Here is a 110,844-nt window from a genome sequence, read left to right on the forward strand (position 1 = left end):
TCGTGATGTTCCGCAACATGCGCACGATCCACGTGGATGATCTGGACAGCCTCAAGGGATAAGGAAGCGTCACGATGTCGGACATGAAAGCACTCTATCTCCTCGTGCCGCTGGCGCCGCTGGCGGGAGCGATTCTCGCAGGCCTGTTCGGAAAGCAGATCGGGCGTGCAGGGGCGCATGTGGTCACCATCCTGGGCGTCGCGATCGCCTTCGTGGCGTCGCTGTTCATCTACCAGGACGTGGCGGCTGGAAACACCTTCAACGGCACCGTCTATACCTGGATGCAGGCGGGCGGCATCGACTTCGAGGTCGGTTTCCTGATCGACTCGCTCACGGTGATGATGATGCTGGTGGTGACCTTCGTGTCGCTGATGGTGCACATCTACACCATCGGCTACATGTCGGAAGATCCCGGCTACCAGCGCTTCTTCAGCTACATCTCGCTGTTCACCTTCTCGATGCTGATGCTGGTGATGTCCAACAACTTCCTCCAGCTTTTCTTCGGCTGGGAGGCGGTTGGTCTGGTTTCCTACCTGCTGATCGGCTTCTGGTACGAGCGCCCGACGGCGATCTACGCCAACATGAAGGCCTTCCTGGTCAACCGCGTGGGCGACTTCGGCTTCCTGCTCGGCATCGGCCTCGTTGCCGCCTACGCCGGCAGCCTCGACTATGCCGAGGTGTTCGCCAAGGCCAAGGAACTCTCCGTGACCGAGATGGCGGTGACCGGCTGGCCGCTGCTCACCGCGATCTGCATCTGCCTCTTCATCGGTGCGATGGGCAAGTCCGCCCAGGTGCCTCTGCACGTGTGGCTGCCCGACTCGATGGAAGGCCCGACCCCGATCTCCGCGCTGATCCACGCGGCGACCATGGTGACCGCGGGCATTTTCATGGTGGCGCGCATGTCGCCGCTGTTCGAGCTGTCCGACACCGCGCTGTCCTTCGTCCTCGTGATCGGTGCGACCACCGCGCTCTTCATGGGCTTCCTCGGCATCGTGCAGAACGACATCAAACGCGTCGTGGCCTACTCGACGCTGTCGCAGCTCGGCTACATGACGGTCGCGCTCGGCGTCTCGGCCTACTCGGCCGCGGTCTTCCACCTGATGACGCACGCCTTCTTCAAGGCGTTGCTGTTCCTCGGCGCCGGCTCGGTGATCATCGGCATGCACCACGATCAGGACATGCGCAACATGGGCGGCTTGCGCAAGTACATGCCGATCACCTGGATCACCTCGCTCCTGGGTTCGCTTGCGCTGATCGGTTTTCCGTTCTTCTCGGGCTTCTACTCCAAGGACTCGATTATCGAAGCGGTGCATTCCTCGACGATCGCGGGCTCGGGCTATGCGATGTTCTGCGTGCTCCTCGGGGTGTTCATCACCGCGTTCTACTCCTTCCGGATGTACTTCCTCGTGTTCCACGGCGACGAGCGCTTCGGCAAGGCGCATGATCACGCACATCACGATCATCACGGCGACCACGACGACGAGGAACCCTCGGCGGATCATCACCACGGCCTGGCGCCGGGGCAGAAGCCGCACGAGTCGCCCTGGGTGGTGACCCTGCCGCTGGTGCTGCTGGCGGTGCCCTCGGTCCTGATCGGCTTCTTCACCATCGACCCGATGCTGTTCGGCGAGTGGTTCAAGGGTGTGATCCTCGTCGGCGACAACCACGTCGGCCTGCGGGAGCTCGCAGCCAACTACCATGGCCCGGTCGGCATGGCGATCCACGGTCTCCAGACGGCGCCGTTCTGGCTGGCGATGGGCGGAGTCGCGCTTGCCTGGTTCTTCTACATGAAGCGTCCGGATATCCCGGCGGCGATCCAGCGCACCTTCAAGCCGATCCACACGCTGTTGGAGAACAAGTACTACTTCGATCGCTTCAACGAGATCTTCTTCGCGGCAGGTGCGCGCCTGCTCGGACGCGGCCTGTGGAAGGCGGGCGATCAGGCCCTGATTGACGGCGTGGCGGTGAATGGCTCCGCGCGCCTGGTGGGCTGGATGGCGCAGATGTCGCGCCTCTTCCAGACCGGTCACCTGTACCAGTACGCCTTCATGATGATCATCGGCGTGTTCGTGCTGCTCACCTACTGGTTCAACCGGGGCTGAGACGGGCACGCAGGGACGGAATCACATAACAAGATCGAACGCGCCGCTCGCGGCGCACTGAACGGAAAGCAACGATGACGGACATTCCTCTCCTCAGTCTGGCGATCTGGGTACCGATTATCGGTGGCCTGCTGGTGCTCGCGACCGGCTCGGATCGCAACGCTCCGCTGGCGCGCATGCTCGCCTTGGCGGTCGCCGTGGCTGGCTTCGTCGTGACGATTCCGCTCTACACGGGCTTCGACGTCGGGACCAGCGCGATGCAGTTCGTGGAACTGCAGTCCTGGGTGCCGCGCTTCAACATCAACTACCACCTCGGCGTCGATGGCATCTCGGTGCTGTTCGTGCTGCTCAACGCCTTCATCACCATCATCGTGGTGGCGGCGGGCTGGCAGGTGATCCAGACCAAGGTCGCGCAGTACATGGCCGCGTTCCTGATCATGTCGGGCCTGATGAACGGCATCTTCTCGGCGCTCGACGCGGTGCTGTTCTACGTGTTCTTCGAAGCCTCGCTGATCCCGCTCTACCTGATCATCGGCATCTGGGGTGGCGCCAACCGGGTGTACGCCGCGATCAAGTTCTTCCTCTACACGCTGTTCGGTTCCCTGCTGATGCTGATCGCGCTGCTCTACCTGTTCATGCAGTCGGGCGGTAGCTTCAGCATCCTCGACTGGCACCAGTTGCCCCTGCCGATCGAGCCGCAGATCCTCATCTTCCTCGCCTTCCTGATCGCTTTTGGCGTCAAGGTGCCGATGTGGCCGGTGCATACTTGGCTGCCCGATGCCCACGTCGAGGCACCCACCGGCGGATCGGTTGTACTTGCCGCGATCGCCCTGAAGCTCGGCGCTTATGGGTTCCTGCGCTTCTCCCTGCCGATCGTGCCCGACGCGGCGAACGAGCTCGCGCCGCTGGTGATCACCCTGTCGCTGATCGCGGTTGTGTATATCGGCTTCGTCGCGCTGGTACAGGCCGACATGAAGAAGCTCGTGGCCTACTCGTCGATCTCCCACATGGGCTTCGTGACCCTGGGCTTCTTCATGTTCAACAGCCTCGGCGTCGAGGGCGCTCTGGTGCAGATGATCTCTCACGGCTTCGTTTCGGGCGCGATGTTCCTGTGCATCGGCGTGCTCTATGACCGCCTGCACTCGCGCCAGATCGCCGACTACGGTGGCGTGGTGCACACCATGCCGAAGTTTGCAGCCTTCTTCATGCTCTTCACGATGGCCAACTCTGGCCTGCCGGCCACCTCCGGTTTCGTTGGCGAGTTCATGGTGGTGCTTGGGGCCGTGCAGTACAACTTCTGGATCGGCTTCGTCGCCGCCACCACGCTGATCCTCGGCGCTGCGTATTCGCTCTGGATGTACAAGCGGGTGGTGTTCGGCAAGGTGGCCAACCCCCATGTCGCCGAGCTCGAGGACATCAACGGCCGCGAGTTCGCCTTCCTTGCGGTGCTGGCGGCGTGCGTGCTGGCGATGGGCCTGTATCCCTTCCCCTTCACCGAAGTGATGCACGCCTCGGTCAATGAACTCCTGCGGCATGTTGCCGTGAGCAAGCTCTGAGCGCTGCCCGGCGCGAGCGCACGAGACACTTTACGGACTGGTCAGAAGATGAATTTCGTCGTCCCCGACTTCTACCCCGCAGCGGCCGAGATCTTCGTGGCCGTGATGGCCTTGGTGATCATGCTGGCGAGTACCTTCGCGCGCAGCATCGCTCGCAATTTGGCTTACCTGCTCACCCAGGCGACGCTGATCGTTGCCGCCTTCATCACGATCTTCACGATGGAGGGGGAGGTGGTCCATACCTTCAGCAATCTGTTCATCAGCGATCTGCTGGGTGACGTGCTGAAGTTGATGATCTATTTCTCCACCGCGATCGCGCTGCTGTACGGGCGCGGCTACCTCGCCGACCGGAAGATCGACAAGCCCGAGTACTACCTGCTCGCGCTGCTGATGACGCTCGGCATGATGGTGATGGTCACGGCCAACCACATGCTGCCGATGTACATCGGCCTCGAGATGATGTCGCTAGCGCTGTATACGATGGTGGCGTTCGATCGCGACTCGGCGCGCTCGACCGAGGCGGCGATGAAGTACTTCGTACTCGGCGCGCTGGCTTCGGGCCTGCTGCTGTACGGCATGTCGATGGTGTATGGCGCGACGGGTACGCTCGAGTTCTCGGGTGTGGCGCAGGCGCTCTACAACCAGACCGCCAACCAGACCGTGCTGATGTTCGGCGTCGTGTTCCTGGTCGCGGGTATCTGCTTCAAACTCGGCGTTGTGCCCTTCCACATGTGGGTGCCCGACGTCTATCAGGGCGCGCCCACCGCAGTGACGCTGGTGATCGCCACGGCGCCCAAGCTCGCCGCGTTCGCGATGGCGGTGCGCCTGCTGATCTGGGCGCTGTTCGACATCGCCGAGGAATGGCAGATGATGCTGATGCTGGTGGCCGCAGCCTCGATCGTGCTCGGCAATCTGGCCGCGATCGCGCAGCAGAACATCAAACGCATGCTCGCCTACTCGGGTATCTCGCACATGGGCTTCATGCTGCTCGGCCTGCTCGCGGGCGTGGTCGAGGGCGACCGTCACTTTGCGCTCAACGCCTACAGTTCGGCGATGTTCTACGCGATCTCTTACGTGATCATGAGCCTGGCTTCGTTCGGCATGCTGATTCTGCTGTCGCGTGCAGGTTTCGAGGCCGAGAACATCGACGATTTCAAGGGGCTCAACAAGCGCAGTTCGTGGTACGCGCTGATGATGCTCTTCGTGATGTTCTCGATGGCGGGTGTGCCCTTCTTCATCGGCTTCTTCGCCAAGTTGTCGGTGCTGCAGGCGGTGGTCGCGGCCGGGTACTTCTGGCTGGCGGTGCTGGCGGTGGTGATGTCGGTGATCGGTGCCTTCTACTACCTGCGCGTGGTCAAGGTGATGTATTTCGACGAGCCGGTCGACTCCTCGCCGATTCATGCTGCGCCCGAAGTGCGTGTGATGCTCTCGGCCAACGGTCTTGCGATCGCGGCCCTCGGCCTCGCCCCGCAGGCGCTGATGTCCTTGTGCGCGTTCGCGCTGCTGCGTTCGCTCTGATCCAGCGGTGGGTGCGGACGCCAGCGTCTTCCTGCTGTTGGCCATCGCCTTCACGATGGCCAACCTGCCCTTCGTCTTCGACCGCATCTTCCTCATCCGCAAGCCGCCAGCCGGGGTTCGCAAGGGGCTCGGCTGGCGGTTTGCCGAACTGCTCGTGCTGTATTTCGTGGTGGGTGGGCTCGCAGCATCGATCGAGGCGCAGTCCCACGGTCGGGTGTATGGGCAGGGCTGGGCGTTCTACGCGACCACCTTCTGTCTCTTTGTGGTGTTTGCCTTTCCGGGCTTCACTTGGGCCTACCTGTGGCGTTCGGCGCGCCGGACATCCGAGGTAGGTGCGTGAGCGGGCTCGAGCGGGACGCGCTACATGAGTACACCCTCGATAGCGAGTCGGTTTTCGACGGTGCACTGCTCAAGGTGTGGCGAGACCGCGTCGAATTGCCGGACGGCAGCCGCAGCGTGCGCGAGTACATCCGCCATCCCGGCGCTGTGGTCGTGGTCGCGCTGGAGGAGAGCGGGGCGCTGGTGTTCGAGCGGCAGTTCCGCTATCCGCTGCAACGCGCCTTCCTCGAGTTGCCTGCCGGGAAAATCGACGCCGGCGAGGACATCCTGGCCTGCGCGCAGCGCGAACTGCGCGAGGAAACCGGCTTCGCCGCTGCGAATTGGGAATATGTCGGGGTGATGCACCCGTGTATCGGCTACTCGGACGAGCGCATCGAAGTCTTCTTCGCCCACGAGCTCTCGCAGGTGGGGGGAGCGCTCGATGACGGCGAGTTTCTCGAAGTGCTGAGCCTGCGTGCGGACGAGGTGGAGCAGGCCATCCGGATCGGACGCATCACCGACGCGAAGACCATCACCGCTTATTACCTTGCGTTGCCGCATATCCAGGCGCGTCTGCGGGGACGCTAGCGCGCTTCGCCGCCGGGTCGCGCTTCTCTCTTCACTGCCGGCGCGAACCCCGGTGGGGCTCCGCGGCTCCTGCTGCGCCGGTCTCGATGCCGCCGGGTCCCTTCTCGCGAAGGAATGGGCTGTGCTCCGCCAGTTCGTCGAGATAGTGCCCCACGCCCGCACGCTCCCTTGCCAGCCAATCGTCGACCGCGCCGCGAAAGCGCGGATCCGCGAGCCAGTGCGCGGAGAAGGTACGCACCGGGAGCAGACCGCGGGCGAGCTTGTGTTCCCCCTGTGCGCCGCCCTCGAAGCGGGTCAGACCATGCTCGATGCAGTATTCGATGGCCTGATAGTAGCACAGCTCGAAGTGCAGGAAGGGCAGGTCCTCGACGCAGCCCCAGTAACGCCCGTACAGCGCCTCGCGATCGCACAGGAAGAAGGCGGCGGCGATCGGCTGGGTGTCGCGGCGAGCCACCAGCAGACGGACGGCCTCGGGCATGCTGTGCGCGAGCCGCACAAAAAAATCTGCTGCGAGATAGGGCGTGGAGCGGTGCTGCGCGTAGGTGTTGGCGTAACAGTGCGCGAAGAACGCCCAGTCCTCGTCCCGCGCTTCATGCCCGTCCAGCCACTGCAGATCCAGACCGTGTGCGGCTGCGCGGCGGCGTTCCTGGCGGATCTTCTTGCGCTTGGCGCCGGAGAGGCTGGCGAGGAAATGCTCGAAGTCGGCCCAGCGCCGCTGCCGGACGGAGATAGGCGCGCTGGATTCCGCGGGCGTCGGCTCGGTCTCGGCGGAGGCGGGTGGATTTCTCCAATGGAACTGCACGTCCTCGCGGATCATTAGCCCGGCGGCCTCGAGCAGCGGGCGCTCGCGATCGAGCGGGAAAAGCAGGTGCAGCGACGACAGCCCGCTCTCCAGCGCCTTCGCGAGCAGGGCGGCGAGCAGTTCCCGGCGTGCGCCGTCGTCGTGGCCGAGCAGGCGTGGCCCGGGGATGGGCGTGAAGGGCACGGCCGCGAGCCACTTCGGGTAGTAGTCGAGGCCGTGGCGCTGGTAGGCCTCGGCCCAGGCCCAGTCGAAGACGTACTCGCCCCGGGAATGCGTCTTCACATAGAGCGGCATGGCCGCGCCCAACGTGCCGCCGCGCCACAGGGTGGCGTGCGCGGGCGTCCAGCCGCTGCGCCCGCCCACGCAGCCGCTCTCTTCGAGGGCGTGCAGGAAGGCGTGGCGGATACAGGGCGCGGCGCTTGCGCAGCTCGCGTCGACCAGGGCATCCCACTGGCGTGCGTCGATACGGGCGATGCGGGGGATGAAGTGGAATCCGTCGGGCTGGCTCATGGTGGCTGGGGCAGGGGGCACGGCTGCCTGTTTTTTGTGCAGTGCGACGATACGTTGCCGCGACAGCGACTTGCAAGCGCTATCCACGCCTTGTCCACAGGCTTGCGCACCCGGGCTGTGGGTTTGTACGCGGGCATCCACGGTCGCGCTGCGCTCGCGAGACGGCCGCACGGTTCGAGTCGGGGCAAACCATCGCGTAGCGGAGCGCGCTTGGGCGCGAGAGCGTGCTCAGGCGCGCGGTCCGGCGCACGCAGAGCCTGTCGTGGAGCTTCGCCGAAGCGGTATAGTTCCGCTCCATGAACGCACATGCCCAAGCCCCCGTTTCCATCGCTGTCGCCCAGCTCAACCTGACCGTGGGCGATCTGGTCGGCAACGCCGACCACATCATCGCCGCGCTCGACGACGCACGCGCGGCCGGCGCGCAACTGCTGCTCACGCCCGAGCTTGCGCTGTCCGGGTATCCGCCCGAGGACTTGCTGCTGCGACCGGATTTCTATCGCGCCTGCGCGCGTGAGGTCGAACGCATCGCCGCTGCTGCGCGGGGGGTCACGGTGGTGCTTGGCCACCCGGTGGAGGACGGCGGCGAGCGCTACAATGCGGCCTCGGTGTTGCGCGACGGCGCGGTGCTGACGCGCTATCACAAGAGCCTGCTGCCCAACTACGAGGTCTTCGACGAGGAGCGCTACTTCGAGGCCGGCGGCACGGCTTGCGTGTTCGAGTGCGCTGGCGTGCGCTTCGGGGTGAACATCTGTGCCGACGTCTGGGAGCGCGGTCCCGCGGAGGCCGCGCGGGCGGCCGGGGCGCAGGTTCTGCTGGCGCTCAACGCTTCGCCCTACCACATGAACAAGCAGGCTCAGCGCCTGGAGGTGCTGCGCGCGCGCGTGGCCGAGACCGGCCTGCCCGTGCTGTACTGCAACATGGTGGGCGGCCAGGACGAGTTGGTCTTCGACGGCGCCTCCTTCGCGCTCGACGCCGGCGGCGCGGTCGGGCTGCAACTCGGCAGCTTCGTCGAGCGCGTCGCGATCGTCGACTACGCCTCGGGCGGTTGGTCGGGCGGTGAGCACGTTCCTGCGCGGACGCTCGAGGCCGAGGTGTACGAGGCGCTGCGCATCGGGGTGCGCGACTATCTCGCCAAGAACCGTTTCCCGGGCGCGATCATCGGCCTGTCGGGCGGGATCGACTCGGCGCTGACCCTGGCGATCGCGGTCGATGCGCTCGGCGCCGACAAGGTGCGTGCGGTGATGATGCCTTCGCCCTACACCGCTCAAATGAGCCTCGACGACTCGCGCGACATGGTGGCGCGCCTGGGCGTGCGCTATGACGAGATCGCGATCGAGCCGGCGATGAAGGTCTTTGCCGAGCTGCTTGCCGACCAGTTTGCCGGCCTGCCCGCCGACACCACCGAGGAGAACCTGCAGGCGCGCATCCGCGGCATGCTGCTGATGGCGCTGTCGAACAAGACCGGCGCGATCGTGCTCACCACCGGCAACAAGAGCGAGATGGCCACCGGCTACGCCACGCTGTACGGCGACATGGCCGGCGGCTTCGCCGTGCTCAAGGACCTCTACAAGACCTTTGTCTTCCGCCTGTCGAACTGGCGCAACACGGTGAGCCCGGTGATCCCGCAGAACATCATCGACCGACCGCCCTCGGCCGAGCTCAAGCCCGACCAGAAGGACCAGGACAGCCTGCCGCCCTACGACATGCTTGACGCCATCATCCAGGCCTACATGGAGCGCGACGAGTCGCCGCGCGACATCGTCGCCGCGGGCTTCCCCGAGGGCGAGGTGCGGCGCGTGGTGGGTATGCTCAAGCGCAACGAGTACAAGCGCCGCCAGGCCCCGGTGGGCATCCGTGTGACCCAGCGCGGTTTCGGCAGGGATTGGCGTTATCCGATAACATCCCGCTACCAGGACGAATTCTGAAAGAGGAGCAAGCCGGATGAAGAAGATCGAGGCGATCATCAAGCCGTTCAAGCTGGACGAGGTGCGCGAGGGCCTGTCCGAGGTGGGGATCACGGGCCTGACGGTGACCGAGGTTAAGGGTTTCGGCCGCCAGAAGGGCCACACCGAGCTCTATCGCGGTGCTGAATACGTGGTCGACTTCCTGCCCAAGATCAAGGTCGAGGTCGTGCTTGCCGATGACATCGTCGACCAGGCGGTGGAGGCGATCGTGAAGGCCGCGCACACGGGCAAGATCGGCGACGGCAAGATCTTCATCACGCCGGTGGAGCAGGTCATCCGCATCCGCACTGGCGAGACCAACGAAGCGGCGATCTGATATTCGGGCGGCGGGACTCAGGCGGGTAACGGCATTCGGGCGCGCGGCGCGGCGTTCTGCGCGCGCAGCAGCACCAGCAGGGCGCCGCCGCCGCCATCGTGGGGGCCGGCCTGGCAAAAGGCGAGGATCTCCTCGCGCTGCGCCAGCCAGCCGCGCGACAGCTGTTTCAGGATCGACACCTTCCCGGGCGAGCCGTGGCCCTTGCCGTGGATCACCCGGATGCAGCGCTTGCCCTGGGCAAGCGCGTCGTGCAGGAAGTTCGCCAGCGCGGCGCGCGCCTCGTCGCGGGTGAGGCCGTGGAGGTCGATCTGGCCCTGCAGCACCCAGCGCCCGCGGCGCAGATCGGTCAGCACCCGGCGCGGCAGCCCGGTCCGCAGGAAGGCCGCCTCGTCGCCCATGTCCAGGCGATCCTCGAAGGTGAGCGGTGCGGCGAGCGATTCGCCGAGCGCCGCGCGCTCGTCCTCCTCGCGCTTGAGCGGCGCAGGTGCCGGCTGCGGGCGCTCCAGCTCCACGCGGTTGCGGTCGGTGACCGGGCGGGCATTGCCCACTACCGCAAGAAAGAGCGCTGCCGGATCGCTGACGTCGGCGTCCGCGGGCAGCACGATCGCGTCGGGTCGCAGCGCCGGCGCGGGATGCGTACCGCCTGCATGGCGGGCGTGGTGACGCAGCGGTGTGTCGAGCGCCACTCGGCCGGTATCCCTCAGCGGCATCACGCCCTCGTAGGCCGCGCGTAGCGGGTCGGTCTCGGGTCGCGCACGGACGGGCTCCTCGGTTTCCTCGTCCTCCACGGCTTGCGTGCGCGGCCGCGGGGCAGGGCGGGGGCGGTGGATCTCGACGCGGTCCGTGCCGCGCACCGGGCGCACCGCGCCGACGCTGCGCCGGAAGAGCTCGAGCGCCTCCGCGTCGGGCTCCTGTGCACGATCGGCACCGGCGCTGGAGGAGTCTTCCTCAAGCGGGTGGCGGATACGCTTCGCCGGGGCGGGCGACGACACGGGTGCCGGGAGCGCGCGCTGCTGCAGCTGCTTGCGCAGGGCTGCGAAGGGCGAGGCGGGCTTCGGCACCGCGCCCTGCGCGTCGCGTCCTGGGGTGCCGGCCGGACCCGGCGCGGGAGCGCGGCGGCTCATCGGCCTGCTCAGACGCCGAGGGCGTCGAGGTAGCGCTCGGCGTCGAGTGCGGCCATGCAGCCGGTGCCGGCCGAAGTCACCGCCTGGCGGTAAATGTGGTCCTGCACGTCGCCGGCAGCGAACACGCCGGGAACGCTTGTCTGCGTCGCGTTGCCGTTCCGTCCGCCCTGGGTGACGATGTAGCCGCCCTCCATCTGGAGCTGGCCTTCGAAAATGTCCGTGTTGGGCTTGTGGCCGATGGCGATGAACACGCCCTGCAGCGCCACCTCCCGGGTGGCGCCGTTGTTCACGCCCTTGATGCGCATCCCCGTCACGCCGGTGTTGTCGCCCAGCACCTCGTCGAGCGTGGCATTGAGCGCGAGCTCGATCCTGCCGGCGGCGACCTTCTCCATCAGCTTGTCGATCATGATCTTCTCGGCGCGGAACTTCTCGCGGCGGTGCACCAGGGTGACCTTTCTCGCGATGTTGGCGAGGTAGAGCGCCTCCTCGACCGCGGTGTTGCCGCCGCCGATCACCGCGACGTCCTGGTTGCGGTAGAAGAAGCCGTCGCAGGTGGCGCACGCCGACACGCCGCGCCCGGCGAATTTTTCCTCCGAGGGCAGGCCGAGGTACTTGGCGGTGGCGCCGGTGGAGATGATCAGCGCATCGCAGGTGTATTCGCCGCTGTCGCCGATCAGGCGGAAGGGCTTCTCGCCCAGCTTCACGGTGTGGATGTGGTCGAAGATCATCTCGGTGTTGAAGCGCTCGGCGTGCCTCTGGAAGCGCGCCATCAGGTCCGGACCCATCACGCCGTCTGCATCGGCCGGCCAGTTGTCGACCTCGGTCGTGGTCATGAGCTGGCCGCCCTGGGCGAGGCCGGTGATCAGCACCGGGTTCAGGTTGGCGCGCGCGGCATAGACGGCGGCGGTGTAGCCGGCGGGGCCGGAGCCGAGGATCAGCAGACGGGCGTGTTTGGTGGTCATGGACGAGGCTTCCTGCGGGTGGATTGCGAGGCGCCGATTATAGCGGAGGGGGCGGCGGGGGTTGGAGGTGGTCGCCGGAGTCCGGGCGCTCGCGCGTGATTCCGATGGGGAGACGCGCGTTCCTGTCTGTGGTGCAGCGACACGCATCGAATTCCCGCTGGATGCGGAAAGTGTGATCTCCGTCACGAAATCGAGAATAAGCCCGGGGTGATCGTATAAACTTGAAAATGCATGTTTCAACTGTTCCACTCCTCGTGCCTGGAGCGCGCATGACCCAAGCCACCGCCGTTTCCGTCGTCGCCCTGAAGACCTTCCCGCTGTTCCATGGCCTGTCCGACGAGTCGTTGGCCAGCATCGCGCGCGTGTCGATGATGCGTCGCTTCCCCCGCGGGCAGTCCGTGGTGTGCGCGGGCGACCGTCCCGACTACGTCTATCTCGTGCTCACCGGCAGCCTCAAGGTCGTGGTGAGCGACGAGGACGGCCGCGAGGTAATCCTGTCCATCCTCGGCCAGGGCGAGCTCTTCGGCGAGATGGGCATGTTCGACGAGCGGCCGCGCTCGGCCTCGGTGATCGCCGTGGTGCCGGCCGATCTGGTGCTGATCTCCAAGCAGGATTTCCGCCGCATCATGCAGGACAGCTTCGACGTGTCCTGGCGCATCATGTGCAACCTCGCCGAGCGCCTGCGCAACGCCGATCGCAAGATCGAGAGCCTCGCGCTCATGGATGTCTACGGCCGTGTTGCGCGCCTGCTGATCGAGATGGCCGAGGACGTCGGCGGCCAGTCGGTGGTGGTCCGGCGCATCTCCAAGCAGGACATCGCCAAGATGATCGGCGCCTCGCGCGAGATGGTGAGCCGGGTGATGAAGGACCTCGGCCAGCAGGGTCTGATCGAGGAAGGGCCCGACGGCATCCTGTTGCGTGAGCGCCTCAACGACGTGTGAACGCGCGCTCGCCGCTCGGCCGTTTGTGAGCATCCGCAAGCGCGGCGGCGGGGTGGGGACCGATCCCGTATAATCCGGGGTTGTTCCACTCTCCCTGCGGCCGCAACGCAATGCTGTCTCGTTCGTCCTCCCGTTCCCAGCCGCTGCCCGAAAAGATCTCGCTGTTGCTGCAGGAGGCCCGCTGGCTGATCCTCGGCGTGGTCTCGCTCTACGTCGGCATGATCCTCGTCGGCTACAGCGAGTCCGACCCAGGCTGGTCGCACGCCTCCGACGTCACCCGCGTTGCCAATCCGGGCGGGCGTTTCGGCGCTTGGCTGGCGGACCTCCTGCTCTATCTCTTCGGCATTTCCTCGTGGTGGTGGGTGGTCTTCCTCGGCTACAGCCTGCTGTGGGGTTTCCGCCGCCTCAAGAACAGGCTCGAGCTCGACCACCGCTCCTTCATCTTCGTGATGATCGGCTTCTTCGTGGTGCTGATCACCAGCAGCGCGCTCGAATTCCTGCGTTTCCACTCCCACGGTGCGGCGCTGCCGCTCGAGCCCGGCGGCTTGATCGGCATGGAACTCGCCCAGTTCGTGCGGCGCAGCTTCGGCTTCACCGGCGGCACGCTGCTGCTGCTCGCGCTGCTGGCCACGGGGCTGTCGCTGTTCACCGGCGTGTCGTGGCTGGCTCTGATGGAGCGCATCGGTCTTGGCATCGAGCAGGCGGTGCTCGGCGTGCAGCAGGCCTGGCTGCGCTGGCAGGACCGCCGTGTGGGTCGCGAGGTGGCGCACAAGCGCGAGGAGGTGGTGCAGACCCGGCGCAAGAAGGTCGAGAAGGCCGAGCCCGCGCCGCTGCGCATCGAGCCCGCGGTGGTTGCCGTGCCCAAGTCCGAGCGGGTGGAAAAGGAGCGCCAGCAGACCCTGTTCCAGGATGTGCCCGAGGGCGTGATCCCGCCGGTGGCACTGCTCGATCCGGCCAGTGGTGGCGTGGAGCCGCCTTCGCCCGAATCCCTCGAGTTCACCTCGCGGCTGATCGAGACCAAGCTCGCCGACTTCGGCGTCGAGGTCAAGGTGCTCGCCGCCTACCCCGGCCCGGTGATCACTCGCTACGAGATCGAGCCGGCAACCGGGGTCAAGGGCAGCCAGGTGGTGAACCTTGCCAAGGACCTCGCGCGCGCGCTGTCGCTGGTGTCGATCCGCGTCGTCGAGACCGTGCCGGGCAAGTCCTGCATGGCGCTCGAGCTGCCCAACCCGAAGCGGCAGATGGTGCGCCTGTCGGAGATCATCGGTTCCAAGGTGTACCAGGACGCGCATTCGCCGCTTACCGTGGTGCTCGGCAAGGACATCGGTGGCCAGCCGGTGGTGGCCGACCTGGCCAAGATGCCACACCTCCTGGTGGCGGGTACGACGGGCTCGGGCAAATCGGTCGGCATCAACGCGATGATCCTGTCGCTGCTCTACAAGAGTGAGCCCGATCGGGTGCGCTTGATCATGGTCGACCCGAAGATGCTCGAGCTGTCGATCTACGAGGGCATCCCGCACCTGCTCGCACCCGTCGTCACCGACATGAAGCACGCCGGCAACGCGCTCAACTGGTGCGTGGCGGAGATGGACAAGCGCTACAAGCTGATGGCGGCGGTGGGCGTGCGCAACCTCGCCGGCTTCAACAAGGCCGTGCAGGAGGCGCGCAAGGCCGAGCAGCCGCTCACCAACCCATTCTCGATCAGCCCGGAGAATCCGGAGCCGCTCGAGCCCTTGCCCTACATCGTGGTGGTGGTCGACGAGCTTGCCGACATGATGATGGTGGTCGGCAAGAAGGTCGAGGAGCTGATCGCCCGCCTGGCGCAGAAGGCGCGCGCCGCCGGTATCCACCTGATCCTCGCCACCCAGCGCCCCTCGGTGGACGTGATCACCGGCCTGATCAAGGCCAACGTGCCCACGCGCATCGCCTTCCAGGTGTCGAGCAAGATCGACTCGCGCACCATCCTCGACCAGATGGGCGCCGAGACCCTGCTCGGCATGGGCGACATGCTCTACCTCGCGCCCGGTACCGGGCTGCCGGTGCGCGTGCACGGTGCCTTCGTCGCCGACGACGAGGTGCACAAGGTGGTCGACCACCTCAAGAGGATCGGTCCTCCCGACTATATCGAGGGCATCCTTTCCTCGGCCGAGGACGATGTCGACGCCGCGCTCGGCGGCGGCGGGGAAGGCGATGACGGCGAGTCGGACGCGCTCTACGACCAGGCCGTGGAGATCGTGGTGAAGACGCGCCGGCCCTCGATCTCGCTGGTGCAGCGCCACCTGCGCATTGGCTACAACCGCGCCGCGCGCCTGATCGAACAGATGGAGCGCGCCGGCCTGGTGTCGCCGATGGGCAGCAATGGCAACCGCGAAGTGATCGTGCCGGCCAAGGAGAGCGAATGATCCAGTTCAACACACGACCGGCCGCGCTGCTGCGCGGTGTGGCGGGCGTCGTGCTCGCGCTGGCGGCCCTGGGCGCTACGGCGGCGGGTGGCGTGCAGCAGCTGCGCGACTTCGTCACTGGCGCGCGCAGCGCGGAGGGCGAGTTCGAGCAGGTCGTCACCGCGCAGTCCGGGCGCCGACCTCAGGAGGCCTCGGGCAGCTTCGCCTACGCTCGCCCGGGGCGCTTCCATTGGGAGTACGACCGGCCTTATCGCCAGGTGCTGGTGGGCGACGGCAAGACCCTGTGGTCCTGGGATCCCGACCTCAACCAGGTGACCGTACGCGCGATCGGCGAGGCGCTCGGCGCCACCCCGGCGGCGATCCTGTTCGGCAGCGGCGCGCTCGACGACAATTTCGAGCTCGCCGACGCCGGCGAGCGGGACGGTCTGGCCTGGGCCGAGGCGCGTCCGAAGCGCACCGAGAGCGGCTTCGAGTCGCTGCGCATCGGGCTGGCTGAAGGCCAGTTGCGGCGTATGGAGATGCGCGACCACTTCGGCCAGACCACGGTGATCCGCTTCACCCGCCTGCGCGCCAACCCGGTGCTCGCCGAGGACCGCTTCCGCTTCGAGCCGCCCGCAGGCGCCGACGTGATCGGCGAACTGCCCGGCGCGCGCTGACTCCCCACGCACGCGTGCGCACGCCGCAATCGATCCCCGAGTCCATGGGCCGTCTGCAAGGGGGCTCCGCATGACCGACCTGTTCGACGCCCTCGAGCCGCCGCAGGTGCCGCTCGCTGAGCGCATGCGGCCGCACACCCTCGACGAGGTCGCCGGCCAGTCACACCTGTTGGGACCGGGCAAGCCGCTGCGACTGGCCTTCGAGTCGCGCCGGCCGCACTCGATGATTCTGTGGGGCCCGCCCGGCGTCGGCAAGACCACGCTCGCACGGCTGATGGCGCGCGGCTTCGACGCCGAGTTCGTCGCCCTGTCCGCGGTGTTCTCCGGGGTCAAGGAGATCCGCGAGGCGATCCAGCAGGCCCAGGCCGCCAAGGCGCGCGGTCGCCACACCATCCTCTTCGTCGACGAGGTGCACCGCTTCAACAAGGCGCAGCAGGACGCTTTCCTGCCCTACGTCGAGCAGGGCCTGGTGACCTTCATCGGCGCCACCACCGAGAACCCTTCGTTCGAGGTCAACTCCGCGCTGCTGTCGCGCGCCGCGGTGTATGTGCTGGAGTCGCTCGACCACGATGCCATGCTGCGCCTGTTCGAGCGCGCGCACGCGATCGCCTGCCCGACGCTCGGCTTCGACGAGGATGCGCGCGAGCGCCTGATCGGCTTTGCCGACGGCGACGCGCGCAGGCTGATGAACCTGATCGAACAGGTCCAGGTTGCCGCCGAGACCGCGAAGGTCGATCCGGTGAGCGCCACCTTCGTCGACCAGGCCCTGTCGCGCAACCTGCGCCGCTTCGACAAGGGCGGAGAGGCCTTCTACGACCAGATTTCCGCCCTGCACAAGTCGGTGCGCGGCTCGGATCCGGATGCCTCGCTGTACTGGCTGTGCCGCATGCTCGACGGCGGCGCCGATCCGCTCTACCTCGGCCGGCGGCTGATCCGCATGGCGGTGGAGGACATCGGCCTGGCCGATCCGCGTGCGCTCGAGATCGCGCTCAATGCCTGCCACACCTACGAGCGCCTCGGTTCTCCCGAGGGCGAACTCGCGCTCGCCCAGGCGACAATCTTCATGGCCTGCGCGGCCAAGTCCAACGCCGCCTACAAGGCCTACAAGGCCGCGCGCGCCTTTGTCGCCCACGACGGCTCGCGTCCGGTGCCGCTGCACCTGCGCAACGCGCCGACCAAGCTGATGAAGGCGCTCGACTACGGCAAGGCCTACCGCTACGCGCACGACGAGCCCGAGGCCTATGCCGCGGGCGAGAATTATTTCCCCGAGGGAATGCAGTCGCCCGGGTGGTACCAACCCACTCCGCGCGGCCTTGAAGGCAAGATCGGCCAGAAGCTCGCTTGGCTGCGCGAACTCGACCGCAAGGCGGCGGAGGGCGGAAAACAATACGCGAGGCCGTCGCCATCTGCGGGCGGCGCCTCGCGCGAAGTCCCGGCGAGCAAAGGTACGCCGGGCGAGGAGAGAATCAGTGGGGGAGGGGATGATCCTTCATGAAACGCTCGCAGACGGAAGCCGCCAGTTTGGCCTTGCGCACGTCCCCGCATGCATTGGCACGCTCGATGAGTTCGCGCATGTAGTGCGTGAGTGCCAGCACGCCCTCCGGCGTCTGCACGAGCCCGCAGCAAAGCTGTGCGGCGGCGGCATCCGGGATGTCCTCATGCTCGGCAATCAACAACACCTCCTCGTCGGTGAGATCGCAGTAGTCCAGGCAGTCGCGAATGGATAGCATGCCGTTTCCTCCAGGTCCGGGCCGTCTGATGCGGCTTTGTCGTCAACTCAAGGATAGTGGACCGATCCGCTTTTACAAGTTCGATAGAAATTCAGAACCAGAACCAAGTCGTTGATTAAGAAAGCCGATTTTGCGAAGCGCGAGGTCTTGTCGCGCAACCCCGCCATGTAATCAGTCGCCTGCGACGGTTTTCCGAGAATCCGCATCAACTTTTGCCGATCGCTTTTCAGGAACGTTTCCGATGCTCGATATCCAGCTTCTCCGCACCCAGCTCGACCACGTCGCCGCACGCCTCGCCACGCGCGGGCTGGAGCTCGACACCGCCGCCTTCCAGGCCCTCGAGGACGAGCGCAAGCAGTTGCAGACCCGCACCCAGGAACTGCAGGCCCGCCGCAACGCGCTGTCCAAGCAGATCGGCATGCTCAAGGGCAAGGGCGAGGACGCCTCCGCGGTGATGGCCGAGGTCGCCCAGCTCGGCGACGGGCTCAAGGCCTGCGAGCAGGCCCTGCCGATGCTGCTCGAGCGCATCAACGCCTTCCTGGCCACCCTGCCGAACCTGCCGCAGGACGATGTTCCGGCGGGCGCAGACGAGACCGGCAACGTCGAGGTGCGGCGCTGGGGTACGCCGCGCGCCTACGACTTCGAGGTGCGCGACCACGTGGACCTCGGCGCTCCGCTCGGCCTCGACTTCGAGACCGGCGCCAAGCTGTCGGGCTCGCGCTTCGCCTTCCTGCGCGGTCCGGTGGCGCGCCTGCATCGCGCGCTCGCGCAGTTCATGCTCGACACCCACACCCGCGAGCACGGCTACACCGAGTGCTACACGCCCTACATCGTCAATGGCTCGGCGCTCTACGGCACCGGTCAGCTGCCCAAGTTCAAGGAGGATCTGTTCTGGGTGCTGCGCGGCGGCGACGAGGAGGGCCTCGAGCAGTACCTGATCCCGACCGCAGAGATCACGCTCACCAACAGCGTGCGCGAGGAGGTGCTCGCGCTCGAGAGCCTGCCGATCCGTCTTACCGCGCATAGCCCCTGCTTCCGCTCCGAGGCGGGCAGCGGCGGGCGCGACGTGCGCGGCATGATCCGCCAGCACCAGTTCGACAAGGTCGAGATGGTGCAGATCGTCGAGCCGGCGAAGAGCAAGGAGGCGCTCGAACAGATGGTCGGCCACGCCGAGGCCATCCTGCAGAAGCTCGAGCTGCCCTACCGGGTGATCACGCTGTGCACCGGCGACATGGGCTTCTCGGCTGCGAAGACCTACGATCTCGAGGTGTGGCTGCCGGCGCAGAACACATACCGCGAGATCTCCAGCTGCTCGAACTGCGAGTCCTTCCAGGCGCGTCGCATGCAGGCCCGCTTCAAGAACGCGCAGGGCAAGAACGAGCTGGTGCACACGCTCAACGGGTCCGGTCTGGCGGTGGGGCGCACCCTGGTTGCGGTGCTGGAGAACCACCAGCAGGCCGACGGTTCGATCGTGATCCCGCGGGCGCTGGTGCCCTACATGGGTGGCATCGAGCGCATCGAAGCGCCGCTCTGAGCGGCGATCGGCGGTTGGCGCGGGTCCGACCTTGCGGCCCGCGCCAGCCGCCTCCTGGCGGGGCCGTGCCGTGTGCGATGCCGTCCCGCTCCGCCGCTTGCACCCGCGCTCAGTGCTCGTCCAGCCACACCGACTCCCAGCGCGCGAGCTCGGGGAAGTGGTGCTCGGCGCGCGCGGCGAGCGCGCGGTCGAGTTCGTCGATCAGGCCGTGCAGCGAGCGTTCGGGGGCGTGGGGGAGTTCGGGCTCGAACTCCACGACGAGGTCGCCACGTGCGCGCCGGCCGTGCGCCGGAAAGCCGGCGCCGGGTACGCGCAGGCTGCGCGGATGGGCGAGGCCGGGCTCGAGTTCGATGCTGCGCACGCCCGTCGGGTGGGGCACGCGCAGGGTCCCGCCGATCAGCAGGCGCAGCGCGCTGACCGGGCGGCGCAGCACCAGGTCGCGGCCCTCGCGGCGAAACAGCGGATGACTGGCGAGGCGGATCTGCAGGTGCAGGTCGCCAGCGCGATGGCGCGGCTCGGGGTGCGCCTCGCCCTCGCCGGCGAGACGCAGTTCGTCGTCGTCCACCACCCCGGGTGGAATGAGCACCTCGAGATGACGAGTCTGCATTTGTTCCCCGCTGCCGCCACAGCCGCCACACGGTCCCGTGTTGCGATAGCCCCGCCCCTCGCAGTCCGGGCAGCGCTCCAGCCCCGCAGGTCCGTGCAAGCGGCCCGAGCCTCGGCAGGGTGTGCATAGGCGGCTCACGCTGAGCTTCTCGATGCCGCTGCCGCCGCACAGCACGCAGGGGCTGCGGCGCTCGACCTCGACCGTCCGCCGCGCCCCGGTGAAGCTCTCCTCGATGCTGATCTCCAGTGTCTGCCAGCGGTCCGCGCCGCGCTGCGGCGGAGGCTGGGTGGCAGCCGCGTCCTCGTGTGCCTTCTCCTTGCCTTCGAGCAGGGCGGCGAGCAGGCGGTCGTGCGCATCGCGCAGCCGCCTGAACTGATCGGCGGCGGCGGGGTCGGGATTGCGATCGGGATGCCATCGCATGGCGAGCTTGCGGAAGGCGCGCTTGATCTGTTGCGCGCTCGCGCCGGCTGGCAGGCCGAGCAGTGCGTGGGTGTCGGACATGGACGAATGGGTGAGGACCGCGAGGGCATCAGCTTAACCGAGCTTGCCCGCGGATGCTGCGCCCGCACTTGACGGATCTCCCAAGGATGAAAGAATGTGGCGCCGTGTTCAATACGGAATCGTATGGCCTGGTGCTCCGGCAGAACTCGCCGGAGCGCGAACACGCGGAAAATGAATACATGGAGACGACGAAACGATGAGCCCAAGCCGAGCTTCCGAAACCCAGCCCCGCGACTCGTGGGTGCATCATCCGCAGGGGCGCATCTTCGCGCGGGAATGGACCCCGTCCGGGGCGGCCGGCGAGCGGCCGGCGAGCCCGATCGTGCTGCTCCACGACTCGCTCGGCTGTGTCGAGCTGTGGCGCGACTTCCCGGCGGAGCTGAGCGCCGCGAGCGGGCGCCGGGTGATCGCCTACGACCGCCTCGGGTTCGGCCGCTCGGATGCGCGCGAGGCGCTGCCGGCGCTGGACTTCATCGCCGAGGAGGCGCAGGCGTATTTTCCGGCGGTGCGCGAGCAGCTCGGCCTGGAGCGCTTCGTGGTGTTCGGCCACAGCGTCGGCGGCGGCATGGCGGTGAATTGCGCGGCTGCATTTGCCGGGGCCTGCGACGCCCTGATCACCGAGTCGGCCCAGGTCTTCCCCGAGGACCTCACCCTGAGCAGCATCGCCGAGGCCAAGGAGCAGTTCGTCGATGAATCGCAGCTGCAGCGCCTGGCGCGCTATCACGGCGACAAGGCGCGCTGGGTGCTGGATGCGTGGACCGAGAGCTGGTTGCATCCCGGCTTCGCGGCCTGGTCGCTGAGGTCTGTACTGCCGCAGGTGCGTTGCCCTGTGCTGGCCATCCATGGCATGCATGACGAGTACGGCACGAGCGTGCACCCCGAGACGATCGGCGAGCTCTCCGCGGGCCCGGCGCAGGTGGCGATCCTGCCGGACACCTTCCACGTGCCGCATCGCGAGCGTCCGGCCGCGGTCATCGAACTCGTCTGCGCCTTCCTCGAGCCGGTGCGGCAGGGCGGGGCGGTGTGCGTGTCCTGAGCGGTCGGCGCGGTGCATCCGGGCGGGTCCCGGATGGGCCGCTCGGGTATCGGGCGGGGGCGCGCCGATGCGACGAGGAGGGACGGAAAAGGAGGACGAAAAAAAACGCCGACCCGGTGAAGAGTCGGCGTTTTTCGAAACTGGCGCGCCCGGAAGGATTCGAACCTCCTACCCCCTGGTTCGTAGCCAGGTACTCTATCCAGATGAGCTACGGGCGCGTTGCCGAAATCGTTTAGAGCCCGAAATCGGAAGGCTTTTTTTGGCGCGCCCGGAAGGATTCGAACCTCCTACCCCCTGGTTCGTAGCCAGGTACTCTATCCAGATGAGCTACGGGCGCTTCTTGCTGCACTGCGAAGAACCGGGATTATAACGACTGTTCTCGCAACTTCAAGTCTAAATTGGCGGAGAGGGTGGGATTCGAACCCACGGTAGGCTTGCACCTACGCCTGATTTCGAGTCAGGTACATTCGACCACTCTGCCACCTCTCCGCTCGAAGGTCGGCATTATAGTGTTTTTTTCCGGGAAGTGAACAGTTTTTTGCGGGGGGTAAAGTGAAGAGACCCCGTCGCCAGCCCCGAACCGGCGCATCGGGACGGGCAAGGCGGCCGCGGTCGGGCCCGGGCTGCGCTCACCTGGCCTGCGGCAGCATCTCCTCGTAGGCGCGCACCGCTTCCGCGGCGTACATCAGGGCCGGGCCGCCGCCCATATAGGTGCACACGCCCAGGGTCTCCATGATCTGCTCGCGGGTCGCGCCGAGGCGGATCAGCGCCTTGATGTGGAAGCCGATGCAGGCGTCGCAGCGCTGGGTGACGGCGATCGCGAGTGCGATGAGTTCCTTCTGCAGCTCGCTCAGCACGCCGTCCTGCAGCGAGCTCTTGGCCATCGCGCCGAAGCCCTGCATGGTCTCGGGGATCTCCTTGCGCAGCGTGGCGAGCGCCTTGGAGACATCGCTCACGATCTGGACGTGGGACTTGGACATCATGCGTTCTCCTATTTCAGAAAACGCTTATCTTACTCCGCCGACGCGCTTGCGACCATCGCGTCGCGGCGCCGGGCGTGCGTGCCCGAGCGCACCCGCGACACGGCCCCGCTAAAGGGGCGGGGGTCAGGCCCCGCCGCGCTTGTCGCGCTCGATCAGCGCGTAAGCGGAGTGGTTGTGGATCGACTCGAAGTTCTCGGACTCGACCACGTAGGCGTCGATGCGCGGCTCGCGGTTCAGCTGGCCGGCGACGTCGCGCACCATGTCCTCGACGAACTTGGGGTTGTCGTAGGCGCGCTCGGTGACCCACTTCTCGTCGGGGCGCTTGAGCAGGCCGAAGACCTCGCACGAGGCCTGGGCCTCGACCATCTGCACCATCTCCTCGATCCACAGGTGGTCGTTGAGCACCGCGGTGACGGTGACGTGAGAGCGCTGGTTGTGCGCGCCGTACGCGGAGATCTTTTTCGAGCATGGGCACAGGCTGGTCACCGGCACCACGACCTTCATGGTGAACTCGTAGGCGCCGCCCTCGCCGATGCTGCCGATGAAGCAGACCTCATAGTCCATCAGGCTCTGCACGCCGGACACCGGCGCCGTCTTGTTGATGAAGTAGGGGAAGCTCATCTCGACGTGGCCGGTCTCGGCCTCGAGGCGCTCGACCATGGTGCGCAGCATGGGCTCGAAGTTCTCCACCGAGATCTCGCGCTCGCGGCCGTTGAGGATCTCGATGAAGCGCGACATGTGGGTGCCCTTGAAGTTGTGGGGCAGACCGACGTACATGTTGAAGCTGGCCACCGTGTGCTGCACGCCGCCGCGCTTGTCGGCGACCTTGATGGGGTGGCGGATCGACTTGATGCCGACCTTGTCGATCGCGATCCGGCGGCTGTCGGCGCTGCTCTGCACGTCCGGGATGGCGATTGCGTTGGGGGTGTTCATGGGCAGGTTCCCTGCGGGTGGTCGGGGGAATGGGCGTGCCGGAGCCGCCAGCAAAGTGCAATCGTGTTGCACTTTGCTGGCGATCTTATCTTTCCCGACAAAAATGCTCAACCTTTAGGCGCGCTCCGGGGCTCCGGTCGCGCGTGCGATGCTGGCGAGGATGCCGTCCTGATCGAGGCCGACCGAGGCGAGCAGTTGTGCTTGGTCGCCGTGGTCGATGAAGTGGTCGGGCAGGCCCAGGCGCAGCACGCGTGGGCGCGTGGCGAGGCCGTCGACGAGCCGTGAGACCTCGGCGCCGGCGCCGCCGATCACCGCGTTCTCCTCGAGGGTGACGATGAGGTCGTGGCTGGTGGCGAGTTCGGCCACCAGCTCGACGTCGAGCGGCTTGACGAAGCGCATGTTGGCCACCGTGGCGTCGAGCGTCTCGGCGACCTCGCGCGCCACTCCGAGCAGGCTGCCGAAGGCGAGCAGGGCGATGCCGCGGCCACGGCGCACGACCTCGCCCTTGCCGATCGGCAGGGCGCGCATCTGTGCCCGGGGCGCGGTGCCGTTGCCGCCGCCACGCGGATAGCGCACCGCGCTCGGGCCCGCATGCTGCACCGCGGTGTAGAGCATCTGGCGGCATTCGTCCTCGTCTGAGGGCGCCATCACCACCATGTTGGGCACGCAGCTGAGGAAGGAGAGGTCGAAGGCGCCATGGTGGGTCGCGCCGTCGGCGCCCACCAGGCCGCCGCGGTCGATCGCGAACACGACCGGCAGGTTCTGCAGCGCGACGTCGTGGATGAGCTGGTCGTAGGCGCGCTGAAGGAAGGTCGAGTAGATCGCCACCACCGGCACGAAGCCCTCGCAGGCCAGCCCGGCGGCGAAGGTGACCGCGTGCTGCTCGGCGATGCCGACGTCGAAGTAGCGCTCGGGGAACTCCTGCGCGAAGCGCACCAGGCCCGAGCCCTCGCGCATCGCCGGGGTGATGCCGACGATGCGCGGATCGGCCTTGGCCATGTCGCACAGCCAGTCGCCGAACACCTGGGTGTAGGTGAGCTTGCCACCGCCCTTGCCGGTCTGGATGCCGGCGGTGTGATCGAACTTCGACACCCCGTGGTAGAGCACCGGGTCGGCCTCGGCGAGCTTGTAGCCCTGGCCCTTGCGGGTGATCACGTGGAGGAACTGCGGTCCCTTGAGCTTGCGCAGGTTCTGCAGGGTCGGAATCAGTGCGTCGAGGTCGTGGCCGTCGATCGGACCGTAGTAGTGGAAGCCGAACTCCTCGAACAGCGTGCCCGGGCCGATCATGCCCTTGGCGTACTCCTCGACCTTGCGCGCGAGCTCGGCCACCGGCGGGGCGACGCCGAGCACCTTCTCGCCGACCCGGCGCGCGGTGTTGTAGGTCGAGCCCGACATCATGCGGGCGAGGATCTTGGTGAGCGCCCCCACCGGTGGCGAAATCGACATCTCGTTGTCGTTGAGGATCACCAGCAGGTTGAGGTTCTCCATGTCGCCGGCGTTGTTGAGGGCCTCGAAGGCCATGCCGGCCGACATCGCGCCGTCGCCGATCACCGCGATCGCGTGGCGGTCCTCGCCGCGTGCGCGCGCCGCCACGGCCATGCCGAGCGCAGCCGAGATCGAGGTGGAGGAGTGTGCGGTGCCGAAGGTGTCGTACTCGCTCTCGCAGCGCCGCGGGAAGCCGGAGATGCCGCCGAAGTGGCGCAGCCCGGTCATCGCCTCGCGGCGGCCGGTGAGCACCTTGTGGCCGTAGGTCTGGTGGCCGACGTCCCACACGATGCGGTCGTGAGGGGTGTTGAAAACGTGGTGCAGCGCGATCGTCAGCTCGACGGTGCCGAGGTTGGAGGACAGATGGCCGCCGGTCTTCGATACCGACTCGATCAGGAAGGCGCGCAATTCGGAGGCGAGGGCGCCGAGTTCGCGGCGATCGAGTGCACGGACGTCGGCGGGACAGCCGACGCGTTCCAGGTTCGGGTAGGGGGCCATGGGGGATCCGGCTTTTGGGTTGTTCTTGGGGGCCGCAGTCAGGCGCGATCAGAAGGCGCGATGCACGATGTAGTCCGCGAGCTGCTCCAGGCGCAGCGCACGCGCGCCGAAGGGGCGCAGGCTGGCGCGCGCCTCGTCGAGCATCTCCTCGGCGAGGCGGCGGGCGTCGACCAGGCCGAGCAGGCTCACGTAGGTCGGCTTGTCGTTGTCGGCGTCCTTGCCCGCGGTCTTGCCCAGCGTGGCGGTGTCGGCCTCGGCGTCGAGGAGGTCGTCGACCACCTGGAAGAGCAGGCCCACGACCTTGGCGTAGTGGTCCAGGCGTGCGTGCTCGTCGGCACCCAATGTGCCGCCGGCACGCGCGCCGAGCAGCACCGCGGCGCGGATCAGCGCCCCGGTCTTGTGGATGTGCATGAACTCGAGCTCTTCGCGCCCCAGCCGCTTGCCCACCGAGGCGAGGTCGATCGCCTGGCCGCCGGCCATGCCGCGCGAGCCTGACGCGATGGCGAGCTGGTTCAGCATCGCGAGCTGGTTCGCGGGGTCCGTGCCGAGCGGACGCTCGGCGAGCACCTGGAAGGCCAGCGTCTGCAGCGCGTCGCCGGCGAGCAGGGCGGTGGCCTCGTCGAACTCGACATGCACGGTAGGCTTGCCGCGACGCAGCACGTCATCGTCCATGCAAGGGAGATCGTCGTGCACCAGCGAATAGGCGTGGATCAGCTCGACCGCGCAGGCGATGCGGTCGAGGTCCTCGGCAGCGGCGCCGGCGAGTGCGCCGGCCGCATGCGCGAGCAGCGGACGCACGCGCTTGCCACCGCCGAGCACCGCGTAGCGCATCGCCTCGTGCAGGCGATGCGGGGCGATCGCGGCATCGGGCAGCACGCCGGCGAGCGCGACCTCGGTGCGCTGCTGGATCTGCGCCGTCCATTCGGAGAAGGAGGGGAGCTTGCTGTCTGTGTTCATGCGCCTGCCTCGTCGCCGTCGCGGGTCGGTTCGGTCGGGAAATCGGTGAGGCCGTCGCCTTCGAGCATGCGCACGCGCTGCTCGGCGTCGCTGAGCGTGGTCTGGCAGTGACGCAGCAGGCCGACGCCACGCTGATAGCGCGCGAGGGCATCCTCGAGCGGCAGATTGCCGGATTCCATTTCCTGGACAATGGCCTCGAGCTCGGAGACCGCCGCTTCGAACGACTTGGGGGAGGATGCCGACTTTGGCATGGATCGATATCTGGCGCGGCAAAAGCGGAAAAATAACCGAAGGCGGGTATGGCGGTCAAACGGGGGGTGTCTTACACTAAACCCTTTATTTTTCCGGATTTCTTGTCCGCAAGAGGAGGTTCGGGGATGTCCGACATCGCTTCCAAGGCTCGACTGGCCCAGGCAGCCTCCCAGCTGCCTGTCTCGTGGTACTTCGACCAGCAGGTTTTCGAACTGGAGAAGAAACTCCTCTTCGATGCCGGTCCGGGGTACGTCGGCCATGAGCTGATGGTTCCCGAGGTCGGCAACTACCGCTCGCTGGAGTGGCTCGACCACGCCAAGCTGCTGTTCCGCACCGAGGCGGGTGTGCACCAGATGTCCAACGTCTGCCGCCACCGCCAGGCGATCATGCTGCAGGGCAGCGGCACGACCAAGCTCGTGGTCTGCCCGGTGCACCGCTGGACCTACGACCGCCAGGGCAACCTGCTCGGCGCACCGCACTTCCCCGAGAAGCCCTGCCTGGGCCTCAGGCGCGACGAGCTCGAACGCTGGAATGGCCTGCTTTTCAAGGGCCCGCGCTCGGCGAGCGCCGACCTTGCCGGGATGCAGGTGGCGGGCGAATTCGATTTCTCGGGCTACAAGCTCGACAAGGTCGAGGTCCACCATTGCAATTACAACTGGAAGACCTTCATCGAGGTCTATCTGGAGGACTATCACGTCGTGCCCTTCCACCCCGGACTGGGCAACTTCGTGACCTGCAAGGACCTGAGCTGGCAGTTCGGCGACTGGTATTCGGTACAGAAGGTGGGCATCACCTCGCTCGCCAAGCCGGGCTCGGAGACCTACGCCAAGTGGCACAAGGCGGTGATCGACTACTACGGCGAGAAGAAGCCGACGCATGGTGCGATCTGGCTCACCTACTACCCGAATGTGATGGTGGAGTGGTACCCGCACGTGCTGGTGGTGAGCACGCTGATTCCGACGGATGTGGATAAGACGACCAACGTGGTGGAGTTCTACTACCCGGAGGACATCGTCGAGTTCGAGCGCGAGTTCGTCGAGGCCGAGCAGGCCGCCTACATGGAGACTGCGATCGAGGACGACGAGATCGGCGAGCGCATGGATCGCGGCCGGAGGGCGCTGCTGAAGGAGGGGCGCAACGAGGTCGGCCCCTACCAGTCGCCCTTCGAGGACGGCATGCAGCATTTCCACGAGTTCTACCGGCGCATCATGGAGCCGCACATCGGCGGGTGAAGCGGAGAGAAGCGAGGCGCGACCTGCGGCTCGCGCATTCCATCACGCGCGGCGCCGATTCAAGGCGCCACGATCGCGACTTGCGTCGCTCCCACAGGAAAGTACACGCGACTCGACCGCCAAGTACACGCGACTCGACCGCCGCCTTGCAGAAGCGACGCAAGGCGCGATTCTCTCCCGCCTTGCTCCGAAGCTTCAGCGCGGGTCCTGCAACTCCTTGGGCAGCGCGAAGGTCACGCGCTCGGGCACGCCGTCGAGGTTGCGCACCGCGCCGCCGCTCAGTTCTTCCAGGCGCGCGATCACCTCGGCCACCAGCACCTCGGGCGCCGAGGCCCCCGCGGTCACGCCGATGCGGCGCTTGCCCTCGATCCAGGCGGGGTCGATGCCGGCGGCGTTGTCGATCAGGTAGGCGGGCACGCCGCGCAGCGCGGCGACCTCGCGCAGGCGGTTGGAGTTGGAGCTGTTCTTCGACCCGACCACGAATACCACGTCCGCGTACGGGGTCATGAACTTCACCGCGTCCTGGCGGTTCTGCGTGGCGTAGCAGATATCGTCCTTCTTCGGGCCGACGACCCGGGGGAAGCGGGTGCGCAGGGCATCGACGATCGCGGCCGCGTCATCCACGGACAGCGTGGTCTGGGTCACGTAGGCGAGCTGTTCTGGGTCGGCCACCTGCAGGCCGGCGACGTCGGCCGGGGTCTCGACCAGATGGATGCCGCCGTCGACCTGGCCCATCGTGCCCTCGACCTCGGGGTGGCCCTTGTGACCGATCATGACGATCTCCTTGCCCTGGTCGCGCATGCGCGCCACCTCGACATGGACCTTCGTCACCAGCGGGCAGGTGGCGTCGAAGACGCGCAGCCCGCGGCGCTCGGCTTCCTCGCGCACCGCGAGCGAGACGCCATGGGCCGAGAAGATCACCGTATTGCCGGTAGGGACCTCGTCGAGTTCGTCGACGAAAATCGCACCCTTGGCGCGCAGGTCGTCCACGACGAACTTGTTGTGCACGACCTCGTGGCGCACGTAGATCGGCGCGCCGTAGCGCTTCAGGGCGCGTTCGACGATCTCGATCGCGCGCTCGACCCCGGCGCAGAAGCCGCGCGGGTTGGCGAGCAGGATTTCCTTGTCGTTCATCTTTCGTCTCTGTGGGGTGTCGCGGGCGGCGCTCAGGAGATTCCGATCACCTGCACCTCGAAGCGGATCGCCTTGCCCGCCAGCGGGTGGTTGAAGTCGATCAGCGCCGACTGCGCGTCGATCTCGCGCACCAGGCCGGAGTAGCGTGAGCCATCGGGTGCGGTGAACTCCATGATGCTCATCGCTTCGATCTCCTCGTCGGGCATGTGTTCGCGCTTGACGCGCTCGACCAGCTCGTCGCGATAGGGGCCGAAGGCTTCGTCTGCCGCCAGTTCGAAGATGTGGTGGGTGCCCGGCATCAGGCCGATCAGCAGCCGCTCCATCGCCGGCAGCATTTCGCCGGCGCCCAATTGCAGCGTGGCGGGGGTGGCGTTGAAGGTGCTGATCAGCGGCTGGCCGCTCGGCAGCGAGATGCGGTAGTGCAGGGTGACGAGGCTGTTGGCCTGGATCGCTTCGCTCAAGATGGTGCTCCCGGTCGGGGCGGGTCGCCGGCTTTGGGGCCAAAGAACTGGCCCCAGAGCATCATCGCGACACCCACGGTGATGGCCGAGTCGGCCAGGTTGAACGCCGGCCAGCTCCAGCCGGCGTAGTGGAAGTGCAGGAAGTCGACCACCGCGCCATGCACGAGGCGGTCATAGACGTTGCCGAGCGCACCGCCGATGATCAGGGCGAAGGCGGTCGGCAGCAGCTTTTCGTGGCGATGGTGGTGCATCAGCGTCAGCAGCCAGGCGCTGATGCCGAAGGCCAGTATGGTGAAAAACCAGCGTTGCCAGCCGCTGTGGTCGGCGAGAAAGCTGAACGCGGCGCCGGTGTTGAACACCAGCACCAGATCGAAGAAGCCTGTGATCGGAACCAGCTCGCCGAGGCGCAGATTCGCCATCACCATCTGCTTGGTGACCTGGTCGAGCACGCCGACCACCACGGCGAGGATCAGCCAGGGCAGCATCAGAGACAGCGCACTGCGCGCGTGCGGCGTCGGGTGAGGTGTCGTCATCGTGCGGGCTGCCTCAGGCATGGGCGCGGGTTTCGCCTTCGCCGAACAGGTTGCTCGCGCAGCGCCCGCACAGGGTGGGGTGCTCGGCGTCGCTGCCGACCGTGTCGACGTAGTGCCAGCAGCGCTCGCACTTCTGCGCCGCGCTCGGGGTGGCGACGACGCGCTCGTCCTCGGCGCGGGCCACCTCGGACAGGGTGGCCGCCGAGGTCATGGTGACGAAGCGCAGGTCCTCGCCCAGGCTGGCCATCGCGGCGAACTTGTCGGCGGTGAGCGCGAGCTCCAGTTCCGCCTGCAGCGAGGCGCCGACCTTGCCTTCGGTGCGCAGCGCCTCGATGACCTTGAGGCCTTCTGCACGCACGGCGCGGATGGTCTCCCAGCGCGCGATCAGCCCGGCTTCGCCTTCCTGCGCGGGAAGGGCGTGGAAGGTGTGCAGCATCACGCTATCCTGCGTACCCTCGTCCTTGCCGGGGTGGATCACCGTCCAGGCCTCCTCGGCGGTGAAGGACAGGATCGGCGCCATCAGTTTCAGCAGCGTCTGCGTGATGTGCCACAGCGCGGTTTGCGCGGCGCGACGCGGCAGGCTGCCGGCGGCGGTGGTGTACAGGCGATCCTTCAGGATGTCGAGGTAGAAGGCGCCCAGGTCCTCGGCGCAGAACACCTGCAGCGCCTGCACGACGCGATGGAACTCCATCTTCGCGTAGTCGGCCTCGGCCTGCTGCGCGAGCTGGCGGGTGAAGGCGAGCGCGTAGCGGTCGATGTCCAGCCACTGTTCGAGCGGCACCGCGTCCGTGGCGATGTCGAAGTCGGCGGTGTTGGCGAGCAGGAAGCGCAGGGTGTTGCGCACGCGGCGATAGACCTCGACCACGCGGTCGAGGATTTCCTTCGAGATCGACAGCTCGCCGGAATAGTCGGTGGACGCGACCCACAGGCGCAGGATCTCGGCGCCGAGCTTGCCGGTGACCTCCTGCGGCACCACCACGTTGCCGAGCGACTTGCTCATCTTGCGGCCGGCCCCGTCCACCGCGAAGCCGTGGGTGAGCAGGCTGCGGTAGGGGGCGTGGCCGTCGATCGCGCAGCCGGTGAGCAGCGAGGAGTGGAACCAGCCGCGGTGCTGGTCGGAGCCTTCCAGGTACATGTCGGCACGCGGGCCTTCGGGGTGGCCGTCGTTGTGCGAGCCGCGCAGCACGTGCTTGTGCGTGGTGCCGGAGTCGAACCAGACGTCGAGCGTGTCGCTGATCTTCTCGTACTGCGCGGCCTCGGCACCGAGCAGCTCGGCGGCATCGAGCTTGAACCAGGCCTCGATGCCCTCCTGCTCCACGCGCAGCGCGACCTCCTCCATCAGCTCGACGGTGCGCGGATGCAGCTCGCCGGTCTCCTTGTGCAGGAAGAAGGGGATCGGTACGCCCCAGTTGCGCTGGCGCGAGATGCACCAGTCGGGGCGGTTGGCGATCATCGCGTGCAGGCGCGCCTGGCCCCACGCGGGGTAGAACTTGGTGGCCTCCACGGCGCGCAGCGCGCGCTCGCGCAGTGTGGAGCCGTCGGCGGCGACCCTGTCCATGCCGACGAACCACTGCGCGGTGGCGCGATAGACGAGCGGCGTCTTGTGGCGCCAGCAGTGCATGTAGCTGTGGGTGATCTTGCCGTGCGAGAGCAGGGCGCCGACCTCGGCGAGCTTGTCGACGATCGCCGGGTTGGCCTTCCAGATGTTCATGCCGCCGAAGAAGGGAAGGTCGGACACGTACTGGCCGCCGCCCGTCACCAGGGACAGGATCTCGTCGTTGCTGCGGCCGTACGCGTGCCACGAGTTGAAGTCGTCCACGCCGTGCGCTGGCGACGAGTGCACGATGCCGGTGCCGGCGTCGATGCCGACGTATTCGGCGAGATACACCGGCGAGACGCGGTCGTAGAAGGGGTGGCGGAACTCGATGCGTTCGAGCGCCGCGCCCTTGGCGGTGGCGATGATGGTGCCTGCGAGCTGGAAGCGCTGCAGCGCGGATTCGACGAGTTCCCTGGCGAGCACGAGCAGACGATCGCCGACATCGACCAGCGCATAGTCGAACTCGGGGTGGGCGTTGAGCGCCTGGTTGGCGGGGATGGTCCACGGGGTGGTGGTCCAGATCACCGCGGCGGCGGGCTTGTCGAGCCTGGCCAGGCCGAATGCGGCGGCGAGTTTACGCAAATGAGTGCCGGCGTCCGCGTCGGATACCGGGAACGCGACATCGATCGTCGGCGAGGGCTTGTCGGCATATTCCACCTCGGCCTCGGCCAGCGCCGAGCCGCAGTCGAAGCACCAGTTCACCGGCTTCAGGCCCTTGAACACGTAGCCGTTCTTCGTCATCTCGGCGAGCGCGCGGATCTCGTTGGCTTCGTTGGCGAAGTCCATCGTGCGGTAGGGGTTGTCCCAGTCGCCGAGCACGCCGAGGCGGATGAAGTCGGCCTTCTGGATCTCGATCTGCTCGGCGGCGTAGGCGCGGCACAGCTCACGCACGCGGTCGGCGGGCAGGTTCTTGCCGTGCGTCACCTCGACCTTGTGCTCGATCGGCAGGCCGTGGCAGTCCCAGCCCGGAACGTAGGGCGCGTCGAAGCCGGCCAGCGTCTTCGAGCGCACGATGATGTCCTTGAGGATCTTGTTCAGCGCGTGGCCGATGTGCAGGCTGCCGTTGGCGTAGGGCGGGCCGTCGTGGAGCACGAACTTGGGCCGGCCGGCGCTGGCCTTGCGGATGCGCTGGTAGAGCTTCTTCTGCTGCCAGTCGGCGATCCAGTTCGGCTCGCGCCTGGGCAGGTCGCCACGCATCGGGAAGGGGGTGTCGGGCAGGTTGAGCGTCTTGCGGTAGTCGGCCATGGCGGGATCGGAAGTCGGTGGGATCGGCGGGGTTCGTCGGGCCTTCAGGCGGGCAGGGGGTTCGCGGCCAGCCAGTCGCGGGCCGTCTGGCTGTCGAGGGCGATCTGCGCGCGCAGCGCGTCGAGCGAGGGGAATTTTTGCTCGGCGCGCAGGCGATGCAGGAAATGTACGCGGATGTGGGCGCCGTAGCAGTCCTGCGTCCAGTCGAAGAGGTGGACCTCGAGGCGGGCGCGGCCGTTCGCGGTCGCGGTCGGGCGCAGGCCGATGTTGGCGACGCCGGCCACCGGGCCGGATGCGAGGCCTTCGACGCTTACCACGTAGACACCGCCCAGCGCCGGGCGGCGGTGCTTCATCTGGATGTTCGCGGTCGGGAAGCCGAGCTGGCGGCCGAGCTTGTCGCCGTGGCTGACGCGACCGGCGATGCTGTAGGGGCGGCCGAGCAGGCGCGCGGCGTGGGCGAGGTCGCCCTCCGCGAGCGCGGCCCGCACCGCCGAGCTGGACACCCGCTCGCCCGCGACGGCGAGCGTGGGCATGGACTCGACCCCGAAGCCGCCCTCGGCGCCGGCCGCGCGCAGCATCGCGAAGTTGCCCTGGCGGCGGGCGCCGAAGCGGAAATCGTCACCGATGAAGAGATGGCGCACGCCGAGGCCGCGCACCAGGATGTCGTCGATGAAGGCCTGCGCGGGCTGAGCGGCGAAGCGAGCGTCGAAGCGGCAGACGTGGCAGCGGTCGACGCCGGCGGCGGAAAGCAGCAGCAGCTTCTCGCGCAGCGAGGCGAGGCGGGCAGGGGCGTCGGCGGGGCTGAAGTATTCGCGCGGGTGCGGCTCGAAGGTGAGCACCACCGCCGGCAGGCCGAGCGCACGGGCCTTGTCGGTGAGCAGCGAAAGCAGCGCCTGATGGCCGAGATGCACGCCATCGAAGTTGCCGATGGTGAGCACCGCAGCCGTGTCGGCCTGCTCGGGAATCCCGCGGTGAACCTGCATAAGCGCCTGAAAAAGCCGCGATTATAGCGGCAAAGCCCGCTATTGCGGGCTTTGCGGGCAGACTTGCTCGGGATGCGGGCGGTGCGCTCGCCCTCAGTCGAGCCGCGCCACGCGGGTCGGCCCGCTCGGGGCGTGCTCCTCGAAATAGCGCTTGACGCCGCGCATCAGCGCCATCGCCATCTTGTCCTGGTAGGCCTCGTCGTTGAGACGGCGCTCTTCCTGCGGGTTGCTGATGAAGGCGGTTTCGACCAGCACCGAGGGGATGTCGGGTGCGCGCAGCACCGCGAAGCCGGCCTGTTCCACCTCGGGCTTGTGCAGCCGGTTGATGGTGCCGAGCTCGCCGAGCATGGCGCGCCCGAGCTTGAAGCTGTCGTTGATCGTGGCGGTCTGCGACAGGTCGAGCAGGGTGCGGGCGATGTGGCCGTCCTGGCGGGCGAGGTTGACGCCGCCCACGAGGTCGGCATCGTTCTCCTTCTGCGCCAGCCAGCTTGCCGCCGAGCTCGAGGCGCCGCGCTCGGAGAGCACATAGACCGAGCTGCCGTTGGCCTCGGGGCGAACGAAGGCGTCGGCGTGGATCGACACGAAGAGATCGGCGCGCACCCGGCGGGCGCGCGCCACGCGCTGGTGCAGCGGCACGAAGTAGTCGCCGTCGCGCGTGAGCACCGCGCGCATGCCGGGCATGGCGTCGATCTTGCGCTTGAGGCGTTGGGCGATCGACAGCGTGACGTCCTTCTCGTAGCTGCCGCCACGACCGATCGCGCCCGGATCCTCGCCACCATGGCCGGCGTCCAGCACCACGGTGTACAGGCGATCGACCGCCGGCTCGTTACGCTTGCCGCGGCGCACCGGCTCGCGCGGCTCCTCGCGCGCCACCGCGGCGGTGTTGCCGCCGGCGTCGCCCATCGCGGCGTCCATCGGCGAGTCCTTCATGATCAGCGCCATCAGCGGATCGTGGGCCTCGGTCGGGTGCAGGTCGAGCACGAGGCGGTGGCCGTAGCTGCCGACCGGGTCGAGGGTGAACACCTGGGGGTTGATCGCCGCCTTGAGCTCGATCACCACACGCACCACGCCCGGCCGGTTCTGCCCGGCACGGATCAGGCGGATGTAGGGGTCGGAGTCGAGCACCTTCGAGGGCAGGGACTGCAGCACGCTGTCGAGCTGCACGCCCTCGAGGTCGACCACCAGGCGCTGCGGGTCCTCGACCAGCATGTGGCTGTGGCGCAGGCGCGAGGAGCCCTCGAGGGTGATGCGGGTGTATTCGGCCGAGGGCCATACGCGCACCGCGAGCAGGCTTGCCGAACTCGCCAGCCCGACCGGGCTCACCAGCATGGCGAGCGAGGCGCCGGCGAACTTGAGCAGGCCGCGGCGATCGATGCGCCCCGCGGCGAAGGCCTCGGCCGCGGCGGCAAGCCCCGGAGTCTGGCCGAGACTCAGGTCGTCCCGGGCGCCGGGTCCGCGCCCCGCAAAGCTTTCACCAGTCCGATCACGCATGTTCGCCCCGCTTCCGTGTTTGCGCTGATCGCCACATCCCGCCCGGATTCACCGGCCTGCAGGACGATTTCGACGTCGGGAGAGGGCAGATGGGGCGAGGCCTTGTCCGGCCATTCCACGATGCAGACGCCCTCACCGGCGAAGTATTCGTCCAGCCCCGCGTCGAGATATTCGTCGGGCGAGGTGAAGCGATAAAAATCAAAGTGATATAAGTTTAAGCTAGAAACCACGTAAGGTTCAATCAAGGTGTAGGTCGGACTCTTCACCTTGCCCTCGTGGCCGAGCGCGCGCAGCAGGCCGCGGGTGAGGGTGGTCTTGCCGGTGCCCAGGTTGCCCTGCAGCCAGATCTGCAGTCCGGGCGCGAGAACGCCGGCGAGCGCGCCGCCAAGCGCCACGGTGGCCGCCTCGTCGGGTAAATGCGCCTGCAGGCGCGCGCCGTTATCATCGGCAGTCTGGATCGACTCGATCATCGGGACCTCTGACAAATGGAAACAAAATTGCCGACGCCGGACGGGGCGGCGGTCGACGGGACCGTCCTCGACGGTGCGGCACTTGTTGCGCGGATCAGACAGTGGGGGCGCGAACTCGGCTTCGACGCGGTCGGCGTGGGCGGGGTCGATCTCGCCGACGCCGAACCCGGCCTGGTCGCCTGGCTGGAGGCCGGCTTCCACGGGGACATGGATTATATGGTGCGCCACGGCATGAAACGCGCGCGCGCCGCCGAACTCCTGCCCGGCAGCGTGCGCGTGATCAGCGTGCGCATGGGCTACTGGCCGGATGCCGCGCCGGCCATGGACGTGCTCGGCGACCCCGAGCGCGCCTATGTGTCGCGCTACGCGCTCGGCCGCGACTACCACAAGCTGGTGCGCAACCGCCTGCAGAAGCTCGCCGACCGCATCAGCGCGGAGGTGCCGCACCAGTACCGCGTGTTCACCGACTCGGCGCCCATCCTCGAAGTCGAGCACGCCAGTCGCAAGGGCCTGGGCTGGCGCGGCAAGCACACCCTGCTGCTCGATCGCACCGCCGGTTCGTGGTTCTTCCTCGGCGAGATCCTCACCGACCTGCCGCTGCCGGTGGACGCGCCGGTGGCGTCGCACTGCGGGCGCTGCACGGCCTGCATCGACGCCTGCCCCACCGGCGCCATCGTCGCGCCCTACCGGCTCGACGCACGGCGCTGCATCTCCTACCTCACCATCGAGCTGCACGGCGCGATCCCCGAGGAGCTGCGCCCGTTGCTCGGCAACCGCATCTACGGCTGCGACGACTGCCAGCTCGTGTGCCCGTGGAACCGCTTCGCCCAGCTTGGCCGCGAGCCCGATTTCGCCCCCCGCCAGGGCCTCGACGACGCCCGGCTGGCCGAGCTCTTCGCGTGGACCGCGGCGGAGTTCTCCGAGCGCACCGCAGGCAGCCCGATCCACCGCATCGGCCACGCGCGCTGGCTGCGCAACATCGCGGTCGCGCTCGGCAACGGCCCGGCGACGCCCGCCGCGCGCGCGGCCTTGCAGGCGCGCGCGGACGACGAGGATGCGGTGGTGCGCGAGCACGTCGCCTGGGCGCTCGCCCGCCTGGCCGCCGCCGCCGGCTAGAATGCGTGCCCGCAAACCGATTCAGGACCGCCCGCCATGGAAGAGCGCATCGTCGTGCTGGAGACCAAGCTGATGGCCGCCGAGGACCTCCTCGACGAGCTCAACCGCACGGTCTGGCGCCAGCAGCAGGAACTCGACCTGCTGCGCCAGCATCTGCATCAGCTCGCCCAGCAGGTCAAGACCCTGCAGCCGGGCGACCCCCTTCGCCCCGAAGACGAGATCCCGCCGCACTGGTGAGCGCGGCCGGCTTGCACGAGGCGGCGGCCTGCTGCGCCGTCGGCCGGCCTAGCCGAGCAGCGCGCCGGTGAGGCTGGAGAGGGTGTCGCCGAAGGCGGTGGTGAGGATGACCAGGATCGGCATGCCGTGGCAGAAGGCGAGCACGGCCCGGCGGATGCGCGGGTGGGCTTCGTGGAGCTCGAGGAAGTAGTTGCACACCAGACGCAGCTTGATCGCCATCACCAGCGACACGCCCACCGCAACCAGCACGGCGTTCGCGTCGGAACGGGCGATGCCCGCGCCGCCCACGCTGAGCAATACCAGCATCAGCCAGGCGAGATCGATCTTGCGTTCGGGGCTCATGCGGCTTTCCTCATCCGAGCAGGTAGAAGAGCGGGAAGATCATCAGCCAGATCATGTCGGTGACGTGCCAGTAGCAGGCGAAGGCCTCCAGCCCGCTGTGCTCTTCGGGGGTGTAGGCGCCCAGGCCCGTACGCGCGATCACCCACATCATGCCGAGCAGGCCCCAGAACACATGCACCAGGTGGGTGAAGGTCAGGTAGTAGTAGCTGACGATGAATACCCCGGCGCTGCCGTCGAGGCCGAGCGCAAAGTTGCGCTGCAGCTCGAAGATCTTGATCGCCGGGTAGCCCAGCCCGAACACGAAGCCGGCGAGCATCCAGCGCACCGTCGCGCGTCGGTCGCCGCGTCGCATCGCGTGCAGCGCGCGCGCCACGCACCAGCCGCTGGTGAGCAGCATCAGGGTATAGCCGGTGCCGGCCAGCAGCGAGAGCCGCTCGGGGCCCGCCTGGAAGGCTTCCGGGTGGTGGGCGCGGGCGATGAAGAAGACCGCGAACAGCAGCGCGAACTCGGTGATCTCGCAGAAGATTCCCACCCACATCGCCTTGCTGCCGGGGATGCGCCCCGCGGCCGCCTGCGGCGGTCGGGGAGCCAGGGTCGGGACTGGAGCGGTCGGGGAGAGGGGCACGGCAAGGGTCACGGCGGGGCGGGCGGCGCAGGGCCGCGTCGATGAGGCACTGAGCGCAAGTCTGCCAGCCTGGCCGCTTGCTTCCCTTGATTCCGCTCAGGAAGTGCGCGCGATGGCGGAATCATGTTTCCGTTCGCGTCAACGACTCTTGCGCTGCATCAACATCCGCTGATCCCCGTCGTGGTCCGATGGCGGCCTTCATCCACGCAAGTCGCACGAGGAGGCAGCCCGTCATGGCGAAAGTGAAGTTCTTCGGAGAAGAGTCGATCCCGCTCGAGATGCACAAGGTCCGCATCGTCCAGAAGCTGAACCTGCCGCCGGTCGAGCGCCGGCTCGAGGCGATCACCGAGGCGGGCAACAACACCTTCCTGCTGCGCAACGCCGACGTGTTCATGGACATGCTCACCGACAGCGGCGTCAATGCGATGAGCGACCAGCAGCTGGCGGCGATGATGATCGCCGACGACAGCTACGCCGGCAGCGCCACCTACACCCGGCTGGAGAACAAGCTGCACGAGATCTTCGGCATGCCCTTCTTCCTGCCCGCCCACCAGGGCCGCGCGTGCGAGAACATCCTCGCCCAGGTGCTGGTGTCCCCGGGCTCGGTGGTGCCGATGAACTACCACTTCACCACCACCAAGGCGCACATCACGCTCAATGGCGGCAAGGTCGAGGAGCTCGTCGCCGACGTGGGCCTCGAGGTGGTCAGCGTGCATCCCTTCAAGGGCAACATGGACGTCGCCAAGCTGCGCGACGTGATCGGCCTGCACGGTGCCGACAAGATCGCTTTCGTGCGCATGGAGGCCGGCACCAACCTGATCGGCGGCCAGCCCTTCTCGGTGCAGAACCTCGCCGACATCCGCAGGGTGTGCGACGAGTTCGGGCTGATGCTGGTGATGGACGCCAGCCTGCTCGCCGACAACCTGCACTTCATCAAGGAGCGCGAGGAGGCCTGCAAGGGCCTGAGCATCCGCGACATCACCCGCCGCATGGCCGACCTGTGCGACGTGATCTACTTCTCCGCGCGCAAGCTCGGCTGCGCGCGCGGCGGCGGCATGTGCATCCGCAGCGAGGAGCTGTACCGCCGCATGCGCGGCCTGGTGCCCCTCTACGAGGGCTTCCTGACCTATGGCGGCATGTCGGTGCGCGAGATGGAGGCGCTCACCGTGGGCCTCGAGGAAACCATGGACGAGGAGGTCATCAACCAGGGTCCGCAGTTCATCGGCTTCATGGTCGACGAGCTCGTCAAGCGCGGCATCCCGGTGATCACCCCCGCCGGCGGCCTGGGCTGCCACATCAACGCGATGCAGTTCGTCGACCACATCCCGCAGGCGCAGTACCCGGCGGGCGCGCTCGCCTCGGCGCTCTACCTCGCCGGCGGCATCCGTGGAATGGAGCGCGGCACGCTTTCCGAACAGCGCGAGCCTGACGGCAGCGAACTCTTCGCCAACATGGAGCTGGTGCGCCTGGCGCTGCCGCGGCGGGTGTTCACGCTGTCGCAGGTCAAGTACGCGGTGGACCGCCTCGAGTGGCTGTACGCCAACCGGCGCCTGATCGGCGGCCTGGTGTTCACCGAGGAGCCGGAGATCCTGCGCTTCTTCTACGGCCGCCTCGCGCCGGTTTCCGACTGGCAGAACGAACTCGTCGCGCAGTTCCGCAAGGACTTCGGCGACAGCCTCTGACGCCGTCCGGCGGCGCCGTCAGGCGCGGAGCCGCCGGGCGCCAAAGGCACGATGCCGCGGCATGCCGCCCGGATGCGGACGCGCGCATCCCGGTGGTGTCTTGGGGGTGCGATAATGTCGGTCTCGCAGCCTTCTGGAGGCCTTCATGCTGAAGTCCCATGCGGTACTTGAATCGCGTCGTCCGTCGCTGTCCGCCTCGGTCGCAGCCGCAGTGCTCGCGCTGGGTGTCGCCCTGCCCGGAGTGGCCGTGGCCGAGACGGTGGGCCACGTCGACACGGCGTTCAAGCTGATCGGCCGCAACCACCAGGTCGTGGTCGAGGCTTTCGACGATCCCTCCGTCAAGGGCGTGGCCTGCTACGTCTCGCGCGCGCGCACCGGCGGTCTCAAGGGAACCTTCGGCCTCGCCGAGGACACGTCCGACGCCTCGGTCGCCTGTCGCCAGGTCGGCGACATCTCCTTTTCCGGTCCGCTGCGCGAGCAGGAGGAGGTGTTCTCGCAGAGCGCCTCGATCCTGTTCAAGAAAGTGCGCATCGTGCGCATGGTGGACCCGAAGCGCAACACGCTGGTCTATCTCGTCTACAGCGACAAGCTGATCGAGGGCAGCCCGCAGAACAGCGTCACCGCCGTGCCGGTCCCGGCTGCGCTCGCCATCCCGCTGCGTTGAGCGCCCCGCACGCGAGGCCTGTGCGCGGTGCGCCGCGCCGGCTTGCGGCTGCAGCGAAGGCGCGAACCCATGCGGAGGCGCGGGTGCGCATGTCGGCGCCTCAGCCGCCGCCCGGCTGCGACAGGCGGCGCGCGAGTGCTCCGATCTCCGCCGCCAAGCCCGGCGCGGCGCGGGGTGCTGCGGCGGCGAAGGTCTCGATCAGGCGCGCCACCACGCTCTCATGCGGCAGGCTGACGCCATAGTGCAGCGCGACGCCGGCGCGGAACAGCGCCAGGGTAGGGAAGTTCTCCACGTCGAGATCACCGACGAGTTCGGCATCGTCTTCCACGTCCGCCCAGGCGAAAACGACGTCGCGCCTTGCCTCGGCGAGGCGCTCGAGCGTGGGGCGGAACTCGCGGCAGGTGCCGCACCACTGCGCGCACAGTGCGAGCACCACGAGGGGGGCGTCGGTCGCAGGCTGTGCGGCGAGCTGGTCCACCGGCAGGACCCGGGTGGGCGAGGCGGCGGTCGTGGCAGAAACGGTCGGCTGCGCAGGCGCGCCAGCGGGTGCGCCGCAGGGCGTGGCTCCGGAAGGCATGGGCGAGGAGCGCCCGGACTCCGCGGTGGAGGGGGCGGAAGACGCGGAGGGCTCGGCTGCGGGGGGGACGGGCGTGGCGTTCATGGCTCGGGCTTGGCGCCCGCCCGCGCGTGAGGCTCAGGCCGGGCAGACTTCCTGCATGCTGCACTTGGCGATGCCGAATTCGGTCTCGACCAGCAGCGGATAGGCGGCGCCGCCGAAGCGGCCCGAACTCGCGATGTTATAGCCGATCACGCTTCCGGGCACGCGTCCGACGAGCACGCGACAGCCGATGCGGAAACCGGCGCCGATCGCGTGGCGGATCGCACGTTCGGCGGTGTCCAGGGCGGAACGGGCGCCGGCGGCCTTGCGGCGACCCTCGAGGACGGTGAGCGAGCGGGGGTACATGGTCTCCTCCTGCTGGGCGATTGGCGGAACGCCGTGATTTAACGTTGACGTTAACGTTAAATCCGCTCCACATCAAGAGCCTTGTCCACCGGCGCGGGCGGGACGGCGGGGGTCAGCGCACGGAGGCGTTGGTCTTGCGCTGGGGTACGAAGCTCACCTTGTGCGCCACCACGGTGTCGCGCATCTTCGCCACGTGGGGACGCAGCGCGCCGATGACGTGCATCTCGCAGCGCTTGCAGTCGAACTTCAGCGTCAGCGTCTCGTCGCCATTGACCAACTGCATCGGGTCGGGGCGGATGCCCTTGACCTCCTTCGGACACAGATTGAAGCTGTAGCGCAGGCAGTGCTTGGTGATCATCAGCGAGACGTCGTCGCGCTCCTCGTTGGCCTCGTATGCGGCGTCGATCAGCTTGACGCCGTGGCGGGCGTAAAAGGCGCGCGCCTTGTCGTTCGACACGTTGGCGAGGTAGCTCAGCGCGTCCTGCGGGTAGGGCACCGGCGGCTCGACCGGCGCGGCCCGCAGCGGGCGGGCGTGGGCCGCGAGGCGGCCGGCCTCGAGCCGCTCCACGGCATCGCGGCGCAGCGCATTGAGCTGTCCGGCGGGCAGGAAGGGCGCGGCGGGCAGGTCGAGCACGAGCTCGCCTGCGCTGAAGATCGTGTTGCCCAGCTTGCCGAGGTGCTCGCGCAGGGTGGCGAGTGCACGCTCGGCGTTCTGTGCCGGCTCGAAGGCGGCGGCAAGCGTCGCGGTGACGGCGACGCCGTCCTCGTCGGTCAGGGTCAGCGCGAAGCCGTCGTGGGTGGCGGCGAAACGTGCATCGACACGGATGCGGCGCTCGGCCGACTTCTTCCCCAGCGCGCGCTCGAATTCGTGGTCATGGTTGCGGAACAGCGAGGTGCCGGGGACCAGGTCGGTCGGCAGGGGGTCGGCAGGGAAGATGCGGTCGATGCCTTCGCCGCCGCCGTCCGCCTCGGCGCGGTTCACCCGCAGGCCGGTGAGCTCGCCCTTGGGGTCGTACCAGGTCAGGCCGTCGGCGTTGTGGATCGGCGCCGCGCGCTCGACGTCGAAGAACGTGCGCCCCTTGGTGTCGATCTTCTTCACGCGGCCGATGGGCTCGCCGACGAACTTGGGCGATTCGAACGCCTCGATGCCGTGGCGGCGATCGTTGGTGAAGTAGTCCGTGTAGCCGCGGTTGAAGGTCTTGTCGGCCTGCGGGGTGAAGAAGAAGGTGGTGCGTCCGCTGGAGGCGCGGCGATATCGGGCGCCGTCGGTGTCCGGGTGCTCGAGGATCTCGTCGATCAGCGTGCGGTAGTGCGCGGTGATGTTCTTGACGTAGGAGAGATCCTTGTAGCGGCCCTCGATCTTGAACGAGCTTACCCCCGCGGCGGCGAGCGCGCGCAAGTTGGCGCTCTGGTTGTTGTCCTTCATCGACAGCATGTGCTGGTTGCTGGCGACGGTGTGGCCGTCCTTGTCCTTGAGGTCGTAGGGCAGCCGGCAGGCCTGCGAGCACTCGCCGCGGTTGGCGCTGCGCCCGGTGTGCGCGTGGCTGATGTAGCACTGGCCGGAGAAGGCCACGCACAGTGCGCCGTGCACGAAGTATTCGAGCTGGCAGGTGGTGGCCGCGGCGATCTTCTTCACCTCGTTCAACGACAGCTCGCGCGCCAGCACGATCTGCGAGAAGCCCACGTCCTGCAGGAAGCGCGCCTTGCTCGCGTCGCGGATGTCGGTCTGGGTGCTGGCGTGGAGCTGGATCGGCGGCAGGTCGAGCTCGAGCAGGCCCATGTCCTGCACGATGAGCGCGTCGACGCCGGCATCGTACAGTTGCCAGATCAGCTTGCGCGCCGGCTCGATCTCGTGGTCGAAGAGGATGGTGTTGGTGGCGACGAAGACCTCGGCGTGATAGCGGTGGGCGTGCTGCACGAGGCGCGCGATGTCCTCCACCGAGTTGTCCGCGGAGGAGCGCGCGCCGAAGGCCGGGCCGCCGATGTAGACCGCGTCCGCGCCGTGGTCGATGGCCTCGATGCCGAAGTCGGCGGTCTTGGCGGGGGCGAGGAGTTCGAGGGTGTGGCGGTCGATGCTCATCGGTGGTTGAAGTGCGCAAGCGCTTGATTGGAAAGGCCGCGATGATAACAAGGTGTGCGCCGGCAGGCGCGCCCGACCGCAAAAAAGGCGCGCCGCCGGTGCTGGCGGCGGATCGTCCGGTGCGCCCGTGCCCGCGCCTATCCTTGCGCCTGCGCCACTTCGAGCCGGCGTGCCAGTTCGGCGGCGAAGTTCGCGGCCGCGTCCGGGGTTGCGCCGAGGAAGAGTTCGGGCTCGATGGCCTCCAGCTCCATCAGCGCCGGCCGACCCTCGTGGCTCACCAGGTCGACCCGGGCATAGGTGGTCGCCGCGGGCGCCTGCGCGAGCACGGCCTCGGCCAGCCTGCGCTCGGCCGCGGTTGGCGTGTGCGCATGCACCGTGCCGCCGTACAGGTCCTGCACACGATAGTCGCCTGCGGCAGGGCGTTTGCAGATGGCATGGGAAAAGACCCCGCCGAAGTAGATCATCGACACCTCGCCCGCCTCCGCGATGCTGTGCACGAAGGGCTGGACCATGACGTCGCCCGCTGCGACCAGGTCCTCCAGATGCGCGCGGCAGGCGGGATCGTCGGCCCTGGCGCGCAGGGCGCCGATGGCGCCGATCGACACCGCGGGCTTGACCACCACCTCGTCCCAGCCCTGCGCGGTCAGCCGTGCGCCGGCGGCGGTGTCACCGCGTTCGATCCACAGCGTGGGCACGGTGGCGACGCCGCCGGCCGCGAGTTCGCGCAGGTAGCCCTTGTGGCTGTTCCACGCGATCACGGCTACCGGGTTGACGAGATGGGTGAGCGCGCTGGTGCGCTCGGCCCAGGCCAGGAAAGCGTCGAGGTGGCGGAAGTAGTCCCATGGCGTGCGTACCACCACGAGGGGGTACGCGGCCCAGTCCTGTTCGCTGTTCCAGGGCGGCACCTCGGCGACGATGCCGCGCTGCGCGAGGGCGTCGACGAGCAGGTGGGTTTCGGGATCCGGCTTGGCCATCGTGGCGCCGGTGACGAGGGCGATGCGCGGGTGGTGGAGCATGGGCAGGCCTGTTCGGGAGGTGTCGAGCGCGGACCGCATGGGCCCGCGTGCCGGCAGGGAGTTTACCGGGCGTTCGCCGTGTTCGTTTTCCGGTTGCGGAGGAAGGGCAGCAAGACCAGCAGCCCGACCGCGTCGGCGAGCCAGTCGAGCGGATCGCCGACGCGGTAGGCGGTGGTCGACTGCGCCACCTCCATCGCCGCGCCGTAGGCCAGCAGCCCGGCCGCGAGCAGGCCGACGCGTCGCGGCCAGGCGGCGACGCCGAGGATCGCGAGGCCGGCGAAGAGCAGGGCGTGCTCGACCTTGTCCTGCCAGGAGAACAGCTTGATCACCGGCTCGATCGGCATCAGCGCGAGCCAGAAGGCGCCACCGAGGGCGGCGATGAAGAGCGCGCGCAGCAGCGTGCGAACGGATGTGGGCATCTGTGGTCCGAAAAAAGCGGTTGGCTGCCTGTCGGTGGTGCGGCGCGCGCAGCAGCGCTGGGAAGGTGGCGGCGGTTCGGTGTCGTGCGTCGATGGCTGGCGGAGCTTAGCGGCAAATGCGCGGCGCGTGGTGCGGCGCGCAATAACCTGGGGAGATGACCCGATGCAGGATGGCAAAGTTCGCGAACTTTCGAGCTCGCGCACGCGCGCAGCGCTGCGCGTCGCGCTGCTCGCCGGCATGCTCGCCGCCGGCAGCATGCACGCCCCGCTCGCGGGCGCGACCGGCATGGTGTATCCGAGCGAGACGGGGCCGCTGCGCGTGACCGAGGTCGCGCGCGGTTTGGAGAGTCCGTGGGCGCTCGCCTTCCTCCCCGACGGTCGCATGCTGGTGACCGAGCGCCCGGGGCGGATGCGCATCGTCGATACGGCAGGGCGGGTGTCGGAACCCATCGCCGGCGTGCCCGAGGTCCATGCGCGCGGGCAGGGCGGCCTGCTCGACGTTGCGCTCGCGCCCGACTTCGACCGTGACCGCCTGATCGTGTTCTCCTACGCCGAGCCGACCGCGCGGGGAGCGCGCACCGCCGTGGCGCGCGCGCGGCTCGACGTCGACGGCCTGCGCCTCGAGGACGTGCGCCGCATCTTCGCGCAGGACGAGGATCCCGCGGGCAATCACCACTGGGGCTCGCGCCTGGTGTTCGGGCGCGACGGCCGCCTGTTCGTGACCCTGGGCGATCGGTTCCACCACCGCGAGCGCGCGCAGGCGCTCGACAGCCATCTCGGCAAGGTGGTGCGCATCGATCCCGACGGCGGCGTGCCCGCCGACAACCCGCTCGTGGGGCGTGCAGGCGTGCGCGGCGAGATCTGGTCCTGGGGCCACCGCAACGTGCAGGGTGCGGCCTTGCACCCGCGCACCGGCGAGCTGTGGACCCACGAGCACGGCCCGCAGGGCGGCGACGAGATCAACCGCACCCTGGGCGGGCGCAATTACGGCTGGCCGGAGATCACCTACGGCCGCGAATACGTCACCGGTCGCAAGATCGGCGCCGGCAGCGAGCGCGAAGACGTGGCGGCGCCGGTGCTGCAATGGACACCCTCGATCGCCCCCTCGGGCATGGCCTTTTATACCGGCGATGCCTTCCCGCAGTGGCAGGGCAACCTCTTCGTCGGCGCGCTCAAGTTCCAGCTGCTCGCCCGCCTGGTGCTCGATGGCGAGCGCGTGGTGCGCGAGGAGCGCCTGCTCGAAGGCCTGGGGCGGATCCGCGACGTGCGCCAGGGGCCGGACGGCCGCCTGTGGCTGCTCGACGAGAGCGCCGGGCGGGTGCTGCGGATCGATCCGCAGTGAGCGGGGCTCGCGTGCTCGTCCCCGGAAGCCTCGCGGGGGCGATTCACCTTAGCCCGCCTGCTTGATCGCCAGCACCGCCTGGTTGCGCAGGGTGCGCAGCATGGCGAGCTCCTGCTCGCTGATGCGCAGCTCTCCGGCGCGATCCTTGTCGGCGTAGATCATCGCCACCGGGCGGCCCTTGATCGTGAGTGGAAAGAGCACGAAGGTGCGCGCCGCCACCGACCTGCGGTACCACGCCGGCACGCGGGCGGCGATCTTGGGGTCGTCCACGTCGCTGATCAGCACGTCCACGCCGCGTGCGGTGGCCACGTTGAAGACGTTGTCGGGCTGGGCCGAGAGGCTGAAGCGCAGCTGCTTGGCGAGCTCGCCTACCTCGGGGCCGAAGCCGAAGCGCCCGCACATGGCGTTGCTGCGCGCGTCGCGCACGCACAGCAGCACGCGCTTGAAGCCCATCGCGCGGTACATGGTCTCGAGGATGATGCGCAGCACGTCGTTGAGGCGGAAATCCTCGACCAAGCTGTTGCTGATGTCCTGGATGCCTGCGCTCAGCACGGCCTGCGGGTCGGCGGCGCGCTGGCCTTCCGCACCGCCCTCGGCGGGCAGCGACTGCTCGAGCAGCGCGGAGGCGGGCATCAGCGTGGCGTCGACCCGTGCGCCCTCCGCCGGCGTGCTGCCGTCGATGAAGTGACGCAGGTTGCGCCCGAAGCGCGTCTGCGCGAGGCTTACCTTGACCACGCGGGCGAATTCGCCGATCTCGTCGACCGCGCTGCGCAGGTGCTCGCGCGCCTCGCGCGCAGGCACCGGCACGGCCTCGTCGAAGCGCGCGGCGATGTCGGCCAGCGCACGCTCGCGCTCCGCGGGGGCGAGGCGCGACACCGCATCGCAACACGCGTTGGCGCAGGCGGCCAGGCTCTGCAGGCGCTCGTCGGCACTGCGCGGCGCATGGACCGGGCCCTCGGGCAGGGTGCGCATGCTGTTCTGGATCAGCTCGGGGAAGCCCCAGGCGCGCGCGAGCGCGATGCCGAGTTCCTCGTAGCCGGCGCCGAGCACGCGCTGCGCCGCGCTCTCCTCGCTGCAGCCGTGCTGCTGCACGACGCGGCGGATGTCCTCGCTCTCCTCCGGGAAGTAGAACTGGCACAGCAGCCTGCCCAGATTGTGGAACACCGCGCAGATGTAGCTCTGCTCACCGTCGCGCAGGCGCAGGCGCCGGGCGAGTTCGCGCGCGAACAGGCCCGCCAGGCAGGCGCGCAGGAACTCCTCCTGCAGTTGGCTGGCGTTGGACTTGTTCTGCAGGTGCTCGAAGAGCAGCACGGTGATCGCGATGTTGCGCACCGCATCGAAGCCGAGCACCACCACCGCGCGCGAGATCGTGCTGATGCGCCCGCCGCCGGCGGGGCGGAAATGCGCGGAGTTCACCACCCGCAGCAGCTTGTTGGTGAGGCCGAAGTCGCGCAGGATCAGTGCCGACAGGGTGCCCACGCTCTCCGATTCGCTGGCCGCGATGCGGTTGATCGCCACTACCGATTCGGAGAGTGCGGGAAAGTCGCCGCGGTGCTTCATGCGGCGCATCAGGAAATCCACCGCGCCCGGCCTGGCCTCGCTGCCGGCCTCCGGGTCGGTCTCGGCGGGCTGGCGCCAGGCTTCGAGCGCGAGGCGGAACTCGGCGGCGTCGGCAAAGCGCGCGAGCGGGTCGAGCGCGGCGGCACGCAGCGCGATCGCGGCCAGGGCCTCGTCGACCGGGGGGCCGTCCGCGGGCAGGGTGACGGGTGTGCTGCGCGTGCGCTCGAGGACCCTCTTCACGCCGCCCTCGCGCGCCAGCGGACGACCGGCGAGCAGCTCGATCAGCAGCACGCCGGCGGCGAAGACGTCGTTGCGCGGGCCGATCTCGCGGCGCTCGATGTACTCCGGCGCCATGTAGCCCGGAGTGCCCGAGAGGCCTTCGCTGGCCCCCGCGGCCTCGATGCGGCGGGCGATGCCGAAATCCATCACGCGCGCATGGCCGCCGGTGTCGAGCAGCACGTTGCTGGGCTTGAGGTCGCGATGGATCACGCCCTGCGCGTGCGCCTCGGCGAGCGCGGCGAGTATCTCCAGCATGCGCTCCACGGCCTCGCCGGCAGGCAGCGGCCCGCGCCGGTCGAGCAGCGCGGCCAGGCTTTCGCCGGGCACGTACTCGAACACCAGGTAAGGATCGCCGCCGTCCTCGCCGGCCTCGAACACCGGGACGATGCCGGGGTGGCGCAGCCGGCTCACCGCGCGCGCCTCGGCGAGCAGCGAGGCGTTGTCGTGGCCGGGGCGGGGGCCGAGGTGCAGCGCCTTGAGCGCCACCTCGCGCTCGAGCTGCGGGTCCCACGCCAGGTGCACCACGCTCTGTGCGCCGCGGCCGAGTTCGCGGCGGATCTCGAAGCGGCCGATCGTGCGCGTCATCGTACCCCCTCCGCCGCCGTGCCGGCGCCGGATCGGGAGCGTCGGAGCCGCGCCACGGCGCGGGTCGTGCCGCGCTTTCGTGGCATGATCGCGAACCTTTCGAGCACGGATGGATGAGCCAGGATGGAAAGTCCCTTCAAAGGCAAGACCGGTCTGCGCCGGATCTTCAACGCGGCCCGCTATTCGATGGACGGACTGCGCGCAGCCTACCGGCACGAGGATGCCTTCCGCCAGGAAATATGGCTCACCCTGGTCGCGGTTCCGCTCGCGCTGTGGCTGGGCGAGGGTGCGGTCGAGCGCGCGCTGATGATCGGCAGCGTCCTGCTGGTGCTGGTGGTGGAATTGCTGAACTCGGCGGTGGAGGCGACGGTCGACCGGGTGTCGCTGGAGCGGCACGAGCTGGCCAAGCGCGCGAAGGACGTCGGCAGCGCGGCGGTGCTGCTCGCACTGCTCCACGCTGCCGTGGTGTGGGGCTTGCTGCTGTTCTGAAAGGGCCGATGCGGGCCGGGTGCGACGGGATCAGGCCGACCGCGGACCCCAGCTGCGCACCGGACCGGTGTCGATGTGCACGAAGTCGGAGTCGGGGTAGTAGCCGACGCCGCCGCCGCCGAGCGCGAGCGCGGCGTCGCGCAGGCGGGCGGTATCGACGCCCACCAGGCGGATGTCGATCGCCTTGCCGTCCATGTGCAGGCTGCGCCTGGCCACCCCGCCGCCGCGTGTCTTGCGCAGCATGGTGTTGGTGGTCGGCGAGCGGTAGCCCGAGATGATCTCGAAGGTGTTTCCGCCGCACGCGAGGCTCAATGCGTGAAGCATGTCATAGAGGCGCGGATCCATCCGTGTAGACTCTCCGGTCCGAAAGTCGCGCAAGAGCCAGTCGATGCGCTGCAGGGCGGGCTGGATGTAACCCTGGCGGTTGCGGAAGGCGACGCTCAGGCGCTCGTCGGTGTGAGTGTGGCGGAAGTCGAGTTGCGGGTCGCGCTGGGCGGCCTGGGCGGCGGCCGAAAGCCCCAGCGGCAGCGTGGCGAGGCCCTTGAGTAACAGGCGGCGGTGCGGCACGACCTGATTCCGGACGATCTTAGACATGGATAATAAGCAATCCGAACAAGTACTTGAGGCCGGAATCCTAATGCAAAGCAAGCCCGGTCTGGGCAAATGTTTTGTAACTGCCGCGGCCCTCGCCGCGCTGGCCCTCATGGCGTCCGGCGTGCATGCGACAGCGGCTGGCGAGGCCGCGGTGGTCGCGGTCGAGCCGGCCGCGAGCGACTCCGCGCTCGCGCTGCGCATCGAGCAGCGCCTGCGCGAGCGCGCCGCGACGGCCGACGACCCCATCGCGCTGTTCTACCTCGCGCGTGCCTACCGCTCGGTGTGGACCGAACCTGCGCGCGTGCACGCCCTGCTCGCGGCGGTCGAGGCGGTACGCGGGCATGGGCTGGATGCGGCGGATTTCGCCCCCGCCCGCCTGCGCGCCGGTGCCGTCCCCGCGGCCGATCCCGAGCGTGCGGCCGAGCGCGAGCTCTTGCTCACCGACACCCTGGCCGCGCTGCTCTTCCAGCTCCGCCATGGCAAGGTCGACCCGCGCGCGCTCTACCGCGAGTGGAACTTCACCCCGCCGCCCAGGCCCTACGAGCGTGCGGCCGAGCTTGCACGCGTGCTGCAGGCGCCCGATCTGGCCGCCGCGGTCGACGCGTACGCGCCGGACCTGCCGCTCTACCGCGCGCTGCGCGCCGAGCTGCTCGCCCAGCAAGGCCGGCTCGCCGTGGGCGACTGGCCCAAGGTCGCCGCCGGGCCCACCCTCAAGCCCGGTGCAAGCAGCTCGCGCGTGGCCTCGTTGCGCGCGCGCCTGGCCGCCGCGGGCGAGCGCGTGTCCGAGGCGCGCGACAAGTCCCACTACGACGAAGCTCTGGTCGAGGCGGTCAAGCGCTTCCAGGCCGCGCACGGCCTGCAGGCCGACGGCGTGCTCGGGGCGCAGACCCTGGAGGCGCTCAACGCCAGCCCGGCGCAGCGCGTGGCGCAGATCCGCGCCAACCTCGAGCGCCTGCGCTGGGTGGCGAGCGACCTGCAGGGCGACCGCCTGCTGGTGGACATCGTCGGCTACCACGCCGACCTCGTGCTCGACGGCCAGCCGGTGTGGTCCTCGCGGGTGATCGTCGGCAAGCCCAAGCGGCGCACCCCCTCGCTGCTCGACAGCGTCACCCATCTGGTGCTCAACCCGAAGTGGGTGGTGCCACCCACCATCCTGCGCGAGGACGTGATTCCGGGCGCAGCGCGCAACCCGTCCTATCTCGCCAACCGGCGCCTGCGCGTGGTCGATCGCAGCGGGCAGACGGTGGACCCCGCCACCATCGACTGGAGCGGGGCGCGCCAGAGCGGTTTTCCCTATCGCGTCGAGCAGCAGTCCGGTGCCGACGGCTCGCTCGGGCGGATCAAGTTCTCGCTCTCCAACCCCTACGTGATCTACCTGCACGACACCAACGCGCGCTCCCTGTTCAAGCGCGCCGAGCGTGCGCTCAGCTCGGGCTGCGTGCGCGTGGAGAAGCCCGAGGAGCTGGCGGTGCTGCTGCTCGCCGACAGCGGGCGCTGGAGCGCGCAGGCGCTGCAGGCGGCGCTCGACAGCGGGCGCACGCGCACCGTGGACGTGGGGCGCGACGTCAAGGTGTTGCTGCACTACGCCACCGCGGCGCTCGACGAGGCGGGCAGGGTGCTGCTGCGCAACGACATCTACGGCTACGACGCGGCGATCGTGGCCGCGCTCGATGCGCCCGCGCCGGCGCGCTGAAGCTGTGGCCCCCGGCACGCGCCGCGGTAAGCTCGCGGCAATGCCGGCGTAACACCGCTGTCTTGCGGCCCCCCTAGTCTGCGGGGCCATGAGAACGCTCGACTACACCACCGAAGACCTCTGCCGCGCGCCGCGCCTGCGCATCGCGCTTGTGACCGAGACCTGGGCGCCCGAGGTCAATGGCGTGGCCATGACCCTGGGGCGGATGGTCGACGGCCTCATCCGCCGCGGCCACGGCGTACAGCTCATCCGCCCGCGCCAGCGCCCCGGGGAGACCGCGGCGCACGGCGAGGGCCTGGAAGAAGTGCTCGCCCGCGGCCTGCGCCTGCCGCGCTACGACGGCCTCAAGCTCGGGCTGCCGGCGCGGGTGCGTCTCGTGCGCGAGTGGTCGCGCCAGCGCCCGGACCTGGTGCACGTGGCGACCGAGGGGCCGCTCGGGTGGACCGCGGTCACCGCGGCCAACAAGCTGCGCATCCCGGTCAGCTCCGACTTCCACACCAATTTCGACCACTACAGCGGCCACTATGGCATGGGCTGGCTGCGCCAGCCGGTGGCGGCCTACCTGCGCCGCTTCCACAACCGCAGCGCGGCGACCTTCGTGCCAACCGCGGCGCTCGCGGCGCAACTCTCGGCGCAGGGTTACCGCAGCGTGGAGGTGATCTCGCGCGGGGTCGACACCGCGCTGTATTCGCCGGCGCGCCGCGACGAGGCCTTGCGCCGTGCCTGGGGCCTACCCCCGGGCGGGCTGGCGGTGATCAGCGTCGGCCGCCTGGCGCCGGAGAAGAACCTCGGCCTCGCGATGCGCGCCTTCGCAGCGATCCGCCGCCTGCGCCCGGACGCGCGCATGGTCCTGGTCGGCGACGGCCCCCAGCGTGCGGCGCTGGCGCGCGCCCACCCCGACGCCGTCTTCGTCGGCATGCGTCACGGCGAGGACCTCGCCGCGCACTATGCGTCGGCCGATCTGTTCCTGTTCCCCAGTCTCACCGAGACCTTCGGCAACGTCACCCTCGAGGCGATGGCGAGCGGCGTGTGCCCGGTGGCCTACGACTACGCCGCCGCCGCCGAGGTGATCCGCGACCTCGGCAACGGTGCCAGCGTGGCCTGTGGCGACGAAGAGGGCTTCATCGCGCGTGCCGTACAGATGGCCGGGGCCGATGCGCTGCGCGCGGAGCTCGCGCGCGCCGCGCGCCGCAGCGCCGAGGCGATCGATTGGGAGCGGGTGAACGATCGCTTCGCCGCGGCCCTGCTGCGCGTGTGGCGGGCGGGCAGCGGCCGGCCCCTCGATTTGTCCGAACCCCGCCCGGAGGAGACCTGAACCATGAGCAGCGTGCGCGCGATCTTCCTCTCCGATGTCCATCTCGGCACCCGTGCCTGCCAGGCCGAGCGCCTGCTCGACTTCCTGCGCGAGCACGAGTCGGATTACCTTTTCCTGCTCGGCGACATCGTCGACTTCTGGGCGATGAAGCGCAGCGTGCAGTGGGCGCCCAGCCACAACACCGTGGTGCAGAAGGTGCTGCGCCGCGCCCGCCACGGCTGCCAGGTGATCTTCATTCCGGGCAACCACGACGAGGCCTTGCGCGAGCATGCCGGCGTCGCCTTCGGCGACATCCGCGTCGAGTCGGAATGGATCCACCACGCCGCCGACGGCCGGCGCTACTGGCTGGTGCACGGCGACGAGTACGACCAGGTCACCCGCCACCACCGCTGGGTGGCGCTGCTGGGTGACGTCGCCTACAACGCGCTGGTGCGCATCAACCTGCTGCTGTCGCGTGCGCGTCGCCTGCTCGGCGTGCCGGGATACTGGTCGCTCGCGGGCTACGCCAAGCAGAAGGTGAAGAAGGCGGTGAGCTTCATCTTCGACTTCGAGGATGCGGTCGCCCACGCCGCGCAGCAGCGCGGGGTGGACGGGGTGATCTGCGGCCACATCCACTGGGCCTCGGATCGCCGCATCGGCGACATCCGCTACCTCAATTGCGGCGACTGGGTGGATAGTTGCAGCGCCGTCGTCGAGCACCACGACGGCCGCATCGAGGTGCTGCAGTGGGGCGCGCTGGGCGCGCACGCGCTCGCTCCGCTGCCGGCGCTGCCTGCACCGAGGCCCGCGTCCGTTCGACCGCAATCGGCGCCGGTTCCGGCGGGTGCCGAGCGCATCTACCTGATGCCGGACATCTGAACCCGCGAGGCCCCTCGGCCGCCGCATTCGCGCCTTGCGGCGCTCCTGCATCGGCAGGGACAGTGGCGGTTTTCGGTAGGAGCGCCGCAAGGCGCGAAACTGGCCGCCGCGATGTACCGCTTCCCGCTGCCTGGGGCCAGCGGCCAGTCGGCTCAATCCTCGCGCTCGTCGCGCAGCAGATCCCAGGCGATGAACATTCCGAGCGCGGCGTTGCCGAGCGCGAACAGCGCCACCACGACGGTCGCCAGCGGAACCAGCGGCCAGCTGCGCAGGAGCCAGGCAAGGATGGCCGAAAGCAGGTTGAGCACGATCATCAGCCAGAAGCGGCGGTCTTGCGGGCGGTAGAGGCGAGAGAGCTTCATCGGCGGGGGCGGGAGAGATCGAGGGGAGGGTTTGCGTACGCATGATAGCGGCGGCTGGCGAAAAGCCGGGTCGCGCGGGCGGAATTTGATAAAACGCAAGTGCGAACAATTCGCATTACGATAGTATCGCTCCCTGATCTTCCTGTTCGGGCATGCCAGCCGTCGCCAGCCAGCCCGGGAACCCGACTTCCTGGAGCTTTCCATCGTGCTTCGTCTGCGCCCGCTCGCGGTGGCCGTCCTCGGCCTGTCCGCCTTCCCCGTTTCCAGCCTCGTCCATGCCGAGACCCTGCTCGGCGCCCAGACCGTCACCGCCAAGGGCTACGCCGCCGACACCCTGGAGACCCCGCAGGCGGTCGAGATCCTGCAGGCGCCGGCGGCCGGCGGCACGGTCGCGGGCGCGCTGCTGCGCGGCAAGCCCGGCCTGGCGGCGCAGTCGGACGGTGCCTGGGGGCAGAACCCGGTGCTGCGCGGGCTCAAGAAGGAAAGCGTGGTGGTGATGGTCGACGGCGTGCGCATGAACTCGGCGCAGCCGCAGGGCGCGATCGCCTCCTTCCTCGACCTCGGCCTGCTCGAGCGCGCCGAGGTGGTCAAGGGGCCGGGCTCGGTGCTGTACGGCAGCGGCGCGATGGGCGGGGTGGTCAACCTGATCACGCCCGATGTCGGCTTCAGCGCCGAAGAGGCGGTGGGCGGGCGCGTCGGCGCGCGCTTCTCCAGCGTGGACAAGGGCGTCGCCGGTGCCGCGCTGCTGACGCGCTCGAGCGCGCACGGCGCGCTGGTGCTGGGCGTGGCCGGGCGTGACGTGGACGACTACCGCAGCCCGGACGGCCGCGAGGATCGCACCGGTTACCAGTCCGACACGCTGCTGGCAAAGTACAAGCACAAGCTGAGCGAGGACCTGACCCTGCGGGTGAACCTGCAGCGGCATGAGGACGAGGATGTGTGGTATCCGGGATCGGCGCGCACCGGCGCCGGAATCCCCAAGCCGCTCGGCACCGCGACCATCCATTCTCCCGAGCAGCGCCGCGAGCTCTACGAGCTTGGCGTGGACGCGAAGCTGGGCGAGGGCACGCTGTCGGCCGAGCTCTACCGTCAGGAAGTGTTCCGCCAGATCCGCGCGTTCTCGTCGGCCAAGCAGCGCGACTATGTGCGTAACGACGTCCGCTTCGTCACCGATGGCGCGAAGGCGAAGTACCTGTTCCCGTTCGGCGCCGACCACCTGCTGACCGTGGGTGCCGACCTCTGGCGCATGCGCGGCGATCCGGAGCGCTACATCGACAACAATCCGCCGGCCTTCGACAACAACCTGCGCAACGATCCTTTCGACAAGGGCGAGATCGAGTCGGCGGGCGTCTTCGTGCAGGATGAGTTCAGTCTCGGCGATACCCGGATCGTCGCTGGGGCGCGTTTCGATCGCGTCACCGGTGACGCTGAACGCAAGGGCATGACGCAGACCACCGGGCTGGAGAACGCCGACAACAACCTGTCGTGGTCGCTCGGTGCGATCCAGCCGCTGAGCGAGCGCCTGAGCGCCTACGCCAACCTCGGCCGCGCCTACCGCGCGGCGGACATGCGAGAGCGCTTCGAGGACTCGGCGCGCGGCGACGGCTACTTCCATGTCGGCAACCCGCAGCTCGACCCGGAGGTGTCGACCAGTCTCGAACTCGGCCTGAAGCGGGGCGGCGCCGGCCTGCGGTACCAGCTTGCCGCCTTCTATACGCGCATCGACGACTACATCGCCGGCCGTGTCACCGGGGCCGTGCATCCGCAGAACGGCCTGCCCTTCAAGCTCACCGAGAACCTCGACAAGGTCACGATCTACGGCATCGAGGGCAGCGCCAGCATGCCGGTCGGCGCCTTCGTCGCCGACGCGGGCTTCACCTGGCTGCGCGGCGAGAACCATCAGGACGACGAGCCGCTGTTCCAGATGCCTGCGCCCGAGCTGACCCTGGGGCTTGGCCAGGCGGCCGAACGTGGCTTCTGGTGGCGCGCGCAATTGCGCGCGGTCGCCGAGCAGGACCGCATCGCGACCCGGTTCTCCAACGGCACCGAAAACCCCACCGCCGGCTTCGTCACCGCCGACGCCGAGTTCGGCTGGCGCTTCGGCAAGCTCGGCGCCTTCGAATCCGCCGGGCTGGCCGTGCAGCTGAGCAACCTCGCCGACAAGCGCTATCACGAGCACCAGACCGAGGGCGTGTCCGGCAACGAACTCGCCGCGCCCGGCCGTGGCGTGGCGCTCAGCCTGAACGGGAGCTTCTGACATGGGCCAGGATCGTCGCCGCCCGACGGCGCCCCCGGCGTGGATGCGCGCGGTCATGCACGTCTGCGTGGTGTGCGCCTTCCTGCTCGTGACCGGCATCGTCCATGCGCAGGGGCAGAAGCTTGCCAAACTGACCCTGGCCGGTCCGTCGGCCGCGGTGTCGAACGCGCTCATCCACATGGTCGACTCGGGTGCGCTCGCCGACCTCGCCGAGGTGGTCGAGTTCGTGCCGTGGCGCGACCCCGACCAGTTGCGCGTGATGGCGCTCGACGGGCGCGCCGACGTGCTGGCGATGCCGACCAACGTCGCCGCCAACCTCTACAACCGCGGCGCGAAACTGCAGCTGATCAACGTGTCGACCTGGGGTGTGCTGTGGCTCGTGTCGCGCGATCCGGCGCTGAAGTCGCTGGCCGACCTGCGGGGCAAGGAGCTGGCGATGCCGTTTCGCGGCGACATGCCCGACATCGTGCTGCAACTCCTTGCCGAAGGGCAGGGCATGGACGTGAGGAAGGACCTGAACCTGCGCTACGTCGCCAGCCCGGTGGACGCGATGCAGCTGCTGGTGATGCGCCGCGTCGACCACGCGCTGCTCGCCGAGCCGGCGGCCTCGATGGCGCTGCGCAAGACCGGGTCCTTCCCGCTCAGCGTGATCGCGCCCGAGCTGCACCGCAGCGTGGACCTGCAGAAGGAGTGGGGCCGGGTGTTCGCGCGTGCGGCACGCATCCCGCAGGCGGGCATCGCGGTCATGGGCGCGCTGCGCGAGCGCCCCGAGCTGGTGGCGCGCATCGAGGCCGAGTACGCGCGCGCGCTCGCGTGGTGCAAGGTCAACGCCGCGGCCTGCGGCAAGGCGGTGGCGGCGCGCATCGACGTGCTCAGCGCCGAGGCGGTGGCCGATTCGATCGCGGTGAGCCAGCTCGAGGTGGTGCCGAGCCGCGATGCGCGTGCCGAGCTCGAGCACCTGTTCGCCAAGCTGGTGGCGAAGAATCCCGCACTGGTCGGCGGCAAGCTGCCGGACGATGGCTTCTACGGCGGAGCGAAGGCGCCATGAACCTGCTGCGCGCCTGGCTGGCCGGCTTGCCGGCCTACCTGTGGAGTGGCTGGGGCGCGATCGCCAGCCTCTGTCTGCTGCTCGCCGCCTGGGAGGCGGTGAGTCTCGCCTACGGCCCGCTCGTCATGCCCGACCCGCGCGCGGCCTTCGCCACGCTGTGGGGCCTGATCGACAGTGGCGCGGCGTGGCCGGAACTGGCCGCCACCGCACGCCGCGCGCTTACCGGCTACGCGCTGTCGGTGGTCGCCGGCAGCGTGCTCGGCCTGGTCGCCGGGCTGTCGATGACCGCCTCGATGATGGCGCGTCCGCTCGTCACCGTGCTCATGGGCACGCCGCCGATCGCCTGGCTGGTGCTGGCGATGCTGTGGTTCGGCGCGAGTGATGGAACACCCGTGTTCACCGTGTTCGTGGCGTCCTTCCCGGTGATCTTCATCGGCGCACTGCAGGGCACGCGCACGCTCGACAACCAGCTCCACGGCATGGCCGCGGCCTTCCGCCTGCCACGCCGCATGATGCTCACCGACGTATACCTGCCGCACGTGGTGTCCTACCTGTTCCCGGCCTGGATCGCCGCGCTCGGCACGGCCTGGAAGGTGGTGGTGATGGCCGAGCTGCTCGCCACCCAGGACGGCGTGGGCGCGGCGCTCGCGGTGTCGCGCTCGCACCTGGACACCGCCGCGACCATGGGCTGGATCGCCGCGGTGGTCGGCCTGCTGCTGGCGGTGGAGTACCTGGTGCTGGAGCCGATCAAGCGTGAGGTCGAGCGCTGGCGGGAGCAGGGCGCATGAACACGGTTTCGACTGCCGAGCTGCGCGTGCACGGGCTCTCCCATGCCTTCGCGCGCGACGAGGTGCTCTCGGGCATCGACTTCCGCGTGCGTGCGGGCGAGGTCGTGGCCCTGGTCGGACCCTCGGGCTGCGGCAAGACCACGCTGCTGCACCTGGCGGCCGGCCTGCTGACGGTGCAGCAAGGCCGGGTGGACAGCGGCTTCGCCTCCACCGCCTTCATGTTCCAGCAGCCGCGCCTGCTGCCCTGGAAGAGCGCGCTCGACAACGTCGCGCTCGGCCTCAAGGCGGCCGGCGTCAAGCGCGCCGAGCGCCACTTCCGCGCGCGCGCGCTGGCCTTGCGCCTCGGACTCGCCCACCGCGACCTCGACAAGTTCCCCCACCAGCTCTCGGGCGGCATGCAGAGCCGGGTGGCGCTGGCGCGCGCGCTGGTGCTCGCGCCCGAGCTGCTGCTGCTCGACGAGCCGTTCTCGGCACTGGACGTCGGCCTCAAGGAAGAGCTTTATCGCCTGCTGCTCGACCACCAGGCCGAGCGCGGCATGGGCGTGCTGATGATCACCCACGACCTCATGGAGGCGGTGCGGCTGTCGGATGCGATCCTGGCGATGGCGCCCGCGCCCGGGCGCATCGTGTGCCGCTTCGAACTCGACCGCCCGGCGGCCCGGCGCGATGACGCCTGGGGGTACCGGCACACCGCAGAGCTGCTGCAGGTGCCGGACGTACGCGCGAGCTTCGGTTTGCCACCGGCGGTGGCGGTGGCGAGGGATCGAGCGGGATCTGCGCCGCGGCCAGAGTTCGTGCGGCAAGGCGGGCTGGCGCTGCCGCACGCGCTGAGCCGCTGTCCGGGCTGCGCCTGGTGAGCCCGACTTCCAGACCGATCCCGGTGCAGGGCGGCAAGCGTTGCGGGGCATGAGCATGGGTGACAGGACGATGAATGCTGGACGCGGGGTCGTGACCGGGAAGGGTGCGGGCAATGCGCAATCGGGCTGGAGCGTGCGGCTTGCGGCACGGCCACTGTTCATGTGCGGCTTCCGGCCCTTCTTCCTCCTCACCGCACTTCATGCGGTGCTGGTGCTGCTCGCCTGGGGCGGCTTCCTCGGCTTCGGCCTGGCGCTGCCGGCGGTCGCGGGCGGCCCCTTCGTGTGGCACGCGCACGAGCTGATGTTCGGCTTCGGGCTCGCCGCGGTGGCGGGCTTCGTGCTCACCGCGGTACCGGAGTTCACCGCCACGCCGGCGTTCGCGCCGCGGGTTGTGCTGCGTCTGGTACTGCTGTGGCTGGCGGCGCGCGCGGCTTTCTGGCTGTCGGGCGGGCTCGCCGCCGTCGCGGAGAGCTGGCTCGGCGGGGAGGAGGGGCAGGCCGTTGCGCGATGGATCGGGCACCTGCCCGCGGCGCTGCTCGAGATCGGCTTCGCCTGCGCATTGCTGGCCGCGGTGGCGCCGCGGCTGTGGCGCGACCCCGAGCGTCGCCACCTCGGCTTTCAGTGGGGCCTGGCGGCGATGGCGATGGCGGTGGCGGGCTTCCACCTCGATGTGTTGCGCGGCGAGTACCCGATGCGCTGGGTGCTGGTGGGGCTGGGCGTGATGATGACGCTGGTGGTGGTGGCGATGAGCCGGATCTCGATGCGCGTCATGCACGACGCGCTCGACGCCGCGCGCGCGCGCCGCCTGCCCGCGCATACGTTGCGCCGGGACGAGGAGGCCGAGCTGGAACTGCCTTCCTACCGCGCGCGGCCGCCGCGGCGCAACCTGGCGATCGCGGCGATCGCGGTCCATACGGTGGCGGAATACCTCCTGCCGGGCTCGCCGATCACCGGTTGGCTGGGGCTGGGCGCGGCGGCGGCGGTGTTCAACCTGCTCAACGACTGGCACGTCGGGCGCGCCTTGTTCACGCGCTGGGCCTTCCTGCTCTATGCGGTGTACTGGCTGCTGGCGCTCGGCTACCTGCTGCTCGGCCTCGCCCGTCTGGGGGCGCCGCTGGCACCGAGCGCCGGGACTCACCTGCTGGCGATCGGCGCGATGGGCCTGTCCATCCTGGCGGTGCTCTGCATCGCCGGGCGCACGCACGCCGGCTACCCGCTCGACGAGCGTCCGTGGGTGGGGGCGGCGGCAGTCTCGATCGTGCTCGCGGCCTTGCTGCGCGCGGCCGCCGGCCTGCCCGACATGCCCGCATCCGCCTTGCAGTTGCTTGCCACGCTGGCCTGGATCACAGCCTTCGCGCTGGCCGCGTGGCGGTTGGGCGTGTTGTTCGTGGCCGCGCGGGTGGATGGCGGTGCCGGGTGCGAGGAATACCACGCTCCCCGGGCAGCCGAGGCCGTCCCGCCCTGATGCGGGCACGGGCCTGCGGTGATGGCGCCGCGCTCGGGTCGGACCGACGCAGGCCAGCGTGACCGGGTTCGTGGCAGTGCTGGCACCGAACGCGCTAAGCTGGCGGCCGTGGATGGCTCCGCAGCGGAATCGCCGTCCGAGCCCGGAGACCCGACGATGGCGCTGCTCAACTGGAAAGCCGACTATTGCACCGGTAACGCGAAGATCGACGAGGATCACCGCGCCTTGTTCGAGCGCGTCAACGATTTTCACTTTGCGTGGCAACAGAACCGCGACCGCAAGGACATCGCGCGCGTGCTCAACCGCCTGGTCGAGTACGCCGAGGAACACTTCGCGCGCGAGGAAGAGATCATGCGCGCCAGCGGCTACCCGGGACTGGCGCGCCACCAGGCGATCCACGAGGCACTGTTCGAGCAGATCTTCGTGCTGCAGGGCCACTTCGAGGACGGGCGCATCCGCATCGATCGCGACACGGTCGACTTCCTGCGCGGCTGGCTGGTGGATCACATCGTCGGCGAGGACATGAAGTTTGCGGCCTATGTCGAGAGCGGCGACGAACCTGCGCCGGCCCGGCAGGCGAGCGACATCGACGTCGTCTGAACCCGGGCCCTCAGGCCGTCGCGGCGCCGGCCTGCAGCCGGCCGCGGCGCACCAGCAGCAGCACCGCGAGGGCGAGCACGACCTCGATCAGCCCGATCGCCACGAAGACTGGCGGGTAGGGGCGTTCCAGCACCAGGCCGAAGAAGGCGAGCAGCGCGCTGCTGAGCAGCGGGCCGGCGGCAAAGCCGAGCGAGCCCGCCATGTTGAAGGCGGCCAGCGCGCTGGCGCGGCAGTCGCTGCCGCCATATTGCGCGGCCAGCACCAGTGAGGGCGCATACATCAGCGCCGCGATCACGCCGCCCGCGGCCATCGTCGCCACCACCCGATCGCCCGGGACGAAGCCGAGCACGGCGAGGAAGACGCCGTAGAGCACGCTGCCGATCACCATCATCCACAACGGATCCCAATGCCGCGACAGGTGGCCGGCGGGCCAGGTGAGCACCGAGAAGGGGATCAGGAAGGCCGCCATCGCGATGCCGATCTGGCGCGCATCGAAACCGATCACCAGGCCGAGGTAGAGCGACAGCGTCGACACGATGAAGCCTACGGTGAGGCGGTCGGCGAAGGAGAACGCGAGCGGGATCAGCAACTGGCGACGGTTGCGCAGGGTGTCGACGATCTCGGATGCCGTCATGCGCGGCCGCGTGCCGCCGCCCTCGGCGAGGCGGACGAAGCCGAGCGCGGCCATCGCCAGCGAGAGCAGGCCGCCGCCGAGGGGCACCCAGAAGGGGTCGATGTCGCCGATGATGCCCCCGAGCGGCGCGCCGGTGGCCACCCCCAGGCTGATCGAGGCGCCCACCGCGCCCATGCGCGCGCCCAGCCCGGCCTTGCCGGCGTGGTCGGCGGCGAGCGCCATCAGCAGCGACAGCGCCGACATGTGGGCGAAGCCCTCGACGAGGCGCAGCGCGAGGAGCAGCGCGTAGCTCTCCGTGCTGCGCCAGGCCCAGGCGATGCCCAGCAGCGCGATGCCGTTCACGGCGAGCGCGCCTACCGCGAGCAGGCGGCGCTTGCCGAGGCGGTCGGAGAGCAGGCCGGCGATCGGCGCGCCGAGCAGCGCGCCGATCATGTTGATCGACATGAAGAAGTGGCTGGCGAACTGGCCCAGACCGGGAAAGCGCTGCGCGGTGAACTCGGGCAGCACCGGCACCATGCCGGTGACCGGCAGCATCAGGGCGTAGAGCAGCAGCAGCGGCAGGAGATGAGGTCCGGTCATGGTGTCGGCGCGGTGTCGGCGCGCTGGGTTCGGAGGCGGGTGCGCCGCATGATACTTCGACCTCCGCGACCGTCGTCTGTTGCCGATCAAGGCCCGGCTACAATCCTGGCGACCCGCCGCCGCCGCCGCGGCCGGGTTCGTGTCGGCACCCCGTGTGCGTCTCACTTCGGAGGTTCGCGCATGCGCGCCGTGTATCTGTCGGGACTGCTGGTGGTTGTGCTCGCCGTCGTCACCTTCTGGATGACCGCGGGGCTTCAGCCGGGCGTGACCGTGCTGCAGTTCGCGTGGACGCCGCGCGGCTTCGGCGAGATCGTCCATGTGTGGTCGCCCGAGGATCTTGCCCGCTACCGCCTCCACCTTCCGGTCGACAGCCTGCTGCTGCTGGCCTACGGCAGCTTCGGCTGGCTGCTCGCGACCCGCACGGCGCTGTTCGCGTCGCTGCCCGGGCGGGCACGCGTTGCGGCACGCTTCGTCCTGCCGCTCGCGGCCGTGTTCGACGCGGTGGAGAATGCGCTCCACGCCTGGTTGACCGAGATGCCGCGCTTCGGCATGCATGGGCTGTACCTGCTGTCGACCACCTGTTCGGCGCTCAAGTGGGCGCTGCTGTTCGGCTTCGCCGCGCTGGTGTTGTGGGCGCTGGCGCGCGAAGCAGACTGAGGCGCTCAGTCCGCGGCCTCGTCCTGCGGCGCCGCGCGCGCCTGCGCGAGCAGGGCGTCGATGCGCGCGCGCAGGCGCTGCCAGTGCGAGCCTTCCCAATACACCCGGCCGCAGCCGGCGCAGGCGGAAAAGTGTGTGTGACGCGCGCGCACCGCGGGCGGCAGGCGCTGCACCACCGCCGCTGGCGAGACTTCGTGCAGTGCCGCGTTGCATTCGAGGCAGCGCGAGAACGGGCGGGCGTGTCCGGCGAGTCCGAGGCGGCGGAGGATCTCGACCGCCTGGCGCGCCGGCTCGAGCGCATGCACGAAGCAGCCCTCGGCGACGTCCCGGCGCTTGAGGAGTTCGCGGTCGCGGGTCAGCACGACGCGCCGCTCGCGCACGGCGGTGGCGACGAGCGTGGCATCGTCGATGTGATTGTCGTAGAGCGTGTCGAAGCCGGCCAGGCGCAGCAGTCGCGCCAGGCCGCCGAGATGGGCGTCGGCGATGAGGCGCGGCGGCGGGGACGGGCAGGGCTTCCCGCAGCGCGCGGCATGGGGATGGACCGACACCCGCTCGCCCGGGCACAAGCGGCGCTCGAGGGGCGCCGGGCGACCGTCGACCAGCACCCTTCCGACCTCGGTGTGCGGGACGCCGAGCGCTTCGATCACGTGCTTGAGGCTGGAGCCGGCCGCGCAGCGGACCTCGAAGATGCGATCGCGCCGTGCCGGGGCGAGGAAGGCCGCCAACTCGCCATGGAAGCGGAAGGAGACGAGCCGTGCGGGGGAGAGGGGCACGGGGGTGGCGTCGGACATGGGCAGGGCATTCCCTCGATCGAGCACCGCCACAGCATAGCGCGCGCCGCAGGCGCTTGCTGCTACGCTGTCGGCTGGTTCGTCCGAGGAGATCGAAGATGAAGATCCGCGCCCTGTTCGTCACGCTTTCCGGGCTCTCCGCCGCCGCGGTGGCCGTACTCGTCCTCGCCGCGGTCCCGGCACCCGCCGGCGCGATCGCCCAGCCGGTGGGCCCGGCGATGCCGGAGGAATGCGTCTGTTCGCGCGGCCTGCGCCTCGCGGAGGCGCCGCCCTCGGTCCTGCACAACTGCCAGTGCGGTCCGCTGCAGTGCGTGGTGCACGCGCAGTCCGGCCAGTTGCAGTGCCGCTGAGCCGCGTGTGCGCATGAAGCCGCGCCTCAGCGTGATCACGCTCGCGGTGGACGATCTCGAGCGCGCCGTCGCCTTCTATCGCGACGGCTTGGGCTGGCCGACGCAGGGCATCGTGGGGAGTGCGGCGCAGCATTCGGCGGTCGCCTTCTTCGCGCTGCAGCCCGGGATCCGGCTGGCGCTCTTCCCGCGCACGAGTCTCGCGGTCGAGGCCGGCGTCGCGGAACCGCCGTCGGGCACGAGCGGCTGCCTGCTGAGCCACAACGTCGCCCGGCGCGAGCAGGTCGCCGAGGTGATGGCCGAGGCCGCGGTGGCGGGTGCGCGCATTCTGCGTCCGCCACGCGACACCGCCTGGGGTGGCCATGCGGGCTATTTCGCGGATCTCGACGGGCATCCGTGGGAGGTGGCGTGGAACCCGAAATGGCCGCTGGCGGACGACTGAGTCCCGCGCAGGCCGGCTGAGCGGATGCAGCCCGGCGCAACGCGACCGTCCCGCGGCGCGGAACCGGACAGCGCGCGCCTTTGTCCCTAAACTGGCGGTTCGCGCCGAGCCACGCTCTCCACTCCTCACGCCCGACTCCTCGTTTCCCGATGCCTTCCAGCCGCCGCTTCGTCCTCTCGCTCAGCCTCGTCGGTCTCGCCGCGCTGGGCGCCTATGCCTGGTATGCAAACCGTCCGCCGGCCTTGCCGCCGGGGGGCGCGCGGGCGCAGGCGGCAGGCGTGCAAGCGGTGCCGCCTGCGGCGGGGACTGCGGGCGCGAAGGGGGCCGCGGGCGCTGCGGGTGGCTCGCAGGGCGGGCCGGTGGTGGTGGAGACGCACACCGTGGGCGTGCGTGCGCTCGCCGACGACGTCGGCGCGGTCGGCTCGCTGGTGTCGAACGAGTCGGTGGTGCTGCGTCCCGAGGTGTCGGGGCGGATCGAGGCGATCCGCTTTCGCGATGGCGAGGCGGTGCGGCGCGGCGAGGTGCTGATCGAGTTCGACGCCGCGGTGCAGCGCGCCGAGCTGCAGCAGGCGCGCGCCAGCCTGACCTTGGCCGAATCGAACTTCCGCCGCAGCCAGGACCTCTTCTCGCGCAGCTTCGTGAGCCGCAGCAGCCTGGACAACGCGCGCTCGCAGCTCGAGGTGGCGCGCGCCGGGGTGGCGCTCGCGCAGGCCAGGCTCGCGCGCATGCAGATCCGCGCGCCGTTTGCCGGCGTCGTGGGCATCCGCAGCGTGAGCCCCGGCGACTTCGTCAAGGACGGCGAGGCCATGATCAACCTCGAGGACATCGCCACGCTGAAGGTGGATTTCCGCCTGCCCGAGCTCTACCTCGACCGTGTGCGCCCCGGGCAGACGGTGGAGATCGCGAGCGACGTGCTGGCGGGCGAGCGTTTCGCCGCCACGGTCGAGGCGATCGATCCGCTGGTCGATGCGCAGGGGCGCGCGCTCAGGCTGCGCGCGAGCCTGCCCAACCCCGAGCTGCGCCTGCGCCCGGGCGTGTTCGTACGCGTGCGCCTGATCCTCGCCGAGCGCGCCGACGTCGTGATGGTGCCCGAGGCCGCGCTGGTGCCGGCGCCGGGCAACACCCAGTTCGTATACCGGGTCGCCGAGGGCAAGGCGCAGCGCGTCGAGGTGCGCACCGGCACGCGGCGCGACGCGATGGTGGAGGTGGTCGAGGGCGTGCAGGCGGGCGAGGTGGTGGTGACCGCCGGCCAGCTCAAGCTGCGCGACGGCGCGGCGGTGAAGCTGGCCGCGGGCGGCGTGGCGCGGGCGGACTGAGCGATGGTCCTCTCCGAGCTCTGCATCCGCCGCCCGGTGTTCGCCACCGTGCTGTCGCTGCTCGTGCTGCTGGTGGGCCTGATGTCGTACTCGCGGCTCACCGTGCGCGAGTACCCCAACATCGACGAGCCGGTCGTGACGGTGGATACGCGCTACCGTGGCGCCAGCGCCGAGATCGTCGAGTCGCAGGTCACCAAGCCGCTGGAGGACTCGCTCGCCGGCATCGAGGGCGTGGACGTGCTGTCCTCGATCAGCCGCCAGGAGCGCAGCCAGATCACGGTGCGCTTCCGCGTCGAGCGCAGCGCCGATTCGGCTGCGGCCGACGTGCGCGACCGCGTGTCGCGCGTGCGCCAGCGCCTGCCCGACGACATCGACGAGCCGGTGATCGCCAAGGTCGAGGCCGACGCCAGCCCGATCATCTGGGTGGCTTTTTCCTCCGACCGCCACGCGCCGATGGAGATCAGCGACTTCGCCAACCGCGTCATCAAGCCGCGTCTGCAGACCTTGCCCGGTGCGGCCGATGCGCGCCTGTTCGGCGACCGCCGCTCGGCGATGCGGGTGTGGCTCGATCGCGACCGCCTCGCCGCCTTCGGCCTGACCGTGCAGGAGGTGGAAGACGCGATCCGGCGCCAGAACGTGGAACTGCCCGCCGGGCGCATCGAGAGCCGCGAGCGCGAGTTCGCCGTCGTGGCGCAGACCGACCTCGCCCGGCCCGAGCAGTTCGGCGCCATCGTGCTGCGCCAGGGCGACACCGCCGACGCCTACCCGGTGCGCATCCGCGACGTCGGCCGGGTGGAGGTGGCACCCGAGAGCGAGCGCACCTCGGTGCGCTTCATGGGGCGGCCGGCGGTGTCGATCGGCCTCATCAAGCAATCGGTGGCGAACCCGCTCGACCTCAAGCGTGGCCTGGACGAGATGATGCCGCGGCTGCAGGCCGAGCTGCCCGAAGGCATGTCGATGACCATCGCCAACGACACCACGGTGTTCATCGAGCGCTCGATCGACGCGGTGTTCTCCACCATCTGGGAGGCGGTGCTGCTGGTGGCCGCGGTGTGCCTGTTCTTCCTGCGCAACTGGCGGGCGATGCTGGTGCCGCTGGTGACGATCCCGGTGTCGCTGGTGGGCGCGTTCACGCTGATGCTGGTGCTCGGCTTCTCGATCAACACGCTCACGCTGCTCGCGCTGGTGCTGGCGATCGGGCTGGTGGTGGACGATGCGATCGTGGTGCTGGAGAACATCTACCGCCACATCGAGGACGGCATGGAGCCGGTCGCCGCCGCCTTCAAGGGCGCCAGGGAGATCGGCTTCGCGGTGGTGGCGATGACGATCACGCTGGCCGCGGTGTACGCGCCGGTGGCCTTCATGAGCGGGCGCACGGGCAAGCTCTTCACCGAGTTCGCGCTCACGCTCGCCGGCGCGGTGATCGTGTCGGGCTTCGTCGCGCTGACGCTGTCGCCGATGATGTGCTCGAAGCTGCTGCGTCACGAGCCCACGCACGGACGGATCTACAACGGCATCGAGCGTTTCCTGGCCTGGCTCACCGGCGGTTATCGCGCTGTGCTCGAGCTGGCGCTGGGCGCGCGCTGGCTGGTGATGCTGGTGTTCGCGGTGGTGGCGGGGAGCTCGGTCTGGCTGATGGGGCAGTTGAAGAGCGAGCTCGCGCCGCTGGAGGACCGCGGTCGGGTGATCGGCATGTTCACCGGCCCGGAGGGCGCCACGCTCGACTACATGGCGCGTTACGCCGAGGAGATCGAGCGCATCTACGCCGGCCTGCCGGAAGTCGATCGCTATCTGGTGATCGCCGGCAACCCGACGGTGTCGCAGGGCATCTCCTTCGTCGGCTTCACCGACTGGTCGGAGCGTACGCGTACGGCCGGGGAGATCTCGAGCGGACTGCAGCCCAAGCTGCGCGCCGTGCCGGGCGTGAATGCCTTCCCGATCATGCCGGCTTCGTTCGGGCAGAGTGCGCGCTCGCGGCCGGTGAGCTTCGTGGTGGCGACCTCGGAGGGCTACGACGCGCTCGCGCGCGTGACCGACACCTTCCTCGACGCGATGCGCGACAACCCCGGCTTCCTGTCGCCGGACACCGACCTCAAGCTGACGATGCCCGAGCTTGCGGTGGAGGTGGATCGCGACCGCGCGGCCGACCTCGGGGTCGACGTCGATGTGATCGCGCGCACGCTCGAGAGCATGCTCGGAGGTCGCCAGGTCACGCGCTACAAGCAGGACGCCGAGCAGTACGACGTGATCGTGCAGGTCGGCGCCGGCGAGCGCCGCGACCCGCGCGACATCCGCGACATCTACGTGCGTGCGCGCACCGGCGAGATGGTGCCGCTGACCAGCGTGGTGCAGGTGAGCGAGCGCGTGGCGCCGCGCGAACTCAACCACTTCGGCCAGCGCCGTTCGGTGACCATCTCGGCCAACCTGGCGCCCGATTACGCCCTGGGCGAGGCGCTGCAGTGGATGGACGACACCGCGGCGCGCATCCTGCCGCCGGGCTACAGCACCGACTACGACGGCCAGTCGCGCGAGTTCAAGACCAGCGCGGAGAGCCTCGCGCTGGTCTTCCTGCTCGCGCTCGCCTTCATCTACCTGGTGCTGGCAGCGCAGTTCGAGAGCTTCCGCGACCCCTTCATCATCATGCTGACGGTGCCGCTGTCGATGACCGGCGCGCTCGGCGCGCTATGGCTGACCGGCGGCACGCTCAACGTCTACAGCCAGATCGGCCTGGTGACGCTGGTCGGGCTGATCACCAAGCACGGCATCCTGATCGTGGAGTTCGCCAACCAGCTGCGCGAGCACGGACATGCGCTGCGCGAGGCGGTGGTGGAGGCGGCGGTGCTGCGCCTGCGGCCGATCCTGATGACGACCGGGGCGATGGTGCTGGGCTCGCTGCCGCTTGCGCTGGCGACCGGGGCGGGCGCCGAGAGCCGCCAGCAGATCGGCTGGGTGATCGTGGGGGGCTTGCTGATCGGCACCTTCTTCACGCTCTTCGTGGTGCCGACGGTGTATACGCTGCTGGCGCGGCGCGAGCGCGAAGCGCCGGTCGCGGTCACGCAGGGAGCCGCCTCCTGAAAACGAAGAACCCCGCGGCGCCGGTTGCGCTTGCGGGGTTCGTCACGGTGCCGGGAGGGGATCAGCTTTCGGTTTCGACCCTCTTCAGGTACGCGTAGATCTGGTCCTTGATCGCCAGCTTTTCCTTCTTCATGACCTCGATCTCGAGGCTGGTGCCGGGCACGACGTGGGTCTCGATGTTGTGGATCTTCTGGTCCAGCTCGTTGTGCCGCTCGAAGAGCTGGGTGAAGTGGCGGTCGTTGTGCTTGAGACGGGTGATCAGGTCGCGATATTCGGGGAACATGGGAAGAACTCCTTGGTTCTGGATTGCAAAGGCTACGAACTGGGGCAAAGGAAAAATTTTCCGCTCGGCACCAGTCTACTCCCGCTTCCGGTGCGCGGCCAGCGTGGCGGGCGGGTGTGGCCCGTGGTCCGCGACCCGCTTCGGGCCGCTTGCGGATGGCATTTGCCGGGCTGTTGCCGCGAGCAGGAAAACTGATCGAAAGTTCCTCGGTGCCTCATCCGAACAGGTGGGGGAACAGCTTCGCGCGCTCCTCGCCACTGAGTGCGTTCATGCGCGCGATGTTGCGCTCGGGGATGCGGTCGACCTCGGGGTAATGCTCGATCGCCTTCTCCAGGCTCTCCTCGCGGATGATGTGCAGCAGCGGCCAGGGCGAGCGGTTGGTCAGGTTGCCCGGGTCGTCCGCCTCGGTGTCGGCGAACTGGTACTGCGGGTGGAAGCTCGCCACCTGCAGCTCGCCCTCCCAGCCGAACTGCTCGACCCACAGGTCCACCGCGTCGAGGAAGTCGTTGTAGTCGGCGAAGTCCTCCAGCATGTCGGGGATCGCCAGCAGGGTGGTCTCGAGCTCCGCCACCGGGGTGTCGGAGAGGCGCTCGAGCTCGGCCTGCAGGTCTTCGAGCAGGGCGTCGGCGGTGGTGGCGTGGCTGACCGCGATGCGCACGCGCTTCTCGCGCCGCGGGCGGGCGGCGAAGGGGCAGAGGTCGAGGCCGATGACGACCTCGTCGAGCCACTGCTCGACGTCGGCGATGATCTGTTCATCCATTGGAGCGGTTCCGTTCAGGCGGGATGCAGGGGAAGGTCGTGCAGCAGCCGCAAGGCGGTGTGCAGCACGGCCTCGGGGAGGTCGGGGCGCAGGCAGTCGAGCTCGACGAAGCCCGGCCAGGTCTCGCGGAACTGGCGCTGCCAGGTGAGCTGGCGCTTGGCGAGCTGGCGGGTGGCGGCGACGCCCTTGAAGCGCAGCTCGTCGTAGCCGGTGCCGCCGTCGAGGTATTCCCACACCTGGCGGTAGCCGACGCAGCGCATCGAGGGCATGGACGGGTCGAGCCGGTAGCGCGCGCGCAGCTGGCGAACCTCGTCGACCAGGCCGGCGTGGAGCATGGCGTCGAAGCGCTCCTCGATGCGCGCGTGCAGCGCGCCGCGATCCGAGGGCGCGAGCGCGATCGGCAGCAGCCGGCAAGGCAGCGGGTCGTCTTCCTTCTTCGCGTAGCTGTCCGCGAGCGGGCGGCCGGTAAGGCGGACGATCTCGAGCGCGCGCTGGATGCGCTGCGCGTCGCCCGGCTCCAGGCGTGCCGCGGCCTCGGGGTCGAGGCGGGCGAGCTCGGCGTGCAGCGCCGGCCAGCCGCGCCCGGCGGCCTCGTCGTCGAGCGCGCGGCGCAGCTCGGGGTCGGCCGCGGGCAGGTCGGAGAGCCCGTCGCGCAGCGCCTTGAAGTACAGCATGGTGCCGCCGGCCAGGAGCGGAATATTGCCGCGTGCGACGATCTCGCCCATCAGGCGGATCGCGTCGGCGCGGAAGCGTGCGGCCGAATAGCTCTCCTCGGGCGTCACCACGTCGATCAGGTGGTGCGGGCACACCGCGCGTTCCTCCGCGTTCGGCTTGGCGGTGCCGATGTCCATGTCGCGATACACCAGCGCCGAATCCACGCTGATCACCTCCACCGGCAGGGCTTGCGCGAGCGCAAGCGCGCTCGCGGTCTTGCCGCTGGCGGTGGGGCCGAGCAGCAGCAGGGCGGGCGGCAGGGGGGCGGGGATGGGCGGAGGCAGTTTGGGCGAGGCCGAAGTGTGCGCTCGGGCGCGGGATTCGCGACGGCGCAGGGCGCGCGGATTATCTCCCAGGCCGTCGTGATCCGCCAGCGTGCGACCCGCAACCCCTCAGGTTTGCCGAGAACGGCGGCGCATTTCCAGGCTGATGGGGCCGGTGCCGAAAAGCTTGCGGTCGGCGGGGGCGCGCGTTCGCCCGCCCCCGGGATGCAGCGATCAGCGGTGGCCGCGCAGCATCGAGCGCGTCATCGGGTCGAGCGGCAGGGCGTAGTCGTGCACCGCCAGCACCACGTTGGTCTCGGGCTGGATGACCTTGAGGTTCACGAACACCATCTCGCTGCTCTGCGCGTAGGTGCCCACCACCACCGCCTGCGCGTCGTGCGTGCTGGCGAGGTCGCGGATCTCGCGGGTGAGCATCAGCTCGCCCTGGTCGCGCGCCATATAGACGTTGTTGCGGAACTTCATCTCGATCATGCGGTAGCCGGCGAGCGTGAAGCGCGCCGAGACCTGTTCGGAGATGAGGCGGCCGAGGGTGGAGGATTGCTCGAGCGCGTCGATGTTCACCACGGTGGCGGCGATCAGTGCCTGCGTCGGCGCGAGCTGGCCGCGCAGCTGCGCGAGCAGGCTGTCGGCCGCGGCGTAGTTGGACGGGATCAGCGGGTTGGCGGCGGCGGCGTCGAAGCTGATGTCCTTGCGCGACGCGACCGGTTCGGTGGCGCAGCCGGCGGTGACGAGCACGGCGGCGGCGAGGGCTGCGGCGAGGATTGCGGGCTTGCGCATCATTCGCCTCCGACGACCTGGAAGGACTTGGTGCGCGCCTGCGGGGCGGCGAGGTAGAGCGCCTCGTCGGCCGCGTCCGCGCGGAACACGCCGGTCTCGCGCGCGATGAACCGGCTGTTGTCCGTCACGCTGGTGCTGACGATGATCTCGAGCGAGCCGGTGGCATCGACGCCGGGCTTGACCTGGGTATCCACGCCGACGCGCAGGGCGCCGGCCGGGGTGCGCAGCACCGGGTGGCCGGCCTCGAGCAGGGCGGTGATCAACTGCGTGGAAAAGGCGCGGTCGAAGGCCGAAGCGTCGGCATGCTGATTGACGAACAGCGCGGTCTGCGGGGCCAGGCGGGCGGACAGGCGCTGCGCGACGTCGCGGGCGAGGCTGTTCCAGTGCGAGGCGGAGTGCAGTGCGCGCTGCGAAACAGCTGCCTGGGCGTTCGCCGCGGGGGCGTGATGGACGGGCGTGGCGCAGGCGCCTGCCAGCAGGGCCGCAGCGCTGGCCGCGGCGAGGGTCTTCTTCATGGAGCGCATTCTCCGGGACGGGGCACCGCGTCGGTCGCAGGCGGCGAGGACGGTGCCGGGCAAGTGAAACGGCGTATGTCGCAGCTATGCCGAAAGCTAGCAGAAGCCCCGCTCCGACTCAATTGCGCCGCATCGGCGGATGAGACATAGTTCCGCGCCGTGGCGCTGCACAAAAAACGGGCAGCGGGGGAATACGCCTGTCCGTCAGCGCCTTGCGGAACTTATCCACAGCTTGTCCCGGGAGCTGCCCACGGGTGCTGGGGACAAAGCCGGCGGTCGCCATGGTGAGCGATGCGTGGATGAGCGTGCCCGCAAAGGAGAAGTGGCTTGCAGGTATGATTGCGCGCGCTGTGCACGGGGCGTCCGTGCAATCCTGTCGAGGTGCTTTCTTGAAGATCTTTTCGCCGCTGTACGAGCGCACGATGGTGTGGTCGCGTCATCCGCGCGCGCCCTGGTTCCTGGGGGGGCTGAGTTTCGCCGAGTCGTCGTTCTTTCCGATCCCGCCGGACGTCATGCTCGCGCCGATGTGCCTGGCGAATCCGCATCGCGCCTGGTGGTTCGCGCTCCTGACCACCCTGACCTCGGTGGCGGGGGGACTTTTCGGCTACCTCATCGGCTACTACGCCTTCGACCTCATCGAGCCCTGGCTGCGCGGCAGCAACTACTGGGGCGCCTACGAGCAGGCGGTGGCATGGTTCGATGCCTGGGGCTTCTGGGCGATCTTCATCGCCGGCTTTTCGCCGATTCCCTACAAGGTCTTCACGATCGCCGCAGGCGTGGCGTCGATGGCCCTGCTGCCATTCACGCTGGCCTCGTTGATCGGGCGCGGCGCGCGCTTCTTCCTCGTCGCGGGCCTGATGGCCTGGGGGGGCGAGCGCATGGAGGGTGCGCTGCGCAAGTATGTGGACCGCATCGGCTGGGCCACGGTGGCCGCGGTGGTGGTCGGGGTGCTGGTGTATCGCGCGGGATGATGCAGGCGCGCCGACGGGCGCGCATTCGGCACCGGGGGTGTGCTACTGCCCGCGCATGAAGAAGCGGTCGAGCTCGGCCAAGCTCAGCTGCGTCCACGTGGGGCGGCCGTGGTTGCACTGGTCGGCGCGCTCGGTCGCCTCCATGTCGCGCAGCAGGGCGTTCATCTCGGGCAGGGTGAGCTGGCGATTGGCGCGCACCGCGCCGTGGCAGGCCATGGTGGCGAGCAGCTCGTTGCGGCGCGCGGTGACGACCTCGGTGGCGGGGAATTCGCGCAGCTCCTGCAGCAGCTCGCGCACCAGTTCGGCCACCGGCGCGCTCGCCAGCAGCGCGGGCACGCTGCGCACCACGAGCTCCTGCGGACCGGCGGCGGCGATCTCGAAGCCCATGCCGGCGAGTACCTCGGTGCCTTCCTCGGCCGCCGCCATGTCCTTCGCGCCCACCGAGAACACCGCCGGGATCAGCAGGCGCTGCACGGCCGGGCGGCCGTCGATCACGGTCTTGAGCTTCTCGTAGAGGATGCGTTCGTGGGCGGCGTGCATGTCCACCAGCACGAGGCCGGCGGCATTCTGGGCGAGGATGTAGATGCCGTGCAGCTGGCCGAGCGCGTAGCCGAGCGGCGGCGCCTCGCCCGTGGCGGTCTCCGTCGGCGCCGGGCGCGGGCCCGACTGGATCTCGCCGGGGCGGTCGGGCAGGCTGGCGCCACCGCTATCGCGTGCGCCCGCGGCGAAATCAAAGTAGGCGCGGCTCGCCGACTCCATCGCCAGGCGTCCTTGGCGGGCGTCTGCGGGCGGCCAGGACCGCGATGCGGGGTGGTGGGCGGCCGTCGGGACGGAAAGCGGGGGGAGGGCGCTCGAGAAGCCCCCTTGCGGGACGGTGCCCGATGCCGGGGAGGCCGCGGGGCCGGCACCGACGCCAATGGCTGCGGGCGCGTGCAGCTCCGCAGCGCGTCCCGCTCCGCTCTCGGCCAGGGTGCGGCGCACGGCGTGGAAGACGAACTGATGCACCGCGCGCGACTCGCGGAAGCGCACCTCGATCTTGGCCGGATGCACGTTCACATCCACCCCGGCGGGGTCGAGCTCGAGGAAGAGCACGTAAGCCGGATGGCGCGCGCCGTGCAGGATGTCGGCGTAGGCTTCGCGCACCGCGTGGGCGAGCAGCTTGTCGCGCACGAAGCGGCCATTGACGAAGAAATACTGCGCGTCGCGGCTGGCGCGCGAATAGGCGGGCAGCGACGCGAAGCCGGCCAGGCGCAGTATCCCGGCGTCGGCCTGGACCTCGCGGGCGTGCTGCAGGAAGTCGTCGCCCATCAGCGCCGCCACCCGCGCGGCGGGCGGTGAGGGAGGGAGGCGGTGGATCACGCGGCCGTTGTGGGCGAGCTGCAGGCCGATGTCGGGGCGCGCGAGCGCGACGCGGCGGAACATGTCGTCGCAGTGGGCGAACTCGGTGGATTCGGTCTTGAGGAACTTCCGCCGCGCGGGGGTGTTGTAGTAGAGGTCGGCGACGTCGACCACTGTGCCCTGGTCGAGCGCCGCCGGCTCGGGCTCGCGCCCGGCCTCGATGCGCCAGGCGTGGCTCGCGCCCTCGGCGCGGCTGGTGATGCCGGTGCGCGCCACCGCGGCGATGGCCGCCAGCGCCTCGCCGCGAAACCCCATCGTGCCCACGCGCTCGAGGTCGTCGAGGGTGGCGATCTTGCTGGTGGCGTGGCGCTCGAGCGCGAGCGCGAGCTCGTCGCGCGCGATGCCGCAGCCGTCGTCGGCGACGCGGATGCGCCGCACGCCGCCCTGCTCGAGCTGCACCTCGATCGCGCGCGCGCCAGCATCGACCGCGTTCTCGAGTATTTCCTTGAGCACCGAGGCCGGGCGCTCGACCACCTCGCCGGCGGCGATCTGGTTGACCAGCAGGTCGGAGAGGCGGTGGATGTGGGGCATGGGGGGGGCGGCGACGCAAAAGCGGGATTATACGGGGGTGCGGGGGCGGCACAGCCTTCCGCCGCTCGTGCAGAGAACCGGCGATTTTCCTTGCCCGTGCCGGGAGCGTGGCGCGGGTCGGGTATCATCGCGGCCATGCTCCGGGGCGGGCGCCCGCCGGTCCGCGCGCCCAAGCCCTGTCCTCCGCCAGGATCTTTTCATCGTTCCAGCATCCCATGAAGTCCATCGTCATCCTCATTTCCGGCCGCGGCAGCAATATGGAAGCCATCGTGCGTGCGGGCATCCCGGGCGCGCGTATCGCCGCGGTGATCAGCAACCGGCCGGGCGCCGGCGGGCTCGAGTTCGCACGCGCGCACGGCATCGCCACCGCGGTCGTCGACCACAAGTCCCACCCCGACCGCGCCGGCTTCGACCAGGCGCTCGCCGAGTGCATCGACGCCCATGCGCCCGACCTGGTCGTGCTCGCCGGGTTCATGCGCGTGCTCGGCGACGGCTTCGTGCGCCGCTACGAAGGCCGCCTGCTCAACATCCACCCCTCGCTGCTGCCGGCCTTCCCGGGGCTGCACACCCACCGCCGCGCGCTCGAGACCGGGGTGAAGGTGCATGGCGCGAGCGTGCATTTCGTCACCGCCGAGCTCGACGACGGGCCGATCGTGATCCAGGCCGCGGTGCCGGTGCTGACGGGCGACGACGAGGACAAGCTGGCCGCGCGCGTGCTGGCGCAGGAACACCTCATCTACCCGCAGGCGGTACGCTGGTTCGTCGAGGATCGGCTCGAACTCGTCGCCGGCCGCGTGAGCCTGCGCGACGCGCCGGCCCAGGACGGCGAGGCGCTGCTGGTGCCTGCGCCCGAGGGCGGAGGGCGGGCGTGATGCGCGGGCTGGTCGTGCGCCTCGCGCTCGCCGCCTGCGCGAGCGCGGCGGCGCTGCCCGTCGGCGCAGCGGCCGAGCCGCCCGCGCAGGGCCACATCGTCTATGACGTGCACTATGGCTCGTCCGGCTTCAAGGTGGGCGAGGCGCGCCACGAGTGGAAGCTGGACAAGGGGCGCTACGCGCTCTCGCTCGCGCTTCAGGCCAAGGGGCTCGCCGGCCTGTTCGGCCTCGAATACGAGCAGCGCAGCAGCGGTACGGTGGACGCAAAGGGCATGCGCCCGGAACTGTTCGAGGTCGACCAGCGCGGGCGCAAGCCCGAGCGCGCCGAGTTCGACTGGACTGCGGGCAAGGTCAGCATCCGCCGCGGCGGCGAGGAGCGGCGCAACGGCGAGATCCGCGCTGGCGACCAGGATCTGCTCAGCCTGTGGCACCAGGCGCGCAAGGTGGTCGAGTCCGGCAAGCCGGCGCGCTTCGCCGTGGTCACCAACAAGAGCATCAAGCAGGCGGTGGTCGAGCCGCGCGGCGAGGAGCGCCTCGAGCTCGCCGGCGAGCAGCTCGACACCGTGCGCCTGCACGCCTTTGCCGAGAAGGACGACCTCGACATCGACATCTGGCTGTCCAGGCGCCATAGCCTGCTGCCGGTCCGCATCCGTATCACCGACGACAAGGGCGGCGTGCTCGACCAGCGCGCTGCGCGCATCGAGGCGGGCGTGCCCGCCGCCAGGAACCCGAACTGAAATGAAACCCAAGACCGAAAAGCCCCGGACCCGGGCGATCAAGCGGCAGGAGCCGGCCGCGGCCGAGCGCCCGGCCGAGGGCGCGGTGTCGCGCACGCTCTTCATCCAGGCCACGCAGGCGCTCGGCGCCGTGCTCGCCTTCGACTACCCGGCCGACGCCGTGCTGTCGCGCCATTTTCGCGACAACCGCGAGCTCGGCCACCGCGACCGCGGCTTCATCGCCGAGGCGGTGTACGGTGTGCTGCGCCGGCTGCGCTGGCTGCGCCGCATCGCCGGCGCGGAGGCCACGCCGCGCATGCTGCTGCTGGCCTGGTTCGCGCGCGGCGAGGGCTGGCCGATGCGCAACTTCGAGGGCCTGGCGAGCGCCACGGAGCGCGACTGGATCACCTCGATCAAGGCCGCCGAGGCGGGCGAACCCAGCCTGGCCGAGCGTGCCGACCTGCCCGACTGGCTGGCCGAGCGCCTGCTCGCGCAGATGGACGGGGACGAGCTGCTCGCGCTCGCGCACGGGCTCAACCGCCCGGCGCCGCTCGACCTGCGGGTGAACCTGATCAAGAGCGACCGCGACGCGCTGCTCGAGCGCCTGCAGGCCGACGGCGTGCGTGCCGAGCCCGGCCGGCTGTCGCCGCAGGCGATCCGCCTGGCGGGCAAGCCGGCGCTGCAGAAGCATCCACTCTTCCTCGATGGCAGCTTCGAGGTGCAGGACGAGGGTAGCCAGCTGCTCGGCCTGCTCGTGCAGCCGCGCCGCGGCGAACTGGTGGTGGACTTCTGCGCCGGCGCCGGCGGCAAGACCCTGCAGCTGGGCGCGATGATGCGCTCGACCGGGCGCCTGTACGCCTTCGACGTTTCCGAGAAGCGGCTCGCCAAGCTCAAGCCGCGCATGGCGCGTGCCGGCCTGTCGAACGTGCATCCGGTGCTGATCGCCCACGAGGCCGACGCCAAGGTCAAGCGCCTGGCGGGCAAGGCCGACCGCGTGCTGGTCGATGCGCCCTGCACCGGGCTGGGCACGCTGCGCCGCAACCCCGACCTCAAGTGGCGCCAGTCGCCGGCGGCGGTCGAGGAGATGGTCGCCAAGCAGGGCGCGATCCTCGCCGCGGCGGCGCGCGTGGTGCGCCCGGGCGGCCGCCTGGTGTATGCCACCTGCAGCCTGCTCGCCGAGGAGAACGACGGCATCGTCGACGCCTTCCTGGCCGCGCATCCCGAGTTCCGCGCGCTGTCGGCGCAGGAAGTGCTGGCGGCGCAGGGTGTGGCGCTGGAGACCGGCGAGCGCCTGCGCCTGCTGCCGCATGTGCACGACACCGACGGCTTCTTTGCCGCCGTCATGGAGCGTGCCAAGGGTGGGTGAGCGCGGACATGAGCGGGCGCATCGGCGGGCAGGCAAGCGCCACGCGCCGATGCTCGGGTGGATGGCGGCGCTCGCCCTCCTGGCGCTTCCCGGCGTACACGCGAGCGAGCGTTTCGCGGGCAAGGGCGAGATCGAACTTGCCTTCGCTCCGAGCGACGACACCGAGAAGGTGGTGATCAACCTGATCCGCGGCGCGCGCAAGAGCCTGGAGGTGCACGCCTACGCCTTCACCAGCCGCAACATCGCCGACGCGATGGTGGCGGCGCAGCGGCGCGGGGTGCGCGTCGAGGTGCTCGCCGACGCGCAGATGAATCGCCGCGAGAAGGGCAATGCGATCCCGCGCCTGCTCGCCGCCGACGTGCCGGTGGCCTTCGAGACGCGCTACAACGCCGCGCACAACAAGGTGCTGATCGTGGACGCCGAAGGCCCGCGCTGCGCGGTGCTGACCGGCTCCTACAACTTCACCTGGTCGGCCGACAACCGCAACGCCGAGAACATCCTCATCGTGCGCGACCACTGCGAGCTTGCCCGCGCCTACCGCGCCAACTGGCTGCGCCACCGCAAGGACGCGACCCGCGTCACCTCCCTGCCGTGGCGGGAGTAAGGTTCTCGTAGCAGCGACGCAGGTCGCGATGCGGGCACCGGAAGACCCCTCCCGCGGTATGGCGGGGTAACAAAGGCTGGACTGCATCCAATCCGGAACGGCCTTGCGTAGAATCGTCCTGCTGTTTTCTCTTGTGGACGTTTCCTCGCATGTACAACGGTCTCTTCGATCTCCCCTGGTGGGGCTACGTGCTGGTGGCGCTCGCGCTCACCCACGTCACCATCGTCTCCGTCACCGTCTTCCTGCATCGCCATCAGGCGCACCGCGCGCTCGAGCTGCATGCGCTGCCCAGCCATTTCTTCCGCTTCTGGCTATGGCTGACCACCGGCATGGTCACCAAGGAGTGGGCGGCGATCCACCGCAAGCACCACGCGAAGTGCGAGACTGCGGAGGACCCGCACAGCCCGCAGACGCGCGGCCTGCACAAGGTGCTGTGGGAGGGCGCGGAGCTCTACCGCGCCGAGGCGAAGAATGTCGAGACGCTGCAGCGCTACGGCCACGGCACTCCCGACGACTGGCTCGAACGCAAGGTCTACCGCCACTCCATCCTCGGCGTGGCCATCATGCTGGTCATCGACCTCGTCGCCTTCGGCCCGCTCGGGCTGACGATCTGGGCGGTACAGATGGCCTGGATCCCGTTCTGGGCGGCGGGGGTGGTCAATGGCGTGGGGCACTTCTGGGGCTACCGCAACTACGACTGCGACGACGCCTCGCGCAACCTCGTGCCCTGGGGCATCCTGATCGGCGGCGAGGAGCTGCACAACAACCACCACAGCTTCGCGACCTCCGCCAAGCTGTCGGCGAAGTGGTACGAGTTCGACATCGGCTGGATGTACATCCGCCTGCTCGAGCTGCTCGGCCTCGCCAAGGTCAAGAAGACGATCCCCCGGCCCAGGTTCGGCGAGGTCAAGCCGGTGCCCGACCTCGACACCCTGCAGGCGATCGTGACGCACCGCTACGACGTGATGACGCGCTACGTGCGTTCGCTGCGCGAGGTCTTCGTCGACGAGGCGCGCCGGCTGGGCGAGGTGCACGGGCTGGAGCTGAGCGCGCGTCGGCTGCGGCGCTGGGTGCTGGGTGGCGAGCTGCGCGGACTGGACGACACCCAGCGCAGGCGGCTGGAGCAGGCCGTCGAGGGCAGCCCGGCGCTGCGCACGGTGGCGGCGATGCGCGACGAGCTCGCTGCGTTGTGGTCGCGCTCGAACGCCAGCCGCGAGCAGCTGCTCGCGCAGCTGCAGGACTGGGTGGCGCGCGCCGAGCGCAGCGGCATCCGTCCGCTGCAGGAGTTTTCGCTGCGGCTACGCAGCTATGCGGCGTGAGCGAGGGGTGGGGCGTCAGGCGCGACTCAGTCGCGCAGGGCGTCGGCCCAGCAGTTGGGGGTCTCGTACAGGCGCACGCGCTCCAGCCTGAGGTGGTTGCCGTAGGTGTCGCGATAGGCCGGGTCGAGGATGCGGAAGGCCTCTGCGGCGAGGTTCTCGGCGGTGGGCACGACGTCGAGCACGACGGTCTTGTGGCCGGGGATCGCGGCCAGCAGTTCGAGCACCAGGTGGTCGCCCCGGTAGGCCAGGAAGGCGTGGTCCCAGGGGCCGACGACGTATTCGTTGGCGATGCGCTTGACGTCGGCGAAGTCCATCACCATGCCGTTGACCGGTACGCCGTCGGCCTTGATGATGTCGCCCGACAGCGTCACCTCCAGCGCGTAGCGGTGGCCGTGCAGATGCCGGCACTGGCTGGCGTGGTCCGGAATCCGGTGTCCGGCGTCGAATTCGAGGCGGCGGGTGATGCGCATGGCGGGTCTCTCTGGAAAGGCGCCGGAGTATAGCACCGGCGCGCCCGCGCCGACTCCGCGTATTTTCCGCAAGTGGTTGAACAAACGATGAATTCTTCCCAAGGACAGCCCCCCGGCACGCTCGCGACCCTGACGGTGGGCAAGCACGATCGCGACCTCGCCGGGCTGACCTACGTCTATCCGGTGCTGTCGCGCCGCGCCGGCGGGGTGTCGGTCGGCATCAACCTGAACCCGAACAACGCCTGCAACTGGCATTGCGCCTACTGTCAGGTGCCCGACCTGGTGCGCGGCAAGGCGCCGGAGATCGACCTCGCCCGGCTCGAGAGCGAGCTGCGCGGCTTCCTCGCCGACCTCATTCACGGCAGCTGGATGGAACGCCACGTGCCCGAGGGCGCGCGGGTGATCCGCGACATCGCCTTTTCCGGCAACGGCGAGGCGACCAGCGCCGAGGTCTTCCCCGAGGCGGTCGCGCTGGTGCTGCGGCTGCGCGACGAGTTCGGGCTGTCACCGCAGGCGGTGCCGGTGCGCCTGATCACCAACGGCAGCCTGCTCGCGCAGGCGCGCGTGCAGGAGGGCGTGCGCCGGCTGGGCGAGGCGGGCGGCGAAGTGTGGTTCAAGGTGGATGGCGGCAGCGTCGAGGCGATCGAGCGCATCAACGGGGTGCGGCTCGAGCCCGCGGCGGTGGCGCGCAACCTGACGCGCTGCGCCGAGCTGTGCCCGACCTGGGTGCAGACCTGCATGTTGCGCTGGGACGGCGCGCTGCCGTCGGACGCGGACATCGACGCCTGGCTGGCGGTGCTGGAAGCCGCCGGGACGGAGCGCCTGCGCGGCGTGCTGCTCTACGGTGTGGCGCGGCCGTCGATGCAGCCGGAGGCGCCGCGGATCGCGACGCTGGCGGCGGAAGAACTCGAGGCGATCGCCGAGCGCGCCCGAAAAAAAGGGCTGACGGTGCGCGTCAGCCCTTGATCGCGCGCGGCATGCGCTCAGCGCTCCTTGCGCTTGGCGCGTGCTTCCTTCTTGAGGGTCTTGTAGAGCTCGGGGTTGGTCGCCTTGAGGTACTCGGCAACCTCGACGTCGTCGCGCTTGACCTTGTTGATGTCGATCTGCTCGACATGGACCAGGCGCAGCAAGGCCTGCACCGGGCGGGGAATGTTGCGGCCGCTCTCGTAGCGCGAGCCACCGCTCTGGGTCACGCCGATCTTGGACCAGAACTGCGACTGGTTCAGGCCGAGCTTGCGGCGAATTTCGCGTACATCCAGCTTTTCATTTGCTTTCATGGAGATTTCCTCGAGTTTGTATCCGTTCGGGCCTTCCCGGACTCGATGCGGACAGGATTCTGCCTATGACTAAGGTCATAGAACGCATGCAGTACAGGTTAGTATTCTCTCTACATACAAAATAGATTTTAGCAAATTCAGCAAATAAGTAATAAAAAACACGTCCTGGAGATTTTGTTTCGATCGGGCGAGCAAAACTTCACGCCGCCGGATAGCATCGCGGACCTTATTCACCTGTAGTTTTGGATACGACGATGGCGCTGATAGTTCAGAAGTACGGTGGAACCTCGGTGGGGACCCCCGAACGCATGCGGAGCGTCGCCCGCAGGGTGGCGAACTTCCGGGCGCAGGGCCATCGCGTGGTCGTCGTCGTGTCGGCGATGAGCGGCGAGACCAACCGCCTGATCGCGCTCGCCCGCGCAGTCGCGCCAAGTCCCCGCACGCGCGAGCTCGACGTCGTCGTATCCACCGGGGAGCAGGTCAGCATCGGCTTGCTGTGCATGGCGCTCGACGACCTCGGCGTCCCGGCACGCAGCTACACTGGCGCGCAGGTAAGGATTCTCACCGACTCGACGCACACCCGGGCGCGCATCCTCGACATCGACGCGGCGCCGATCCGCAAGGACCTCGACGCGGGCGGGGTGGTGGTGGTCGCCGGCTTCCAGGGCGTGGACGCACACGGCAACATCACAACCCTCGGCCGTGGCGGCTCGGATACCACTGCCGTGGCGTTGGCCGCCGCGCTCGAGGCGGACGAATGCCAGATCTACACCGACGTGGACGGCGTTTACACCGCCGATCCGCGCATCGTCCCCGAGGCGCGCAAGCTCGATGCCGTCCGCTTCGAGGAGATGCTGGAGCTCGCCAGCCTGGGCTCGAAGGTGCTGCAGATCCGCGCGGTCGAGTTCGCCGCCAAGTACAAGGTCAAGCTGCGGGTTCTCTCCAGTTTCGAGGAAGACCCGGGAGAGGGCACGTTCATCACCGTCGAGGAAAGCAGCAACATGGAAAGACCGGTCATCTCCGGCATCGCCTTCGTGCGCGACGAGGCCAAGCTCACCCTCACCGGCGTGCCCGACCGGCCGGGTATCGCCTACCAGATCCTCGGTCCGATCGCCGATGCCGACATCGACGTGGACATGATCATCCAGAACGCCCCCCGCGACGGCTCGACCGACCTCTCCTTCACCGTCGCGCGCGCCGATCTTGCGCGTGCCGTGAAGGTGCTCGAAGGCGTGCAGGCCCACGTCGGCGCGCGCTCGATCGAGAGCGACGACACCATGTGCAAGGTCTCGGTGGTGGGGGTCGGCATGCGCTCGCACCCCGGCGTCGCCGCGAAGATGTTCCGCACCCTGGCCGAGGAGGGCATCAACATCCAGATGATCACGACCTCCGAGATCCGCATCTCGGTGGCGATCGAGGAGAAGCACCTCGAGCGCGCGGTGCGCGCCCTGCACAAGGCCTATGGCCTGGATGTGGCCGCTGAATAGATGCGTTCGATCAACGTTTGACCGGCAGGCGCGAACTCGCTATGATCGCGCCTTCCTGATGGAGACGTGGCCGAGAGGTCGAAGGCACTCCCCTGCTAAGGGAGCATGCGGGCTAAAACTCGCATCGAGGGTTCGAATCCCTCCGTCTCCGCCAGAGCACTCAAGCCCCTGATCCATAAAGGGGCTTTTTTGCGTCCACAGTGCGCAGAGCGGATGCGCCCGAAGCATCCCGCGGCGGCCTGTGCCGGACTTCCAACTTCCCGCCCGGTGACCCCCATGCGACACGACCTGAAGGTGCCCTTCGCCGAAAAGGACCAGGCGAAAAAGCTCGGTGCGCGCTGGGACGCTGCGCGCAAGTGCTGGTACATCGACGGCGGCCTCGATCCGGCCGTGTTCGCGAGGTGGCAGCCGATGCCGCACGACGCGGCTGCGGCGGCGTCGAGGCGAGGCGCGCCTGCCGGTTTCGAGGGCAAGGTGCAGGTCGGCAGCCGCTTCGTCGCGTTGCCGCGGGTGTGCGACTGCCTGCCCTGGGATGATTGCGACGTCTGCCGCCTGCAGGCGTGGCCGCAATAGACGGGGGGTGCAGGCATGGAAGCGGTGGCGGTGATCGACTTCGAGACCACGGGGCTGTCGCCTGCGCAGGGCGACCGCGCGACCGAGATCGCCGCGGTGATCGTGCGGGACGGCCGGGTGGTGGATCGCTACCAGAGCCTGATGAACGCGGGCGTGCGCATCCCGGCCCATATCGAATCCCTGACCGGGATCTCCAACGCGATGATCCGCAGCGCCCCGACTGCGGCGCAGGTGATGCGCGAGGTCGCGGACTTCATCGGCGGCATCCCCATGGTCGCCCATAACGCCGCATTCGATGCGAAGTTCTGGGATGCCGAGCTCGCTCGCATCGAGCGCGCGCGCAAGCAGGACTTCGTGTGTTCGCTGCTGCTGTCGCGCCGCCTGTTTCCGCTTGCCCCCAGCCACAGGCTCGGCGCACTGGTGGAGTACGCCAGGCTGCCGGTCGCCGGCCGCTTCCACCGTGCGCTCGCCGACGCCGAGATGGCGGCCAGCCTGCTGCTGCGCCTGGAAGAGGAGCTGCGCCAGCGCCACCGGGTCGCGCAGGTGTCGGTGGAGCTGCTGTGTCGCATCCAGCGCGCCTCGAAGGCGCAACTGCCCAAGTGCCTGGCGGCTGCACGTGAAGGGTGAGCGAACAGGCACGGGTGAGCGGCCGGGCGCGGGGCTCGCCCGCTCCCATCGGTGTCCGCATCCGCCGCGCTGTGTCCGCGCAGCTCAGGCCGCGGCGGGGGTGCGGCAGCCGATCAGATTCATCGCGAGCATGCTCAGGACCACCCTGTCGTGCTGGTTGAGCACCTCGATCTTCGAGCGCACCAGGCCACGGTCGGGCTTGGAGGCCGAACGCCGCGCCTCCACGATGGTGACCCGCGTGCTCAGCACGTCGTCCGGACGCACCGGCTCGAGCCAGCGCAGCTCGTCGATGCCGGGCGAGGCCAGGCTGGCGTTGTGGGTGAGGTAATGCTCCGAGTACATCCGCATCATCATCCCGCAGGTCATCCAGCCGCTGGCGATCAGACCGCCGAACTGCGTATCCGCGGCCTTCGCGGGGTCGGTGTGGAAATCCTGCGGGTCGTAGCGGTGCGCGAACTCGATGATCTCCTGCGCGGTGACGCGCATCTCGCCGAAGCGATGCACCGCGCCGGGGACGTAGTCCTCGAAAATAGCGGTCGTCGATCGGGGTGGAGAAGGTGCTGGCGGGGGGCGTGGTGTCCTTGGAGTTCATGGTGCCGTGCTCGTGTGATGGATCGGGGCGATGTTAGCCCGAAGCACGGCGAGGGCGGGCGATCGTCGTGGCCGGTGCCTGCGAGATCGTGCCGCGCGAGCGCTCGCAGTCGGGCCGCGCGGGACGCATAATCGCGACCTTTCCGTTTGTGCGCGCCGAGTGCATCCCGTTCCGCGAGCGACCCCATGACCCAGCCTCCCCGCGCCTGCGGCATCGACTTCGGCACTTCCAACTCCACCGTCGGCTGGCTGCGCCCCGACGCGCCCATCCTCGTCCCGCTCGAGGACGGCCGCGCGACGCTGCCGTCGGCGGTGTTCTTCAACGCCGACGAGGATTCGATCCAGTTCGGCCGTGCGGCGCTCGCCGAATACCTCGAGGGCTACGAAGGGCGGCTGATGCGCGCGCTGAAGAGCCTGCTCGGCACCAGCCTGATCGACGGGCAGACCGAGGTGAATGGCCGCGCGCTCGGCTTCCGCGAGCTGCTCGCGAGCTTCATCGGCGAACTCAAGGCACGCGCCGAGCGTGCGACGGGGCGCACCTTCGACCATGCGGTGTTCGGCCGCCCGGTGCACTTCGTCGATGAGGACGAGACCGCCGACCGCAAGGCCCAGGACACGCTCGAGGCCATCGCGCGCCAGGTGGGCTTTCGCGAGATCGGCTTCCAGTTCGAGCCGATCGGCGCCGCGCTGCACTACGAGCGCACCCTGAGCCGCGAGGAGCTGGTGCTGATCGCCGACATCGGCGGTGGCACGGCCGACTTCTCCATCGTCCGCCTGTCGCCGCAGCGCGCCCGCGCCGTCGAGCGCCGCGAGGATCTGCTCGGCAACGCGGGCATCCACATCGGCGGCACCGATTTCGACCGCGTCCTGAGCCTGGACTGCGTGATGCCGGTGCTCGGCTACCGCAGCCGCCTGCGCAATGGGGCCACGATGCCGGCGAGCGTGTATTTCCAGCTCGCCGCCTGGCACACGATCAATTTCGCCTACACCCGTCAGGTCTGGGCCGACCTGCAGCAGGTCTACCGCGATGCGCTCGCGCGTACCGAGCTCGATCGCCTGTGCCGGCTGATCAACCTGCGCGAGGGGCATTGGCTCGCGATGCAGGTCGAGGAGGCCAAGATCGCGCTGTCCGCGGCGGAGCGCACGCAGGTGGTGCTCGACCGCATCGAGCCCGGGCTGGTGCTCGAGCTTTCGCGCGCGGCCTTTACCGCGGCGACGCAGGGGCTGGTCGAGCGCGTCGGCGGCTGCGTGGCCGGCCTGCTCGCGGCTTCCGGTGTCGACCGGGAGCGCATCGACACGCTCTATTTCACCGGCGGTGCGAGCGGCGTGCCGCAGCTGCGCGCGCGCATCGCGGCCGAGCTGCCGCGGGCGCGATGCGTCGAGGGCGACCTGTACGGCAGCATCGGCGCCGGCCTCGCGGTCGAGGCGGCGCGGCGCTATGGCTGAAGCGGCCCCTCGCCACGCCGGCTGGCGAGGATCAGCAGGTTGCGCGGCGTTAGCGCGCGCTCGCAGAAGGTGCCGATCCTCGCCGTGAAGCCGCGCGCCTCGAAGCCGAGCACGAGGTCGAGCGCGAGCCACACCTCGAGCGCGCGCCGGAAGGCATGACGCACCAGCTCCAGGCGGCGCACCTCGTCGCGCCGGCGCTCGCCGACGGCCTCCCATTCCGCCCAGTCCAGCGCAGGCGGCAGGCGCAGGCCCTCGCGCTCGGCGAGGCGGCGGCAGAAGTCCTCGAAGCTGCCGTTCAGCCAGGCTGGTGGCACCGGGCGGAAGTGGGGCACGGGGCCGCCCTCGGCGGTCTGGCGCAGCGCGATGAAGCCGAGCTTCCAGGCCTGGTCGCGGGCGAGGCGGCGGCGGTCGTGGCGCGGCGCGGTCACGGTCTCGGTCACCGCCAGGCGCAGGGTTGCGGCATCGAGCTCGAGGCTGGCGTCGCGTCCGAGTGCCCGATAGCCGCCGTTGGCGCCGCGGTGGTAGCAGCACGGGGCGATGGCGTAGGCGGCCGCGTCGTCGCGGTCGGCGCTGCGTACCAGGCTGCGATGCAGCTCCCCGCAGGCGTGCAGCGCGAGCACCGCATGGCCGTGCAGGTGAGGGCGGGAGGCGGGATCGAGCGCGTCCGCGCACACCACGCGCTGCGGCAAGCGGCTGCGCTCGGCGAGCCGCTCCGCATCCGCGCACAGGGCCGGGTCGATCTCCAGCGAACGCACCGGCACGCCATCGGCGAGCGCCAGGCGGCGGCCGAGGTGGCCCTTGCCTGCACACCACTCGAGCAGTGGCAGGCCGGTGGCGGGCAGACGCGCGGCAAAAGCTTCGATCTGCGCTCGCTTGCGTCCGGGCACGCCGGCATCGAAGCGGCGGTCGGGCTCGGGCAGCGCGCGCGCCGGCAGGGCCGGCAGCGCGCACAATTCGACGCTGCGCAGGAGCGCGGGCAGGTGGGGGGCGAGCCAGCGCAGGGCCTCGTCCGGCTCCTGCACCAGCTGCTCGAGCGTGGCCTCGTCGAGTGCACGCAGCTCGGCGGCGAGTGCCGGCCGCTCGAAGCACCAGGGCGGGAGGCCGGCCTGGAAGGCGGGCGGACGCCACAGCGCGTCGTGGCTGGCGAGCAGGGCCTGCAGTTCGAGGAAGCGTTCGCGGTGGTTCATCGTGGGAGGAAAGGCGCGCCCGATACGCGCGCCGGTGGGCGGAAGGCGGTGGCGGCGGCAGGCATCCGACCCACGGGGTCGCCGCGGGGGCGGGGGCCGCGAACCTTCGATCCACCGCCCAGCCCACCGCCTTCCGGACCACGCTAGAACGGCATTACCAGCTTGAGCACCGCCTTGTCGCCGCCGAAGCGGTTCTCGCGCTCGAACTCGTGCTGCCATTGCGCGATCAGCATCGTACCGCCTTTGGTCGAGTAGGTCAGGCTGGGACCGGCCGCGAGCACCTCGCCCCGGCGTCCGCGCGACCACACCCCCGGGATGGCGGGGATGACCGTGCCGTCGACCTTGTCGTCCGTGGTCTGCTTGAGGTAGTAGCCCGACAGGCCCACGCCCCAGGGGCCGAAGCGGCGCCCGACGAGGTAGTCCATGTGGAAGTCGTCGCCGGAGTCGTATTTCTGCTTCGCCGCGCCGGGGCTTGCGCGGAAGTCGTCGTTGCCGCCCTTGATGTTGTACATCAGCTTGGCCGAGACCTCCCAGCCGCTCTGCGACAGCCAGGTGAAGGCGAAGATCGGTTCGAGGCTCCAGTAGTTGGCCCCGATGCTCGTACGCGGATCGCCCGACTTGTAGCGCCCGGTCGGCAGGTTGATGTCCAGCCCCACCGTCCAGTGCCAGTCGCCCTGGTGCCAGGCGACGATGAAGGGGTCGATGGTGAGGTCGCCCAGCCCGCTCGCCGAGGCGCTGCCGCCGCCGAGGTTCAGGCGCTGGTGCACCACGGGCAGGATCACGTGGCCCGCCCAGTCCCCGCCCAGCACCTTGATGCCGCTCACCTTGACGAAGCGGAAGGCGTTGAACCAGGCGCTCGCGGAGGTGCCGGCGACGCGCTTGCCCTCGCCGTTGTAGAGGTCGCCGCCGTAATGGCCGAAGTAGTTGATGAAGTAGTTGCCCGGCGGCGGCACCGCGCCGGCGAACCAGGTCTCGATTCCGTTCGGATACTGGTCGCCGCCTTCCTTGGCGCCGGCCGTGCCCGCGGCGAGCGCGCCGAGCGCGACGAGGACCGCGTTGCGAAGCTGCTTGTTCATGAAGTCTCCTCCCTGTGTTTTTCTGTCAATGCGATGCGATGCGATGCAGGCCGCGGCCTCGGGTTGCGGCCCCGGAGCCGCGGGCGCCTCAGAACGGGTAGTGGCGCGGGCTCGTCTGCAGGGTGATCCAGCGCAGCTCGGTGAAGGCTTCGATCCCGGCCTGGCCGCCGAAGCGTCCCCAGCCCGAATCCTTCACGCCGCCGAAGGGCATCTGCGCTTCGTCGTGCACCGTGGGCCCGTTGATGTGGCAGATGCCCGACTGGATGCGCCCGGCCACCTGCCAGGCGCGCGCGAGGTCGCGCCCGAACACTGCGGCGGCGAGGCCGAAGGGGTTGTCGTTGGCGCAGGCGATGGCGGCCTCGGTGCCCTGGACGCGCACGATCGCCTTCACCGGGGCGAAGGTCTCCTCGTGGTAGATGCGCATCTGCGCGCTGACGTGGTCGAGCAGCGTGGCGGGCATCAGCGTGCTGTCGGCCTTGCCGCCGCACACCAGCGTCGCCCCCTTGGCGAGCGCATCGTCGATCAGCGCGTTGCAGCGCTCGACCGTGCGCTGGTCGACCACCGAGCCGAGCACCACCGGGCCCTTGCGCGGGTCGCCCAGGGGCAGGGCGCGGGCGCGCGCCGCCAGGCGGGCGACGAAGTCGTCGGCCACCGCCGCATCGACGACGATGCGCTCGGTGGACATGCAGATCTGGCCCGAGTTGGCGAAGGCGCCGAAGGTGGCCGCCGCCACCGCGGCGTCGAGGTCGGCGTCGTCGAGCACGACGAAAGGCGCCTTGCCGCCGAGCTCGAGCACCGCCGGCTTGAGGTACCGGGCGCAGGTCTGCGCGATCAGGCGGCCGACGTGGGTCGAGCCGGTGAAGTTCACCCGGCGCAGCGCCGGGTGCGCGACCATGGCCTCGACCACCGCGCCGGCGTCGGCCGGGGCGTTGGTGACGAAGTTCACCACGCCCGCCGGCAGCCCGGCGTCCTGCAGCGCCTCGATGATCAGGCCGTGGGTGGCCGGGCACAGCTCCGAGCCCTTGAGCACCACGGTGTTGCCGCAGGCGAGCGGGGTGGCGATCGCGCGCACGCCCAGGATCACCGGGGCGTTCCAGGGCGCGATGCCGAGCACCACGCCAGCGGGCTGGCGCACCGCCATCGCCACCGAGCCGGGCACGTCCGAGGGCAGGATGCTGCCCTCGATGCGGGTGGTCAGCGCCGCCGCCTCGAGCAGCATGCCGGCCGCCAGGTGCACGTTGAAGCCGGCCCAGATCGCCGAGGCGCCGGTCTCGGCGGCCATCGCCGCGGTAAAGGCCTCGGCGCGCGCCTCGAGCGCGTGCGCCGCCTTCATCAGCAGCGCGCGGCGCTCGCCGGGGCCGGTGGCGGCCCACGCGGGGAAGGCCGCGGCGGCGGCCTCGACCGCGGCCACCGCGTCCGCAGCGGTGGCCGCGGGAGCGCGCGTGGCGACGCCGTGGTCGAGCGGGTTGCGGCGTTCGAAGCTGGCGCCGTCCGTGGCGCGGCGACGTTCGCCGCCGATCAGCAGGTGGATCTCGTTCATCCTTGGTTTCCTCTGCGCAAGGGCGGCCGCAGCGCACGCGTGGCACGTGCGCACGGCCGCCGGTGGGGGATCAGATGCTGATGCCGCAGCGTCCCGGGGCGATGATGTTGTTGGGGTCGAGGGCGCGCTTGAGGCGGCGCTCGACGTCGCGCTTGACCGGTCCGTAGGTGGCGGCGACCTTCTCGGCGAAGGCGGTATTGGCGCGATACACGCCGTAGCCCTCGCGGGCGAAGGCCTGCAGCAGCTCGTCGAAGCAGGCGTGGGCCTTCTTCATCTGCTCGGCATCGCTGCGATCGTAGAGCAGGTCGATGACGTGGTGCATGTCGCGCCAACCGACGATGAACTCGCCCACGTAGTCGAAGCCGTACTTGGCGAGGATGCCCTTGGCCAGCTGCATCTGCTTGAGCGTCTCGCTGCCCTTGGCCTGCGACACCGGCGCGAACCACATCGAGCCGCCGCCCCCGCGCCAGTTGTAGAGGTCGAATTCGCCGAGGTTGGGCTTGCCCTTCATGAGGTCGAAGCGGTACTGGGTGGCGCGCCCGCCCTGTTCGGTCGAGTCGGTGATCAGCGTGCCGCCGGTGGCCGCGGCCACCTGCTCGATGATCTTCCAGTTCGCCGCGTTGGTCTCCGGCGTGCCGTAGAGCGCGGCATACACGTTCCAGGCGCCGAGGTTGTGGTCCTTGCGGATCTTCTGCACCGCCTCGTCGCTGATCGCGCCCGGGCCCGGGTGGTAGTCGGCGCGATTGACCTTGGTGCAGGGCGCCTCCCACAGCGTGTGGGCGATCACCACCGCGTTGGGGATCACCATCGCGATGCGCAGCGGGCGCAGCGCGTCGACGATCTTGGTGATGTCGGTGTCTTCCGGGTACTGGATCAGGAAGGGACGGTAGTCGGGCGGCGCCGGCATCAGCCACATGCCCATCTTGGTGACGATGCCGTAGTTCGACTGGGTGAAGATGCCGTCCAGCGTCGGGCCGTAGCCCCACTTGAAGACCTGCCAGGTGTTCGAGCCTGGCATCGAGCCCATGCCGGTGCGCAGCACCTCGCCGTCGGCGAGCACCACCTCCATGCCCGACGAGAACAGGAAGTGCTCGCCGTAGGGCGTGTAGCCCACGCCGCGGTCGACCATGTTGCCGAGCGGGCCGGCGATCACGGAAGGGGCGGGGCAGGAGAACCACAGCGGCAGCTTCTTCTCCTGCAGGTAGTCGTAGAGCTGCTGGTAGGTCACGCCGGGCTCGACGAGCGCGGTGCACAGCTCGGCATCGACGTCGAGGATGCGGTTCATGCGGCGCAGGTCCATGACCAGCTGGCCGCGCTCGACCGGGGCGGCCGAGCCGTAGCCCAGGTTCTTGCCGGTGGAGATCGGATACACCGGGATGCGGTGCTGGTTGAGCACCTTCAGGATGGCCTGGATCTGCTCGACGCTGTCGGGCATCACCGCGGCGGACGGGGCGTGCTGCTCGTCGGGCACGGCCATCATGATCTTGTTGTAGGGGGCGAGGGCGGTGTCCTCGGCCACGACGTATTCGGCGCCGACGATCGCGCGGATCTGGGCGAGGGCCTGTTCGAAGTCGTTCGCACTGACGCCCTTGGGCAGCACGTTGCGCGGGGTGGTGGTCATGGTTTCTCCGGGTGCGGAAGGCGGGGGAATGGCGTTCGGGTGGTGGTCCGGAGGGTCAGAGCCGGATCAGGAAGGAGGCGAGCGCTTCGTCGCCGCCCGGGACTGCGGGCAGCGACGTGCGTGCGCCCGGGGTGGTTTCGCCGAGGGTGGCGAGGTAGAAGCGCTCGACGTGCGTGGCCGGATGCGAGGCCGGTTCGTGCCAGGCGAGCGCCTCGCCGCAGCCGGTGGCGCTGCAGGTATGGCGGGTCGCGCCCTGCGAGGCGAGGCGATGGTGGCCGTGGGCGAGCAGGTGCGCGCCGCGGCTCGACGCCATCGCCAGGAAGACGATCGCCGAGGCGTCGTCCATCACGCCGAGGAGGCGGGTGCCGTGCGGCAGCGCGAGCAGCGCGTCGACCTGCTCGGGGCGGCGCAGCGCGGCGGCGTCGCGGGCGTGCACCGGCAGCGGCCGTCCGCCATGGCCGAGCGCGGCGGCGAGGCGTTGCGCGAGGGTGACCGCGCCGCTGCGGTCGGCCTGGCCGATCACCACGACCGCAGCCGCCGCGCCCGCAGGCGAGACCAGCGCCGCCGCGGTCGCGGGCAGGCTGGCGAGCGGGGCACCGAGCAGCATGCCGCCGCCCGTCCGGCGGAAGAATTCGCGTCTGTCCATGGTCGGCTCCTACTGCGCTTTCGTGGCGGGTGCGGCGCTCGGGGCCGGCGAGGCGGGCGAGGCCGTCGAGGCCTTGGAGGCCGGCGATTGCGACACCCAGCGTGCGACGCTGGCGAGGGCGGCGTTGTCGATCTCGCTGCTGCGGAAGCTCGGCATCGCGCGGAAGCCGTGGCGCACGACGTTCTCGATGTAGGCCGCGGGCAACGCGCGACCGAGGATCGCCGGGCCGACGCCCTTGTCGTGGCAGAAGCTGCACACCTTGGCGTAGGTGCGGTCGCGCCCCTCGGCGGGGGGATCGGCCGCAAGGGCGATGTGGGCACAGCTCAGCGCGAGGCTGGCGACGAGGATTCGGATCTTGTTCGACTGCATGGTTCTCCTCCTGGGCTGGGGTATGGATTCCCCGTTGGAGGAGTACAAAGCAAGGGGCGGGCCAGGGAGCGTCTAATTGTTGAATATCAAACAATCGCGCGGATCGTGTGCGTGTGCCGGCCTCGCCGGCAGCAGGGGAGGTGTCGCGGTTTGCGACAGCGGGGACCGGGCAGGGCGCTGCACGGAGGGGCGAAGAGAGGGCGAGACCCGCGGCGGACGCGGGTTGCGGGGAGAGCGTCCTGTCCTGCGACAGTGTTGCAGGATGCGACGGGCACGCCCTGCGGCGTGCCCGCATGCCCTTACGGTCGCGCGCCTTCGTCCGCGTGCGGGCGCAGCAGGCGGTAGATGGTCGAGCGCGCGATGCCGAGCCGGGTGGCGGCGGCGCTGACGTTGCCGTCGAGCTTGTCCACCACCCAGCGCAGGTAGGCCTGCTCCATCTCGGCAAGCGGGACGATGCGCTCGAAGCCGGTCCGGCCAGTGCTTGCGACCGTCCTGGCGCCGGGGTGCAGCAAGGCATCGACGCGCGCCGCGTCGATGCGGTCGCCGTCGGCGAAGACGAGCAGGCGCTCGACCACGTTGCGCAGCTCGCGCACGTTGCCCGGCCAGGCATAGTCGATCAGGCGCTGCAGGGCCTGGGGCTCGACGCGCGGGGCGGGCGTGCCGGGGTGGCGCCGCACCGCCTGGTGCAGCAGGTGCTCGACCAGCAGCGGGATGTCCTCGCGGCGCTCGCGCAGCGGCGGCACGACGATGTGGACGACGTCGAGCCGGTACAGCAGGTCGTGGCGGAAGCGGCCCGCGGCCACGAGCGCCTCCAGGTCGCGGTGGGTGGCGGCGATCACGCGTGCGCCGGTGCGGCGCACGGCGCTGGCGCCGAGCGGGCGGAACTCGCCGCTGTCGAGTACGCGCAGCAGCTTGGCCTGGCAGGCGAGCGGCAACTCGCCGATCTCGTCGAGGAAGAGGGTGCCGGCGCTCGCCAGCTCGAACAGGCCCTCGCGGTCCGCACTCGCGCCGGTGAAGGCGCCGCGCTTGTGGCCGAAGAGCTCGCTCTCGACCAGCTCGCCTTCGAGCAGGCCGCAGTTCACCGGGACGTAGGCCTCGCCCGCGCGCCGGCTCCAGCGGTGCAGCGCGGCGGCCACCACCTCCTTGCCGGCGCCGCTCTCGCCGGTGAGCAGCACCGGCACGTCGAGCGCCGCCGCGCGGCGCACCTGCTCGAGCATCCGCAGCCACGCCGGGCTGTCCCCGACCATGCCGTCGTCGTCGCGGCTGCGCAGGCGCGCCACCTCGACCGAGAGCGCGTCGCAGCGGCGCGCGAGCGCGCTGCGTTCGAGCGCGCGCGCGACCACGAGGTCGAGCTCGGTGAGCTGGTAGGGCTTGGTGAGGTAGTCGAAGGCGCCCAGCTTCATCGCCGCGATCGCGCTGTCGATGCTGCCGTGGCCGGTCAGCACCACGACCTCGGTGCGCGGCGCGAGCTGCTTGATGCGCTCGAGCAGCTCGATGCCGTCCATGCCCGGCATCTTGATGTCGATGAGGGCGAGCTCGACACCGCCGCCCTCGATGCAGCGCAGCGCGCCCTCGCCGTCGCCGGCCTCGCTGATGCGGTAGCCCTGGCGGCCGAGGCGGCCGCCGAGCAGCTCGCGGTAGAGCTCCTCGTCGTCGACGATGAGGACGTGGCGATCGGTGATGGGTCGATCAGTCATGCTTCGCGGCTCCCGGTCCGTCTTCCGCAAGCGGCAGCACCAGACGGAACCAGGCCCCGCCCTGGGGGCGGTTGCCGCAGGCGATGCGGCCACCCAGCTCGTTGATGATCGCGTAGCAGATCGACAGGCCCAGCCCGGTGCCCTTGCCCGGTGGCTTGGTGGTGAAGAAGGGATCGAACACGCGTTCGGCGACCCCCGGCGCGAAACCCGGCCCGCTGTCGCCGATCTCGATCTCGATGCCTTCGCCGACGGCGCGTGCGGCGATGTCGATGCGCCCGCTGCCGTTCATCGCGTCGCAGGCGTTCTTGATCAGGTTTTGCAGCACCTGTTCGAGCAGGGCCGGGCTGGTGCCGGCCTGAGGCAGACCCGGTGCGATGTCGACCGCGAGCTCGACGCCGCGGGTGAGGCCGGCGTCGTTGAAGAAGGCCAGGCGTTCGGCGACGAAGAGGCCCACGTCCACCGTCTCCAGGCTGGCGCTCTGGCGGCGCGAGAAGGCGAGCAGGTTGGCGGTGATCGCCTTGCAGCGGTGGGCCTGCTGCTGGATGGTGGCCAGTCCGCGGCGCAGCTGCGCGAGCCGCCGGTCGTCGCCGAGCGGCGTGCATTGGTCGAGCAGGGCCTGGAGTTCCTCGGCATAGCCGGACACCAGGCCGAGCGGGTTGTTGATCTCGTGCGCCACGCCCGAGGCGAACTGGCCGAGCGCGCTCAGGCGGTTGGCCTGCGCGAGCTCGCGCTCCATCTGCCGGCGCGCGGTGATGTCGCGCGCCACGCCGATCACGCCCTCGGCGACGTCGCGGCCGACGAAGAGGGTGGAGTTGACCTCCAGCACCACGCTGCTGCCCTCGCGTCCGGAGAGCGCGATCTCGAAGGGCCGGCCGGCCTCGCCGGCGATGCGGCGGGCAAAATCGCGCTCGATGCGTGCGGCCGAAGAGGCCGGCATGAAGTCGCCGACGGCGTGCCCGATCGCCGCCTCGGGTGCGGCACCGAGCAGCTCGGCCATGCGGGTGTTGACGAAGCTCAGCCGGCCCTGGCCGTCGAGGATATAGACCGCCTCGTTGATCACGTCCTGGATCTGCTGCTCGCGCGACTCGATGCGGCGCGCGTACTCGGTGAGCTCGCGCTCGCGTTCGAGCTGGGCGCTGATGTCGAGCGCCAGCCCGCTGTAGCCCACGATGCGATCGTCCTTGAGCACGGGCTCGACCTGCAGCCGTACCGGGAAGGGCAGGCCTGCGGCGTCGCGCATCACCAGGTCGAGCGTGGTGGTGCTGCGGCGTGCCGCGATCTCCTTGAGGAAGGCGGTGGCGCGCGCGGTGTAGTCGGGCAGCACGAGGTCCTTCAGGCGCAGCGCGTGCAGCCGCGCCTCGCTCACCCCGAGGCGCAGGCGCGCCGCCTTGTTCAGGTGCAGCAGGCGCCCCGAGGCGTGCAGCGCGAACGCCATCTCGGGGAGGTCCTCGATGAGGTTGCGGTAGCGTTGCTCGGAGGCCTCGAGCTCGCGGGTGCGCTCATGCACCCGGCTCTCGAGCAGGTTGAGGCGGTCGCGCAGGTTGAGCGGCTTGAAGTATTCGCGCAGGCCGGCGAGCTCGGGCGCGCAATCGCTGGCGTTCATCAGCGTCCACGCGCAGTGGGGATCGCCGCGCCCCTCGCAGGCCGTCTCCACGCAGATCATGTCGGCCTGCAGCACCCGCGAGGCGAAGCCCGAGGCATAGCCGGTCAGCGTCCAGCACACCGGCTCGTCGGCGCGACCGAACAGGCGCAGGTGCTGCTCGGCCTCGTAGGAGTGCCGCCAGCGCCCGCTCATGCGGTAGCGCCCGCTGGCATGGTCGAGCTCGAGCGCATCGGGCGCGACCTCGGCGATGCCCGAGAACATGTGGGTGCGCGGTCCGCCGAGGATGAACTCCTCCAGGCTGTCCGGATGCATGTAGGCGGCAAGCAGCTCGGCATCCTCGTAGCCGCAGCTGAAGCCGTAGCGCGTGAGCACCACCTTGGCGATCTCGCTGCCCAGGGTCTCGACCAGCTCCTTGCGCAGCGCGCCCATCGAGTCGGCATGGACGAGGATCGCCCGCCGCCCGCAAAAGCGGATCGCGCCGCTGTCGGGCATGAAGTCGATCAGCGCGTGGAAGTCGAGCTCGTCCGAACGCATCGCCGGCAGGATCTCCGTGCGGCCAGGGAAGAAACCCGGCGGCGGCCGAGGCCGTCCCCCGGGGACCGCGCAGTCTCGCGCAATTCGTCCTCCCCGTCCATGCCGCGACGAACGCGGTTGCGCGGCTGCGCCGGGCCCCGGCGTCTCGCGCCGCATGCGCCGGGGCGTGCGCTGGCTCACGGCGCAGATCGGCGAGAGCGGCTACCCTGATGCCTTTACGCATACCCTGCGTGCATGGATCCCGCGATGATCGACCCAGGACTGCCGGCCGACGAGCCCGAGCGCCTCGCCGAACTGCGTGCGCTGGCGATACTCGACACGCCCCGCGAGGACGCCTTCGACAACCTGATGCAACTGGCCGCGTCGATCTTCGGCGTGCCGATCGCGCTCGTCTCGCTCGTGGACGATGCGCGCCAGTGGTTCAAGTCGGCGCACGGGCTGTGCGTGGCGCAGACTCCGCGCGACGTCTCCTTCTGCACCCATGTGGTGTTCTCCAACGCGCCCCTGGTGGTCGAGGACGCCGCGCGCGACCCGCGCTTCGCCGACAACCCGCTCGTCACCGCTGCGCCGCAGGTGCGCTTCTACGCCGGCGAGCCCCTGCGTTCGGACCAGGGGTTCGTGCTCGGCACCCTGTGCGTCATCGACACCGTGCCGCGCCGCTTCGAGGAGGCCGAACGCGCACGCCTGCGGCTGCTCGCGCGCCAGGCCGAGCAGTTGATCCGCCTGCACCGCAAGCGCCAGCGCCTGGCCGACGAGGCGCGCCGCAGCGCGCGCATCGCGGCGCGCTACCAGGCCATCACCGAGGGCGCGGCCGCCGGCATCCTGCGCATCGACGGGCGCGGGCGGATCATCGAGGTCAACCGCTTCGCCTGCGCGCTGTTCGGCTACGAAGAGGCGGAGCTGCGCGGGCACAACGTGCGCATGCTGATGCCCGAGCCCTTCCGTTCCGCGCACGACGGTCATCTCGAGGCCTACCAGCGCACCGGCGTGGCGCGGGTGATCGGTAAGGGCACCGAGGTCGACGCGCTGCACCGCGACGGCCGCCACATCCCGGTGCAGCTCACCGTCAGCGAGGTGAGCCAGGGCGCGCAGGCGGACGACTTCGAGGGCCGCCACTTCATCGGCATCCTGTCCGACCTGCGCGACGTGCATCAGGTGCGCGAGCGCGAGCGTCAGGAGCGCGCGCTGCTCGAGGTGCTGCACCGCGGCCTCACCGACTACCACGCGCTGATCTCGGGCAATACGCTGTGGGGCTTCCTGAAGGACGCGCTGTGCGCGCTCACCGGCAGCGCGTATGGGTTGATCGGCGAGGTGGAGCACGGCGAGGGCGGCCCGGCGCTCAAGATCCACGCCATCACCGACCTGTCCTGGAACGACGAGACCCGCGGGCTGATGCGCAAGCTGGTGAGCGGGGACATGCGCCTGAGCAACCCGGCGAGCATGCTCGGGCGCGTCTTCGCCCGCGGCGAGGTGGTGCTCTCCAACGCCATGCGGTCCGATCCGCGCGGCGGCGCGATGCCGCCCGGGCATCCGCCGCTGTCGCGCTACCTCGGCGTGCCGATCATGGACCGCGGCGAGGTCATCGGCATGTTCGCGATCGCCAACGCGCCGCAGGACTATCCGGACGAGCTGGTCGACTGGCTCAAGCCCTTCACCTCGACCTGCGCACTGCTGATCAACCTGTACCGCCTGTTCAAGGAGCAGCAGCGCTTCACCGAAGAGCTGCAGCAGGCGCGCGACCAGGCCGAGAAGGCGAACCAGGCCAAGACCGAGTTCCTGTCCTCGATGAGCCACGAGTTGCGCACGCCGCTCAACGCCATCCTCGGCTTCGCCCAGCTGCTGCAGAACGGCCGCCAGCCGCTGTCCGAGCGCCAGCTCCGCCAGGTCGAGCAGATCGCCCGCAGTGGCAGGCACCTGCTGCAGCTGATCAACGAGGTGCTCGATCTCGCCCGCATCGAGTCGGGCAGGCTGCAGGTCTCGCTCGAGCCCATGCTCGCGCACGACGTGATCGAGGACGCCGCCCAGATCGTCCTCCCGCTCGCGGAGCAGCAGGGCATCGCGCTGGCGCTGCCGCCGGCGCAGGCCTGCGCGCTGCGCTTCACGGGCGACTACACCCGGGTGAAGCAGATCCTCATCAACCTGCTTGGCAACGCGATCAAGTACAACCGCCCCGGTGGCGCGGTCGAGGTGCGCTGCGAGGCGGTCGGCGGGCGCTGCCGGATCGGCGTCGTCGATACCGGCATCGGCATCCCGGCGAGCCGGCTGGGCGAACTCTTCCAGCCCTTCAACCGCCTCGGCGCCGAGTCCGGCAGCATCGAGGGCACCGGCGTCGGGCTCGCGCTCACCCGCAAGCTGGTGGATCTGATGCACGGCGAGCTCGGCGTGCACAGCCGCGAGGGCGAGGGCAGCGCGTTCTGGTTCGAGCTGCCCTTGTGCGAACAGGCGCCGGCGGTCCGCGACGAGGCGCGCGCAGCGGCCGCGCCGCAAGCCCTGAGCCGGCGCCACCGGGTGCTCCACGTCGAGGACAATCCCGCCAACCGCCAGCTGATGCAGGACGTCTTCGAGGACGTCGGCCAGGCCGTGCTGCACAGCGTGGATTCGGCCGAGGCCGGCATCGAGGCGGCCTGCTCCGATCCGCCCGACCTCATCCTCATGGACATCGACCTGCCCGGCATGAGCGGTCTGGAGGCGCGCGCCCTGCTCGCGCGCAACCCGCTCACCGCACACATCCCGGTGCTGGCGATCTCCGCCGCGGCCTCGCCGCACACCGTGCGCAAGGCGCGCGAGGCGGGCTTCATCGACTACGTGACCAAACCCTTCGACGTTCCTGCCCTCGTCGCGCGCCTCGGGCAGATCCTCGAACACAGGAGCAGCGATGACTGATCGCGTCCCCATGCAGGTCGACGCCGACATCCTGATCGTCGACGACAACCCCGCCAACGTCGAGCTGCTGCTCGCCCTGCTCGAAGACGCGGGCTACCTGCGTCTCGAAGGCATCACCGACCCGCGCAGGGTGGCGGCGCGGGTGGCAGAGCACGCGCCCGACCTCATCCTGCTCGATGTGCGCATGCCGCACCTGAACGGCCTCGAGCTCATGGAGCGGCTGTCGGCGGGCGGCGCGGAGGCGCCGGCGGTCATCATCCTCACCGCGCAGATCGACGATGCCACCCGTTACCGCGCGCTCGAACTCGGCGCGCGCGATTTCCTCACCAAGCCCTTCGACCAGGTCGAGGTGTTGCAGCGCATCCGCAACGTCCTGCACATGCAGCGCCTGATGAAGGAGCGCGCCGAACGCGCGGAACTGCTCGAAGCGCTGGTCGCCGAACGCACGCAGGAACTCGTCGCGCGCGCGCGCCACGATCCGCTCACCGGCCTGCCCAACCGGCTGTCTCTGCTCGACGAGCTCGGTGCATGGCTGGCGGCGCGGCGTGACGCCGCGGTGCTCTTCCTGTCGATCGAGGGCATGGACGAGGTTTCGCGCCTGCACGGCTTCGGCGTGGCCGACGAGCTCGCGCGCGCGGCAGCGCGGCGGCTGCGCGAATGCGTCCCGGAGGGCTTCCTCGCGGTGTGGAACAGCACGCAGTGGGTCCTGCTGTGCGACTGTGCTCCGGCGAGGGGCGCGACCGGCGCGCTCGCCGAGCGGCTGCTCGCCGGCTTCCGCCCGCCGGTCGAGGTCGAACACATGCGGCTGCACCTCGGTCTGCGCATCGGCATCGCTGCCGAGGCGGACGAGCGCAGCCCGGAGCAGCTCGTGCGCATGGCGGCGCTCGCGCTGCCCGCAGGCGAGGGGCAGTGGCAGGCCTACGAGGCCGAGCTCGAGACGCGGATGCAGCGCCGCAACGGCATCCGCGAGGCCTTGCGCGGCGCGGTCGGGCGCGACGAGTTCTCGCTGGTGTACCAGCCCAAGGTGGAGCTGTGCAGCGGCGACATCGTCGGCGTCGAGGCCCTGCTGCGTTGGGACAGCAGCGCCTACGGACGCGTTTCGCCCGCCGAGTTCGTCCCCATCGCCGAGGCCAGCGGCGAGATCCTCGCGATCGGCGGCTGGGTCGTGCGCGCCGCGCTCGCCACGCTGCGGCGCTGGCGCGAGGCGAGGCGCGTCGCCGACGTATTCGGCATGGCGATCAACGTATCGACCCAGCAGCTCATGCAGCCGGACTTCGCCGAGCGCCTCGTCGCCGAGGTCGAGGCCAGCGGCGTGCCGCCCGCGGCGCTCGAGCTCGAGGTCACCGAATCCGGCCTGATGCAGGACATGGCGCTCGCCGCCCGCCACCTCGACCACCTCGCGCGCGCGGGCTTCCGCATCGCGATCGACGACTTCGGCACCGGGCATTCCTCGCTCGCCTACCTCAAGGCCTTGCCGGTCTCGGTGCTCAAGATCGACCGTGCCTTCATCCGCGAGCTCCACGCCAATCCCGCCGACCAGCGCCTCACCGGCACCGTGATCGACATGGCGCGGCATTTCGAATTCATCACGGTTGCCGAGGGCGTGGAGCAGGAGGCCCAGCTCGAACGCCTCATTGACATGGGCTGCGATCTCGTCCAGGGCTTCATGTTCGCCCCGCCCCTGAAGGAGGACGCGCTGTTCCGGCTGATGAAGACGGGCTTCGCGCACATGCCGGTGTTCGGCGGGGCGGTGGCGTAGAGGGGTAGGCGCTGGCCCGACGGCCCGGTTCGCGGCTTGCGCCGCTCCCACGGAAACCGCCGATGCCCCGATCGCGACTTGCGTCGCTCCCACGGAAACCGCCCCGCCCCGTGGGAGCGGCGCAAGCCGCGAATGAAGCGGTTCGGGATGCGACCCCCGTGCAGAACGCCGCCGTTCATCCTCGCGCGTTCTCCGCTTCGTCTTCCCCGTCACCGCCTCCACGCCCGCGCCGGCGATCGTCTACGTTCCCTGAAAGTCCAGCAGCCCGCTCTCGCGCCGGGTCGCCTGCAACACGCCATGCTCCAGCAGGCCCTCGCGTTCGGCCACCAGGCTGAAGGCCTTGCGGGCGCGCGTGATCGCGGTGTAGATCAGCTCGCGCACGAGCACGTTGCCGCTCTGCGCGGCGAGCACCAGCACCGTGTGCTCGAACTCCGAGCCCTGGCTCTTGTGCACCGTCATCGCAAACGCGGTCTCGACATGGGCGAGGCGGCTCGCCGCCACCGAGCGCAAGGCCTCGCCGTCGAGGAAGTGCACCCGCAGGCCGCCGCTCTCGAGCGCCGGCAGGGTGATGCCGATGTCGCCGTTGAAGACGCCGAGCGCGGGGTCGTTGCGGGTGACCATGACCGGGCGCCCGGCGTACCAGGTCCCGCGTGGCGACAGCAGACGCGCGCGCGCGAGCGCGTGCTCGATCGCGCGGTTGAGCCCGGCCATGCCCCAGTCGCCTTCGCGCACCGCGCACAGCACGCGGAAGCGGTCGAAGGCGTGCAGGATCGCCGTCGCCCACGCTGCGTGCGCCTCGGCGTCCTTGCCTGCCGGTCCGCGTGCGAGCAGCTCCAGATAGTCGCGGTAGCAGGCGGGTGCGCCCCTGCGGCCGCCGAGCGCGAGCGCGATCACCGCCGCCACCGGTCCGCCCTCGACCCCGTGCAGCGCGCCGCTCGCATCCTCGCGCAGCAGGCGCGCGGGCAGGGCCGGGTCGCGCGCCGCGTTGACCGCGTGCGCGAGCGCGCCGATCGGCCCCTCGAAGCGCCGGCTCTCGCGCAGCATCACGGTGTGCTGGGCGAGCGCGGGCGCCTTGTCCGTGGGCTCCAGGTAGCGCGTGGGCAGGGCCTCGCCGGTGGTGGCGAGCAGGTAGCGTGCGGTCTCGGCGTCGTAGCGTCCGTCCGAGGCGTCGCGGCAGAGGTCGCCGAGCACCGCGCCGGCCTCGACCGACGCGAGCTGGTCCTTGTCGCCGAGCAGCACCAGTCGCGCGCCGTGCGGCAGGGCTTCGAGCAGGGCGGCCATCATCTCCAGGTGCACCATCGAGGCTTCGTCCACGATCACCACGTCCACGTCGAGCGGATTGCCGGCGTGGTGGCGGAAGCGCCGCGTGTCGGGACGGGCGCCGAGCAGCGCGTGCAGGGTGCGCGCGGCGCCGATGCGGCGGGTCAGCGCGGCGAGGTCGAGGTGGCCGCCCAGGCTGCGCTGGAGGGCCTGCAGCGAGCCGTCGATGGCCTGGCGCAGGCGCGCGGCGGCCTTGCCGGTGGGGGCGGCGAGCGCGATGCGCAGGCGCTCGGGCGCCGGGTGGGTGGCGAGCATCAGCGCGAGCAGGCGCGCGGCGGTGTAGGTCTTGCCGGTACCGGGGCCGCCGGTGAGGATGCTCAGGCGCCCGCGCAAGGCGATCGCGCAGGCGAGCTTCTGCCAGTCGACCGCCGCCTCGTGGGCCGGAGTGCCGGGCGCGGCCGGAAAGAGGCGGTCCAGCCAGGTGCGCGCACGCGCCTCGTCGACCGGCTCGGGTTGCGCGCAGCGCGCCGCCACCGCGGCGGCGACACTGCGCTCGTACTGCCAGTAACGGCGCAGGTAGAGCCTCGGTGCGGTGTCGGGTCCGTCCACCAGCAGGGGCTGGCCGAGTTCGGGGTCGTGGCCGATGCGGCGCACCACGGGGCTTTGCTGCAGCGCCGCCAGCCAGGCGGCGGAATCGGCGGGCAGGTTCTGCCACAGCGCGGCGATCGCCGCTTGGGCCTCCATCGGCCAGGCCAGCAGATCCTGGTCGGTCGCGGCGAGCGGGGCGAGCGGCAGGCAGCTATGGCCGCGGCCCTCCATGCGCGCCAGCACCGCTGCGCCCACCAGCAGCGCGGGCGGCGCGGCGGGGTCGAGGCTGGCGATGAAACGGGCGAAGGCGCTGTCGAGCTGGCGCAGCAGGCCGGCGTCCGTCCAGGCGTCGAGGGTGGCGAGGAGGGCGTCGGTCGGCGCGGAGGGCGCTGTCGCCGCGTGTGGCGCCGCGGCAGGCGAGGGCGAAGCGTGGATGGGGCTCATGCCAGGGAAGCCTCGTCGGCGAGCAGGTGGTCCAGGGTGTCGAGCAGCTCGATCAGCGCCGGCGTGGCCGGGATGGCGTATTCGCCGCGCGCCGGCCCGTCGATGCCACGCAGGAAGAGATACAGCGCGCCGCCGAGCTGGCGGGCGGGCTCGTAGGCCCCGCCCAGGCGCGCGCGCAGCAGGCGATGCAGCGCGAGCAGGTAGATCGCCGCCTGCACGTCGTAGCGGTGATGCGCCATCGCCGCCTCGAGTGCGGCGCGGTCGTAGGCGCTGCCGTCCTCGCCCAGGCTGTTCGACTTGTAGTCCAGCACCCAATAGCGCCCGTCGTGTTCGAACACCAGGTCGGCGAAGCCCATCAGCATGCCGTGCAGTTCGCGCTGCGGCAGTGCGGGGCGGGGCTGGGCGTGGAGCAGGTGGCGCCGACACAGCGCGTCCACCGCCGTCGCCTGCAGGTGAGCGGAGGGCAGCCAGAACTCCATCTCGGTGATCAGCACGCGCAGGTCCTGCAGCGCCGCGTCCAGGCTGGGCAGGCGGGCGCCGAGCAGGGCGCGCATCCACTGCACAAGCTCGTCGGTACGCTCGCCGTGGCCGGCGCGCTCGCAGCGCCGGCGCAGCGCGGCCTCCAGGCCCTCGTTGGCGCCGAGCGCGAAGCCTTCCGCGGCGAGCCATTCGAGCACGTCGTGGAGGAAGTCGCCGGCGAAGGCGCCGCGCGGGAAGCGGTGCCAAGGCGGCCGGTCCGTGTCGGGGGGGGCGAGGGCGAGGCCACCGTCCGCACCGGATGGCGCCAGTGCGGCATCCTCCTCCAGGCGGACGAGCGCCTCGTCGGCCGCCGGGCGGCGGACGTGGACCGGCAGGATGCGGGCGGCCCCGGCCGCCTCGGCCTGGCCGTAATCGTCCGCCGCCAGGGGGGCTGCCGAGCCGGCTTCATCGGGCGCCGCGGCGAAGAGGTCGGCGGTGGTGCCGCGTGCGGGCGCCGGTGGCGCGCTTCCGGCGCCCGGCAGGGCGACCATCTGCGCCGGATCGATGTCGCGCACCAGCGCGGAGAAGCTGCCGAGCGACCAGCGACGCTCGAAGTCGGCGCGGTAGGGCGCGCTGTCCTGCAGCGGCGGCAAGGCCTCGCGCCGGCGCAGCAGGGTGTGCGCCTCTTCGGGCGGCGCGGCCTCGAGCGCGATGCGGGTGCGGCCGTCGGCCTCCGTGCCGGTCGCGCCATCCTGCGCGGCGGCTGTCGCCAGCGCCTGCAGCGGGGCGAGCCAGGCGGCCTCGTCGAGCGCAGCGCCGCCCGCGAGCAGGTGCCCGGGCGCGCTGCGATGGGTCTGGCAGGCCTTGCCCTTGCCGATCCTGACCGCGGCGAAGCCCATCCACAGCGCGTGGCGCGCGCGCGTCAGCGCGACGTAGAACAGGCGCAGGTCCTCGCGCAGGCGCTCGGCCTCGGCGCGTTCGAGGTCGGCGTCGTCGTAGTCGAGCGCGAGCCGCCGCCGCCCGCTGGCGTCGGCGAGCTTGAGGTAGCGCGCGGTCCTGCGCTCCACCGCGCGGAAGCTGGTGGCGAAGGGGAGGCAGACCACGGGGTATTCGAGACCCTTGCTCTTATGCACCGTGACCACCTTGACGAGGTCGGCGTCGCTCTCCAGGCGTACCACCTGTTCCTCGCCGGCGCGGCTGCCGCCGGCCTCGATCGTCATCGCCAGCCAGCGCACCAGCGCGGTCTCGCCCTCGAGCGTGGCGCCGGCCTGCTGCAGCAGCTCGGCCAGGTGCAGGAAGTTGGTGAGCCGGCGCTCGCCCTCGGGCTCGGCCAGCCAGCGCGCGGGCAGGTCGAGCAGGTGCAGGCTGCGGCGCAGCATGGTGAGCACGCCGAGCTCGCGCCAGGCGACGTGCAGCGCGCGGAACTGCTCGCTGCGCGCGTCGAAGGCGGCGTCCGAGCTCGCCAGCCGGGCCAGTTCGGGGATCGACAGGCCCACCGTGCGGGTGGCGAGCGCGGCGCGCACGAGGCGGGCGTCGAGCGGCGAGGCCACCGCGCGCAGCCAGTGCAGCAGGTCGTGCGCCTCCGCGCTGGCGAAGACCGAGTCCTTGTCCGACAGATAGACCGAGGCCAGGCCGCGCCGGCGCAGCGCGCGCCGCACCTCCGCGGCCTCGCGCCCGCTGCGCACGAGCACCGCGATGTCGGCCGGGCGCAGGCGCTGGAATGCCTTGCCGGGGGCCTGGAAGCCGGCGTGCTCGTCGTTGAGCCAGCCGACGATGCGCTCGGCGCAGCGCGCGGCGAACAGGCGGCGGATCTCGCCGGCGCTGCGCAGCGTCAGGTCATGGTGGATGAGCAGCGCCGGGGGCACGCCGCCATCGGCATGGAAGACCTCTTCGCGCCCCTGCGCCGCCACCGCCTCGAAGGGCAGGGCGTTGTCCGCCCCGTCGCGAAAGCCGAAGGCGCCCGCGCCCGGGCGGTCCTCGGCCTGGGCGAACCAGGCGTTGACCGCGCCCACCAGCGCGTGCGCCGAGCGGAAGTTGGTGCCGAGCATGTAGTGCCGGCCGGCGGTGGCGCGGCGGGCCTGCAGGTAGCTGTAGATGTCCGCGCCGCGAAATCCGTAGATCGACTGCTTGGGGTCGCCGATCAGCAGCAGCGCGCTGCGCGGGTCGTCGTCGGCGGCGCGGTAGAGCGCGTCGAAGAGGCGGTACTGCAGAGGCGAGGTGTCCTGGAACTCGTCGATCAGCGCCACCGGGTACTGGGTGAGGATGCGCTCGCGCAGGCGCGCGCCGTGCGGCCCGGCGAGGGCGCGGTCGAGACGGTCGAGCAGGTCGGCGAAGCCGAAGCTGCGCGCCTGGCGCTTGAGCTCGGCGAGGCGCTCGCCGACCCGGGTGGCGGCGTGGATGCGTAGCGCGGTGCGCGGGTCGGGTAGGGCGTCGTGGTCTTCGATCAGGCCGGCGAAGGCGGCGAAGTGCTCGGGCAGCACGGGCGCCGGGGCGTCGGCCTTGCGCGCCTCGAGCAGGCCGTCTGGGGTGAGGCGGTGGCGGGCGCTGTCGGGGAGCTCGAGCCTGCGGTCGAGCGGGTTGCGCGCCCACTGTTCGAGCGCCTCCAGCCAGGGCGTGTAATAGCGCTCGTGCAGCTTGGTGCGATTCCACAGCTTGGCCTTGGTGGCGAGTTCCTCGTCCAGCCAGTCCTTCATGGCGCGCGCGCGCTCGGCCCAGCCACGCGAGAGCGCCACCCGCGCCCGGCGGTGCGCGCCGCCGACGCGCCCGATCAGCGCGGCCAGGGTTTCGCCACCGGCCGAATCGCGCCGCACGCCGTCCTGGTCGCCGGGATCCGCGCTCCGATCCCGGTCCCCGCCGTCATCCCGATCCGCGCCCTGCAGCGGTTGGCCGACGAGCGCGCGCATGTCCTCGACGAGGGCGTGCACGTCGGCCCACTGCGCGAGTACGAGCTCCAGCGCCTCGCCGGCGAGCGGGTAGCAGTGCTGGCGCCAGTAGTCCTGCGCGGCCTCGGTCAGCAGCACGCTCTCGTCGGCGGCGAGCTCCTCGTCGAAGGGGTTGCCGCTGTCGAAGGCGTGTTCGCGCAGCATGCGTTGGCACCAGGCGTCGATGGTGAACACCGCCGCGTCGTCCATGGCCGCGGCCGCCATCGCCAGGCGCCAGGCGGCGTTGCGGCGCGCGGCCGCGTCGGGGTAGGCAGCGCGCAGTTCGTCGAGCAGGGGGTCGGGTGCGCGGCCCGCATCTTCGTTGCGGAACCAGGCCGCAGCCTCGCGCAGGCGCTCGCGGATGCGCTCGGAGAGCTCGCGCGTGGCGGCGCGGGTGAAGGTCATCACCAGGATCTCGGCGGGCAGCAGCGGACGCGCGAAGGCGGTGTCGGCGTCGCCGTGGCCGAGCACCAGGCGCAGGTAGAGCGCGGCGATGGTCCAGGTCTTGCCGGTTCCGGCGCTGGCCTCGATGAGGCGGCTGCCGCGCAGCGGAAAGCAGGCGGGGTCGAGGCGGTGGCTCATCGGGCAGACTCCTGGGTCTCGGGTGCCGGGTGGGGGACGGCCTCGACGTGGCTGTCCATCCATTCGAGCAGCGGGCCGTAGAGCGCGCGCGCGAGGTGCTCGAAGCGGCCGTCCTCGATCAGCGCGGCGTAGTCTGGATAGCAGCGTGCGAGGCTGGCCTCCTCGACCTCGCCGCGCCGGTGCTCGCTGCCCTCGTAGGCTTCGGCAGGCTTGCCCTCGCCGACGAGGGCGAGCGCGGTGCGGGCCGCCACCGGCAGCGGCTCGCCCAGGCCCGCGATCCAGGCCTCGATCAGGCGGGCGAGCAGGGCGCGCGCGACGGCGGGGTCGGTGGGGACGATGTGGACGGTGGCGTCGCGGCCGACCAGCAGGCCGCCGCTCGGGCTGTCCGCCGCGGCGGCGAGCAGGCTGCGCACCCAGGGCAGCAGCAGGCGCCAAGGGCGCAGCGTGCCCTTGTCGGCGTCTTCGAGCAGGCGGCCAGGGTCGTGGGCGAGCCACGAGGGTAGCGCGTGCTCGTCGGCGCGCACGCGGTGGTCCAGCCAGTCCTCCATGAGCGCGCCGGCATGCGCGAAGCGCAGGTTGCCGCGCTCGGCGTCGAGGGGATGGCTGGCGCGGACCAGCCGCCACGCGCGCAGCAGCGGCAGCACGGCCTCGCCGAGTGCGGCGCGGGCGCGCAGGCCGAGGCCGCCGATCGGCAGTCGGCCGGCGCGCTCGATGCGTCCGAGCTGGGCCTCGACCGCGGCTTCGAGTGCGAAGGCGTGCAGCTCGGGTGGTGGCAGCAGGGCGAGATCGGCGAGTACCGCGGCGGCGAGTTCCTCGACCAGGCCGTGTTCCTCGAGACCGTCGAAGCCGAAGGCCTCGTCGTCGGGCAGGGCCTCGTCCACGTCCTCGTACACCACGCCGAGGCGCTCGCGGAAGAAGACCTTGACCGGGTTGCGCAGGAAGGCGGCGAGCGCCGCGATGGTGAGCGGGACCGCCGGGTCGGGGACGAAGGGGGGCAGCGGCGGGGAGGCAGCCTCGCCGCGCGTGGGACGAGTTGCGCGGCCCGTGGCTTCGCGGTTCGCCTGCCCGTCATGCGACGGCACGGCATCGTCCTGCGCTGCCGCCTCGACGTGTGCGGCGCGCCACTCGCGCGCGTAGGTGAGCAAGGGCGTGCCCGGCTCGAAGTAGCGCCGGCTGAAGGGCTGCAGCGGGTGCTCGACGGTGCGTTCGGCCACCACCGCGGGTGACCAGCCCGCGGCGAGGTAGTCGCGCAGCTGGGCGACCAGCACCGAGGGCGGCTGCACGCTGTTGTCGCGCACGTTGCGCCCGCACCAGCTCAGGTAGAGCACCCGGCGGGCCGAGAGCAGGGCCTCGAGCATGAGCTGGCGGTCGTCGTCGCGGCGGGCGCGGTCGCCCGGGCGCTGCTGGCCCGGCAGGGCCATGAGGTCGAAGTCGCTGCGCGGGCTGCGGCGCGGATAGTCGCCGTCGTTCATGCCGAGCAGGCAGACCACCTCGAAGGGGATCGCACGCATCGGCATCAGCGTGCAGAAGGTGACCCCGCCGGCGCGGAAGCGCTTGTCGAGCGCGGGGCTCTCGAGCGCGGCGAGCCAGGCCTCGGCGGCGACGGCGAGCGGCAGCTCGGCCTCGAAAGCGGCCTCGTCGCAGGCCTCGAGCCAGCGTTCGAGGGCGTCGTCGAGCGCGGCCAGGGTCTGGCGGTCGGTGTCGTCCACCGCACGCACCAGGTCGGCGAGCAGGGCGCGCAGGCGCTGGGTCCAGGCCGCGGGCGTGGCGGGTCGGCGGCTGTCGGCCTGCCAGCGGATCAGGCGCTCGACCAGGTGGGCGAGGGCGCCGGCGAGCTCGGCGTCGAGGCCGCCGACCTCGTCGTAGGGCTCGATGCCGGCGAAAGGCGCGTCCGTCGTGACCTCCGAACGCCCGGCGGCGTAGCCCATCAACATGCGGCGCAGGCCGAAGAGCGCGCTGTTCTGCTCGCCGCAGGCCTGCAGGCCGAGCCCTGCGCGGTGACGCGCGTCGAGGCCCCAGCGGATGCCGGCGCCGCGCATCCACCCGGTGAGCCGTGGCAGCCCCTCCTCGGCAAGGCCGAAGCGGGCGGCGATGGCGGGCACGTCGAGCAGGGCGCCGAGGTCGGACAGCCGGCAGCGGTCGTGCCGGATGCGCAGCAGCCACTCCACCGCGCCCATCAGCGGGCTGCTCGCGCGCGCCGACAGGTCGGCGATGTCGAAGGGGATGTGGCGCGGGTCGTGGCGGCCGTACTGGCCGAAGACCGCGCGGATCGCCGGCGCGAAGTCGTCGATCGAGGGCACCATCACGACGATGTCGCGCGGGCGCAGCGGCTTGTCCCCGGGGGGCCGGGCGAGCAGGGCGAGGAGCTGGTCGTGGAGGATCTCGAGCTCGCGCACCGGGCTGTGGGCGAGGTGGAAGACGATGGAGCGGTCCTCGGCCGGCACCGGCGGGTGCGGATGCTCGGCGAGCGGGGTGAGGTCGCGGATGTGGCGCTGGACCTGGACGAGCAGGGTGGGCTGGGCAACGTCGTGGGTGTCCTGGTCGTCGTCGAAGAGGTCGATGCGGGCGAGCGGGAAGCGCGCGCGCGTCTGCTCGGCGTCGTCGAAGGCGTCGAGCTGGCGCACGAAGTCGCGCGCCTGGCGACCCCAGGCGGCGAGGAGCGGGTGGGCGTGCAGGTGCATCGCGTCCAGCCCGACGTCCTGCAGCTCGCGGCCGTCGCGCAGCGGCTGGCGGCGGCGGGCGATGCGCAGCCACTCGCGCCCGTCCAGGATGTCGGCCCAGTGGAAGCGGCAGGGGTTGGGGATGGCGAGCAGCACCTGGGCGTGGCGCGACAGCGCGGCGAGCAGCTGCAGCGTGGGCAGCGGCACGTGGGTCATGCCGAAGAGCACGACGCGGCGCGGCAGCGCGGCGGCCGGGTGCAGGGCGGCGTCCTCCGCGATCGCGTCGAGCGCCGCGAGCACGCGGTCGTGCAGTTGCGGCCGGGTCAGCGCGCGCTGCTGCGGGTCGAGCTCGTCGACCACGCGCTGCCACAGCCGTGCCTGCCAGCGCTGGTCCTCGGGCAGCGGGGTCTCGCCGCGGCCGGCGAGTGGAGTCTCGCCGCGGCCGGTGAGTGGAGTCTCGCCGCGGCCGGCGTCGGGCAGCGCCTCGCGCCCTTCTCCCCAGGCGTCGAGCCAGTCGGGCCGGTGCACCTGGTACTGGTCGTAGAGGTCGGCGATGCGCAGCGCGAGCTGGAAGCGGCGGCCGGGGTCGTTATCCGCGAGGTAGCCGGCGACCGGCGCGAAGCCGGGTTCGGCCAGCACCTCGGGCAGCAGCCGCATCAGCCGCCAGGCGAGCGCGGTCTTGTCGAGCGGCGAGCGCGCCGGGACCTGCGCGCGCCCGAGCACCTGGCGGTAGGTCTGCCACTGGAAGCGCGCCGGCAGTTGCACCGCCGCCGCCGCGCATACCCCGGCCCGGCGCGCGATTGCCATCTTCACCCATTCCGCCATGCCGTTGCTCTGCACCAGGATCACCTCGGATTCGAGGGGGGCGAGCGGATGCTGCGCCAGCCAGCCGGCGACGGTGTCGAGCAGGGTCTCGATGCGGTTGCCGTGCAGGG

At 70.0% G+C, this 110,844-nt stretch carries 97 protein-coding genes and 4 tRNA genes (2 of these 101 cut by a window edge); 49 read left to right on the top strand and 52 right to left on the bottom strand.

Features of this window, described 5'->3' with window-relative positions; genetic code table 11:
* The 6 genes from nuoK to TMZ1T_RS08685 form a co-directional block, all read left to right on the top strand.
* A protein-coding gene (nuoK, locus tag TMZ1T_RS08660) for an NADH-quinone oxidoreductase subunit NuoK (protein ID WP_004304479.1) crosses the window boundary here: on the top strand, window positions 1–62 show its 3' portion. The gene continues 244 nt to the left of window position 1, outside the view; only the last 62 of its 306 coding nucleotides appear in the window; the start codon falls outside the window, past its left edge; the stop codon is at window positions 60–62.
* Window positions 63–74: 12 nt separating this feature from the next.
* On the top strand, window positions 75–2,102 hold the full coding sequence (gene nuoL, locus TMZ1T_RS08665) for an NADH-quinone oxidoreductase subunit L (RefSeq protein WP_012585172.1): 2,028 nt from the start codon (window positions 75–77) through the stop codon (window positions 2,100–2,102).
* A gap of 74 nt (window positions 2,103–2,176) precedes the next feature.
* The gene (locus tag TMZ1T_RS08670; RefSeq protein WP_012585173.1) at window positions 2,177–3,658 is read left to right on the top strand and encodes an NADH-quinone oxidoreductase subunit M; all 1,482 of its coding nucleotides are present in this window, start codon (window positions 2,177–2,179) and stop codon (window positions 3,656–3,658) included.
* A 48-nt stretch (window positions 3,659–3,706) separates the two neighbouring features.
* Window positions 3,707–5,176 (top strand): NADH-quinone oxidoreductase subunit NuoN, encoded by a 1,470-nt coding sequence (nuoN, locus tag TMZ1T_RS08675; RefSeq protein WP_012585174.1) that lies wholly within the window; start codon window positions 3,707–3,709, stop codon window positions 5,174–5,176.
* Between the two features lie 7 nt (window positions 5,177–5,183).
* Complete coding sequence (locus TMZ1T_RS08680; RefSeq protein ID WP_012585175.1) at window positions 5,184–5,516, top strand: DUF2818 family protein; 333 nt, start codon at window positions 5,184–5,186, stop codon at window positions 5,514–5,516.
* Window positions 5,513–6,082 carry an NUDIX domain-containing protein gene (locus TMZ1T_RS08685; protein ID WP_004304469.1) on the top strand — a complete coding sequence of 190 codons (570 nt, stop codon included), beginning with the start codon at window positions 5,513–5,515 and terminating at the stop codon, window positions 6,080–6,082. Before TMZ1T_RS08680 ends, TMZ1T_RS08685 begins: the two co-directional genes overlap by 4 nt.
* Window positions 6,083–6,113: 31 nt before the next feature.
* Here the strand turns inward: TMZ1T_RS08685 and TMZ1T_RS08690 are convergent, their stop codons facing one another.
* Entirely contained in the window at window positions 6,114–7,394 is a 1,281-nt protein-coding gene (locus TMZ1T_RS08690; RefSeq protein ID WP_012585176.1) for a GNAT family N-acetyltransferase, read from the bottom strand.
* Between the two features lie 296 nt (window positions 7,395–7,690).
* On the opposite strand from TMZ1T_RS08690, the gene TMZ1T_RS08695 reads away from it, so the two are divergent.
* On the top strand, window positions 7,691–9,319 hold the full coding sequence (locus TMZ1T_RS08695; RefSeq protein WP_004304465.1) for an NAD+ synthase: 1,629 nt from the start codon (window positions 7,691–7,693) through the stop codon (window positions 9,317–9,319).
* Window positions 9,320–9,335: 16 nt separating this feature from the next.
* Entirely contained in the window at window positions 9,336–9,674 is a 339-nt protein-coding gene (locus TMZ1T_RS08700; RefSeq protein WP_004304463.1) for a P-II family nitrogen regulator, read from the top strand.
* Window positions 9,675–9,691: 17 nt separating this feature from the next.
* Here the strand turns inward: TMZ1T_RS08700 and TMZ1T_RS08705 are convergent, their stop codons facing one another.
* The gene (locus tag TMZ1T_RS08705; RefSeq protein ID WP_004304461.1) at window positions 9,692–10,798 is read right to left on the bottom strand and encodes a Smr/MutS family protein; all 1,107 of its coding nucleotides are present in this window, start codon (window positions 10,796–10,798) and stop codon (window positions 9,692–9,694) included.
* Between the two features lie 8 nt (window positions 10,799–10,806).
* Window positions 10,807–11,760 carry a thioredoxin-disulfide reductase gene (gene trxB, locus TMZ1T_RS08710; protein WP_012585177.1) on the bottom strand — a complete coding sequence of 318 codons (954 nt, stop codon included), beginning with the start codon at window positions 11,758–11,760 and terminating at the stop codon, window positions 10,807–10,809.
* A gap of 269 nt (window positions 11,761–12,029) precedes the next feature.
* On the opposite strand from trxB, the gene TMZ1T_RS08715 reads away from it, so the two are divergent.
* From TMZ1T_RS08715 to TMZ1T_RS08730, 4 genes are all read left to right on the top strand, one after another.
* Complete coding sequence (locus TMZ1T_RS08715; protein WP_004304457.1) at window positions 12,030–12,701, top strand: Crp/Fnr family transcriptional regulator; 672 nt, start codon at window positions 12,030–12,032, stop codon at window positions 12,699–12,701.
* A 110-nt stretch (window positions 12,702–12,811) separates the two neighbouring features.
* On the top strand, window positions 12,812–15,103 hold the full coding sequence (locus tag TMZ1T_RS08720; protein ID WP_012585178.1) for a DNA translocase FtsK: 2,292 nt from the start codon (window positions 12,812–12,814) through the stop codon (window positions 15,101–15,103).
* Window positions 15,100–15,759 (top strand): outer membrane lipoprotein chaperone LolA, encoded by a 660-nt coding sequence (lolA, locus tag TMZ1T_RS08725; RefSeq protein WP_012585179.1) that lies wholly within the window; start codon window positions 15,100–15,102, stop codon window positions 15,757–15,759. The genes TMZ1T_RS08720 and lolA overlap by 4 nt, the downstream gene beginning before the upstream one ends.
* 70 nt (window positions 15,760–15,829) lie before the next feature.
* On the top strand, window positions 15,830–17,254 hold the full coding sequence (locus TMZ1T_RS08730; protein ID WP_004310060.1) for a replication-associated recombination protein A: 1,425 nt from the start codon (window positions 15,830–15,832) through the stop codon (window positions 17,252–17,254).
* Here TMZ1T_RS08730 and TMZ1T_RS08735 read toward each other — a convergent pair.
* Window positions 17,226–17,489 (bottom strand): hypothetical protein, encoded by a 264-nt coding sequence (locus TMZ1T_RS08735; protein ID WP_004310062.1) that lies wholly within the window; start codon window positions 17,487–17,489, stop codon window positions 17,226–17,228. The genes TMZ1T_RS08730 and TMZ1T_RS08735 overlap by 29 nt on opposite strands.
* 241 nt (window positions 17,490–17,730) lie before the next feature.
* Here TMZ1T_RS08735 and serS point away from each other — a divergent pair, with 241 nt between their 5' ends.
* Window positions 17,731–19,023: a serine--tRNA ligase gene (gene serS, locus TMZ1T_RS08740; RefSeq protein WP_012585180.1), complete on the top strand. Its 1,293-nt coding sequence runs from the start codon at window positions 17,731–17,733 to the stop codon at window positions 19,021–19,023.
* Window positions 19,024–19,132: 109 nt separating this feature from the next.
* On the opposite strand, the gene TMZ1T_RS08745 is transcribed toward serS, so the two are convergent.
* Window positions 19,133–20,131 carry a DnaJ C-terminal domain-containing protein gene (locus TMZ1T_RS08745; RefSeq protein ID WP_004310065.1) on the bottom strand — a complete coding sequence of 333 codons (999 nt, stop codon included), beginning with the start codon at window positions 20,129–20,131 and terminating at the stop codon, window positions 19,133–19,135.
* A gap of 196 nt (window positions 20,132–20,327) precedes the next feature.
* On the opposite strand from TMZ1T_RS08745, the gene TMZ1T_RS08750 reads away from it, so the two are divergent.
* On the top strand, window positions 20,328–21,167 hold the full coding sequence (locus tag TMZ1T_RS08750; protein ID WP_012585182.1) for an alpha/beta fold hydrolase: 840 nt from the start codon (window positions 20,328–20,330) through the stop codon (window positions 21,165–21,167).
* Between the two features lie 141 nt (window positions 21,168–21,308).
* Here the strand turns inward: TMZ1T_RS08750 and TMZ1T_RS08755 are convergent.
* The 8 genes from TMZ1T_RS08755 to TMZ1T_RS08790 all read right to left on the bottom strand — a co-directional run bounded on the left by TMZ1T_RS08755 (window position 21,309) and on the right by TMZ1T_RS08790 (window position 26,274).
* Window positions 21,309–21,385: transfer RNA gene (locus TMZ1T_RS08755), tRNA-Arg, on the bottom strand.
* A 42-nt stretch (window positions 21,386–21,427) separates the two neighbouring features.
* A tRNA-Arg gene (locus TMZ1T_RS08760) sits at window positions 21,428–21,504 on the bottom strand.
* Window positions 21,505–21,566: 62 nt separating this feature from the next.
* A tRNA-Ser gene (locus TMZ1T_RS08765) sits at window positions 21,567–21,656 on the bottom strand.
* Window positions 21,657–21,796: 140 nt separating this feature from the next.
* On the bottom strand, window positions 21,797–22,147 hold the full coding sequence (locus TMZ1T_RS08770) for a carboxymuconolactone decarboxylase family protein (protein WP_187283041.1): 351 nt from the start codon (window positions 22,145–22,147) through the stop codon (window positions 21,797–21,799).
* Window positions 22,148–22,273: 126 nt separating this feature from the next.
* Window positions 22,274–23,083 carry a GTP cyclohydrolase FolE2 gene (folE2, locus tag TMZ1T_RS08775; RefSeq protein ID WP_004310072.1) on the bottom strand — a complete coding sequence of 270 codons (810 nt, stop codon included), beginning with the start codon at window positions 23,081–23,083 and terminating at the stop codon, window positions 22,274–22,276.
* A gap of 114 nt (window positions 23,084–23,197) precedes the next feature.
* On the bottom strand, window positions 23,198–25,066 hold the full coding sequence (gene dxs, locus TMZ1T_RS08780) for a 1-deoxy-D-xylulose-5-phosphate synthase (RefSeq protein WP_004310074.1): 1,869 nt from the start codon (window positions 25,064–25,066) through the stop codon (window positions 23,198–23,200).
* 48 nt (window positions 25,067–25,114) lie between these two features.
* The gene (locus tag TMZ1T_RS08785) at window positions 25,115–26,023 is read right to left on the bottom strand and encodes a polyprenyl synthetase family protein (protein WP_004310077.1); all 909 of its coding nucleotides are present in this window, start codon (window positions 26,021–26,023) and stop codon (window positions 25,115–25,117) included.
* Complete coding sequence (locus TMZ1T_RS08790; protein WP_004310079.1) at window positions 26,020–26,274, bottom strand: exodeoxyribonuclease VII small subunit; 255 nt, start codon at window positions 26,272–26,274, stop codon at window positions 26,020–26,022. Before TMZ1T_RS08790 ends, TMZ1T_RS08785 begins: the two co-directional genes overlap by 4 nt.
* Window positions 26,275–26,400: 126 nt before the next feature.
* Here TMZ1T_RS08790 and TMZ1T_RS08795 point away from each other — a divergent pair, with 126 nt between their 5' ends.
* Window positions 26,401–27,507, top strand: coding sequence for an aromatic ring-hydroxylating oxygenase subunit alpha (locus TMZ1T_RS08795; protein ID WP_004310081.1), 1,107 nt, complete (start codon window positions 26,401–26,403; stop codon window positions 27,505–27,507).
* A gap of 195 nt (window positions 27,508–27,702) precedes the next feature.
* Here the strand turns inward: TMZ1T_RS08795 and ispH are convergent, their stop codons facing one another.
* The 7 genes from ispH to tsaE form a co-directional block, all read right to left on the bottom strand.
* Window positions 27,703–28,641: a 4-hydroxy-3-methylbut-2-enyl diphosphate reductase gene (ispH, locus tag TMZ1T_RS08800; RefSeq protein ID WP_004310083.1), complete on the bottom strand. Its 939-nt coding sequence runs from the start codon at window positions 28,639–28,641 to the stop codon at window positions 27,703–27,705.
* 32 nt (window positions 28,642–28,673) lie between these two features.
* Window positions 28,674–29,102, bottom strand: a complete 429-nt coding sequence (locus TMZ1T_RS08805; RefSeq protein WP_004310084.1) for an FKBP-type peptidyl-prolyl cis-trans isomerase — start codon at window positions 29,100–29,102, stop codon at window positions 28,674–28,676.
* Window positions 29,099–29,635, bottom strand: a complete 537-nt coding sequence (gene lspA, locus TMZ1T_RS08810) for a signal peptidase II (protein ID WP_012585183.1) — start codon at window positions 29,633–29,635, stop codon at window positions 29,099–29,101. The genes TMZ1T_RS08805 and lspA overlap by 4 nt, the downstream gene beginning before the upstream one ends.
* Window positions 29,636–29,648: 13 nt before the next feature.
* Window positions 29,649–32,477, bottom strand: a complete 2,829-nt coding sequence (gene ileS / locus TMZ1T_RS08815) for an isoleucine--tRNA ligase (protein ID WP_004310088.1) — start codon at window positions 32,475–32,477, stop codon at window positions 29,649–29,651.
* Between the two features lie 44 nt (window positions 32,478–32,521).
* On the bottom strand, window positions 32,522–33,460 hold the full coding sequence (locus TMZ1T_RS08820) for a bifunctional riboflavin kinase/FAD synthetase (RefSeq protein WP_004310090.1): 939 nt from the start codon (window positions 33,458–33,460) through the stop codon (window positions 32,522–32,524).
* A gap of 93 nt (window positions 33,461–33,553) precedes the next feature.
* Window positions 33,554–34,951, bottom strand: coding sequence for an N-acetylmuramoyl-L-alanine amidase (locus tag TMZ1T_RS08825; RefSeq protein WP_004310092.1), 1,398 nt, complete (start codon window positions 34,949–34,951; stop codon window positions 33,554–33,556).
* The gene (tsaE, locus tag TMZ1T_RS08830) at window positions 34,891–35,421 is read right to left on the bottom strand and encodes a tRNA (adenosine(37)-N6)-threonylcarbamoyltransferase complex ATPase subunit type 1 TsaE (RefSeq protein ID WP_004310094.1); all 531 of its coding nucleotides are present in this window, start codon (window positions 35,419–35,421) and stop codon (window positions 34,891–34,893) included. Before tsaE ends, TMZ1T_RS08825 begins: the two co-directional genes overlap by 61 nt.
* 15 nt (window positions 35,422–35,436) lie before the next feature.
* On the opposite strand from tsaE, the gene queG reads away from it, so the two are divergent.
* Entirely contained in the window at window positions 35,437–36,537 is a 1,101-nt protein-coding gene (gene queG, locus TMZ1T_RS08835) for a tRNA epoxyqueuosine(34) reductase QueG (protein ID WP_012585184.1), read from the top strand.
* 36 nt (window positions 36,538–36,573) lie between these two features.
* Entirely contained in the window at window positions 36,574–36,774 is a 201-nt protein-coding gene (locus tag TMZ1T_RS08840) for a SlyX family protein (protein ID WP_004317769.1), read from the top strand.
* A gap of 48 nt (window positions 36,775–36,822) precedes the next feature.
* Here the strand turns inward: TMZ1T_RS08840 and TMZ1T_RS08845 are convergent, their stop codons facing one another.
* Both TMZ1T_RS08845 and TMZ1T_RS08850 read right to left on the bottom strand, forming a co-directional pair.
* Window positions 36,823–37,116, bottom strand: a complete 294-nt coding sequence (locus tag TMZ1T_RS08845; protein WP_004317766.1) for a cytochrome C oxidase subunit IV family protein — start codon at window positions 37,114–37,116, stop codon at window positions 36,823–36,825.
* A 10-nt stretch (window positions 37,117–37,126) separates the two neighbouring features.
* Complete coding sequence (locus TMZ1T_RS08850) at window positions 37,127–37,654, bottom strand: cytochrome c oxidase subunit 3 family protein (protein WP_004317764.1); 528 nt, start codon at window positions 37,652–37,654, stop codon at window positions 37,127–37,129.
* Window positions 37,655–37,974: 320 nt separating this feature from the next.
* Here TMZ1T_RS08850 and TMZ1T_RS08855 point away from each other — a divergent pair, with 320 nt between their 5' ends.
* Together TMZ1T_RS08855 and TMZ1T_RS08860 are read left to right on the top strand one after the other, a co-directional pair.
* Entirely contained in the window at window positions 37,975–39,423 is a 1,449-nt protein-coding gene (locus TMZ1T_RS08855; protein ID WP_012585186.1) for a tryptophanase, read from the top strand.
* 145 nt (window positions 39,424–39,568) lie between these two features.
* The gene (locus TMZ1T_RS08860) at window positions 39,569–40,087 is read left to right on the top strand and encodes a CreA family protein (protein ID WP_004317760.1); all 519 of its coding nucleotides are present in this window, start codon (window positions 39,569–39,571) and stop codon (window positions 40,085–40,087) included.
* A gap of 100 nt (window positions 40,088–40,187) precedes the next feature.
* Here the strand turns inward: TMZ1T_RS08860 and TMZ1T_RS08865 are convergent, their stop codons facing one another.
* The 5 genes from TMZ1T_RS08865 to TMZ1T_RS08885 all read right to left on the bottom strand — a co-directional run bounded on the left by TMZ1T_RS08865 (window position 40,188) and on the right by TMZ1T_RS08885 (window position 44,566).
* The gene (locus TMZ1T_RS08865; protein ID WP_012585187.1) at window positions 40,188–40,664 is read right to left on the bottom strand and encodes a thioredoxin family protein; all 477 of its coding nucleotides are present in this window, start codon (window positions 40,662–40,664) and stop codon (window positions 40,188–40,190) included.
* A 117-nt stretch (window positions 40,665–40,781) separates the two neighbouring features.
* Entirely contained in the window at window positions 40,782–41,051 is a 270-nt protein-coding gene (locus TMZ1T_RS08870; protein ID WP_004317758.1) for a hypothetical protein, read from the bottom strand.
* 112 nt (window positions 41,052–41,163) lie between these two features.
* A complete protein-coding gene (locus TMZ1T_RS08875) occupies window positions 41,164–43,131 on the bottom strand; it encodes a peptidase U32 family protein (RefSeq protein WP_012585188.1) in 1,968 nt (655 codons plus the stop codon).
* 137 nt (window positions 43,132–43,268) lie between these two features.
* The gene (locus TMZ1T_RS08880; RefSeq protein ID WP_012585189.1) at window positions 43,269–44,147 is read right to left on the bottom strand and encodes an ATP-grasp domain-containing protein; all 879 of its coding nucleotides are present in this window, start codon (window positions 44,145–44,147) and stop codon (window positions 43,269–43,271) included.
* 62 nt (window positions 44,148–44,209) lie between these two features.
* Window positions 44,210–44,566, bottom strand: a complete 357-nt coding sequence (locus TMZ1T_RS08885) for a VanZ family protein (RefSeq protein WP_012585190.1) — start codon at window positions 44,564–44,566, stop codon at window positions 44,210–44,212.
* 163 nt (window positions 44,567–44,729) lie between these two features.
* Between TMZ1T_RS08885 and TMZ1T_RS08890 the strand changes: the two genes are divergently transcribed.
* A complete protein-coding gene (locus TMZ1T_RS08890) occupies window positions 44,730–45,908 on the top strand; it encodes a PQQ-dependent sugar dehydrogenase (RefSeq protein WP_004317754.1) in 1,179 nt (392 codons plus the stop codon).
* A gap of 48 nt (window positions 45,909–45,956) precedes the next feature.
* Here the strand turns inward: TMZ1T_RS08890 and TMZ1T_RS08895 are convergent, their stop codons facing one another.
* Window positions 45,957–48,332 carry a serine/threonine protein kinase gene (locus TMZ1T_RS08895; protein ID WP_012585191.1) on the bottom strand — a complete coding sequence of 792 codons (2,376 nt, stop codon included), beginning with the start codon at window positions 48,330–48,332 and terminating at the stop codon, window positions 45,957–45,959.
* A gap of 123 nt (window positions 48,333–48,455) precedes the next feature.
* Here TMZ1T_RS08895 and TMZ1T_RS08900 point away from each other — a divergent pair, with 123 nt between their 5' ends.
* Entirely contained in the window at window positions 48,456–48,821 is a 366-nt protein-coding gene (locus tag TMZ1T_RS08900) for a diacylglycerol kinase (protein WP_004317751.1), read from the top strand.
* Between the two features lie 30 nt (window positions 48,822–48,851).
* Here the strand turns inward: TMZ1T_RS08900 and TMZ1T_RS08905 are convergent, their stop codons facing one another.
* A complete protein-coding gene (locus TMZ1T_RS08905) occupies window positions 48,852–49,415 on the bottom strand; it encodes a YcbK family protein (RefSeq protein WP_012585192.1) in 564 nt (187 codons plus the stop codon).
* 43 nt (window positions 49,416–49,458) lie between these two features.
* On the opposite strand from TMZ1T_RS08905, the gene TMZ1T_RS08910 reads away from it, so the two are divergent.
* The 3 genes from TMZ1T_RS08910 (at window position 49,459) to TMZ1T_RS08920 (ending at window position 53,281) form a co-directional block, all read left to right on the top strand.
* The gene (locus TMZ1T_RS08910; protein WP_012585193.1) at window positions 49,459–51,108 is read left to right on the top strand and encodes a L,D-transpeptidase family protein; all 1,650 of its coding nucleotides are present in this window, start codon (window positions 49,459–49,461) and stop codon (window positions 51,106–51,108) included.
* An 88-nt stretch (window positions 51,109–51,196) separates the two neighbouring features.
* Window positions 51,197–52,423: a glycosyltransferase family 4 protein gene (locus tag TMZ1T_RS08915; protein ID WP_004310660.1), complete on the top strand. Its 1,227-nt coding sequence runs from the start codon at window positions 51,197–51,199 to the stop codon at window positions 52,421–52,423.
* A 3-nt stretch (window positions 52,424–52,426) separates the two neighbouring features.
* The gene (locus tag TMZ1T_RS08920) at window positions 52,427–53,281 is read left to right on the top strand and encodes a UDP-2,3-diacylglucosamine diphosphatase (protein WP_004310661.1); all 855 of its coding nucleotides are present in this window, start codon (window positions 52,427–52,429) and stop codon (window positions 53,279–53,281) included.
* Window positions 53,282–53,433: 152 nt separating this feature from the next.
* Here the strand turns inward: TMZ1T_RS08920 and TMZ1T_RS08925 are convergent, their stop codons facing one another.
* On the bottom strand, window positions 53,434–53,643 hold the full coding sequence (locus tag TMZ1T_RS08925) for a hypothetical protein (protein ID WP_004310662.1): 210 nt from the start codon (window positions 53,641–53,643) through the stop codon (window positions 53,434–53,436).
* A 205-nt stretch (window positions 53,644–53,848) separates the two neighbouring features.
* On the opposite strand from TMZ1T_RS08925, the gene TMZ1T_RS08930 reads away from it, so the two are divergent.
* The 6 genes from TMZ1T_RS08930 (at window position 53,849) to TMZ1T_RS08955 (ending at window position 60,658) form a co-directional block, all read left to right on the top strand.
* On the top strand, window positions 53,849–55,900 hold the full coding sequence (locus TMZ1T_RS08930) for a TonB-dependent receptor plug domain-containing protein (RefSeq protein ID WP_004310664.1): 2,052 nt from the start codon (window positions 53,849–53,851) through the stop codon (window positions 55,898–55,900).
* A 1-nt stretch (window position 55,901) separates the two neighbouring features.
* Window positions 55,902–56,948 (top strand): ABC transporter substrate-binding protein, encoded by a 1,047-nt coding sequence (locus TMZ1T_RS08935; protein WP_245537163.1) that lies wholly within the window; start codon window positions 55,902–55,904, stop codon window positions 56,946–56,948.
* A complete protein-coding gene (locus TMZ1T_RS08940) occupies window positions 56,945–57,736 on the top strand; it encodes an ABC transporter permease (RefSeq protein ID WP_012585194.1) in 792 nt (263 codons plus the stop codon). Before TMZ1T_RS08935 ends, TMZ1T_RS08940 begins: the two co-directional genes overlap by 4 nt.
* The gene (locus TMZ1T_RS08945) at window positions 57,733–58,593 is read left to right on the top strand and encodes an ABC transporter ATP-binding protein (protein ID WP_012585195.1); all 861 of its coding nucleotides are present in this window, start codon (window positions 57,733–57,735) and stop codon (window positions 58,591–58,593) included. The genes TMZ1T_RS08940 and TMZ1T_RS08945 overlap by 4 nt, the downstream gene beginning before the upstream one ends.
* Before the next feature lie 91 nt (window positions 58,594–58,684).
* Window positions 58,685–60,058, top strand: a complete 1,374-nt coding sequence (locus TMZ1T_RS08950; protein WP_261789187.1) for an NnrS family protein — start codon at window positions 58,685–58,687, stop codon at window positions 60,056–60,058.
* A gap of 156 nt (window positions 60,059–60,214) precedes the next feature.
* Entirely contained in the window at window positions 60,215–60,658 is a 444-nt protein-coding gene (locus TMZ1T_RS08955) for a bacteriohemerythrin (RefSeq protein WP_004310670.1), read from the top strand.
* A gap of 10 nt (window positions 60,659–60,668) precedes the next feature.
* Here the strand turns inward: TMZ1T_RS08955 and TMZ1T_RS08960 are convergent, their stop codons facing one another.
* Window positions 60,669–61,871 carry an MFS transporter gene (locus TMZ1T_RS08960; RefSeq protein WP_012585197.1) on the bottom strand — a complete coding sequence of 401 codons (1,203 nt, stop codon included), beginning with the start codon at window positions 61,869–61,871 and terminating at the stop codon, window positions 60,669–60,671.
* A 180-nt stretch (window positions 61,872–62,051) separates the two neighbouring features.
* On the opposite strand from TMZ1T_RS08960, the gene TMZ1T_RS08965 reads away from it, so the two are divergent.
* Window positions 62,052–62,528, top strand: coding sequence for a hypothetical protein (locus tag TMZ1T_RS08965; protein WP_012585198.1), 477 nt, complete (start codon window positions 62,052–62,054; stop codon window positions 62,526–62,528).
* Between the two features lie 5 nt (window positions 62,529–62,533).
* Here the strand turns inward: TMZ1T_RS08965 and TMZ1T_RS08970 are convergent, their stop codons facing one another.
* Window positions 62,534–63,319: a Mut7-C RNAse domain-containing protein gene (locus tag TMZ1T_RS08970; RefSeq protein ID WP_012585199.1), complete on the bottom strand. Its 786-nt coding sequence runs from the start codon at window positions 63,317–63,319 to the stop codon at window positions 62,534–62,536.
* A 98-nt stretch (window positions 63,320–63,417) separates the two neighbouring features.
* On the opposite strand from TMZ1T_RS08970, the gene TMZ1T_RS08975 reads away from it, so the two are divergent.
* From TMZ1T_RS08975 to TMZ1T_RS08990, 4 genes are all read left to right on the top strand, one after another.
* The gene (locus tag TMZ1T_RS08975) at window positions 63,418–63,669 is read left to right on the top strand and encodes a hypothetical protein (RefSeq protein WP_004310676.1); all 252 of its coding nucleotides are present in this window, start codon (window positions 63,418–63,420) and stop codon (window positions 63,667–63,669) included.
* A gap of 13 nt (window positions 63,670–63,682) precedes the next feature.
* Entirely contained in the window at window positions 63,683–64,108 is a 426-nt protein-coding gene (locus tag TMZ1T_RS08980) for a VOC family protein (RefSeq protein WP_004310678.1), read from the top strand.
* Window positions 64,109–64,257: 149 nt separating this feature from the next.
* On the top strand, window positions 64,258–65,424 hold the full coding sequence (locus tag TMZ1T_RS08985; RefSeq protein WP_004310680.1) for an efflux RND transporter periplasmic adaptor subunit: 1,167 nt from the start codon (window positions 64,258–64,260) through the stop codon (window positions 65,422–65,424).
* Between the two features lie 3 nt (window positions 65,425–65,427).
* Complete coding sequence (locus TMZ1T_RS08990; RefSeq protein ID WP_012585200.1) at window positions 65,428–68,499, top strand: efflux RND transporter permease subunit; 3,072 nt, start codon at window positions 65,428–65,430, stop codon at window positions 68,497–68,499.
* Between the two features lie 61 nt (window positions 68,500–68,560).
* On the opposite strand, the gene TMZ1T_RS08995 is transcribed toward TMZ1T_RS08990, so the two are convergent.
* The 5 genes from TMZ1T_RS08995 to TMZ1T_RS09015 all read right to left on the bottom strand — a co-directional run bounded on the left by TMZ1T_RS08995 (window position 68,561) and on the right by TMZ1T_RS09015 (window position 71,832).
* Window positions 68,561–68,782 (bottom strand): YdcH family protein, encoded by a 222-nt coding sequence (locus TMZ1T_RS08995; protein ID WP_004310683.1) that lies wholly within the window; start codon window positions 68,780–68,782, stop codon window positions 68,561–68,563.
* Between the two features lie 214 nt (window positions 68,783–68,996).
* A complete protein-coding gene (locus tag TMZ1T_RS09000) occupies window positions 68,997–69,542 on the bottom strand; it encodes a DUF1415 domain-containing protein (protein ID WP_004310685.1) in 546 nt (181 codons plus the stop codon).
* 14 nt (window positions 69,543–69,556) lie between these two features.
* Window positions 69,557–70,540: a tRNA (adenosine(37)-N6)-dimethylallyltransferase MiaA gene (gene miaA / locus TMZ1T_RS09005; protein ID WP_012585201.1), complete on the bottom strand. Its 984-nt coding sequence runs from the start codon at window positions 70,538–70,540 to the stop codon at window positions 69,557–69,559.
* Between the two features lie 213 nt (window positions 70,541–70,753).
* Window positions 70,754–71,317 carry a FlgO family outer membrane protein gene (locus tag TMZ1T_RS09010; RefSeq protein ID WP_004326581.1) on the bottom strand — a complete coding sequence of 188 codons (564 nt, stop codon included), beginning with the start codon at window positions 71,315–71,317 and terminating at the stop codon, window positions 70,754–70,756.
* Window positions 71,317–71,832, bottom strand: a complete 516-nt coding sequence (locus tag TMZ1T_RS09015; RefSeq protein ID WP_004326583.1) for a hypothetical protein — start codon at window positions 71,830–71,832, stop codon at window positions 71,317–71,319. The genes TMZ1T_RS09010 and TMZ1T_RS09015 overlap by 1 nt, the downstream gene beginning before the upstream one ends.
* 389 nt (window positions 71,833–72,221) lie before the next feature.
* Here TMZ1T_RS09015 and TMZ1T_RS09020 point away from each other — a divergent pair, with 389 nt between their 5' ends.
* Window positions 72,222–72,803 (top strand): YqaA family protein, encoded by a 582-nt coding sequence (locus tag TMZ1T_RS09020; RefSeq protein WP_004326584.1) that lies wholly within the window; start codon window positions 72,222–72,224, stop codon window positions 72,801–72,803.
* 42 nt (window positions 72,804–72,845) lie between these two features.
* On the opposite strand, the gene mutL is transcribed toward TMZ1T_RS09020, so the two are convergent.
* On the bottom strand, window positions 72,846–74,732 hold the full coding sequence (gene mutL / locus TMZ1T_RS09025) for a DNA mismatch repair endonuclease MutL (RefSeq protein WP_012585202.1): 1,887 nt from the start codon (window positions 74,730–74,732) through the stop codon (window positions 72,846–72,848).
* Between the two features lie 215 nt (window positions 74,733–74,947).
* Between mutL and purN the strand changes: the two genes are divergently transcribed.
* From purN to TMZ1T_RS09050, 5 genes are all read left to right on the top strand, one after another.
* Window positions 74,948–75,604 carry a phosphoribosylglycinamide formyltransferase gene (gene purN / locus TMZ1T_RS09030; RefSeq protein ID WP_004329949.1) on the top strand — a complete coding sequence of 219 codons (657 nt, stop codon included), beginning with the start codon at window positions 74,948–74,950 and terminating at the stop codon, window positions 75,602–75,604.
* The gene (locus TMZ1T_RS09035; protein ID WP_012585203.1) at window positions 75,604–76,341 is read left to right on the top strand and encodes a DUF3108 domain-containing protein; all 738 of its coding nucleotides are present in this window, start codon (window positions 75,604–75,606) and stop codon (window positions 76,339–76,341) included. Before purN ends, TMZ1T_RS09035 begins: the two co-directional genes overlap by 1 nt.
* 1 nt (window position 76,342) lies before the next feature.
* The gene (locus TMZ1T_RS09040; protein WP_012585204.1) at window positions 76,343–77,686 is read left to right on the top strand and encodes an RsmB/NOP family class I SAM-dependent RNA methyltransferase; all 1,344 of its coding nucleotides are present in this window, start codon (window positions 76,343–76,345) and stop codon (window positions 77,684–77,686) included.
* A gap of 49 nt (window positions 77,687–77,735) precedes the next feature.
* The gene (locus TMZ1T_RS09045; protein WP_004316714.1) at window positions 77,736–78,290 is read left to right on the top strand and encodes a phospholipase D family nuclease; all 555 of its coding nucleotides are present in this window, start codon (window positions 77,736–77,738) and stop codon (window positions 78,288–78,290) included.
* Window positions 78,291–78,439: 149 nt separating this feature from the next.
* Window positions 78,440–79,609: a DesA family fatty acid desaturase gene (locus tag TMZ1T_RS09050; RefSeq protein WP_012585205.1), complete on the top strand. Its 1,170-nt coding sequence runs from the start codon at window positions 78,440–78,442 to the stop codon at window positions 79,607–79,609.
* Between the two features lie 26 nt (window positions 79,610–79,635).
* Here the strand turns inward: TMZ1T_RS09050 and queD are convergent, their stop codons facing one another.
* Window positions 79,636–80,079, bottom strand: a complete 444-nt coding sequence (gene queD, locus TMZ1T_RS09055; protein WP_004316710.1) for a 6-carboxytetrahydropterin synthase QueD — start codon at window positions 80,077–80,079, stop codon at window positions 79,636–79,638.
* An 87-nt stretch (window positions 80,080–80,166) separates the two neighbouring features.
* Here queD and TMZ1T_RS09060 point away from each other — a divergent pair, with 87 nt between their 5' ends.
* Window positions 80,167–81,045 carry a radical SAM protein gene (locus TMZ1T_RS09060; RefSeq protein WP_012585206.1) on the top strand — a complete coding sequence of 293 codons (879 nt, stop codon included), beginning with the start codon at window positions 80,167–80,169 and terminating at the stop codon, window positions 81,043–81,045.
* 17 nt (window positions 81,046–81,062) lie between these two features.
* On the opposite strand, the gene TMZ1T_RS09065 is transcribed toward TMZ1T_RS09060, so the two are convergent.
* Window positions 81,063–81,356 carry a helix-turn-helix domain-containing protein gene (locus TMZ1T_RS09065; RefSeq protein WP_004316704.1) on the bottom strand — a complete coding sequence of 98 codons (294 nt, stop codon included), beginning with the start codon at window positions 81,354–81,356 and terminating at the stop codon, window positions 81,063–81,065.
* A 254-nt stretch (window positions 81,357–81,610) separates the two neighbouring features.
* On the opposite strand from TMZ1T_RS09065, the gene TMZ1T_RS09070 reads away from it, so the two are divergent.
* From TMZ1T_RS09070 to TMZ1T_RS09085, 4 genes are all read left to right on the top strand, one after another.
* Window positions 81,611–82,843: an aspartate kinase gene (locus tag TMZ1T_RS09070; RefSeq protein WP_012585207.1), complete on the top strand. Its 1,233-nt coding sequence runs from the start codon at window positions 81,611–81,613 to the stop codon at window positions 82,841–82,843.
* A gap of 60 nt (window positions 82,844–82,903) precedes the next feature.
* Window positions 82,904–82,997, top strand: a tRNA-Ser gene (locus tag TMZ1T_RS09075).
* A 122-nt stretch (window positions 82,998–83,119) separates the two neighbouring features.
* Window positions 83,120–83,416 carry a DUF5710 domain-containing protein gene (locus TMZ1T_RS09080; protein WP_012585208.1) on the top strand — a complete coding sequence of 99 codons (297 nt, stop codon included), beginning with the start codon at window positions 83,120–83,122 and terminating at the stop codon, window positions 83,414–83,416.
* A gap of 15 nt (window positions 83,417–83,431) precedes the next feature.
* A complete protein-coding gene (locus TMZ1T_RS09085) occupies window positions 83,432–84,043 on the top strand; it encodes a 3'-5' exonuclease (protein WP_004316696.1) in 612 nt (203 codons plus the stop codon).
* An 84-nt stretch (window positions 84,044–84,127) separates the two neighbouring features.
* Here TMZ1T_RS09085 and TMZ1T_RS09090 read toward each other — a convergent pair whose 3' ends face one another.
* Window positions 84,128–84,547: a MaoC family dehydratase gene (locus tag TMZ1T_RS09090; protein WP_261789188.1), complete on the bottom strand. Its 420-nt coding sequence runs from the start codon at window positions 84,545–84,547 to the stop codon at window positions 84,128–84,130.
* Between the two features lie 273 nt (window positions 84,548–84,820).
* Between TMZ1T_RS09090 and TMZ1T_RS09095 the strand changes: the two genes are divergently transcribed.
* Window positions 84,821–86,080, top strand: coding sequence for an Hsp70 family protein (locus TMZ1T_RS09095; RefSeq protein ID WP_004316694.1), 1,260 nt, complete (start codon window positions 84,821–84,823; stop codon window positions 86,078–86,080).
* On the opposite strand, the gene TMZ1T_RS09100 is transcribed toward TMZ1T_RS09095, so the two are convergent.
* The 8 genes from TMZ1T_RS09100 to TMZ1T_RS09135 form a co-directional block, all read right to left on the bottom strand.
* Window positions 86,071–87,267: a methyltransferase gene (locus TMZ1T_RS09100; protein ID WP_012585210.1), complete on the bottom strand. Its 1,197-nt coding sequence runs from the start codon at window positions 87,265–87,267 to the stop codon at window positions 86,071–86,073. The genes TMZ1T_RS09095 and TMZ1T_RS09100 overlap by 10 nt on opposite strands.
* A 143-nt stretch (window positions 87,268–87,410) precedes the next feature.
* Window positions 87,411–88,343, bottom strand: a complete 933-nt coding sequence (locus TMZ1T_RS09105) for a SphA family protein (RefSeq protein WP_012585211.1) — start codon at window positions 88,341–88,343, stop codon at window positions 87,411–87,413.
* Window positions 88,344–88,431: 88 nt separating this feature from the next.
* A complete protein-coding gene (locus TMZ1T_RS09110; RefSeq protein WP_012585212.1) occupies window positions 88,432–89,883 on the bottom strand; it encodes an aldehyde dehydrogenase family protein in 1,452 nt (483 codons plus the stop codon).
* 70 nt (window positions 89,884–89,953) lie between these two features.
* On the bottom strand, window positions 89,954–91,504 hold the full coding sequence (locus tag TMZ1T_RS09115) for an FAD-binding oxidoreductase (RefSeq protein WP_012585213.1): 1,551 nt from the start codon (window positions 91,502–91,504) through the stop codon (window positions 89,954–89,956).
* 55 nt (window positions 91,505–91,559) lie between these two features.
* Complete coding sequence (locus TMZ1T_RS09120; protein ID WP_012585214.1) at window positions 91,560–92,150, bottom strand: hypothetical protein; 591 nt, start codon at window positions 92,148–92,150, stop codon at window positions 91,560–91,562.
* A 9-nt stretch (window positions 92,151–92,159) separates the two neighbouring features.
* On the bottom strand, window positions 92,160–92,519 hold the full coding sequence (locus TMZ1T_RS09125) for a c-type cytochrome (protein ID WP_012585215.1): 360 nt from the start codon (window positions 92,517–92,519) through the stop codon (window positions 92,160–92,162).
* A 299-nt stretch (window positions 92,520–92,818) separates the two neighbouring features.
* A complete protein-coding gene (locus TMZ1T_RS09130; RefSeq protein ID WP_004319523.1) occupies window positions 92,819–94,216 on the bottom strand; it encodes a sigma-54-dependent transcriptional regulator in 1,398 nt (465 codons plus the stop codon).
* On the bottom strand, window positions 94,209–96,353 hold the full coding sequence (locus TMZ1T_RS09135; RefSeq protein ID WP_012585216.1) for a XylR N-terminal domain-containing protein: 2,145 nt from the start codon (window positions 96,351–96,353) through the stop codon (window positions 94,209–94,211). The genes TMZ1T_RS09130 and TMZ1T_RS09135 overlap by 8 nt, the downstream gene beginning before the upstream one ends.
* 246 nt (window positions 96,354–96,599) lie before the next feature.
* Between TMZ1T_RS09135 and TMZ1T_RS09140 the strand changes: the two genes are divergently transcribed.
* Complete coding sequence (locus tag TMZ1T_RS09140) at window positions 96,600–99,236, top strand: GAF domain-containing protein (RefSeq protein ID WP_012585217.1); 2,637 nt, start codon at window positions 96,600–96,602, stop codon at window positions 99,234–99,236.
* Window positions 99,229–100,995 (top strand): putative bifunctional diguanylate cyclase/phosphodiesterase, encoded by a 1,767-nt coding sequence (locus tag TMZ1T_RS09145; protein ID WP_012585218.1) that lies wholly within the window; start codon window positions 99,229–99,231, stop codon window positions 100,993–100,995. The genes TMZ1T_RS09140 and TMZ1T_RS09145 overlap by 8 nt, the downstream gene beginning before the upstream one ends.
* A gap of 240 nt (window positions 100,996–101,235) precedes the next feature.
* Here TMZ1T_RS09145 and recD read toward each other — a convergent pair whose 3' ends face one another.
* The 3 genes in view from recD to recC are tightly spaced (each overlapping or abutting the next) and all read right to left on the bottom strand, a layout consistent with a single transcriptional unit that may run on beyond the window.
* A complete protein-coding gene (gene recD / locus TMZ1T_RS09150; protein WP_004319516.1) occupies window positions 101,236–103,287 on the bottom strand; it encodes an exodeoxyribonuclease V subunit alpha in 2,052 nt (683 codons plus the stop codon).
* Window positions 103,284–107,249: a UvrD-helicase domain-containing protein gene (locus TMZ1T_RS09155; protein ID WP_012585219.1), complete on the bottom strand. Its 3,966-nt coding sequence runs from the start codon at window positions 107,247–107,249 to the stop codon at window positions 103,284–103,286. The genes recD and TMZ1T_RS09155 overlap by 4 nt, the downstream gene beginning before the upstream one ends.
* Window positions 107,246–110,844: the 3' portion of an exodeoxyribonuclease V subunit gamma gene (gene recC, locus TMZ1T_RS09160; protein WP_041589640.1), read on the bottom strand. It continues 46 nt past the right edge of the window; 3,599 of the gene's 3,645 nt are visible here — the last part of the coding sequence; its start codon lies off the right edge, out of view — the gene reads right to left on this strand; its stop codon occupies window positions 107,246–107,248. Before recC ends, TMZ1T_RS09155 begins: the two co-directional genes overlap by 4 nt.

The sequence above is a fragment of the Thauera aminoaromatica genome, from assembly GCF_000021765.1.
GTDB lineage: Bacteria > Pseudomonadota > Gammaproteobacteria > Burkholderiales > Rhodocyclaceae > Thauera > Thauera aminoaromatica.

Excerpts from the sequence above, each read along its gene's own strand:
- TMZ1T_RS08785 (WP_004310077.1), bottom strand. The coding sequence starts at position 26,023 with ATGAACACAGACAGCAAGCTCCCCTCCTTCTCCGAATGGACGGCGCAG.
- mutL (WP_012585202.1), bottom strand. The coding sequence starts at position 74,732 with ATGCCCCACATCCACCGCCTCTCCGACCTGCTGGTCAACCAGATCGCC.
- TMZ1T_RS08915 (WP_004310660.1), top strand. The coding sequence starts at position 51,197 with ATGAGAACGCTCGACTACACCACCGAAGACCTCTGCCGCGCGCCGCGC.
- TMZ1T_RS09050 (WP_012585205.1), top strand. The coding sequence starts at position 78,440 with ATGTACAACGGTCTCTTCGATCTCCCCTGGTGGGGCTACGTGCTGGTG.
- TMZ1T_RS08910 (WP_012585193.1), top strand. The coding sequence starts at position 49,459 with ATGCAAAGCAAGCCCGGTCTGGGCAAATGTTTTGTAACTGCCGCGGCC.
- lspA (WP_012585183.1), bottom strand. The coding sequence starts at position 29,635 with ATGACGACACCTCACCCGACGCCGCACGCGCGCAGTGCGCTGTCTCTG.
- TMZ1T_RS08820 (WP_004310090.1), bottom strand. The coding sequence starts at position 33,460 with ATGCAGGTTCACCGCGGGATTCCCGAGCAGGCCGACACGGCTGCGGTG.
- TMZ1T_RS09060 (WP_012585206.1), top strand. The coding sequence starts at position 80,167 with ATGAATTCTTCCCAAGGACAGCCCCCCGGCACGCTCGCGACCCTGACG.
- TMZ1T_RS08690 (WP_012585176.1), bottom strand. The coding sequence starts at position 7,394 with ATGAGCCAGCCCGACGGATTCCACTTCATCCCCCGCATCGCCCGTATC.
- TMZ1T_RS09130 (WP_004319523.1), bottom strand. The coding sequence starts at position 94,216 with ATGACTGATCGACCCATCACCGATCGCCACGTCCTCATCGTCGACGAC.
- TMZ1T_RS09100 (WP_012585210.1), bottom strand. The coding sequence starts at position 87,267 with ATGAACCACCGCGAACGCTTCCTCGAACTGCAGGCCCTGCTCGCCAGC.
- nuoN (WP_012585174.1), top strand. The coding sequence starts at position 3,707 with ATGAATTTCGTCGTCCCCGACTTCTACCCCGCAGCGGCCGAGATCTTC.
- TMZ1T_RS08770 (WP_187283041.1), bottom strand. The coding sequence starts at position 22,147 with ATGTCCAAGTCCCACGTCCAGATCGTGAGCGATGTCTCCAAGGCGCTC.
- TMZ1T_RS08895 (WP_012585191.1), bottom strand. The coding sequence starts at position 48,332 with ATGACGCGCACGATCGGCCGCTTCGAGATCCGCCGCGAACTCGGCCGC.
- TMZ1T_RS08745 (WP_004310065.1), bottom strand. The coding sequence starts at position 20,131 with ATGTCCGACACCCACGCACTGCTCGGCCTGCCAGCCGGCGCGAGCGCG.
- TMZ1T_RS09145 (WP_012585218.1), top strand. The coding sequence starts at position 99,229 with ATGACTGATCGCGTCCCCATGCAGGTCGACGCCGACATCCTGATCGTC.
- TMZ1T_RS08845 (WP_004317766.1), bottom strand. The coding sequence starts at position 37,116 with ATGAGCCCCGAACGCAAGATCGATCTCGCCTGGCTGATGCTGGTATTG.
- ispH (WP_004310083.1), bottom strand. The coding sequence starts at position 28,641 with ATGAACGACAAGGAAATCCTGCTCGCCAACCCGCGCGGCTTCTGCGCC.
- queD (WP_004316710.1), bottom strand. The coding sequence starts at position 80,079 with ATGCGCATCACCCGCCGCCTCGAATTCGACGCCGGACACCGGATTCCG.
- TMZ1T_RS08905 (WP_012585192.1), bottom strand. The coding sequence starts at position 49,415 with ATGTCTAAGATCGTCCGGAATCAGGTCGTGCCGCACCGCCGCCTGTTA.
- TMZ1T_RS08730 (WP_004310060.1), top strand. The coding sequence starts at position 15,830 with ATGACCGACCTGTTCGACGCCCTCGAGCCGCCGCAGGTGCCGCTCGCT.
- TMZ1T_RS08855 (WP_012585186.1), top strand. The coding sequence starts at position 37,975 with ATGGCGAAAGTGAAGTTCTTCGGAGAAGAGTCGATCCCGCTCGAGATG.
- TMZ1T_RS09110 (WP_012585212.1), bottom strand. The coding sequence starts at position 89,883 with ATGAACGAGATCCACCTGCTGATCGGCGGCGAACGTCGCCGCGCCACG.
- TMZ1T_RS09015 (WP_004326583.1), bottom strand. The coding sequence starts at position 71,832 with ATGAAGAAGACCCTCGCCGCGGCCAGCGCTGCGGCCCTGCTGGCAGGC.
- TMZ1T_RS09070 (WP_012585207.1), top strand. The coding sequence starts at position 81,611 with ATGGCGCTGATAGTTCAGAAGTACGGTGGAACCTCGGTGGGGACCCCC.
- TMZ1T_RS08970 (WP_012585199.1), bottom strand. The coding sequence starts at position 63,319 with ATGTCCGACGCCACCCCCGTGCCCCTCTCCCCCGCACGGCTCGTCTCC.
- TMZ1T_RS08700 (WP_004304463.1), top strand. The coding sequence starts at position 9,336 with ATGAAGAAGATCGAGGCGATCATCAAGCCGTTCAAGCTGGACGAGGTG.
- TMZ1T_RS09085 (WP_004316696.1), top strand. The coding sequence starts at position 83,432 with ATGGAAGCGGTGGCGGTGATCGACTTCGAGACCACGGGGCTGTCGCCT.
- TMZ1T_RS09035 (WP_012585203.1), top strand. The coding sequence starts at position 75,604 with ATGCGCGGGCTGGTCGTGCGCCTCGCGCTCGCCGCCTGCGCGAGCGCG.
- TMZ1T_RS08980 (WP_004310678.1), top strand. The coding sequence starts at position 63,683 with ATGAAGCCGCGCCTCAGCGTGATCACGCTCGCGGTGGACGATCTCGAG.
- ileS (WP_004310088.1), bottom strand. The coding sequence starts at position 32,477 with ATGGCCGACTACCGCAAGACGCTCAACCTGCCCGACACCCCCTTCCCG.
- TMZ1T_RS08715 (WP_004304457.1), top strand. The coding sequence starts at position 12,030 with ATGACCCAAGCCACCGCCGTTTCCGTCGTCGCCCTGAAGACCTTCCCG.
- TMZ1T_RS08945 (WP_012585195.1), top strand. The coding sequence starts at position 57,733 with ATGAACACGGTTTCGACTGCCGAGCTGCGCGTGCACGGGCTCTCCCAT.
- TMZ1T_RS08695 (WP_004304465.1), top strand. The coding sequence starts at position 7,691 with ATGAACGCACATGCCCAAGCCCCCGTTTCCATCGCTGTCGCCCAGCTC.
- TMZ1T_RS09010 (WP_004326581.1), bottom strand. The coding sequence starts at position 71,317 with ATGCGCAAGCCCGCAATCCTCGCCGCAGCCCTCGCCGCCGCCGTGCTC.
- TMZ1T_RS08995 (WP_004310683.1), bottom strand. The coding sequence starts at position 68,782 with ATGTTCCCCGAATATCGCGACCTGATCACCCGTCTCAAGCACAACGAC.
- TMZ1T_RS08750 (WP_012585182.1), top strand. The coding sequence starts at position 20,328 with ATGAGCCCAAGCCGAGCTTCCGAAACCCAGCCCCGCGACTCGTGGGTG.
- TMZ1T_RS09065 (WP_004316704.1), bottom strand. The coding sequence starts at position 81,356 with ATGAAAGCAAATGAAAAGCTGGATGTACGCGAAATTCGCCGCAAGCTC.
- TMZ1T_RS08965 (WP_012585198.1), top strand. The coding sequence starts at position 62,052 with ATGCGCGCCGTGTATCTGTCGGGACTGCTGGTGGTTGTGCTCGCCGTC.
- trxB (WP_012585177.1), bottom strand. The coding sequence starts at position 11,760 with ATGACCACCAAACACGCCCGTCTGCTGATCCTCGGCTCCGGCCCCGCC.
- TMZ1T_RS08840 (WP_004317769.1), top strand. The coding sequence starts at position 36,574 with ATGGAAGAGCGCATCGTCGTGCTGGAGACCAAGCTGATGGCCGCCGAG.
- TMZ1T_RS08850 (WP_004317764.1), bottom strand. The coding sequence starts at position 37,654 with ATGTGGGTGGGAATCTTCTGCGAGATCACCGAGTTCGCGCTGCTGTTC.
- TMZ1T_RS09155 (WP_012585219.1), bottom strand. The coding sequence starts at position 107,249 with ATGAGCCACCGCCTCGACCCCGCCTGCTTTCCGCTGCGCGGCAGCCGC.
- nuoL (WP_012585172.1), top strand. The coding sequence starts at position 75 with ATGTCGGACATGAAAGCACTCTATCTCCTCGTGCCGCTGGCGCCGCTG.
- TMZ1T_RS08985 (WP_004310680.1), top strand. The coding sequence starts at position 64,258 with ATGCCTTCCAGCCGCCGCTTCGTCCTCTCGCTCAGCCTCGTCGGTCTC.
- TMZ1T_RS09115 (WP_012585213.1), bottom strand. The coding sequence starts at position 91,504 with ATGACCACCACCCCGCGCAACGTGCTGCCCAAGGGCGTCAGTGCGAAC.
- TMZ1T_RS08670 (WP_012585173.1), top strand. The coding sequence starts at position 2,177 with ATGACGGACATTCCTCTCCTCAGTCTGGCGATCTGGGTACCGATTATC.
- TMZ1T_RS08880 (WP_012585189.1), bottom strand. The coding sequence starts at position 44,147 with ATGCTCCACCACCCGCGCATCGCCCTCGTCACCGGCGCCACGATGGCC.
- TMZ1T_RS08865 (WP_012585187.1), bottom strand. The coding sequence starts at position 40,664 with ATGCCTTCCGGAGCCACGCCCTGCGGCGCACCCGCTGGCGCGCCTGCG.
- TMZ1T_RS08900 (WP_004317751.1), top strand. The coding sequence starts at position 48,456 with ATGGAAAGTCCCTTCAAAGGCAAGACCGGTCTGCGCCGGATCTTCAAC.
- TMZ1T_RS08975 (WP_004310676.1), top strand. The coding sequence starts at position 63,418 with ATGAAGATCCGCGCCCTGTTCGTCACGCTTTCCGGGCTCTCCGCCGCC.
- TMZ1T_RS09045 (WP_004316714.1), top strand. The coding sequence starts at position 77,736 with ATGCTCGGGTGGATGGCGGCGCTCGCCCTCCTGGCGCTTCCCGGCGTA.
- TMZ1T_RS09040 (WP_012585204.1), top strand. The coding sequence starts at position 76,343 with ATGAAACCCAAGACCGAAAAGCCCCGGACCCGGGCGATCAAGCGGCAG.
- TMZ1T_RS09080 (WP_012585208.1), top strand. The coding sequence starts at position 83,120 with ATGCGACACGACCTGAAGGTGCCCTTCGCCGAAAAGGACCAGGCGAAA.
- TMZ1T_RS08885 (WP_012585190.1), bottom strand. The coding sequence starts at position 44,566 with ATGCCCACATCCGTTCGCACGCTGCTGCGCGCGCTCTTCATCGCCGCC.
- TMZ1T_RS09095 (WP_004316694.1), top strand. The coding sequence starts at position 84,821 with ATGACCCAGCCTCCCCGCGCCTGCGGCATCGACTTCGGCACTTCCAAC.
- purN (WP_004329949.1), top strand. The coding sequence starts at position 74,948 with ATGAAGTCCATCGTCATCCTCATTTCCGGCCGCGGCAGCAATATGGAA.
- TMZ1T_RS08860 (WP_004317760.1), top strand. The coding sequence starts at position 39,569 with ATGCTGAAGTCCCATGCGGTACTTGAATCGCGTCGTCCGTCGCTGTCC.
- TMZ1T_RS08935 (WP_245537163.1), top strand. The coding sequence starts at position 55,902 with ATGGGCCAGGATCGTCGCCGCCCGACGGCGCCCCCGGCGTGGATGCGC.
- TMZ1T_RS08870 (WP_004317758.1), bottom strand. The coding sequence starts at position 41,051 with ATGTACCCCCGCTCGCTCACCGTCCTCGAGGGTCGCCGCAAGGCCGCC.
- TMZ1T_RS08735 (WP_004310062.1), bottom strand. The coding sequence starts at position 17,489 with ATGCTATCCATTCGCGACTGCCTGGACTACTGCGATCTCACCGACGAG.
- serS (WP_012585180.1), top strand. The coding sequence starts at position 17,731 with ATGCTCGATATCCAGCTTCTCCGCACCCAGCTCGACCACGTCGCCGCA.
- TMZ1T_RS09125 (WP_012585215.1), bottom strand. The coding sequence starts at position 92,519 with ATGCAGTCGAACAAGATCCGAATCCTCGTCGCCAGCCTCGCGCTGAGC.
- TMZ1T_RS08920 (WP_004310661.1), top strand. The coding sequence starts at position 52,427 with ATGAGCAGCGTGCGCGCGATCTTCCTCTCCGATGTCCATCTCGGCACC.
- TMZ1T_RS08925 (WP_004310662.1), bottom strand. The coding sequence starts at position 53,643 with ATGAAGCTCTCTCGCCTCTACCGCCCGCAAGACCGCCGCTTCTGGCTG.
- TMZ1T_RS08720 (WP_012585178.1), top strand. The coding sequence starts at position 12,812 with ATGCTGTCTCGTTCGTCCTCCCGTTCCCAGCCGCTGCCCGAAAAGATC.
- TMZ1T_RS08705 (WP_004304461.1), bottom strand. The coding sequence starts at position 10,798 with ATGAGCCGCCGCGCTCCCGCGCCGGGTCCGGCCGGCACCCCAGGACGC.
- queG (WP_012585184.1), top strand. The coding sequence starts at position 35,437 with ATGGAAACAAAATTGCCGACGCCGGACGGGGCGGCGGTCGACGGGACC.
- TMZ1T_RS09000 (WP_004310685.1), bottom strand. The coding sequence starts at position 69,542 with ATGGATGAACAGATCATCGCCGACGTCGAGCAGTGGCTCGACGAGGTC.
- TMZ1T_RS08940 (WP_012585194.1), top strand. The coding sequence starts at position 56,945 with ATGAACCTGCTGCGCGCCTGGCTGGCCGGCTTGCCGGCCTACCTGTGG.
- TMZ1T_RS08990 (WP_012585200.1), top strand. The coding sequence starts at position 65,428 with ATGGTCCTCTCCGAGCTCTGCATCCGCCGCCCGGTGTTCGCCACCGTG.
- TMZ1T_RS08955 (WP_004310670.1), top strand. The coding sequence starts at position 60,215 with ATGGCGCTGCTCAACTGGAAAGCCGACTATTGCACCGGTAACGCGAAG.
- lolA (WP_012585179.1), top strand. The coding sequence starts at position 15,100 with ATGATCCAGTTCAACACACGACCGGCCGCGCTGCTGCGCGGTGTGGCG.
- TMZ1T_RS08795 (WP_004310081.1), top strand. The coding sequence starts at position 26,401 with ATGTCCGACATCGCTTCCAAGGCTCGACTGGCCCAGGCAGCCTCCCAG.
- TMZ1T_RS08875 (WP_012585188.1), bottom strand. The coding sequence starts at position 43,131 with ATGAGCATCGACCGCCACACCCTCGAACTCCTCGCCCCCGCCAAGACC.
- folE2 (WP_004310072.1), bottom strand. The coding sequence starts at position 23,083 with ATGAACACCCCCAACGCAATCGCCATCCCGGACGTGCAGAGCAGCGCC.
- TMZ1T_RS08960 (WP_012585197.1), bottom strand. The coding sequence starts at position 61,871 with ATGACCGGACCTCATCTCCTGCCGCTGCTGCTGCTCTACGCCCTGATG.
- TMZ1T_RS09135 (WP_012585216.1), bottom strand. The coding sequence starts at position 96,353 with ATGCGTTCGGACGAGCTCGACTTCCACGCGCTGATCGACTTCATGCCC.
- recD (WP_004319516.1), bottom strand. The coding sequence starts at position 103,287 with ATGAGCCCCATCCACGCTTCGCCCTCGCCTGCCGCGGCGCCACACGCG.
- TMZ1T_RS09120 (WP_012585214.1), bottom strand. The coding sequence starts at position 92,150 with ATGGACAGACGCGAATTCTTCCGCCGGACGGGCGGCGGCATGCTGCTC.
- dxs (WP_004310074.1), bottom strand. The coding sequence starts at position 25,066 with ATGGCCCCCTACCCGAACCTGGAACGCGTCGGCTGTCCCGCCGACGTC.
- TMZ1T_RS08790 (WP_004310079.1), bottom strand. The coding sequence starts at position 26,274 with ATGCCAAAGTCGGCATCCTCCCCCAAGTCGTTCGAAGCGGCGGTCTCC.
- TMZ1T_RS09105 (WP_012585211.1), bottom strand. The coding sequence starts at position 88,343 with ATGAACAAGCAGCTTCGCAACGCGGTCCTCGTCGCGCTCGGCGCGCTC.
- tsaE (WP_004310094.1), bottom strand. The coding sequence starts at position 35,421 with ATGATCGAGTCGATCCAGACTGCCGATGATAACGGCGCGCGCCTGCAG.
- TMZ1T_RS08825 (WP_004310092.1), bottom strand. The coding sequence starts at position 34,951 with ATGCGTGATCGGACTGGTGAAAGCTTTGCGGGGCGCGGACCCGGCGCC.
- TMZ1T_RS09140 (WP_012585217.1), top strand. The coding sequence starts at position 96,600 with ATGATCGACCCAGGACTGCCGGCCGACGAGCCCGAGCGCCTCGCCGAA.
- TMZ1T_RS08890 (WP_004317754.1), top strand. The coding sequence starts at position 44,730 with ATGCAGGATGGCAAAGTTCGCGAACTTTCGAGCTCGCGCACGCGCGCA.